This is a genomic window from Variovorax davisae, assembly GCF_030316845.1.
In the GTDB taxonomy this organism is placed as follows: Bacteria; Pseudomonadota; Gammaproteobacteria; order Burkholderiales; family Burkholderiaceae_C; genus Variovorax; species Variovorax davisae.
This window is the reverse complement of sequence record NZ_JASZYS010000003.1, coordinates 336,284-448,970: the sequence shown is the minus strand read 5'-3', so window position 1 is coordinate 448,970 and position 112,687 is coordinate 336,284. Positions and strand designations below refer to the sequence as shown.

Annotated in this window: 108 protein-coding genes, 4 pseudogenes and 1 riboswitch (2 of these 113 cut by a window edge); of the genes and pseudogenes, 55 read left to right on the top strand and 57 right to left on the bottom strand. The window is 63.6% G+C overall.

Translation table 11 applies throughout. The features are described from left to right. Window positions 1-784, bottom strand: partial view of a Fic family protein gene (locus tag QTI33_RS09605; RefSeq protein ID WP_286505564.1) — the 5' portion only. 305 nt of this gene lie to the left of the window's left edge; 784 of the gene's 1,089 nt are visible here — the first part of the coding sequence; the start codon lies at window positions 782-784; the stop codon falls past the left edge of the window. A 275-nt stretch (window positions 785-1,059) separates the two neighbouring features. Here QTI33_RS09605 and QTI33_RS09600 point away from each other — a divergent pair, with 275 nt between their 5' ends. From QTI33_RS09600 to QTI33_RS09585, 4 genes are all read left to right on the top strand, one after another. Further along, window positions 1,060-1,443 carry a helix-turn-helix domain-containing protein gene (locus QTI33_RS09600; RefSeq protein ID WP_286505563.1) on the top strand — a complete coding sequence of 128 codons (384 nt, stop codon included), beginning with the start codon at window positions 1,060-1,062 and terminating at the stop codon, window positions 1,441-1,443. Between the two features lie 8 nt (window positions 1,444-1,451). After that, window positions 1,452-2,786: a type II toxin-antitoxin system HipA family toxin gene (locus QTI33_RS09595; protein WP_286505562.1), complete on the top strand. Its 1,335-nt coding sequence runs from the start codon at window positions 1,452-1,454 to the stop codon at window positions 2,784-2,786. Further along, window positions 2,783-3,139, top strand: a complete 357-nt coding sequence (locus tag QTI33_RS09590; protein ID WP_286505561.1) for a hypothetical protein — start codon at window positions 2,783-2,785, stop codon at window positions 3,137-3,139. Before QTI33_RS09595 ends, QTI33_RS09590 begins: the two co-directional genes overlap by 4 nt. A 258-nt stretch (window positions 3,140-3,397) precedes the next feature. Further along, window positions 3,398-3,619 carry a helix-turn-helix domain-containing protein gene (locus QTI33_RS09585; protein WP_286505760.1) on the top strand — a complete coding sequence of 74 codons (222 nt, stop codon included), beginning with the start codon at window positions 3,398-3,400 and terminating at the stop codon, window positions 3,617-3,619. Window positions 3,620-4,354: 735 nt separating this feature from the next. Here the strand turns inward: QTI33_RS09585 and QTI33_RS09580 are convergent. Next, window positions 4,355-6,391 (bottom strand): hypothetical protein, encoded by a 2,037-nt coding sequence (locus QTI33_RS09580; protein ID WP_286505560.1) that lies wholly within the window; start codon window positions 6,389-6,391, stop codon window positions 4,355-4,357. A gap of 4,907 nt (window positions 6,392-11,298) precedes the next feature. On the opposite strand from QTI33_RS09580, the gene QTI33_RS09575 reads away from it, so the two are divergent. After that, the gene (locus tag QTI33_RS09575; protein ID WP_286505557.1) at window positions 11,299-11,919 is read left to right on the top strand and encodes a hypothetical protein; all 621 of its coding nucleotides are present in this window, start codon (window positions 11,299-11,301) and stop codon (window positions 11,917-11,919) included. Window positions 11,920-12,454: 535 nt separating this feature from the next. Here the strand turns inward: QTI33_RS09575 and QTI33_RS09570 are convergent. Both QTI33_RS09570 and QTI33_RS09565 read right to left on the bottom strand, forming a co-directional pair. Next, window positions 12,455-13,456 carry a ParB/RepB/Spo0J family partition protein gene (locus QTI33_RS09570; protein WP_286505556.1) on the bottom strand — a complete coding sequence of 334 codons (1,002 nt, stop codon included), beginning with the start codon at window positions 13,454-13,456 and terminating at the stop codon, window positions 12,455-12,457. 11 nt (window positions 13,457-13,467) lie between these two features. Continuing rightward, the gene (locus tag QTI33_RS09565; RefSeq protein WP_286505554.1) at window positions 13,468-14,790 is read right to left on the bottom strand and encodes an AAA family ATPase; all 1,323 of its coding nucleotides are present in this window, start codon (window positions 14,788-14,790) and stop codon (window positions 13,468-13,470) included. Between the two features lie 523 nt (window positions 14,791-15,313). On the opposite strand from QTI33_RS09565, the gene QTI33_RS09560 reads away from it, so the two are divergent. The 3 genes from QTI33_RS09560 to QTI33_RS35135 all read left to right on the top strand — a co-directional run bounded on the left by QTI33_RS09560 (window position 15,314) and on the right by QTI33_RS35135 (window position 18,104). After that, window positions 15,314-16,822 carry a replication initiation protein gene (locus QTI33_RS09560; RefSeq protein WP_286505553.1) on the top strand — a complete coding sequence of 503 codons (1,509 nt, stop codon included), beginning with the start codon at window positions 15,314-15,316 and terminating at the stop codon, window positions 16,820-16,822. A 179-nt stretch (window positions 16,823-17,001) separates the two neighbouring features. Beyond that, the gene (locus tag QTI33_RS09555; RefSeq protein ID WP_286505552.1) at window positions 17,002-17,385 is read left to right on the top strand and encodes a toll/interleukin-1 receptor domain-containing protein; all 384 of its coding nucleotides are present in this window, start codon (window positions 17,002-17,004) and stop codon (window positions 17,383-17,385) included. A gap of 557 nt (window positions 17,386-17,942) precedes the next feature. Then, window positions 17,943-18,104: a topoisomerase DNA-binding C4 zinc finger domain-containing protein gene (locus QTI33_RS35135; protein WP_353506321.1), complete on the top strand. Its 162-nt coding sequence runs from the start codon at window positions 17,943-17,945 to the stop codon at window positions 18,102-18,104. A 476-nt stretch (window positions 18,105-18,580) separates the two neighbouring features. Here the strand turns inward: QTI33_RS35135 and QTI33_RS09550 are convergent, their stop codons facing one another. Further along, window positions 18,581-19,969 carry a hypothetical protein gene (locus QTI33_RS09550; RefSeq protein ID WP_286505551.1) on the bottom strand — a complete coding sequence of 463 codons (1,389 nt, stop codon included), beginning with the start codon at window positions 19,967-19,969 and terminating at the stop codon, window positions 18,581-18,583. Between the two features lie 508 nt (window positions 19,970-20,477). Between QTI33_RS09550 and QTI33_RS09545 the strand changes: the two genes are divergently transcribed. Continuing rightward, window positions 20,478-20,822 carry a hypothetical protein gene (locus tag QTI33_RS09545; RefSeq protein ID WP_286505550.1) on the top strand — a complete coding sequence of 115 codons (345 nt, stop codon included), beginning with the start codon at window positions 20,478-20,480 and terminating at the stop codon, window positions 20,820-20,822. 5 nt (window positions 20,823-20,827) lie between these two features. Here the strand turns inward: QTI33_RS09545 and QTI33_RS09540 are convergent, their stop codons facing one another. Together QTI33_RS09540 and QTI33_RS09535 are read right to left on the bottom strand one after the other, a co-directional pair. Continuing rightward, window positions 20,828-21,205, bottom strand: a complete 378-nt coding sequence (locus tag QTI33_RS09540; RefSeq protein ID WP_286505548.1) for a hypothetical protein — start codon at window positions 21,203-21,205, stop codon at window positions 20,828-20,830. 16 nt (window positions 21,206-21,221) lie between these two features. Beyond that, window positions 21,222-22,037, bottom strand: coding sequence for a hypothetical protein (locus QTI33_RS09535; RefSeq protein ID WP_286505547.1), 816 nt, complete (start codon window positions 22,035-22,037; stop codon window positions 21,222-21,224). A gap of 1,069 nt (window positions 22,038-23,106) precedes the next feature. Here QTI33_RS09535 and QTI33_RS09530 point away from each other — a divergent pair. The 6 genes from QTI33_RS09530 (at window position 23,107) to QTI33_RS09500 (ending at window position 27,271) form a co-directional block, all read left to right on the top strand. Further along, window positions 23,107-23,709 (top strand): hypothetical protein, encoded by a 603-nt coding sequence (locus QTI33_RS09530; RefSeq protein ID WP_286505546.1) that lies wholly within the window; start codon window positions 23,107-23,109, stop codon window positions 23,707-23,709. Then, window positions 23,706-24,986: a metallophosphoesterase gene (locus QTI33_RS09525; RefSeq protein ID WP_353506320.1), complete on the top strand. Its 1,281-nt coding sequence runs from the start codon at window positions 23,706-23,708 to the stop codon at window positions 24,984-24,986. Before QTI33_RS09530 ends, QTI33_RS09525 begins: the two co-directional genes overlap by 4 nt. Before the next feature lies 1 nt (window position 24,987). Then, a complete protein-coding gene (locus QTI33_RS09515) occupies window positions 24,988-25,353 on the top strand; it encodes a metallophosphoesterase (protein ID WP_286505544.1) in 366 nt (121 codons plus the stop codon). Between the two features lie 143 nt (window positions 25,354-25,496). Beyond that, complete coding sequence (locus QTI33_RS09510; protein ID WP_286505543.1) at window positions 25,497-25,823, top strand: metallophosphoesterase family protein; 327 nt, start codon at window positions 25,497-25,499, stop codon at window positions 25,821-25,823. Then, window positions 25,820-26,230: a hypothetical protein gene (locus QTI33_RS09505; RefSeq protein WP_286505541.1), complete on the top strand. Its 411-nt coding sequence runs from the start codon at window positions 25,820-25,822 to the stop codon at window positions 26,228-26,230. Before QTI33_RS09510 ends, QTI33_RS09505 begins: the two co-directional genes overlap by 4 nt. Window positions 26,231-26,236: 6 nt before the next feature. Next, entirely contained in the window at window positions 26,237-27,271 is a 1,035-nt protein-coding gene (locus QTI33_RS09500; RefSeq protein WP_353506319.1) for a metallophosphoesterase, read from the top strand. 212 nt (window positions 27,272-27,483) lie between these two features. Here QTI33_RS09500 and QTI33_RS09490 read toward each other — a convergent pair whose 3' ends face one another. After that, window positions 27,484-27,924, bottom strand: a complete 441-nt coding sequence (locus QTI33_RS09490; protein WP_286505540.1) for a hypothetical protein — start codon at window positions 27,922-27,924, stop codon at window positions 27,484-27,486. Window positions 27,925-27,995: 71 nt separating this feature from the next. Here QTI33_RS09490 and QTI33_RS09485 point away from each other — a divergent pair, with 71 nt between their 5' ends. Beyond that, window positions 27,996-28,298 carry a helix-turn-helix domain-containing protein gene (locus QTI33_RS09485; protein WP_286505758.1) on the top strand — a complete coding sequence of 101 codons (303 nt, stop codon included), beginning with the start codon at window positions 27,996-27,998 and terminating at the stop codon, window positions 28,296-28,298. A gap of 152 nt (window positions 28,299-28,450) precedes the next feature. On the opposite strand, the pseudogene QTI33_RS09480 reads toward QTI33_RS09485, so the two are convergent. After that, window positions 28,451-28,921, bottom strand: a pseudogene (locus tag QTI33_RS09480) (MBL fold metallo-hydrolase); the annotation flags it as partial. Between the two features lie 373 nt (window positions 28,922-29,294). On the opposite strand from QTI33_RS09480, the gene QTI33_RS09475 reads away from it, so the two are divergent. Continuing rightward, window positions 29,295-29,564: a hypothetical protein gene (locus QTI33_RS09475; RefSeq protein ID WP_286505539.1), complete on the top strand. Its 270-nt coding sequence runs from the start codon at window positions 29,295-29,297 to the stop codon at window positions 29,562-29,564. A 155-nt stretch (window positions 29,565-29,719) separates the two neighbouring features. Here the strand turns inward: QTI33_RS09475 and QTI33_RS09470 are convergent, their stop codons facing one another. From QTI33_RS09470 to QTI33_RS09455, 4 genes are all read right to left on the bottom strand, one after another. Continuing rightward, window positions 29,720-30,292 carry an RES family NAD+ phosphorylase gene (locus QTI33_RS09470; RefSeq protein ID WP_286505538.1) on the bottom strand — a complete coding sequence of 191 codons (573 nt, stop codon included), beginning with the start codon at window positions 30,290-30,292 and terminating at the stop codon, window positions 29,720-29,722. Between the two features lie 76 nt (window positions 30,293-30,368). Further along, window positions 30,369-31,070, bottom strand: coding sequence for an antitoxin Xre/MbcA/ParS toxin-binding domain-containing protein (locus QTI33_RS09465; protein ID WP_286505537.1), 702 nt, complete (start codon window positions 31,068-31,070; stop codon window positions 30,369-30,371). Between the two features lie 139 nt (window positions 31,071-31,209). Continuing rightward, on the bottom strand, window positions 31,210-31,365 hold the full coding sequence (locus QTI33_RS09460; protein ID WP_286505536.1) for a hypothetical protein: 156 nt from the start codon (window positions 31,363-31,365) through the stop codon (window positions 31,210-31,212). 56 nt (window positions 31,366-31,421) lie between these two features. Continuing rightward, window positions 31,422-31,940: an H-NS family nucleoid-associated regulatory protein gene (locus QTI33_RS09455; RefSeq protein WP_286505534.1), complete on the bottom strand. Its 519-nt coding sequence runs from the start codon at window positions 31,938-31,940 to the stop codon at window positions 31,422-31,424. 479 nt (window positions 31,941-32,419) lie between these two features. Between QTI33_RS09455 and QTI33_RS09450 the strand changes: the two genes are divergently transcribed. Further along, window positions 32,420-32,614, top strand: coding sequence for a hypothetical protein (locus QTI33_RS09450; RefSeq protein ID WP_286505533.1), 195 nt, complete (start codon window positions 32,420-32,422; stop codon window positions 32,612-32,614). Window positions 32,615-32,659: 45 nt separating this feature from the next. On the opposite strand, the gene QTI33_RS09445 is transcribed toward QTI33_RS09450, so the two are convergent. After that, complete coding sequence (locus QTI33_RS09445) at window positions 32,660-33,832, bottom strand: tyrosine-type recombinase/integrase (RefSeq protein ID WP_286505532.1); 1,173 nt, start codon at window positions 33,830-33,832, stop codon at window positions 32,660-32,662. Between the two features lie 129 nt (window positions 33,833-33,961). On the opposite strand from QTI33_RS09445, the gene QTI33_RS09440 reads away from it, so the two are divergent. Together QTI33_RS09440 and QTI33_RS09435 are read left to right on the top strand one after the other, a co-directional pair. Next, window positions 33,962-34,657, top strand: coding sequence for a Solitary outer membrane autotransporter beta-barrel domain (locus QTI33_RS09440; RefSeq protein WP_286505531.1), 696 nt, complete (start codon window positions 33,962-33,964; stop codon window positions 34,655-34,657). Window positions 34,658-35,216: 559 nt separating this feature from the next. Next, window positions 35,217-36,377 (top strand): IS30 family transposase, encoded by a 1,161-nt coding sequence (locus tag QTI33_RS09435; RefSeq protein ID WP_286505530.1) that lies wholly within the window; start codon window positions 35,217-35,219, stop codon window positions 36,375-36,377. 76 nt (window positions 36,378-36,453) lie between these two features. Here the strand turns inward: QTI33_RS09435 and QTI33_RS09430 are convergent, their stop codons facing one another. After that, the gene (locus QTI33_RS09430) at window positions 36,454-37,641 is read right to left on the bottom strand and encodes a DUF1254 domain-containing protein (RefSeq protein WP_286505529.1); all 1,188 of its coding nucleotides are present in this window, start codon (window positions 37,639-37,641) and stop codon (window positions 36,454-36,456) included. An 8-nt stretch (window positions 37,642-37,649) separates the two neighbouring features. On the opposite strand from QTI33_RS09430, the gene QTI33_RS09425 reads away from it, so the two are divergent. The 5 genes from QTI33_RS09425 (at window position 37,650) to QTI33_RS09405 (ending at window position 43,469) form a co-directional block, all read left to right on the top strand. Beyond that, a complete protein-coding gene (locus tag QTI33_RS09425; protein WP_286505528.1) occupies window positions 37,650-39,041 on the top strand; it encodes a DUF1254 domain-containing protein in 1,392 nt (463 codons plus the stop codon). Window positions 39,042-39,361: 320 nt separating this feature from the next. Further along, the gene (locus QTI33_RS09420; RefSeq protein WP_286505527.1) at window positions 39,362-40,066 is read left to right on the top strand and encodes a YoaK family protein; all 705 of its coding nucleotides are present in this window, start codon (window positions 39,362-39,364) and stop codon (window positions 40,064-40,066) included. A 230-nt stretch (window positions 40,067-40,296) separates the two neighbouring features. Beyond that, window positions 40,297-41,550, top strand: coding sequence for a cupin domain-containing protein (locus QTI33_RS09415; RefSeq protein ID WP_286505526.1), 1,254 nt, complete (start codon window positions 40,297-40,299; stop codon window positions 41,548-41,550). 87 nt (window positions 41,551-41,637) lie between these two features. Beyond that, window positions 41,638-42,984, top strand: a complete 1,347-nt coding sequence (locus QTI33_RS09410; RefSeq protein WP_286505525.1) for an Nramp family divalent metal transporter — start codon at window positions 41,638-41,640, stop codon at window positions 42,982-42,984. A 149-nt stretch (window positions 42,985-43,133) separates the two neighbouring features. Continuing rightward, the gene (locus QTI33_RS09405) at window positions 43,134-43,469 is read left to right on the top strand and encodes a cell envelope biogenesis protein TolA (RefSeq protein WP_286505524.1); all 336 of its coding nucleotides are present in this window, start codon (window positions 43,134-43,136) and stop codon (window positions 43,467-43,469) included. A 94-nt stretch (window positions 43,470-43,563) separates the two neighbouring features. Here QTI33_RS09405 and QTI33_RS09400 read toward each other — a convergent pair whose 3' ends face one another. Continuing rightward, window positions 43,564-44,220 carry a GntR family transcriptional regulator gene (locus QTI33_RS09400; protein WP_286505522.1) on the bottom strand — a complete coding sequence of 219 codons (657 nt, stop codon included), beginning with the start codon at window positions 44,218-44,220 and terminating at the stop codon, window positions 43,564-43,566. A 182-nt stretch (window positions 44,221-44,402) separates the two neighbouring features. Between QTI33_RS09400 and QTI33_RS09395 the strand changes: the two genes are divergently transcribed. From QTI33_RS09395 to QTI33_RS09375, 5 genes are all read left to right on the top strand, one after another. Beyond that, window positions 44,403-44,594, top strand: a complete 192-nt coding sequence (locus tag QTI33_RS09395) for a rubredoxin (protein WP_286505757.1) — start codon at window positions 44,403-44,405, stop codon at window positions 44,592-44,594. A gap of 20 nt (window positions 44,595-44,614) precedes the next feature. Further along, on the top strand, window positions 44,615-45,364 hold the full coding sequence (locus QTI33_RS09390) for a pirin family protein (RefSeq protein ID WP_286505520.1): 750 nt from the start codon (window positions 44,615-44,617) through the stop codon (window positions 45,362-45,364). 23 nt (window positions 45,365-45,387) lie between these two features. Then, complete coding sequence (locus tag QTI33_RS09385; protein ID WP_286505519.1) at window positions 45,388-45,951, top strand: tautomerase family protein; 564 nt, start codon at window positions 45,388-45,390, stop codon at window positions 45,949-45,951. Between the two features lie 23 nt (window positions 45,952-45,974). Then, window positions 45,975-46,202, top strand: coding sequence for a hypothetical protein (locus tag QTI33_RS09380; protein ID WP_286505518.1), 228 nt, complete (start codon window positions 45,975-45,977; stop codon window positions 46,200-46,202). 61 nt (window positions 46,203-46,263) lie between these two features. Continuing rightward, the gene (locus tag QTI33_RS09375; protein WP_286505517.1) at window positions 46,264-47,058 is read left to right on the top strand and encodes a haloacid dehalogenase type II; all 795 of its coding nucleotides are present in this window, start codon (window positions 46,264-46,266) and stop codon (window positions 47,056-47,058) included. Window positions 47,059-47,177: 119 nt separating this feature from the next. On the opposite strand, the gene QTI33_RS09370 is transcribed toward QTI33_RS09375, so the two are convergent. Beyond that, a complete protein-coding gene (locus QTI33_RS09370) occupies window positions 47,178-51,821 on the bottom strand; it encodes a two-partner secretion domain-containing protein (protein ID WP_286505516.1) in 4,644 nt (1,547 codons plus the stop codon). A gap of 19 nt (window positions 51,822-51,840) precedes the next feature. Further along, entirely contained in the window at window positions 51,841-53,535 is a 1,695-nt protein-coding gene (locus QTI33_RS09365; protein WP_286505514.1) for a ShlB/FhaC/HecB family hemolysin secretion/activation protein, read from the bottom strand. Window positions 53,536-54,020: 485 nt separating this feature from the next. On the opposite strand from QTI33_RS09365, the gene QTI33_RS09360 reads away from it, so the two are divergent. Next, a complete protein-coding gene (locus QTI33_RS09360; RefSeq protein ID WP_286505512.1) occupies window positions 54,021-55,556 on the top strand; it encodes a hypothetical protein in 1,536 nt (511 codons plus the stop codon). Between the two features lie 61 nt (window positions 55,557-55,617). Here the strand turns inward: QTI33_RS09360 and paoC are convergent, their stop codons facing one another. The 3 genes from paoC to paoA are packed head-to-tail and all read right to left on the bottom strand — an operon-like array spanning window position 55,618 to window position 59,419. Beyond that, window positions 55,618-57,828: an aldehyde oxidoreductase molybdenum-binding subunit PaoC gene (gene paoC / locus QTI33_RS09355; protein ID WP_286505511.1), complete on the bottom strand. Its 2,211-nt coding sequence runs from the start codon at window positions 57,826-57,828 to the stop codon at window positions 55,618-55,620. 2 nt (window positions 57,829-57,830) lie between these two features. Further along, the gene (locus tag QTI33_RS09350; protein WP_286505510.1) at window positions 57,831-58,781 is read right to left on the bottom strand and encodes an FAD binding domain-containing protein; all 951 of its coding nucleotides are present in this window, start codon (window positions 58,779-58,781) and stop codon (window positions 57,831-57,833) included. Then, window positions 58,778-59,419, bottom strand: a complete 642-nt coding sequence (gene paoA, locus QTI33_RS09345; RefSeq protein WP_286505509.1) for an aldehyde dehydrogenase iron-sulfur subunit PaoA — start codon at window positions 59,417-59,419, stop codon at window positions 58,778-58,780. The genes QTI33_RS09350 and paoA overlap by 4 nt, the downstream gene beginning before the upstream one ends. A gap of 229 nt (window positions 59,420-59,648) precedes the next feature. On the opposite strand from paoA, the gene QTI33_RS09340 reads away from it, so the two are divergent. Continuing rightward, entirely contained in the window at window positions 59,649-60,452 is an 804-nt protein-coding gene (locus tag QTI33_RS09340; protein WP_444814822.1) for an alpha/beta hydrolase, read from the top strand. 265 nt (window positions 60,453-60,717) lie between these two features. Beyond that, window positions 60,718-61,218, top strand: a complete 501-nt coding sequence (locus QTI33_RS09335; protein WP_286505507.1) for a GNAT family N-acetyltransferase — start codon at window positions 60,718-60,720, stop codon at window positions 61,216-61,218. A 121-nt stretch (window positions 61,219-61,339) separates the two neighbouring features. Here QTI33_RS09335 and QTI33_RS09330 read toward each other — a convergent pair whose 3' ends face one another. After that, window positions 61,340-61,759: a hypothetical protein gene (locus QTI33_RS09330; protein ID WP_286505506.1), complete on the bottom strand. Its 420-nt coding sequence runs from the start codon at window positions 61,757-61,759 to the stop codon at window positions 61,340-61,342. Between the two features lie 27 nt (window positions 61,760-61,786). On the opposite strand from QTI33_RS09330, the gene QTI33_RS09325 reads away from it, so the two are divergent. Next, a complete protein-coding gene (locus tag QTI33_RS09325; RefSeq protein ID WP_286505505.1) occupies window positions 61,787-61,996 on the top strand; it encodes a DUF4287 domain-containing protein in 210 nt (69 codons plus the stop codon). Between the two features lie 63 nt (window positions 61,997-62,059). Here the strand turns inward: QTI33_RS09325 and QTI33_RS09320 are convergent, their stop codons facing one another. Then, a complete protein-coding gene (locus tag QTI33_RS09320) occupies window positions 62,060-62,923 on the bottom strand; it encodes a tetrahydrofolate dehydrogenase/cyclohydrolase catalytic domain-containing protein (RefSeq protein ID WP_286505504.1) in 864 nt (287 codons plus the stop codon). Between the two features lie 23 nt (window positions 62,924-62,946). Then, a riboswitch (ZMP/ZTP riboswitch) is annotated at window positions 62,947-63,026 on the bottom strand. 636 nt (window positions 63,027-63,662) lie between these two features. On the opposite strand from QTI33_RS09320, the gene QTI33_RS09315 reads away from it, so the two are divergent. Further along, complete coding sequence (locus QTI33_RS09315) at window positions 63,663-64,850, top strand: NHL repeat-containing protein (RefSeq protein ID WP_286505756.1); 1,188 nt, start codon at window positions 63,663-63,665, stop codon at window positions 64,848-64,850. Window positions 64,851-64,987: 137 nt separating this feature from the next. On the opposite strand, the gene QTI33_RS09310 is transcribed toward QTI33_RS09315, so the two are convergent. From QTI33_RS09310 to QTI33_RS09300, 3 genes and pseudogenes are all read right to left on the bottom strand, one after another. Beyond that, complete coding sequence (locus tag QTI33_RS09310) at window positions 64,988-65,437, bottom strand: hypothetical protein (protein ID WP_286505503.1); 450 nt, start codon at window positions 65,435-65,437, stop codon at window positions 64,988-64,990. Between the two features lie 118 nt (window positions 65,438-65,555). Next, window positions 65,556-66,863 (bottom strand): MFS transporter, encoded by a 1,308-nt coding sequence (locus QTI33_RS09305; protein WP_286505502.1) that lies wholly within the window; start codon window positions 66,861-66,863, stop codon window positions 65,556-65,558. Window positions 66,864-66,896: 33 nt separating this feature from the next. Beyond that, window positions 66,897-67,910: pseudogene (locus QTI33_RS09300) on the bottom strand (aldo/keto reductase). 96 nt (window positions 67,911-68,006) lie between these two features. Between QTI33_RS09300 and QTI33_RS09295 the strand changes: the two are divergent. From QTI33_RS09295 to QTI33_RS09285, 3 genes and pseudogenes are all read left to right on the top strand, one after another. Next, on the top strand, window positions 68,007-68,906 hold the full coding sequence (locus QTI33_RS09295) for a LysR family transcriptional regulator (protein WP_286505501.1): 900 nt from the start codon (window positions 68,007-68,009) through the stop codon (window positions 68,904-68,906). 489 nt (window positions 68,907-69,395) lie between these two features. Next, a pseudogene (locus QTI33_RS09290) lies at window positions 69,396-69,841 on the top strand (EAL domain-containing protein). Between the two features lie 374 nt (window positions 69,842-70,215). Next, a complete protein-coding gene (locus QTI33_RS09285; RefSeq protein WP_286505755.1) occupies window positions 70,216-71,043 on the top strand; it encodes an autotransporter family protein in 828 nt (275 codons plus the stop codon). 92 nt (window positions 71,044-71,135) lie between these two features. On the opposite strand, the gene QTI33_RS09280 is transcribed toward QTI33_RS09285, so the two are convergent. The 8 genes and pseudogenes from QTI33_RS09280 to QTI33_RS09245 form a co-directional block, all read right to left on the bottom strand. Next, on the bottom strand, window positions 71,136-71,549 hold the full coding sequence (locus QTI33_RS09280) for a type II toxin-antitoxin system VapC family toxin (protein ID WP_286505500.1): 414 nt from the start codon (window positions 71,547-71,549) through the stop codon (window positions 71,136-71,138). Beyond that, complete coding sequence (locus QTI33_RS09275) at window positions 71,546-71,812, bottom strand: antitoxin (RefSeq protein WP_286505499.1); 267 nt, start codon at window positions 71,810-71,812, stop codon at window positions 71,546-71,548. Before QTI33_RS09275 ends, QTI33_RS09280 begins: the two co-directional genes overlap by 4 nt. Window positions 71,813-71,999: 187 nt before the next feature. Next, window positions 72,000-72,260, bottom strand: a pseudogene (locus QTI33_RS09270) (electron transfer flavoprotein subunit alpha/FixB family protein); the annotation flags it as partial. Between the two features lie 75 nt (window positions 72,261-72,335). Next, entirely contained in the window at window positions 72,336-73,169 is an 834-nt protein-coding gene (locus QTI33_RS09265) for an ABC transporter permease (protein WP_286505498.1), read from the bottom strand. Beyond that, window positions 73,166-73,963 carry an ABC transporter ATP-binding protein gene (locus QTI33_RS09260; RefSeq protein WP_286373757.1) on the bottom strand — a complete coding sequence of 266 codons (798 nt, stop codon included), beginning with the start codon at window positions 73,961-73,963 and terminating at the stop codon, window positions 73,166-73,168. The genes QTI33_RS09265 and QTI33_RS09260 overlap by 4 nt, the downstream gene beginning before the upstream one ends. Continuing rightward, on the bottom strand, window positions 73,963-74,994 hold the full coding sequence (locus QTI33_RS09255; protein WP_286505497.1) for an ABC transporter substrate-binding protein: 1,032 nt from the start codon (window positions 74,992-74,994) through the stop codon (window positions 73,963-73,965). Before QTI33_RS09255 ends, QTI33_RS09260 begins: the two co-directional genes overlap by 1 nt. 51 nt (window positions 74,995-75,045) lie before the next feature. Then, entirely contained in the window at window positions 75,046-75,681 is a 636-nt protein-coding gene (locus tag QTI33_RS09250) for an RraA family protein (protein ID WP_286505496.1), read from the bottom strand. A 63-nt stretch (window positions 75,682-75,744) separates the two neighbouring features. Next, window positions 75,745-76,530 (bottom strand): SDR family oxidoreductase, encoded by a 786-nt coding sequence (locus QTI33_RS09245; protein WP_286505495.1) that lies wholly within the window; start codon window positions 76,528-76,530, stop codon window positions 75,745-75,747. Window positions 76,531-76,807: 277 nt separating this feature from the next. On the opposite strand from QTI33_RS09245, the gene QTI33_RS09240 reads away from it, so the two are divergent. After that, window positions 76,808-77,623 (top strand): aspartate dehydrogenase, encoded by an 816-nt coding sequence (locus tag QTI33_RS09240; RefSeq protein WP_286505494.1) that lies wholly within the window; start codon window positions 76,808-76,810, stop codon window positions 77,621-77,623. A gap of 27 nt (window positions 77,624-77,650) precedes the next feature. Here the strand turns inward: QTI33_RS09240 and QTI33_RS09235 are convergent, their stop codons facing one another. Further along, entirely contained in the window at window positions 77,651-78,616 is a 966-nt protein-coding gene (locus QTI33_RS09235) for a LysR substrate-binding domain-containing protein (RefSeq protein WP_286505493.1), read from the bottom strand. 108 nt (window positions 78,617-78,724) lie between these two features. On the opposite strand from QTI33_RS09235, the gene QTI33_RS09230 reads away from it, so the two are divergent. Beyond that, window positions 78,725-79,783, top strand: coding sequence for a DODA-type extradiol aromatic ring-opening family dioxygenase (locus QTI33_RS09230; RefSeq protein ID WP_286505492.1), 1,059 nt, complete (start codon window positions 78,725-78,727; stop codon window positions 79,781-79,783). Window positions 79,784-79,814: 31 nt separating this feature from the next. Next, complete coding sequence (locus QTI33_RS09225) at window positions 79,815-80,624, top strand: alpha/beta fold hydrolase (RefSeq protein WP_286505491.1); 810 nt, start codon at window positions 79,815-79,817, stop codon at window positions 80,622-80,624. A 220-nt stretch (window positions 80,625-80,844) separates the two neighbouring features. Here the strand turns inward: QTI33_RS09225 and QTI33_RS09220 are convergent, their stop codons facing one another. Next, window positions 80,845-81,351, bottom strand: a complete 507-nt coding sequence (locus QTI33_RS09220) for a DUF2867 domain-containing protein (RefSeq protein WP_286505489.1) — start codon at window positions 81,349-81,351, stop codon at window positions 80,845-80,847. Between the two features lie 622 nt (window positions 81,352-81,973). Between QTI33_RS09220 and QTI33_RS09215 the strand changes: the two genes are divergently transcribed. Next, window positions 81,974-82,498, top strand: coding sequence for a hypothetical protein (locus QTI33_RS09215; RefSeq protein ID WP_286505488.1), 525 nt, complete (start codon window positions 81,974-81,976; stop codon window positions 82,496-82,498). Between the two features lie 182 nt (window positions 82,499-82,680). Next, on the top strand, window positions 82,681-83,847 hold the full coding sequence (locus QTI33_RS09210) for a hypothetical protein (protein WP_286505487.1): 1,167 nt from the start codon (window positions 82,681-82,683) through the stop codon (window positions 83,845-83,847). A gap of 378 nt (window positions 83,848-84,225) precedes the next feature. On the opposite strand, the gene QTI33_RS09205 is transcribed toward QTI33_RS09210, so the two are convergent. Genes QTI33_RS09205 through hisD form a run of 7 tightly spaced genes read right to left on the bottom strand, consistent with a single transcriptional unit; the run spans window position 84,226 to window position 90,946 of the window. Beyond that, on the bottom strand, window positions 84,226-85,020 hold the full coding sequence (locus tag QTI33_RS09205; RefSeq protein ID WP_286505486.1) for an HpcH/HpaI aldolase family protein: 795 nt from the start codon (window positions 85,018-85,020) through the stop codon (window positions 84,226-84,228). A gap of 21 nt (window positions 85,021-85,041) precedes the next feature. Further along, a complete protein-coding gene (locus QTI33_RS09200; RefSeq protein ID WP_286505485.1) occupies window positions 85,042-85,740 on the bottom strand; it encodes an RraA family protein in 699 nt (232 codons plus the stop codon). 7 nt (window positions 85,741-85,747) lie between these two features. Further along, complete coding sequence (locus QTI33_RS09195; RefSeq protein ID WP_286505484.1) at window positions 85,748-86,782, bottom strand: Bug family tripartite tricarboxylate transporter substrate binding protein; 1,035 nt, start codon at window positions 86,780-86,782, stop codon at window positions 85,748-85,750. A gap of 25 nt (window positions 86,783-86,807) precedes the next feature. After that, window positions 86,808-87,800, bottom strand: coding sequence for a Bug family tripartite tricarboxylate transporter substrate binding protein (locus QTI33_RS09190; protein WP_286505483.1), 993 nt, complete (start codon window positions 87,798-87,800; stop codon window positions 86,808-86,810). Window positions 87,801-87,849: 49 nt separating this feature from the next. Further along, window positions 87,850-88,863: a LacI family DNA-binding transcriptional regulator gene (locus QTI33_RS09185; protein WP_286505482.1), complete on the bottom strand. Its 1,014-nt coding sequence runs from the start codon at window positions 88,861-88,863 to the stop codon at window positions 87,850-87,852. Continuing rightward, the gene (locus QTI33_RS09180) at window positions 88,860-89,621 is read right to left on the bottom strand and encodes an SDR family NAD(P)-dependent oxidoreductase (protein WP_286505481.1); all 762 of its coding nucleotides are present in this window, start codon (window positions 89,619-89,621) and stop codon (window positions 88,860-88,862) included. Before QTI33_RS09180 ends, QTI33_RS09185 begins: the two co-directional genes overlap by 4 nt. Before the next feature lie 2 nt (window positions 89,622-89,623). Further along, on the bottom strand, window positions 89,624-90,946 hold the full coding sequence (gene hisD / locus QTI33_RS09175) for a histidinol dehydrogenase (protein ID WP_286505480.1): 1,323 nt from the start codon (window positions 90,944-90,946) through the stop codon (window positions 89,624-89,626). 258 nt (window positions 90,947-91,204) lie between these two features. Here hisD and QTI33_RS09170 point away from each other — a divergent pair, with 258 nt between their 5' ends. The 3 genes from QTI33_RS09170 to QTI33_RS09160 are packed head-to-tail and all read left to right on the top strand — an operon-like array spanning window position 91,205 to window position 93,022. Further along, the gene (locus tag QTI33_RS09170) at window positions 91,205-91,507 is read left to right on the top strand and encodes a helix-turn-helix domain-containing protein (RefSeq protein WP_286505479.1); all 303 of its coding nucleotides are present in this window, start codon (window positions 91,205-91,207) and stop codon (window positions 91,505-91,507) included. Beyond that, on the top strand, window positions 91,507-92,838 hold the full coding sequence (locus QTI33_RS09165; protein ID WP_286505477.1) for a HipA domain-containing protein: 1,332 nt from the start codon (window positions 91,507-91,509) through the stop codon (window positions 92,836-92,838). Before QTI33_RS09170 ends, QTI33_RS09165 begins: the two co-directional genes overlap by 1 nt. Before the next feature lie 28 nt (window positions 92,839-92,866). After that, entirely contained in the window at window positions 92,867-93,022 is a 156-nt protein-coding gene (locus QTI33_RS09160) for a hypothetical protein (RefSeq protein WP_286505475.1), read from the top strand. A gap of 104 nt (window positions 93,023-93,126) precedes the next feature. On the opposite strand, the gene QTI33_RS09155 is transcribed toward QTI33_RS09160, so the two are convergent. Continuing rightward, complete coding sequence (locus QTI33_RS09155; protein ID WP_286505474.1) at window positions 93,127-93,477, bottom strand: hypothetical protein; 351 nt, start codon at window positions 93,475-93,477, stop codon at window positions 93,127-93,129. Between the two features lie 278 nt (window positions 93,478-93,755). Then, window positions 93,756-95,183, bottom strand: a complete 1,428-nt coding sequence (locus tag QTI33_RS09150; protein WP_286505473.1) for a hypothetical protein — start codon at window positions 95,181-95,183, stop codon at window positions 93,756-93,758. Window positions 95,184-95,436: 253 nt separating this feature from the next. Here QTI33_RS09150 and QTI33_RS09145 point away from each other — a divergent pair, with 253 nt between their 5' ends. After that, on the top strand, window positions 95,437-95,700 hold the full coding sequence (locus QTI33_RS09145) for a hypothetical protein (protein WP_286505471.1): 264 nt from the start codon (window positions 95,437-95,439) through the stop codon (window positions 95,698-95,700). 3 nt (window positions 95,701-95,703) lie between these two features. On the opposite strand, the gene QTI33_RS09140 is transcribed toward QTI33_RS09145, so the two are convergent. Together QTI33_RS09140 and QTI33_RS09135 are read right to left on the bottom strand one after the other, a co-directional pair. Next, window positions 95,704-97,053 carry a type II toxin-antitoxin system HipA family toxin gene (locus QTI33_RS09140; RefSeq protein WP_286505470.1) on the bottom strand — a complete coding sequence of 450 codons (1,350 nt, stop codon included), beginning with the start codon at window positions 97,051-97,053 and terminating at the stop codon, window positions 95,704-95,706. Window positions 97,054-97,057: 4 nt separating this feature from the next. Beyond that, window positions 97,058-97,330: a helix-turn-helix domain-containing protein gene (locus QTI33_RS09135; protein WP_286505469.1), complete on the bottom strand. Its 273-nt coding sequence runs from the start codon at window positions 97,328-97,330 to the stop codon at window positions 97,058-97,060. 639 nt (window positions 97,331-97,969) lie between these two features. On the opposite strand from QTI33_RS09135, the gene QTI33_RS09130 reads away from it, so the two are divergent. The 5 genes from QTI33_RS09130 (at window position 97,970) to QTI33_RS09110 (ending at window position 102,386) form a co-directional block, all read left to right on the top strand. After that, a complete protein-coding gene (locus QTI33_RS09130) occupies window positions 97,970-98,347 on the top strand; it encodes a hypothetical protein (RefSeq protein WP_286505468.1) in 378 nt (125 codons plus the stop codon). A gap of 97 nt (window positions 98,348-98,444) precedes the next feature. Continuing rightward, complete coding sequence (locus QTI33_RS09125; protein WP_286505467.1) at window positions 98,445-98,672, top strand: hypothetical protein; 228 nt, start codon at window positions 98,445-98,447, stop codon at window positions 98,670-98,672. 1,069 nt (window positions 98,673-99,741) lie between these two features. Beyond that, entirely contained in the window at window positions 99,742-100,908 is a 1,167-nt protein-coding gene (locus QTI33_RS09120; protein WP_286505466.1) for a zinc-dependent alcohol dehydrogenase, read from the top strand. 444 nt (window positions 100,909-101,352) lie between these two features. Next, window positions 101,353-101,592: a hypothetical protein gene (locus QTI33_RS09115; RefSeq protein ID WP_286505465.1), complete on the top strand. Its 240-nt coding sequence runs from the start codon at window positions 101,353-101,355 to the stop codon at window positions 101,590-101,592. Beyond that, entirely contained in the window at window positions 101,589-102,386 is a 798-nt protein-coding gene (locus tag QTI33_RS09110; protein WP_286505464.1) for an OBAP family protein, read from the top strand. Before QTI33_RS09115 ends, QTI33_RS09110 begins: the two co-directional genes overlap by 4 nt. Before the next feature lie 69 nt (window positions 102,387-102,455). Here the strand turns inward: QTI33_RS09110 and QTI33_RS09105 are convergent, their stop codons facing one another. After that, window positions 102,456-103,559, bottom strand: coding sequence for a YihY/virulence factor BrkB family protein (locus tag QTI33_RS09105; RefSeq protein ID WP_286505463.1), 1,104 nt, complete (start codon window positions 103,557-103,559; stop codon window positions 102,456-102,458). Between the two features lie 706 nt (window positions 103,560-104,265). Beyond that, window positions 104,266-104,769, bottom strand: a complete 504-nt coding sequence (locus tag QTI33_RS09100) for a DUF892 family protein (protein ID WP_286505462.1) — start codon at window positions 104,767-104,769, stop codon at window positions 104,266-104,268. Window positions 104,770-105,261: 492 nt separating this feature from the next. Here QTI33_RS09100 and QTI33_RS09095 point away from each other — a divergent pair, with 492 nt between their 5' ends. Both QTI33_RS09095 and QTI33_RS09090 read left to right on the top strand, forming a co-directional pair. Continuing rightward, window positions 105,262-105,474, top strand: a complete 213-nt coding sequence (locus tag QTI33_RS09095) for a hypothetical protein (RefSeq protein WP_286505461.1) — start codon at window positions 105,262-105,264, stop codon at window positions 105,472-105,474. A gap of 388 nt (window positions 105,475-105,862) precedes the next feature. After that, window positions 105,863-106,264: a hypothetical protein gene (locus QTI33_RS09090; RefSeq protein ID WP_286505460.1), complete on the top strand. Its 402-nt coding sequence runs from the start codon at window positions 105,863-105,865 to the stop codon at window positions 106,262-106,264. Between the two features lie 60 nt (window positions 106,265-106,324). Here QTI33_RS09090 and QTI33_RS09085 read toward each other — a convergent pair whose 3' ends face one another. The 3 genes from QTI33_RS09085 to QTI33_RS09075 form a co-directional block, all read right to left on the bottom strand. Next, complete coding sequence (locus QTI33_RS09085; RefSeq protein ID WP_286505459.1) at window positions 106,325-107,212, bottom strand: NAD(P)H-hydrate dehydratase; 888 nt, start codon at window positions 107,210-107,212, stop codon at window positions 106,325-106,327. Between the two features lie 17 nt (window positions 107,213-107,229). Beyond that, window positions 107,230-107,988: a histidine phosphatase family protein gene (locus QTI33_RS09080; RefSeq protein WP_286505458.1), complete on the bottom strand. Its 759-nt coding sequence runs from the start codon at window positions 107,986-107,988 to the stop codon at window positions 107,230-107,232. A gap of 447 nt (window positions 107,989-108,435) precedes the next feature. Then, window positions 108,436-108,927, bottom strand: a complete 492-nt coding sequence (locus tag QTI33_RS09075; RefSeq protein WP_286505457.1) for a DUF421 domain-containing protein — start codon at window positions 108,925-108,927, stop codon at window positions 108,436-108,438. Window positions 108,928-108,997: 70 nt separating this feature from the next. On the opposite strand from QTI33_RS09075, the gene QTI33_RS09070 reads away from it, so the two are divergent. After that, entirely contained in the window at window positions 108,998-109,609 is a 612-nt protein-coding gene (locus tag QTI33_RS09070) for a ParB-like protein (RefSeq protein WP_286505456.1), read from the top strand. 1,117 nt (window positions 109,610-110,726) lie between these two features. Here the strand turns inward: QTI33_RS09070 and QTI33_RS09065 are convergent. From QTI33_RS09065 to QTI33_RS09050, 5 genes are all read right to left on the bottom strand, one after another. Then, window positions 110,727-111,314, bottom strand: a complete 588-nt coding sequence (locus QTI33_RS09065; RefSeq protein ID WP_286505455.1) for a DUF1003 domain-containing protein — start codon at window positions 111,312-111,314, stop codon at window positions 110,727-110,729. 16 nt (window positions 111,315-111,330) lie between these two features. Next, entirely contained in the window at window positions 111,331-111,828 is a 498-nt protein-coding gene (locus QTI33_RS09060) for a hemerythrin domain-containing protein (protein ID WP_286505454.1), read from the bottom strand. A 246-nt stretch (window positions 111,829-112,074) separates the two neighbouring features. Further along, complete coding sequence (locus QTI33_RS09055; RefSeq protein WP_286505451.1) at window positions 112,075-112,299, bottom strand: phospholipase D-like domain-containing protein; 225 nt, start codon at window positions 112,297-112,299, stop codon at window positions 112,075-112,077. Beyond that, entirely contained in the window at window positions 112,235-112,402 is a 168-nt protein-coding gene (locus QTI33_RS35130; protein WP_353506318.1) for a phospholipase D-like domain-containing protein, read from the bottom strand. Before QTI33_RS35130 ends, QTI33_RS09055 begins: the two co-directional genes overlap by 65 nt. A 40-nt stretch (window positions 112,403-112,442) precedes the next feature. Further along, window positions 112,443-112,687: the 3' end of a cation:proton antiporter domain-containing protein gene (locus QTI33_RS09050; RefSeq protein ID WP_286505450.1), read on the bottom strand. Its footprint extends 1,069 nt past the window's final position; 245 of the gene's 1,314 nt are visible here — the last part of the coding sequence; its start codon lies off the right edge, out of view — the gene reads right to left on this strand; the stop codon is at window positions 112,443-112,445.

Sequence of the window (112,687 nt, the reverse complement as noted above, 5' to 3'; positions counted from 1 at the left end):
ACGAGACGCTTGCAGCCCCTCCCCTATTCCCGCCGCTGCGCAACCAGTTCTGCTCGTTGCGAAACTGGACAGCCTTCTCGAAGACGCCACTGACAGTGGAAGCCTGCAGCTCGACCAGGTATTCCTCGGAGAGCGGCCGCCCCTCATGGGCCTGCTTCAGCAGCGCGATGAACTTGCGGGCCTTGCCTTCTGACGGCGCCTCTCGCTCGATTGCATAGCTGTCCTCGGTCTCGTGCAGGTATGCCCACGACAGCGCTCGATCCATCATCTCCTTGCCCAGGCTGTCGATGAACGCTTTGGTGCGACCCAGGATGTCCGACCTGATTCCTGCTTCGACGGCTGGTGATCGCTCAACCGTGGCGCAGTACATCGGCGAACCGAGGCCATTGAAATTCAGGCGCCATCGGCTGTTGCGATTGTCGGGTCCGGTCACGTATCGCTCAGGATCGAAGAGGTCGACGTAGCCCCCGGCGATGTCAGGCTTGCCCTCGAGTACGGCCCCGGTGTGCAACTCCCAGAGGTAGCAGGCCGCCCGTATGTATTGGCCATTTGGAAAATCGTTGAGTTCCTTCAACATCCGTTCGGCCGAGATCTTCGGCAAGGCCTGCGCGAGGATCTGCATGTTGACGCCCTCATGCTTCAGCGCAAACAACAGGTGGTTGAGAGGATCCTCGGTTTGCGGCACCACGTGCGCTGGCACCGCCCAATGGCCTTCGATCGCCTGGATGCGAGTTACCGGCCGAACGATCGCAGGCCTCGCCGGAGGCACGGCAGCGAGATTCAAGGACGTTCGAACGAGTTCATATCCGGCATTTGCCATGTTTTCTTTCAGCGTTCTAAGATTTTTCTCATTCTCCAACTCAAAGGCTGGATTTCTTTCAGTCCTCCAGTTTTACCCGGATAAATTACCCTCAATCAACCGCGAACGGACGTACAGATTTTTCTCACTCCGGGCAATTTATCTTCATTTTCGCAACTGTAGGCCAATTTTCTTTCAGTCTCTCGCGGCGCCATCCCAGATCATGAGCTCTCTCAAGTTTGGCATCGGCCCATCACCCTATGAATATCACGCCATATTTGGCCTATTATTTCGGCATGCCCGCCCTTTCTATCAAGGCCGAAACCGCCGTCATCGCCCTGGCCGAGACGCTGCGCGCCCTGCGCCTGCAGCACGGTGAGTCTCAGGCCCTGGCTGCTCAGCGGATCGGAGTAGGCCTGCGGACCTACCAGCGCATGGAATCCTCCGCTCAAGCGGCCGGCCAGGTCGGCATTCCCGCCGGCGGCGTGGCCATCGGCGACTTTCTCATGGCCCTGGAGGTCTACGGAGTGGATGTGGTCGCAGCGCTTACCCAGCTTCACCAGTCCTCGCCAGCCCCAGTCGGAGCGCGCCGCGAGCGCGGCCGCACGCCGAGGCCCCGCGCCGACAGGACCGAGCCGTTCTGATCTAACCCATGCGCAACTCCACCCCATCCGCCGACGCGAAGTCCGTCCCCGCCCGCCTGTTCGTTCGCATCGACCGGCCGGACGGCGTGCACCCCGTGGGTGAGATGCGCTTCGACTCTTCCGTCGTGGGCGGCTTCTCGGCCAAGTTCCGCTACGTGGCCGAATGGCTGGCGGACGAAGCGCGCCGGTTCCCCCTGGACCCGATCAACCTGCCCTTGACTGCCGCGCCGCAGTGGATCGAGACCGACAACAAGTTCGTCAGCTTGGGCGTCCTGTTCGACGCTGGACCGGACATGTGGGGCCGCCAGGTCATGCGGCACAAGACCGGCATCGCCAGCCCCGCCGAATCGGCCCTCCTCCTCATGGGCCGCGGCAACGGCGTCGGCGCCCTCCTCTTCTCAACCAGGCCCGATTTGAAGCGCTCCGACCTTCCCGGCTTCGACACGCTGCCGCTGATCGAGGAGGACCTTTATCGCGTGCACCAGGCCGCGCACAACGTGTTCGCGACCACGCCCATGCCCGAAGAGCTTCAGGGCCTCCTGGCCGGTTCCTGGTCGATCGGCGGCGCCCGCGCCAAGGCCGTGATGCGAGACCGGGACAGCGGGATCTGGATCTGCAAGTTCAGCGAGCCCGGAAGCACCGTCGACCGGCAGCGCGTCGAGTACGCCAACCTGCGCATGGCGGCCGCCATCGGCCTCGAGGTGCCCGAGGTGCGCCTGGTCGAAACCGACCTGGGTTCGGTGCTCCAAGTCCGCCGATTCGACCGCAACAACGATCTGCAGCGCCTGCACTACGCCAGCGCCATCTCGCTGGTGAGTGCGGTCCCCGAGGACAAGCGACTCACGAGTGCTCGCGACCAGCGGGTCTTCTCCTATGCGAACCTGGCCCACATCGCCTCGACGGTCTCCTCCGACCCGATCCACGACCGCAGCAGCATCTACGCGCGCATGGCCCTCAACGTGGCCGTCAAGAACACCGACGATCACCTGAAGAACACAGGCTTCATCGAGACCGAGTCCGCGGGCCTCAAGCGGCTGCGCCTCTCTCCCGTGTTCGACGTGGTCACCCAGGCTTCCTCGCACCATTACCTGCGCATCGGCTCAAAGGGCCGCGTGGGCACCATGGAGAACGTCCTCTCGGAGTTCGGCTACTTCAAGCTCACCGAGCGTGGCGCGCGTTCGATCGTGGACAGGGTGGTCGACGTGGTGTCGCGCCGTCATCAGTTCTACGAGGAAGCCGGCCTGAGCGGTCGGGACATCGATGCCCTCAACGAGCTCATCGAGCCGATCGTGCCGGCGGCGACCGATGACGCCGAGGCCGAGCATCCGGAAGCCCCGAGATGACCCCCAGTGACGTGACACGAGGAAAGACACCCTTGCTTGCAAGAACTCGTTCTGAACCCCGCGCCGCTTCCGGCCGTAGCACCGACCGCGCGTTCCTCGCGATGCTTGCCCACAACGGATACAGCCACGTGCGCCAGCTCGGCGGCAAGTGGGTCGGCCTGCTGCGCTTCAATTTCACCGTCGGCCTGGTGGTGGGCTTGGACGGAGGCGGGTACGACCGGCGCTATTGCTTCGAGTTCGCCGAGGATGCGATCCAGTCTCTCGATGCTTGGGACGGCCACGACCATCCGGGTGGGCCGTGGATCAAGTGCAAGGGCGCCGGCATCGATCTGCTGAATCCGAGCCTCAGCTGAGCAAGGCGGGGTGGCCCCGCCACTGCTGCGGGCTGGGACAATGCTCGATCCATCCTATTGCCTGCGAGCGAACACGAAATCCTAGATGAAGCCCCATGAGCTTTGGCATCCGAATCCGCGTCTTGACGATGGCGCACCTCCACCGCAGGCGTGGGGGCGGCCGACCAGGCCGAGGCCCGAGAATCCGACCACCACCGACACCTTCTTGGAAAGCTTCAAGGCCGCTCTTCAGATCAAGACGACTACCGTTTGGCCAAGGTGCTGGGGATCAGCAAGACGTCGGTCACCCACTGGCGTAACGGCCGAACCCGGCCCGACGATCTCGCAGTCATCCGCATGGCTCGATTGATGCACACCGACCCGGCTCCAATTGTGGCCGAGCTCCACGCGGAGCGCGCCCAGGACCCAGAGAGCCGCGCATTGAGGTTGCGAATCGCCGGCCAGCTGCAGGCGACCGTCGCGCCTCGCTGCCACGAGTAGCGAGATCATGATCAGATGCGAGGGCGCGCGGCCTTTCGGCCCCTCGCGGTTTTCGTGAGCGCGTGCCTAGTCAGCATTGGCGCCTGACACCAAGTTCCCAAGAGGACGGCGACTCGACAGCGCGCCGTTGGGCGTCGCGCTGGACGCGTTCAGCACAGACCAAGGCGCGGTCATCTCAATTCACGACGAAACCGTCGCCTGCAACACTGATCAGATCTCCGCGATCATCACTTCGCCACTGGGCGATCGTCGACGTTTGCGTCTGCAGTACGACAAGCTCAGCGACCACCGCCATCCCCTCCCTCGCCGATTCAACGAGCGTTCTGACGGACCTTCTGAGCGTCGTCCTGTTGCTCGCGATGAAGCGCTCGAACAGCAACGTAGCTCTGTAGTCACGAGGAACTCAGGCGGGTAAATTCCTCCTTCCAACAAGTGTCGAGCCGACTAAACTCCGGCGGAGTTTTAATCCCTGCACCATGAATAGATCACGGCGGAGCAGCGGGCTGCCCGAGCGCATGCCGCAAAGAAAGCCATGAGGCAGCCGTTCCACCATCCCCCCAAGACGTCAGGCGGCGGGTCCTGCGTGACAGCGGCTTCACACCGCGGGGCCTCCTAGCGGCTCGCTCAATTGGGCTTGGCCGCACGTCGGAATCAGAAACGCTTGATATGCCGGGGGGCGCAGTCTACAAAGTTCGCCAGCCATTGCCACGTGGTGCTCTTGCGCAGACACCGCGCTCATCGGGAACATGCGATGGCCGGCGGAGGGAAACTTCCAGCGTGGAGCTTGGCCGGGCTCCGACTCATGTTCCTGCCTACACCAGAAGCCTCGTGTGAGAGTTGGTCCTGCAACCTGATTTCTCCGAGTTTCCCCCTCGCCTTGCGCATGATCCGCTCGAGTTTCACGTTCATCTCTCGCAGCTGATCGACCTTCGAATGCTGCGCCTGCTTGAGCGCCGTCGCAGCGACGCGCTCGCCCTCCTGTTTGAAATGCATCGCCTTCGCATCAAGCCAAGCCCGGACATCTGCTGCGGTGCCGTTTCCTGTGTAGCCACTCTTACGAAGATCTTGCAAGTAGCGGTCCTGCTTCGCCTTGGCCTTGAGCCGTTCGCGCGTCTCCAGTTCTGAGGGGCTGAGTCCATCAGGTCCTTTTCGATAGACCTTCGCCGGTGCCGCACCGCATGCGCGCGCTTCCGCGATCATGATTCCGTTGTCATGTCGTTTGAAGAACTTCCGGACTCGGTCGTTGGTGAGCGATAGCTCTTTGGCAATCTCGGCGACCACCTTCTTCTGCGGAATGGAGCTGTCGCCGCTTGCTATCGCAGCTTCATACTGTTGGCGCAGGCGCAACGCTTGTTGATTCCAAGACTGTCTCACACGACGACGCTCCGCGCGGCCCTCAACCTTGCGATCAGCGCGCGAACGCTTCTCGCCCTGGTCGATGATCGTCCGCATGCCAGGCATTTCGTCGCTGGTGATTCCGAAGACATTGATCAGATACTCGTTCGACGGCGTGTACCTCGGGTCCCATTCGCCGCCAGCAAACCGCACTCGGTGACCGGCTTCGCTAGCCTTGATGCGGTTGATCAGCGCGTTCAGCGACCCGGACTGCCGCGGGTGAAGAAATCCACGGGGCCCCTCCACTCCAACCCCGTCGAAGGCTCGAATCAGGTCGCTGACTTCCGTGTACACGTTTCCCGAGTTGATCACCCCGCCTTGCGCAAACAAGGTCACGAGCCAGAACAGGAAAAGATCGCGGCTGCCTTCTGGAATACCCCTTGAGCCACCAGTCCGGCACCGCCTGATCGCCAGGTCTCTCAGGTCAAGAGCTCTGGCCAGCGACAGTGGCAGATCGAAGCGTCCCTTGTTATCACCCTTGCCCCAACGCCTCATCCTGTCCTGACGTGCGTTCGTGAAGGCCGTTAGGCAGCCGACATCGCCGTAGGATCCGGGGGGGAGTGTGAAGTTCGGCACGAACGCGCCAGCGCCGACCCGATGTCCGACCTTCGCTCCGGCCTTCAGAATCGCGTTCGTCGTCTGCTCGTCGAACAAGCTGACGGTGTCGAACAGGGTGTCAAATGAGTGACGCCTATTGCCGACCCACACGACCCGGACCAGGCCATGGTCGTCTCCACCCTTAGTCCCGGACACCTTTCCGTTGACTGTGTTCACCACGCGCAGAACGCGCGCGGCATCGATCGCCTTGACGTCGGCGCCGAGGTCGACGAAGAGCTGGGTCAACATCTTCTGAACCAGCTTCCAGTCCTCCTTCCTAATATCGGGAACTGGCTTGTCGAGAAGCCATTTCAGGTAAAGACCGCGGCCCGAAGAGACGATGTGGCTTGGGTGAGGTATTCCTGCGAAATGAGCGCGGGCCAGAAGCGTCTCGACGAATTCATCCGTCGGAACGATTCCTTCGGCGTAGCAATCGAGGTCGACCCAGCACAGCTGCATGCTCTTGACGTTCCAGGAGCACCGAGATCTCTCGCTCGCAAACAAGGCATTGCTGACATAGAAGTCACGCAGACGCATGCGCTCGGCGGCGGAGATGACCTCTGGAAGTAAAGACACGTGGTACATGGACTGGCGAAGCTTGGAATCCGCCCCTAGGTTCAGCACCGCCATGTATCCGAATCGAGACTGCTCCTGCAGGGTCAGGCCGTGTACGCCAAAGGCGAGTGCCGTCTCATGCACCCCTCCCACTGGCACGGAGGTCAGGGGTGATCCGAACTCATCGTCCAGACCATCTTCAAATAGAACATCGCTCTCTTGCATTGCTCGCACGCAAATGAGCGAGCGCCGGTGGCCCTGAAGGCCATCCTCAAGAATGCTACGGCCCAAGGGCTGCTGTCACCGCCTATGCTGCTCTTCGAGAAGCGTCAGGGCGTGAGTGATCCCTCGGCTTGATCGCACATTCGAAACTATGCACAACCGGCCGAGAAGAAGACTAGGTGATCACTGCGAAGCGACGCTAGATACCCGCCGATTGGAGGCCCCAAGGATTGGAGAGCGATCCGCACATTGACCGATCGCAGACGCCTCGCCATAATCACGCCAACTGTTGCCCTTTTGGTGCTTTTGCACTCTGGGTGGCGTGAATGTTTGGTGGATGCATCTCGATGTTCTTCCTGCGTTCCCCGCTTAGTACTGCGAAAGCTACCTTGAAGGTGCTTTCATCGGTGCCGAGGCATTGAACGAGAAGTTGTGCAGACCATCCGGTCTCTCGAGTTTCAATCAGTGAGCTTGGTCATCCGCAGCGAGCATTCTGGATTGTTCCGGTGCTCGCTTTTTTTTGCCCTTTCGATAAGTATCTCGCCTGTTCGCAGGCGCACGTTCGAAGCGTCATCGCAGGTGGTAGGCGCCGAAGCATATCTATCACTCGCCAGTGAGATGATCCCTTTGAGGGTCACCTCGCGTTGACGCGTCTTCGGGCAGACATCTTTGACCACCCGTTAGAACTATTCTCATGCGACTCTTCGATTTCTTAGGATTTTTTGGAGTTTTCGCGTTTGTATTTCGCGACTAGTACCGTCGTACTAGTCAGTGTTGGTATCTTTAGAGTTGGATGGCGAAGTACTGGGTGGACTTCTGTCGATAAGTCCCCTCGTGTAACCGCCCAAGTTCACATTTAGTCGGCGGGTCAATGCGAGAAATCGTTCCAGCGGAGCAGGTACGCTTTCCCTCGCCAAACGCCGGGTATCGAATGAACGCCGCCTTGCCCTGCGCCAGTCGCATCGGTCCGCCTGGCTCTCTCCCGTCGCGGCGTTCATACTCTAGGACGTTGGTTCCCTGCAAGCGAGGCGCCACGCGAGTCGATTCGTTTATCTTCGGCCTGTCACCACCGGACTATCCAAGTCGGACGAATTTTCTTTGTCTTAAGGGGAGAGATCCCAAGAGAACAAAGTTCGTCAGGAATGCGTTGCTGACAGAAAGATCCGGTCGGGATCAAGCTCTCATGTGCGGGCGGCCCCGGCGGTTCGAAGTGAAACTGACGGTTCTGCCTCACGCTCACACATCGACTGCCCGCCAAGACCGCCTCGCAGAAACAGTCAGCGGTATCGGTGCCGCTTGACTTGGCGAGCGCGCTTCCTGAAACACACCGGATCCCTGATGTGCGACCTTCACCTCGAGACGGTGGAGTAAGCCGACGCGGCGCGGACCGGCATCGTCAGCGCAAGCCTTCGACATCACCTAGTCGGCTGGTTCGCGACAAAAAAAATTGCGCAATGCCGGGATGATCAAGTTCAGGGATGAGACCGCCGCCGGACTTCCTGGCGAGCGGTGGCCGCTGCTGCACCTGCTCGCTGGCGTTCGCATGGGTGCGAGGTCGCGGTGCAGACCGGGCACGGGGGCGCACGCATCACGATAACCTGCGTTCGCGGAGTTGAGCTCGGCGCGCAAGGGTCGCAACCCCATCGAGGCACGCTGCTTCTTTGTCTTGGGGGGGCGATCCCAAAGAAACGCCTTTCGAAGCGGCGGTGCAGATCCGGACCAGCGATGCGAGTTCCTTGCATCGTGCGAGGAAGTTCTTGCGAGCCAAGCGGTGCGCGACCAAGAACATCAGTTTGGGAACGCCGGGCGGTCGCGGGTCGCAGCCCGGCGCAATTCCACCAAAACACGCCCTCCAATCCATGGCCGAAGGATTCGCGCGTGCCACCTGGTCGAACCCTAGCCTAGCGCTGGTTGAACATTAGCCTAGCGCTCTACCAACTTAGAGTCCTGTTCCTTGGCTGAAGGATCCGCGCGCCGCCTGGTCGAACCCTAGCCTAGCGCTGGTTGAACATTAGCCTAGCGCTCTACCAACTTAGAGTCCTGTTCCTTGGCTGAAGGATCCGCGCGCCGCCTGGTCGAACCCTAGCCTAGCGTTCTCCGCGGCGCCCTTTCCCTATGGCAAGGGGTACGGGCCACTCAACTGCTAGTAAAGGCTTTGTTAGCAGTTAGGCGCAAGTTGATTTTTTGGGTAGCTGCTCTGCGGGCAACTGCTAGTAAAGGCTTAACTAACAGTTGCCCGCCCAATTTGCGAACAGAAGTTCTCCCAGTAATCAACCTTTTTTGGGGAATACCGGGGGAACGACCCTTTGGGACCTCAAAGCAGCCCCGAGAACCTAGCCATAGAGAGCCTTACGCCTCAGCAGGTCAAGAACCACCCCAGATCCGGACCCCACCGAGGACCCCAGACCCACCAAGCCAAGTTCCTCCCGCCTGGCGCCGGGACCGAGACCAAGGCGAGCACCGAGACATGGACTCAGACTACAAACCGGACAGTGATCGCGGCGAGTCTGTGTCCCTCCCGAACACAAGATTCATCCAGAATCGGCGCCCCAGTGAAATGGCTGAGCGAGTAGTACGAGTCGGCCAGTCGACCGGGTCGGCAGGAAGCCCACCGCGATCGTGTGGGCACTGAAGCAGGCAGACATCGAGTTCACGCCAGGGGACCGCCAAGCTTGAGCTTCGAATTCAACCCGCGCGAAAGCGTGGATCGGCAGGTCACACGCAATGCGCGGGCCTCTGCCCGCGCGATCCCCGAGGAGGACCTCGGTCCGCACTCGAACGGGCTCCTTGCCGTTCGCTCATCTGCTCGAGCGTGGCCTACCACGGCCATCGCGTGGTTGAGCGCAGGCATCGTCGCTGGTGCGCGCCCAGGCAAATGGGAAACCGTGTACTAGCTCGATCGCCTTCGCGGGATCCTTCGACTGCCGGCTCAAAACTGAGACGGGAACCAATCACCTGGCAGCACATCCCCGAGGGCCTTCCGAGCCGCGCGGACGCCAACCTCGCGCTGATGGTTGAGGCCGACCTGGAAAACGTTTCTCGTAGTTGCCGCGTCCAAGCGCCACTCGGAAGTGCTCCCCCGACACCGGCGTTCTTCGATCAAGCCGAGGCCGGACTGAAGCGGGCAATGCCGCAGCGAATTGAAGCGCTTCGCTCTGCGCATGGGAACTCCACAGCGCCGGGCTGGCCTGGTGGGCCATCCAGGTCCGGTTCCGGTTGACCGGCTCGTGAACGCTCACCTGACCCACTTGCAGCAGGACCTGGCGACGAGGGCGAAGGCGCTTTCGAGCGTAGTTCAACGGATGCCGAGGCACCCAGCCAGCACTCGCTCCACGAAACCAACCCGCTCCACCGCCGCCGCCAACATGTAGGCGACCATCGGGCGCCGAAGCTGGGACATTGGTCATGGGCCGGAGAACGACGGCGGCGCAGGTCGCGAGTTTCGTCGTGCCGGTCGCGATTCGCGCCCAGCCTGGCCGATAACCACCCAACGCGACCAGGCGGCTGACCGATCCGCAGATCACTCCAACTGACCTGACGCTGTGGACGCATCCGTCGAAGCCCTCCGCTCCGACTGGTGAGGCGCCGACCGTCGAATGCCTTGTGGGCACGAGTCCGCTCGCCGGGGCGCCGGCCGCAGGGAACCAGGGCGCCTTGGACCGACCCTAACCCACTTCTCCAAGGTCGACCACCGACCTTCTTTCGCCCTTGCCTCTACGGCAGGGGCGTTTTTTTGGCCCGCCTACGTGCATCGAGCCCGCAGCGCCTCCGTGAGGAGCGTGGGGGATACCGGACGGCTCTGTCCCCGTCCACTAGGCCTGAACTCACCTCCGCGGGGCTCCGAAATTCACTTCGTTCAGCAACCCACTCGCGCGCAGCGCCTCTCGCTGCGACACCTGCGCATTCACCGCCCGAGCCCGCTCCTCGAGCTGGAGGCCATGTAACGGCCCCCGCTCGATTTTAAGTGTGTCCTCACCGACCGTCTCGAGCACAGTGGTGCCCGCACTATCGGTGCAACCGATTCTCTGCTCCAACAGCGGGCAGCACCTGGATACAGTGTTTAGCGTTCGAAGCCACCGCGATGCAGGAATTCGCGCCCAGTCGCCAGTTCGCTGGAATCGCGGATGGCGCGCCCAGTTCAGAGCTGCGGCGTCATCTTTGGCCAAGGGTCTCTCGAACCTGGTTGACGGCGGTCCTGGTCTTGACCTCCCACCTCCCAACCCATCGAGGCGCGTTATGCGCAAGCAAGGAATTCGCCCTCCTTTTGGGCGCCGCGCTGCTCGGGGGCGCTGAAACCAATCATGAGGGTTCCAGCGATGCCCACCGCGCAAGCGGCGATCAGCAGGTTCTACCGGTCCTGCATGTGTCCAAGGTGTGAACGCACCCACGCCCCGAGGACACGCTGGTGTCGAATAAGAAGAGTGTGTCGACGGCAATACGCCCATCACTCACCAGCCGATAGTCCCGCAGATTCGTCTTCTAGGTCGCCCGGCGAACGCCAAGGCAGAGGACGCGCGAACCTCATCACACAGGCTGCCCGGCGCGGGCGACGCAAAGCCGATGTTTCACGGATTTTGGATGCCTCGCATTTTTTTCTTATACGACAATGAGTTACGCGATTTTTCTTCCGCTTAGAGCGGAATGTTTCACGGAATCACACAGTTTGAAGGTGGATTCGAGGAGAATCCGCCAAGTTAAGGTCATAATTTGGTTATTAGTAACCAAATGGCAGGCAGCCCATGGTCACACCCCGTCCTTTAGAACCTTTCCTGGTCGGGAGCGCAGACCACCCTTCCCCTCCCCTGCCTGCTCTGGACGGCGGCCGCAGGTGGCCGCCCTTCTGCTCACTAGCCGAACTTGCCCGCATCTTGACCATGGTGCATGGGCACCAGGCACCGACCGAATCGTCCTTGAAGAAGTGGAGCGCGGGCGGCGAATTCAGTTCCTGCATGTTCCACGACTCAACCGACCTGAATCCCGCGTTGAACCCAGCGTCGACCAGCGAGGCCTTGATGCGCGGTCGCGCTCGCGGCGGCCGGCCAGGACTGCGCCTCGACACCAGAAAGGCGATCGCCCGGGTCTACGAGCTCTGGCCACACTTGGCGGAGACCGGTTCACAAGTGGTGCTCGACTTGGCCGTCGTGCGGGTAATCCAAAATCTCGAGTCACGACTCACCCGTCTAGTCCCCGACGCGTCGGCACCCTCCCCTGCGTCCCCAGCCACCACCCTCCAGTCGACGACGCCCGGCCCGGCCTCGGACGGGCTCCTACAGGAGTTACTGCGGCAGATAGCGGCGATGCGCCACGAGCTAGCCGAGGTGAAGCGTGAGGTCGCCCAGTTCTCGGCCATGCGCAACAACCTAATCACGAAGTTGGACGATGCCGTCGCTCGGGCCCAAGAAGCAATCGCGGCGGGCGGGACCCGGGCCGGCGGAGGAACCGATCCGCTTGTTGAGGCAAGACGGGATCGCGATATGGGGGTGGTGAAGTCGATGCTGGGGGAGATTCTGGATTCTCTGGGCAAGAAGTAGCGTAGCGAGCCCGGCAGTTGCGGCTGCTGCAATGAGTGCCAGTTTCAGCCGATCGCAAGTGTCCTCAAGGGGGTAGTGCGCGAGGCCATGGACCCGACCGTTTGCCCCTAAAAGTTCAGGTTGCAACCAGGTCGCCACCCACCGCGGGAACCGCTTTCGACCGCCTACTGCGATGCACGAAGCGAGAAGGAAGCGACCTCTCCCAGGTGTTACTCTCGATATGGGAAATGCGCGAGGCCATGGACCTGACCTATGGGAAGTCGTCTGCCCCTGGACGTTTCAGGTGGCCTCGCGGAAGCCGCTCTCGACCGCCCACTGCGGTGCACGAAGCGCAAGGAAAGTGACCTCACCAGTTGTCATTCTCGAAGTGGCTAGTGCGTGAGGCGATGGACCTAACCTATGGGATGGCCCCTGGACGTTTCAGGTGGCGACCTGGTCGCCACCCATCGCGGAAGCCGCTCTGGACCACCCGCTGCGGTGCCCGAAGCGAAAAAAAAGGTGGCCTCAGCCACCTGTTCATTGTGCCCTTTTCGCTCTAGCTGCTAAACACCTTAGAGATGGCAGCGGCGATCGCTTCAGCCTTGGCGTCGTCTACCAGTCCGGGATCCACGGTGAAAATGGTGCGCCCAGCAGAGTCGCGCCGCCAGTTGCCGAATGATCCGGCCGCGGAGATCATCTTTCGCGGGCCGCTGGCCTCTAGTTCTGCGCCCAGCAGCCCAGCGACGACCGCACTCACACGAAGCTTGCCCTGCCGCTGCCGCAACTTCTCCGCCCTCTTGAGCACGGCCTTGGAGTTTTCATCCAGAGCCGCCTGAATCACTTCGGCGTGAGCTGGTTTGATCTCCAACGGGGAATCAAAGGCCTCCACGATCGCCGGCGGTAGGCGCGCAACCTTCAGACATTTCCCAACCCACCGACGGTGCACTCCGATGGCTTCGGCCAGTTGTCGCTCGGATCGATAGAAGCCTTCGTTCAACGCAGCTTGGTACGAGGTACCTGCCTCGAAGGCAGAAAGGTCCGTGCGCTCTCTGTTCTCGCGCTCCATTGCCAGAAAGTGCCCCTCAGCGGTCAGAGGCTTATCCCAAACCAGCGAAAGGACCGGAAGCCCCAGCTCCATGCAGGCTTGGTGCCGGCGGTGCCCGAACACGAGTTCGGGTCCTTCACCTTCAGCTTTCTGCACCACCAAGATTGGCTGAACGTTTCCCCCAGCCAGCGCGATACTGTCCTTCAGCCGGGTGAAGTCGGCAGTCTGGAAGGACTTCAAATGGCGATTCGCGAAACGAGATCGCGTGATCGTCTTGGGGTCGAGGAGGGTGGTCGGCATCGATCCGTCCCACTTACCCAGCTTTGCGCGCAAGACAGCAAGTTCCTCTTGCAAATCGACGATCTGTCCGTTGGTTTGCAACATACGGCCCGGCGCGGTGCGAGCAGGTCCGGGCAGGGCCGGTCCATCCGAGTCGGATTGCAGTGCCTTTTCGGCCATCCTTTCTTCGATCACCTGTGTCGTATCGAAGATGCGTTTGTTAAAAGTCGCCATCCATCACTCCTTCAAACCGTTGGGGTGGCGACCTGGTCGCCACCCCCCACGAGGTGGGCAGAGACTTCCTGACGCCCAATGCGGTTGCGCCAGGTTTCGACAATCGACGCCTCGATCAATTCAACAAATCGATCGTACGCATCTAAGGCCCGCTTATAAGTCCGCGCATTCAGCTCGTTTCGACCGACGTCGTAGATGGTCCCAAAATCCGCAGCCTTGCTCTTGGTGGCCGACGTCTTCGGGATTTCGATTGGCATGAGGTATTCACCATAGACCGACTGGACCCATCGGCGGACAGCCCCTGTCACGGCATCCACGTTGTCCGGCTCGACCTGGGTCAGCAGGACGTGGATGAAGTCGAAAAACTTTGGCACCGGAGCGCGTTTCTCAAGATCCAGGCCGAGGTCTGAGAACAGGGCCCAAAATTGAGAAAGGCTGGCATAGTCCAGCGCCGACGGCGGAATTGGAACGATCAAGCCGTCGGCAGCGAAAAGGGCGTTCAGCGTGACGTAACTCAGGCTCGGCGGCGTGTCGATCACGATTACGTCGTACACATCGCGCAAGGGTGCCAACCCATCGTTCAGGACATTCCAGAACAGCGCCGAACGATCACTGCTGGCCAAGCTGGGGAGCATGAACTCGGCATCAAACAGCAGAGGGGCCGCAGCGATCAAATCAAGGCCGTCCCAATAGGTGTCGCGAACCGCATAGCGCAGATCCTCGTACTGCGGTTTCCTATTTGACGGCTGCTCGCTTCGGTTGCTGATCAGCTCGAGGATCGTCATGTCGGAGTCGATGTCCGAGCCGGGGAGCAATCCGAAGAGGGTGCTCATCGATCCTTGTGGATCGCAGTCCACGGCAAGGACCTTGTGCCCCCGCAGCGCAAGCCCCTGAGCGAGCACTGTCGCGGTGGTCGTCTTGTTCGATCCGCCCTTGAAGTTGCTACTGGCCAAGGTAATCGCCTTTTGGCCCTTCGGTCGCATCCGATCAGTCCTAAACGTCCGTGTCCAAATTCGCGCCTCAGCGAGCGTGAACTCGCGCAGGCCCCCAGTGGCGGTCACGCGGCCCACAGGAAGATCAGCGCGCGTCACTCTATATGCCAGCTTGGCCTTATCGACGCCACACAAGGTTGCAAGTCGAGTCGAGGAAAGGGGGGGAGCGCTCTTTTCATTACCGGGCGCCAAGAGCGTTCCACGCAAAACTTCCATCATGTCGCTGGCCTTCTTTGATAGCCGTGCGATCTGTGCCATGCTGATGCGCTCGAGCGCCGGGGCGCCGGGGAGGGGGGGGGCGACCTGGTCGCCACCCCCCGAGGTTTTCGCTGCAGTTGCCATGCGTTCGCTCCTTAGATTCCTGTGATTTTACGGAATGTTCGGAGTCTAAGCTTTTCGGCGTCACATTCAAAAATCGTCAAATCTGAAGTGGTTTTAACGTGAGATCAGACGGAGAATGAGGCAGCGACAACGTGAGATCTGGCGGAGTATTGCCGTGCGGTTGAGGCCTGAGACCCCAGGTTTCAGGCAAAAGGGCTAGGTTTTTGCACCATTTCAGTGCAAAAGCCCCTCGAGTCTCACTTCATTCTCCGTCTGGACTCACGTCACGGCCATTCATTCTCCGTCTGACCTCACGTTACCCTCCGTGGGACCTCACGTCATACTCCCTGTGATCTCCGGAAATTCTCGTAAGCCGTTGATTCATAAGTGATTTCCCAGCCATCAAGGTATTCAATGCCTTAAAGTGTCTTCTCCAAATGGATCAAGGCGGGGCCCGCTGACGTGAAAACGGAAGAATCACGAAATCCCTGAAAGCGGAGACAGAATCAAGTGTGGCCGGCACATTTGCTGACACAATCCGCCAATGACCAGTTCAACGCCGACCAAAGGATCCGACGTGGAGCCACGCTCTCCGGAGTCGGAGGGCGCTTGGGAACTTGTTGAACCGGAGAGCGCCAACACCCATCCGCCACCCGCGGAGCGCCGTCCTTTCCGTAAAGCCAACGAGATGGTAGGGATGCGCGCAAAGAAGGGTCGCATCACACTGGTGACGTGGAAGATCCACCAGGCTCTCGTGTACCACGCGCAGCGTCAACACCAACAGCGGCTTTGGGAGGCCAGCAAAGGCCGTCGTCTTGTCTCAGGATCGTTCTCAATGCCACTGCACGAGCTCGTCGCCTCTGCGCACTACGGCAGCAACGGCCTGGCGTTGTTCAAGGACTACATCCGCGAGATGCAAACGACCTTGATCGAGTGGAATTCCGATCAGCACAGCAAGAGCTATTGGTCGTCATCTCAGATCCTGGGAACGGTCGAGATCAAGGAAGCGGGGCCGCCTCACCCCACGATGCTGTATTGGAATTTTCCTGACGTCGTTCGCGACCACGTGTTGGATCCGAAGCAGTACACCAAGATGATGGTCAATCTCAACGAGAACGTGAGGTCGTTGGCCGGCGCTGTTCTCGCAGAGATCGGTCTGCGGTATCTCACGTCACCTGGCGGTCTGACGCACCGTGAAGAAGTTGCCTGGTGGGTAGCCGCGCTCACAGGACGCGGGGATCGGGAGTTGGAGTATCGATACTTCAAACGCGACGTCTTGACACCCGCGCTGAAGGAAGTTGACGACATCCAAGAGGAGTTCAGTCTCGAGCTAATTGAGCACCGGCATGGGCGCCGTGTCGAGGAGTTGCAACTCAGGGTCCACCGCAAGTCCCAAGGCAGCCTGGGTGTGAACGTCCCAACCAACATCTTTGACCTCGAACTGCTGGCCCGCATTCGCGCCTTCGGCTTCAAAGAGCAAGAGGCCGGCCAGATCTATGTGCAGAACGACGAGGGCCTCCTGCGCCGCACGACCGAATTGGTCGAGGAGCGAATGCGGAACACAGCACTGCCTAACATCGAATCTCCCGCAGCGTTCTTTCGTGATGCTCTCAAGAAGGGCTATGCGACCTCGTTTGTCGCTATCGGGAAAGTGAACGCCGATTCGAACACCGCGCAGAAGACCAGTCCCGATCTCCATCTCGTCGCGCCGCCCGAAAGGAAAGAGCCGCCCTCTATCAAGAAGTCTCGCGACGATCTCGCAGCTGACTGGACCCGAGCGCTCGCAAAGGAGGCCGAAGTTGCTTTTCGGGATCGGTTCACCCTCGGTCGGCAGAACGCGCTACGCAAGCAGTTCGATGAAGAGGTGGTTCCGAAGATGTTGCCGTCAATCGCTCGAGCTTGGGCTGAGCAAGGCATCGACTCCAAGTCGGCCAAGCACACCTTCTTCAAGTGGCTGGCCACACGCCCACCATATTCCCAGCCGACCGCGGATCAGCTGCTGGACTTCAGCCTTTCGGGAAGGCTCCCACCAGGGAGCTTGCAGCTCGCGTAGAAGCGGATCGCGGGGTACGGAAGATCCCCTCGGAGCCAGTTCGCGAAGATTCATGTTGATTTGTTCGTTCGGAAGGGATAATGCCTGTCTGAATCAGGCTCCCGTCTGAGAGCGGCCCGAGGGAATGGGTCGAAAGAAAATGACGATTCAGCCTCACGCTCACACATCGACCGCCCGCCATGACCACCTCGCAGAAGCAGCCAGCGATACGGGCGTCACCTGACCTGGTGAGTGCGCGCCCTGGCCCAAGCTTCCTGAAGCACACCAACTCTCTGATGTTCGACCTGCACCTCGAAGCGGTGGAATACGACGACGCGGCTCGGACGGTCACCATCAGCGCAAACGCATTCGACAGCTACTTGGTCGGCTGGTTCGCCACCAGCGATCTGCGCGAGGCCGGCATTCTCGTTTTCAGGGACGAAACCAACGGGCCGCCGACGACGGGCGCACGGTGGCAGCTGTTCTTCTCGCTCGCCGGCGTTCTCTATGAATGCGACATCGCGCTGCAGACCGTCCGGGGTGGCGGCACGCGAACAACGACAAGCCTGCGCCCGCGAGGCTGAGCCTGGCGCAACCGGGCCGCGGGTAGATCGAGGTACGCATTTTCTTTGTCTTGGAGAGAGATCCCAAAGGAACCTCGTTCGTAAGGAATTTCGTTCGCCGAAGGGAAGACTCCGGTCTGGAGATCCGTTCCACGTGCGGGCGGCCTTCACGAGCAAATGTGTCAGCGTCAACGAGTACGAGTTCCTGTCGGCCCAATCAGACGTCGAGCTTGGCGGCAAGTCCCTCGCAAGCCGATTAAATGCTAGACAGTTGGCGCTGTCGCAACCAAGCGCCTGAAGCTCCATCGTCCTTGCCTGAGCGTGCCGTGGCGTGTTCGTGCCCGACAGGCGGTACTGGTCGACCACAGGAAGCAGGCAGGGCGACCCTGCACGGGAGCAGCCCGAAGTCGTTGGAGCGTAAGCGAGTTGACCGCGGAGATCACGGTCGAGATCGCAATGGTCAACGCGAACTGTTTGTTGGCGACGATCATCCAGCCCGAGGCGAACAATCGCTCCTGCTTCGTGCTCGAGCTGATTAAAGAGCATGGGCTGGAAATCCAGACACTGGACGGAAGGAAGTGGACGCGAAGATCTGTCCTAAGTGCTCTCAGGGGAATATGGTGCCGCGGTCAGGACCTTACGGTCCGTTCAGCGCGTGTAGTCGATTCCCAGCGTGTGACTACAAGGAGAAATCGCCCAACAAGTCTCAGTTGCGAGGGCGAGCGCAAGGGCTTCGCTGATCGGGCTTCGGCACTTGAGGCAAGGAAGGGGAGGGGGATCGCGTGGCAACCCGGCTTACCATTGAGCCAGTTGGACGACAGCGCTCACCGCGCCGGTCCCTCTGCGGCCGTAACCAGGTGAGACAACTTGGAGAAACTCATTCGGAAGGTGCCTGATTCCCATCGAAATCACGCCTTGACTTTGACGACTGCGGGGCGAGTCGTAGATACCATGAGGAAACTGACCTACTCGCGTCCCCCGAATGATTGAGAAGCCGGGTCGGGGCAGGACGGTAGTGCGCATGGCATTTCCGCGCGTGCGCACTGACCATGCAGCATTCAACAATGGCCGGCCGACTATCACCAGGAGCTTCGTTGACCAGTTCCCGCTTTCGGGGGCTCACGAAGACTGGACGCTCTTCCCCCAGCCGCCACCCCTACTAGGTCAGATTTGAACGCTTCGGTAGCGGGCCAGGCGGACATCACGGGCGTAACGCTCAGAACCGGGGTGTAGCGGCAATTTGACCAAAGTCATACGATTCGCTCGGCGACAAACTGCCTTCGCCAGCGCGCGCGAACTGCTCAGCTGCCCGATCGGCCGCTTGATCTCGTTGATTCTGAGTATCAGCAACGTTCGGGGCGAAACGCCCAGACCTTCGAAACGCTCGATCGGCGCCAGCGTAGTTGTTCCGGACGGTCCGCTTGCGGGCCATGTAGTGGCCCAAGATCTCCGCCGCTCGTTCAGGCCCGAAGGACGCTTGCGCATTTGCAGATGCCGTCGAACGGGCGTCGTAAAGAGAGTAGATGCGCCCGTCATCAAAAGCGTCCTCGCACGCGCTCCGAAGTGCAGCTCGGCAACCGTCGTAGTACTTATCGAACGTTCTTTCCTCTCCGCCCGCTAGGTACTCCCTCAAAAGCGTCAAATGTGTTTCGACTGCGCTGACCGTTGTGGGCACGAGCTCGATATCGCGCCAAGCGAGGCCGGCATTCCGCAACTCCCATGCACGTTGTCGACGCAGGCTCTCGAACGTAGCTGCATCGGCGATCTGCCGCGCCTCGTCGTTGTCAAAATGAACCGTCGTCGCCGCAATTGGGTCGGCTTGCCTCCTGGCAGCGTCAAGAACATCGGAGAAGTCCTCGGTATCAACCGCGGCCATCGCTCTTAGGTCTGCATCTGCACGAGACAATAGTTCCTTCGGAATGTAGTGCCAGTCGAAGGCAGGTTGCTTTTTGAGCTTGATGTTTGGCAGCCGGAGAATTCGTCTATCGCGGTCGAACCAAAAAGCGGTTGCCCATTCGCTTGGGCGCGCGCCGGTAGCGATCCCGGCCATGAGCCAGTATGCGGTCTTCTTGGGCCAAGCCGGCGCCGAAGGGTGCGCCGAAATCAGAGCGTCCAAGATTGGGCGAAGATCCTGCTCAGGAATCGCGCGAGCCGAGGCTCGTGCGTTTCGGACGATCTCGCGGACCGCACCATGCTTGCGCGGATTGAATGCGCAAGCGGCTTCAAGTCCCGCCCTCCGTTCCCCGTCGAGGAATCCGAAGTTGGGTTGCTTACACGCCCAGATGATGGCAGCGCGGTAGGTATTCTTGGTCGTGTTTGCGAGGGTCGTGTCGGCGGCGAGTTGCTCGACAAGTTGCACGGGAGTCACCCAGTCGGGATCGATGTCCAGCTCTTCTGCAAGGCGCTTCACGAGCATAAAGAAGATTCGCCCGTACTGACCCGCGGTGTTGCGATTGACCGGTTGGTTAGCGCGCTCAACCCAATCTCCAAGACGTTCCAGTGGAGGAATTGGGTTCGACCCCGGTTGACCACCCAGTGGTGGCAGGACGGGGCGGGATTGTGTAGCGAGCTCGATGCTCAGAGATCTATTGGGTGCTGGGCTCATTGCGGGTACAGGCTCAAGACCTGTTCAATATCCTTGCGGGGCCTATTTTGCTGACGAGAGAGTGGTGGCGTGATTCGGCTTCGGACACGCGAAGCGTGAGTGGAGTTCGAACCACTCAAGCAAAACGGAGCGGCCTTAGGCGACTCCACTTCGACTGCGGTTTGATCTCAGAGAGACTCGCATCCGGGAGCAATCTTACAAAGCACTCATAAAAGGATGAGCTTTTTTTAGCAAATCCGGCGAACATCTGCGATCAAGCGCGTTTACTCACAGTTGCCTGTCAAACCAGACCTGATGGAGAAAGCGTCAATCCCCGAAAGAGGGAGTGAGTGGAAGTTCGGAACCGCTGCCGAAGCGGAGCTCGATCGTTTTTTCAGTTCCGTCTAGAACTAACCTTGAAGATCGCCGATCAGTGCACGTGCCAAAGCGGCTAGGCTTCGGTGCGGGATGCGCTGGAGCTAAAAGATAGCCGCGATGCCGCCGGCCAGGCGCGCTGTTCGCGCGCTTCGTGACCACCGAAGGCGTCTTGGTCCAGATCCTGAAGACCACTGCGAGCCCGCTCGACAAATGGGCCTTCACGACGAATGCCGCCGACGCGCCGGTGCGCGCCGCACTCAAGCTGGGCCGTACCGACGACAGCTACTGGCAGGCGCTGCGGTTGTCGGTCAAGATGCTGCCAGCCGGCACCGCCAAGCCAATGATCGCCGCGATCATGGCCGAGAAGGGCGAGTTCGACGTAAGCGAGGAGTCGGTGTCGATGGACGTCGCTGGGCGGCTCATCATCTGGGCGCAGGCCGAGGGGCTACTTTCGAGCGATGGAGTTGCGGTTGAGTCGGAGACCGCCTTGGTATAGCGCTACTACCGTGTCGAGTCGCTGTCCGCACAGCGTTTGGAACCGCTCTTGCGTGCAATTGCCCTGTCCAGCGCGGTGCACTCCGCTGTGAGACCGGCGGCATCGCGAACGGCACCTTCCGAAATGCGTGTTGTCGGTTTTGTTGGTGTTGTCGGTGGCGTGGGTCCGTCCGGATAGCCCTTCACTTCTTTGTCGGTGCTCTTCCCCTTCTTGGAGGAAGTCTCGACCTTGGGGAACTGCTGCATCGCAGATTCGCCGGTCTGTAGACTGCCGAGATCGCGCCGTGCGGGCGAAGATCCCTGTGCAAACCCTGTTGCTTGCGCACCGGCGGGCGGAGCTGTCAGTGCGATCGATGTGAGAAGCGCGAAGCGAAGATTTGACATTTGAACCGCCCTTCGACTACTTGTTGCAAACCCTATGCACGGGACTCGGCGCCGCCTGCCGTTCACTCCACGCCTTGAAGTTTGCGACCATGAACGCGCTGTTCCCCTCCCTCTGCAGATGCGTCCCTGTCCAAGCCACTGGCTTGAATGATCTTCCTCGGGGGGCCATGACAGCCGCACCCCCTCCTGGGATCACTTGCTCGCGGGTTTCGTCGGTCACGTACTGGGAAACTTGGTCGATGAACTCACGCATATCGCAACTCTCGAAGCATGCTTGCGCAAGGGTACCGCGAAAGATGCTGATTGCTCTCTCTGCCTCGACCTTGTAGTCCTCTTTCAAGAAAAGGGAGTTGGAATTGAGAGTGTTGGTAAGCGCTCCGAGGCCGCTGCGCGTCGATTCGACAAGCTCTGTGCTTTCGATGGCACCAGTGCACCTGCTGAGTGTGATCTCCAGTAGGGGGTCAACCACGCCTGTGAGCCTCTTTCGGATCTCAATCGCCGCAGCAAGGCGCTTGTCCAGGAAGTAATGGCTCTGCGCCGCGGTGGCTTTGTAGGATTCGATGAGCGAGTTCACGCCGTATCCCGCGACGATCAAGAGAAGTCCAATCAGGAGCTTGTCGAGTATCAGGCGCTCGACCTGGAGGTGATGCTCGAGACGCAGCTTCATCTCCTCGGGCATCTTGGCGTCCGGGACGGCAGGAGCCGCCCCCCGCTCGGGCGACGGTGAGATGGGCAGGGGGGCGTCGCGAGCAGGGGTGATAAGGGCGAGGCCCGTCGCGAACATCCCGGCCAGCGCTGCTAGCAGAATTCGCGATCTCGGGATTCCCTCCATCGGTCTTCGGGCCACTCGGGTGCTCCTCGCCGCAAGGTTCGCGGCACTCAGTCGGTCGCCATTCGCATTGAACTATGCGAATCGTGTTGTGTCCATCAGCCGTTCGTCACATGCCCATCAATGGAGGGGAGGGAACTGGCCTCGCCTCATGTGACGAGCACTCATCACTCACAGGTCTCTCCAGGGATTCCCGTGAAGCCAGTTGAGGGTGACCGGTAACCGGATGCTTCGGCGGGCTCAGGCCAGGTGATCACGTCCGAGCCGCTATTCCGGAGCAAGTCCGGCACCTCACGGTGCTGTGCGCTCTGACGGCTGAGCATCTTGCCCAAGCCGAAGGTGCACCGGTCGAGCACCCCTGGCGCTCATCATCGTGAATTCCCAGTCGAAGAACTGCTTCGACGCGCACCGCATCGATCGTCCCGTTGAGGTGCATGATGGCCAGCGCGCGCACCAGCACAGTAGGCGTCAGTTCCTCCTGGCCGCCAATTCGCAACAGTGCCTGGAGCTCAGCCCCGATGCTCGTGTGGAACTCATCGCTAAGGCAATGCTCGATGGTTCCGGGATCGCCGTAGCCTTCCATCGAGCGCTCTGGCACGAGCGTGGGGTCGTCTTGGTTATTTGTCGATCCATGCCAGGGGCGCTCCGTGGACGGCCAGGACCGAGGATATCCAGTCCACTTGGATCAGCGACTCCAATCGGCGGGTTGAAGCCGCTCGGTTAGGAAGGCGGGCGCGACATGGTTACCAGCGCGAGCTTGCAAGAAGCCAAAAGGCCTTCCCCCGTCCGCTCCGTTGGAATTTCGTGACGTGGGTGTTGCGCACCTGTCGAGGCCACGGCTAAGATGGGAGGCAATTTCCTGCTCAAGATCATCGAATTCGTCATGTTGACCTGCTCAACCGTCACCAGCAATCGCGCCGCTATCGACGCGCGCCTGGTAGCGCGCACGAATAGTCGCAGCGGCTCGTCGTGCCGTGCCTCGATGCGAAACGTGGCGTCGGCATCGCCCCTTTTCCCTTTCGTTTCCCCGTCTTAAGGAGTTGATCGATTCGGCTCCGTTCAGGAGCCCAGAATGGTCAACAGCAGTCGCCAAAGCAGCACTTCCCCGGATAGGCCGGTTGAGCCTGCATTTGGCGAGCTTGCTACGCCGTTCAGTCTTCGCGCTCACACGCCAGCTGCTCTGCAACCGCGTTTCCCTTATATGTTCCCGCTCGAAGGGGAAGAGCGGCGCCGCGCGTACATATTCTTCCGAGGCTGGCTCGCGCCCCTTGCAAGGACTTGCGAGGACATCGACCAATTCCTCCGCACGGACAAACGCGGCTTCCACTGGGTGAGGTTGCGCGAGAAGTTCGGCTCGCCGAGCTTTGCCTTTCAGATGGAAGGCAGGGCCCTCGTCGCTATCAACATCCATCGGCCGACCGAGGTGCATCGCTATGAATGCGAGCCTGTCGAGGGTTTCGATCCGGTGGCGTTGGCGGTTGACGAGCGCGTGTTGCAGATCGAGGTGGAACTGAGATCTCTGTGCATCGTTTGTGGCAGTCCTTCGGAGATCAACAACGATCGGGGGCCCTGGGCGTCGCTCTGCCCTGTGCACCGCGCCGAAGACGATGGGCCCCAAGGCGATATGGGTTCAGTTTGGGCAGCTGCTCAACTGAAGGAAGGATCGGTCCCATGAGGCTGTTGATCCTTTCCGATCTGCACCTCGAGTTCGGGTACCCCTTCGTTCCGCCGACCGACGGCTACGAGGTCGCGATGATCGCCGGCGACATCGCGGTGCCGGCTGCGAGCGCCATTCACTGGGCGAAGAGGGCATCAACGTTTCCCTGCGCCAAAGGAGTGATCTATGTGCCTGGCAATCATGAGTTCTACGGAGGTGTTGTTCAGCCCGTCGCTCAGGAGATGAAGCGGGCTGCCGAGAACTCGAAGGTCCATGCTCTGGACTGCGGCGAGGTCGTGATCGATGGCGTGCGCTTCCTTGGGTGCACGCTGTGGACCGACTTCGCGCTGCGCATCGACTCGCACATCGGACCCTATTCGCATGTGCCTCGGTCGCTTGGGACATCCCGACGCAGGCTGTCGGACTACCGCGTCATCCGTACCGAGATGTCCGCGCAGGATCTTGTCGGTGCGACTGGCCGCTACCTCCTCGACCCAGGCGGCGAGCGCGACCATCGACTCCTTACACCCGAGGACACGCTCGCGTTCCATCGAGTTCAAAGGCGGTGGCTGGTCACGAAACTGGCGGAGCCGTTCGCTGGCCCCACCGTCGTGGTGACGCACCACGCGCCGCACAGGCAACCATTGGCTGCGCGCTATGCGGACGACTGGTGTTCTGGGGCGTTTGTCAGTGAGTTGCCTGAAGAGTTCTTTAAGGTCCCGGTGCTTTGGGTCCACGGGCATACCCATACCAGTTTTCGACTATCGCGTCGGCAACTGCCGGGTGCTGTCGAATCCAAGAGGCTACCTGTCTGCGAGCCGGCCACCGGAGAACGAGCAGTTCGACCCAGCGCTCGTGGTCGACGTGTGATGTCCGCAACGAACATGCAAGAAGGATCTGAGATGAACAAAACCCCGACAGACCCGCTGAGCCCTCATTTCACCGATGACGATCGCGAGAACATCCGCCTATGCGAGCGCTACTACCCTCGGTCTGTGACGCCCGAGGACCGCTACCGTTCCTTGATCGAAGCTGGCAAGTTGCTCAGTGCGATTGGTTTCCGGCCCTATGACCACTACGAACTCTTTGGAGGGCGTCTATCGGACCATGTTCAGCAGCTTGCACGTGCGGCGTTGACTCATTACCCGACGTTTACGGAGCTGTTGGCGTTGTTCGAGCGGGGAACTCCCATCGAGGAATGGCTGGGTCTGCCACCCGAAGTGCTTGAACAATTTCGTACGACTTTCCGCTTGGCGACGCCATCCGAACGCACCGATCTCGACGACGAGTTCTAGCATGAAGCTTCTGATCCTGTCCGATCTCCATCTCGAGTTTGAGCCCTTCGAGCCTCCGCCGGTACGCGAATGTGACGTCGTGATTCTTGCAGGAGACATCCATTCGCCCGGTCGGCGTGCCGTCGAGTGGGCTGAGGCTCGCTTCGCCGGCACGCCGGTGATCTACGTTCCGGGGAACCACGAGTACTACGACAGCCGCATGGATCTGGCCCAGTCGGAGGCCCGAACTGCGGCGACTGGCGGCCAGGTGCACCTGCTCGATGGCGGCGAGATCGCGATCAAAGGTGTTCGCTTCCTCGGTTGCACGCTCTGGACGGACTTCGAGTTGGCGGTCGAAACACCCGTCGAGACGCGGCGCTGGCGATGAGGAGGGCGACCAATCTTCTAAACGACTACAGCCTGATCCGGACGGCCGATGAACTCGCGGAGCCGGACACATGGCGCAGCCGTCAAGGTCGGAAGCTGAGGGCTGAGGACACGCTCAGGATCCATCAAAGCCAGCGAGGCTGGTTGAGCGAGAAACTCGCGGAACCGTTCGGTGGGCCTACCGTGGTCGTCACGCACCATCCACCGCATCGTGGCTCCCTCGCGAAGCGCTACGCCGAGGACTGGGTCTCAGGCGCTTTCGTCAACGAACTGCCCGAGACGTTCTTTGACGTGCCGGTGCTTTGGGTGCACGGGCACACACACGAGAGCTTCGACTACCGCGTCCGCTCATGCCGCATCGTTTGCAACCCCCGCGGCTATGTTAGCTGGAGCGGCAGAACGGAGAACCAGACCTTTGATCCCGGTCTGGTGCTCCAGTTGCCAGATTGCAAGGATGGACCTTTAAAATGACCAAAGATCTTTACGCCACAGTCGCAGAGACAGAAGCCTTGCTTCGCGAGGGGCAGAAGTACCGTCGCGAACGCTTGCAAGCGGCCGACATGATCCCCGTCTCTGAGGCTGCCTCGCTTCTGGACGTGGATGGTTCGACGATCGCCACGTGGATCAGCGGCGGCCGGTGCATTGGGCTTGCCGGCTCCTACGGAGCGCTGAGGATTCCCCGCTGGCAGTTCGAGCCGTCGGTCTGGTCCGCAATTCAACTCATCGGCGGAGCTCTGGGCACGCAGGAGCCGTGGTTGATCCTCGTCTTCCTTGAGACGCCGACGCCTGCGCTGGAAGGCTTGACACCGCGAGTGGCCCTCGAACGAGGTACCGCGATCGAGCGTGTCCTCGCCGCGGCTATCGACGACGCGCACTGATCAAAGATGAAGCTTCTGATCCTTTCTGATCTTCATGCTGAGTTCGAGACCTTCGAGGTACCGAAAGGTCTGGACTACGACGTGGCCATCCTGGCGGGCGATATCGTCGCGCCCGGTCGCGTGGTCGCGCGCTGGCTGCGGGACCCGGCACGCATTGCGGACAAGCCCGTCGTCCAGATCGCAGGCAATCATGAGTACTACGAGTCCGTGCTCGATGATGAAAAGTCGGAGATGCGCCGCCAAGCGAAAGAGCAGGGCGTTCACTTCCTCGACTGTGACGAGGTGGTGATCGCCGGCGTCCGCTTTCTGGGCTGCACATTGTGGACAGACTTTGCGTTGCGTATCGACAACCCGGGCTTCCCGGGGCAACCGGTGCGGCTTCTGTCCGATCGGTACCGCTCGATGGCGGAGAGCTCGCGCTACCTTTCCGACTACTCAGCCATCCGAGTGGATGACCCGCAGACATCGAACTCGCGTGGTTTCCGGCGTCTGGTCCCGATGGATACCTTGTTGAATCACCGGCGGCAACGCTCATGGCTTCGCAGGAAGCTCGCTCAACCGTTCAACGGGTCGACGGTGGTGGTGACTCACCATGCACCTCATCGAAAGTCGCTGGCGCCGCGGTACGCCGAGGATTGGTCCTCTGGCGGCTTCGTCAACGAGATGCGTCCCGAGTTTTTCGAGGTCCCTGTGCTCTGGGTGCATGGGCACACGCACGACAGCTTCGACTACGAAGTGGGGAACTGCCGGGTGATCTCAAATCCGCGTGGCTACTTGAACTGGCATGGAGAGTTCGAGAACAAGGCCTTCAACCCAGGACTTGTGGTCGAGGTCGACTCCTCACCGGGTTTAGATCAAGTCGATGACGAGAAGGAACTGCTTGATCTCGCCAGAGAGGTCTTCGGGACGGAAGTCCGCACTTGGCTACGCAAGCCGCATGTCCTCTTGTGTGGCAAAACGCCGGCAGAGATCGCTGCTGCCGGCGGTCGGGAACGAGTGCAGGCCATTCTTCGAACGATTCAGCTCGGGGGTGTTGTGTGACGCATGTTGGCGCTGAACTGTTCGTACGATTTCGCGACAAGTTCCTCATCGACGATCTGGCGCCGATGCAGCTTCGGTTGAGAAGACCGTGACGCCGTCTCTTCGGAAGTAAAAGCCGCCGGAAGAGCCCGAACGGTTGCAGCACCAGTGAAGATGGAGAAGCGCGCGAGGTCGCCACCGTCCCTGTCGTAGCTCCTGATGCCGGCGTTGTGTTAGTCGACTATCTGCTCCCAGACGAGCCGGTACTCACGGAGCCCGTCTGTTGACTGCCGCTCTCGCGTGTCGCAAAAGAGTTCGCCCTCGCCTGTTTCGAAAACAGTGACTGGCTCGCCCTCGTTGGCTGGATCTGTGGCAACCCATACCTTCACGACATCGGTGAGCAGCCAGGGCGCTCCGCTCCCTTTGATTGGCCGCATCGCTTGTACAAACGAAACGACGGTCCGCTCACTCGGCCGGAGAAACTCCAAGAGATCTATTGTCCACGAAACGAAGTAGTCTCGCTGGTACCAGTCCTTCTTGCTCTGGTACAGGCGCTTCATCACCACATAGCACGGCTCCGATGCGGTGAGCGCAATCGCGCGCCAGTAAGAGTTGGTCGGTGGACCAAGTCCGGCCGGGATGTCGCAGGCAAAGCTCTTCGAAGCGCAGAACATAAAGTGAATCCTATAGGGTGTAGCCCTTTAGGATTCTAGATGAGGAAATTGCAGGAACTCAAACCTCTGCAATGACCCGTACCGTTCAATCTGATTTTCCGCGCGCGCTGCGCTTCGTCCGTCAAACACGCGGAAGATCGCAGGAGGCACTTGATGTCGTGTCTGGTCGCACATACGTCAGCGCATTGGAACGTGGCGTGAAGCAGCCTACGATCGGAAAGCTCGCAGATCTTGCTGGCTCCTTGGACATACATCCGCTGACCTTGATGGCCCTTTCGTTCATGAATCGAGCCTCCCCGCTGGAGGTGGAGAAGCTGCTTCTTCGCGTGCGTGAGGAGGTCTCTGAGTTGGTGGCGATCAAGCGCTTCGAGTAGCGCCGAAGCGCTGGTGCGGTCAGCCAGTCACCGGAGTTGTTGTCCGGCTCGAGATCAGCGGCGCCATTTCCGAATTCATCGCGAACCGTTCGATCGCAGCCGTGGTGCGCGACAACCAGACAATTGGGGAACGCCCAGATGCCGAAATCGCCGCTGACGAGTACCCGGCTTCGTGGCATCCACACGAAGGTCGCGTCGTCAGTCTCCCCTTGTCCATGGATCAGCTCGAAACGCACGCCGCCCACATCTAGGCTGAGCACGTCGTCATAGATCTGGTCCGGGCGTCGATGCTGGTCGGGGCATGCATAGCCAGGCGTGTTGAACTGCCGCCCCATGACATTGCTGTTCGGCCCCTGCGTCGTGTCGTAGCGCGCGAAGCGTTTCAAGACGCTGCGGTGCGCGATGATGTGCGGCCGTGGCACGCCACGCCGGTCCGCTTCGGCGTCGTACAGGTGGGCACCCACGGTGTGGTCGATGTGGCCGTGGGTGTAGATCACGGTGTGTACGGGGCGGTCGTCCCACCTGCGGATGGCGCGGAAGACCTGCTCTCCGGTCTCGCGGCTGCCGGTGTCGACCAGGACCAGGCCTTCGGCGGTGCGGATGGCGGTGACATTGCCGAACATGTAGCCGGTGTGGACGGCGACGATGTCCTCGTTGACCGGGGTGATCGAACCGCCGGCGACCGCAGCGGTCCATTCTTCCATCGGAACGTCCCCGTTCCAGAGTTGCTCGGCGATGGTGATTGCACTTTTCATGGTTTGCTCTTGTCGTCCACGCCTCGAGATTCCTGCGTGGATGGATCATCTCGCCCGCGCTCCCAGGCTGGGCTACACGGCCTCGCAGCCGCTCGGGTGACATGGCGGGTTCACGGGAGCCGTCGCGTGAAGCGAGATGCTCCAACGGCGCGCCGTCCTTCAAGCAACGCCCGTGCGCGCCTGCACGACGGTATCGCCACCTCCGCGCATCATCTCAGCAAGTTTCCAAGAGGCCAGAACCATGTCAACAGATCCAAGCGCTCCGATTTTCGACGGCCACTCGCTGGAGTATCGCGGCTTCCGCTTTGAGCTGCGCGCAGAGCCCGCCCGCGGCGGCTATCAGCCCATCGTCTTTCTTGTTCGAACCCCCGCGGATGAGGAAGAGACGCAGCTATCGAACGACACCGAGGAAATCGTGTACGGGACCGAGGCGGAAGCAACCCGTCACGCCGAGCAGCAGGCCATGCGCTGGGTGCACGATCGGACCGGCACTGGGCAGGGGCAATTCTGAGCAGCGCTCGCCGTTGAGCGCGGAGGCTGCCAGCGGCAACCTGGGTCGATGCGTAGCGGCCGGCGGACCTCCGCGTGCTGGATGAGGTTGCATCTGTGGGCCCGGCATTCTGGGCCGCGCAGGCCTTCCCTGCTTCGCCACCCGCTCGCGCGGTGCTACCTTGGCGCCACCCCCGCACCCATCTCGTCCAACAGGTCGACGATGATCTGCTCATAGGCCCGCAGCGGACGCGAATCGCCGTCATTCATGATGCCCGCAGCGATCCGGTCGCCAAAGAGCACGACCACTTCCGCGCGGTTGTCGCGCTTCGACATCCAGTGCAGTCCCTGCGCCGCCGGCATCGACTCCCAGACCCATTGGGCCCAGGCCTGCGTTCGCGCATAGTCGTCCTCGTCGCCGTCGAAGAGATCCGAGGCGGCGAGGCCGGCTGCCTTGAGCCCCGTGGCTGTCAGGTTGACCAAGCTGAGCGCAGGACTGCGAATGCGGCTCAGCGACAGCAAGGCTTGGTAGTCGGCCTCGAGGTCGTGGAGATAGCCGGTGGATGGCGTGGGCACGTTGTGCAGCACGACCTCCGCAATGGCCGCCTTTTCGTTGCTTGCCGCGTAGATCGTCGGAATCGGCTTTCCGGTCGTCGGGTTCACCAACGGGCTGAAGCGTGCCCAGCCGCGGCCCGAGTCGTTGAAGGCAGCCGGCGCGAAGTCGCCGGTGGCACGATCGAACTTGTGCACCCGGAACCAGACGCGCTCGGGATGTGGCAGGAGCCGAAAGGGATGCGGAGGAGGGGGCAGGCGGCGTGCGGCCGGACTAGCCATGCACCGGACCCGTCACGTGCCGTTCCGCCGCGATGATCACGGCTTTCGGATCGCGCTTCAGCACTTCGCGCGGCCGCTTGCCTCCCAGCGCGCTGTTGGGCGACTCGAACCAGGAGGCCAGTCGGAAGGGGGAGTAGTCGGCAAGGATGCCCAGCACCTTTTTGAGCTCGGGGATGGGCCGCCACGATTCTCCGAACACGTAGTCCGGATACATCTTCCTGCCTCGATGGTCGATCGCGAAGACCTGCTTGTTCTGCAGCCACCGACTCACCGCCGCGTGAGGATTGGCCGCTTCCGGATCGAGTTTTCGTCCGATTTCCGCCGCCGAGAACCATTCCGCACCGTTCATGATCGCATCGAAGGCCCGGGTCTCCAGCACGGCTCGACTGGCCGCCGGGCGGCGAAGCTCGAACGTGTCGGCGAGGTCCTGCAGGGACTGCTGCTCCACCTTGGCGATCGCCAGGCGAACCCGGCCCAGGAGCGCCGATTCGTCCTGGGCGTTGTTGCCGGTCTGCACCACGTGGGACGCCTCCTCCAGAATGAGGCTGGTCGCCGCACGCACGCTGTCCACCATCGCGACGATCGCCGCAGCGTCGAGTGCAGGCGACGCTGCCCCCCCGCCCCGTCCCGAACCGCCGGACAGGCTCCCGTGCAGCGGATGCTGCTTGAAGAAGCTGCGATGAGTGAGGTTCATGAGTGCATTTTACATCTCAGGAATCTCATGCGCAAGCCACGCGGCGCCGGGCGCTTGACCGGAGGCGCTGGGCCGAGCCTCGCGGTGAGCGCGGACAGCCAGGCGAGCAACACCGCGGCTGTCGCATGGCCCCTTGGGCCTACATCAATGACGAGGAGTTGGCCGGTGTGGTCGAGATGATTCGGGAAAAGCTGAGCGACGCGGCGTCGCCCTGCTGGCGGATGTCGGAATAGCGGTTGGCACGCAAGAACTCGTGTGGCTTCTTCACGCCGCGTTCGGAAAGAGCGGAAGTCACAGCCTGTGGTTCCATGGATTGACGAGTTTGATCCCCGTGCCGTATTCAGCGAATGGCTATTTCGCGAAATCCTGAAGCGTCTTTCCGCTGTCCAGTTGAGCCTTCAGCCAGCGGGGCTTCGGACCGCGGCCGGTCCACGAATTGCCGGCGTCATCACGGTAGCTGACCTTCGAAGGTGCGCGCTTGGCCGTCTTTGCAGTCGCTTTGGCCACCGCCGACGCAGCGTCCAGCTTGCCAATGGCGGTAGCGAGCGTCGACCTGGGGGACGAACCTGCACGGAATTCGTCGATCGATCTGCCCGAAGCCAGCGCGTCACGAAGCCAACGCGGACGCGGACCACGGCCCGACCAGACATTGCCCGTGCCGTCGCTGAACTGAGCGGAGGACTTCGAAGACTTCTTGGTCGCTTTGCTCGACGCGGAGTCAAGGCCCAGATGAGCGGCGGTCAGGCCGTAGTGAGCAATGGCGACCTTGATGCGGTCAACCACGCCCTTGATCTCGCTGCCGCGTAGCGCTTCTGCCTGACGCTGGAGTTGTTCGATCTGCTTCTGAATCTGCTGGTAGGTTTTTGCCATTGCTTGCTTTCGTAGTTCAGGTGCGGAGTATCTCGCTTCTCTCTGAGCGATTCTGCCACTCCAAGTTCGAAGCGAAGTAGGTCGCCTGGCTTCGGCATCGTTGACGTCTTCGATGGGATTTTCTGCGGTTGCGATCTTTCACAGGAATCATCGACTCGCACCGGTGCAACGAGGTCAAAGGACATACATTCATCTCGCGATCAGTGCTTCTACCTGCCCCTTGTCTCTGGCTCGCCGGCCGAATCTCCGGCCACAGGGTGAAGGTGCGAGCAATGGAAAGCCTCTGGCGCCCGGTCGCACGATGAAGATTGCGGCATCTCCGCGCCTGCTATTCGGAATTCCCTGCCAAGTGGCTGGACGAGATCCGGCGAGCAGAAGGCCCGTCAGCAGCGAAATCGTGTGCGTAAACGCACATCACAGCCGACAGTCGCTTGGCAAAGTCTGTTTGGGTTCCAGGCCGCCGCAGGAGGGACGCAACGATGACGAAGATTCGGCTCAACGACGAGCAGTGGCAGACACTCCAGGTGCTTCTCGAGGCCAACACCCGGCGAGCGGCCACCGACCAGATCAAAGTTCCCGACCGTCTGAAGTCGAACGGATTGGTCTCGGCCGATCCGCAAGGCGGCAAGTTCCTGACCCTGCAAGGGCGCGAGAGGCTGAACCAGGGCCGCTGAAGCGCGGCCATGGTGGGCCAGGCGCCGTCGTGCTGCCGCTCCAGTTCAGACCACGTCGATCGGCGTTGCCACTACGCGCCGGTATCGACCCATGACCTCGGGTTCGACGCCGAGCCAGGCGGCCACCGTGTCAGCCTCGAAGCCCCGGCGCAACTGCCGCAGGGCGAAGGTGTGGCGCAGCCGGAACGAGCCGCCCTCGCGGCTGTCGATGCCTGCATCTTCCAGCACCTTCTTGGCGCACTTGTAGTGCGACTCCTTGTGCCACTGCTTCCCCGTGCGCGTGGACGGAAAGAGAAAGTCGCCCTCGATGCGGGCTTCCGCGCGAACCTGAAGCCAGTGCTGCAGCAGTTCGCCGGCCCAGGGCGCAATGGGCGTTTCGCGCGCGGCGGAATTCCCATCGCCCGGCACGAAGACCTTCCAGGGCCGATCGCGCACGCGGCCGCCGCGCGAGATCGGCGACGCGAGGGTGAGGGCGCGGACGTCGCCTGGCGTCAAGCCACCGCCCAACTGCAATGCGACCGCGCACCGGTTGCGAAGCTCCTGCCATGTGAAGGCGGCATGGCTGTCGCGCCGTGCGCCGGTGAGCCCAGGCCGCGGCCGTGCGTCCGACAGAAACGTGATCAGGTGTTTCGCCTCGGCCACCGACAGGAACTCGGGCAGGGGATCTGCATTGGCGGCTTCCGCGTACCGAACCTCGGGATGTGCGGCCAGCCAGTCGGAAGCGGCCGTGTTCGGCGGCTCGCCAGTCTGGGCCGCATGGTGGCGCAGCACCCGGTCGACGAGCCGCACCAGCCGCAGCGCGTGGCGGGGGGAGATCGACATGTCGGAACTCTTGCGCCCGAAGCGCGCCGCCTGGAAGGCCTGCAGATCGCGCAAGTCGAGCGACTCCAGGCTGACAGCCGGTGACTGGCCCAGGCACCAGGCGGTGAAGGCGCCCCACATGTCGCGGTAGACCTGGACCGCGGCGGGCTGCCGCAGGGAACCGGAGGCCCGCTGGCCATCCAGCCAGCGCTCGAATGCGAGGCGATGGCCCTCGGAGGGTGTTTCGTCGAAGAGGGAATATGAAGCCATGAATACGCTAACGGCAAGCGAGCATTTTGCCTGCGTATGCTGACAAGCTTGTTGAGATGCGGTCTCCGACTTGGGATATTCAATTGGGTTTGCCGTTAGCGTAAATAGCACGAGCAAGGAGCGGTTCTCGAAGAAGAACGGATTCATTGACGCGCGAGTGCGCCAACTCGCGCGAGCAAGACGGGCGGGTGACCGGATCGGGCTGCTCTCCCACATGGCACGGACGTTGTGGCGGGTCAGAATCGACCGTTCTCCTGTCCATCCGCTGATCACGCTGTGTTCGAAACCTATCGTTGGTCCTGCGCCGGGCCGCGCCGGCTCGCTGTCCGGCGCGTGGCCTCGGCCCTGACTGCGGCATGGGCCGCCGTCGCGGCCGACGCTTCTGCCCAGCCCTTGAGCGACCCGATTCGCAGTCGCATCGAAGGCGCTCGCCTGGGCATGGGTTACGCTCAGATCATCAATCTGTCGGCCTCCCCGGACCTCAGCGCCGCGAACTACACGGTGCGCGGTGCCGAGTCCGATCTGTCGCTCGACGTTTTCAGGATCCCGTACCAGGCACATTGGTTTTCCCTTTCACCGGGCTCGGACGTCTACTGGCGGCTTTCGGCTGGCTACCTGCGAATGAAGCAGTACCTGCCGACTTCGGACGCAGGCGTGGATTCGAGATGGAGCGCGGCCAGCGCGACCGCGGGGATGCTCGCGACTTTCTCGCTGGGGCGAGGTTTCACGCTCGAGCCGGCGCTGGACCTCGGCATCGCCCGCCTCGAAAACAAGGCCGACTACCTGGGCGCCGCGGCCGCCTTGCGCCCGGCACTGGACAGGCTGCTTTTCAACTGGCAGACCGATGCATGGATCGCGACGCCCAGCCTCGGGCTCGGATGGCGCCAGTCGGAAGAGGGCCGAACCTTGACTCTGCGAGCGCATGTCGCGCGTTCATGGATCAAGAGCTTCGATGCAACCGATCGGGTCTAGGAGTTCTCGGAAGCCGCCAACATCTACTCGGCACGAGCGGAATACGCGCGGCCGAGCAGCCTGCGCGTCTTCGATCGGCCCCTGGACTGGGTCGTCTATTCCAGCTATGCCGGATTCTTTGGCGCCAACAAGGATGCGCTTGGATTCGATTCGGTCGGCGAGGTCGGCGTCGGGGTGGAATCGACCTTGGCGCTGGGCCGATTGTCGGCCAGGCAGTTGCGCCTCACTGCAGGCTACTTTGGAGGTCCGCGCGTGAGGGGGTGGAGCATCGGAATGACCTTTGGATACTGACCCAGAAGGCACCGTGGACGTGGCATTGCCTCGCTGCGGCGGTTGCACAGGAAGACCCAATTTCAGCTTCAGACTGGTTGCAGCATTCTCGTTTGAGGCCTGATGGCAGGGGAGGGCCCATCTGCGACATCCAAGGTTCGCAAGCGAACGGCTCTGACCAGTCTGAAGCACGCTTTCGAGTTTGGCCGTCGAACTGGGCCTGACGGCTGCGGATTCAACCGGTCGATGCAACACACTGAAGCTGCCGTAGGCAGAAGGAGTGTTGCAGATGGCGTACAGGACAAGAACCTACTACACAGGCAGCCAGAAGGCATTGATGTGGGAGCGATGGAGGCAGGGATGGACCCTCCATCAGATCGCTCAGCTGTTCAATCGGCCTCACACGTCGGTACAGGGAATCCTGTCGCGTACCGGCGGCATTCGGCCGCCGGAGCGAAGCCGTTCATCGATGGCACTGACGCTGGCCGAGCGCGAGGAGATCTCGCGTGCCATGGTGGCTGGCTTCTCGATTCGCGCGATCGCCGTGATCCTTGGTCGAGCCGCGTCCACCATCAGCCGCGAGATCAAGCGCAATGGTGGTCCGGGATGCTATCGGGCGACCCAGGCCGACCAGGCAGCCTGGGATCGGGCTCATCGGCCCAAGCGCTGCAAGCTGGCCGAGAACCGGATCTTGGCGCGCATCGTCACGGACAAACTTGGCCTGCAATGGTCTCCGGAGCAGATTGCGGGGTGGCTCAAACACACTTACCCTTGCGACGAGACCTGCCACGTGTCACACGAGACCATCTACCGCAGCCTGTTCATTCAAGCCCGCGGGGCCTTGAAGAAGGAGTTGCTGCAGCACCTGAGACGAACGCGAGGCATGCGCCGCTCGCGCCATCACACACAGAAGACCGACGCCCACGGGAGAATCGTCGACGCCGTCTCGATCAGCGAGCGACCGGCCACGGTTGAGGACCGAGCAGTCCCTGGTCACTGGGAAGGCGACTTGCTGTTCGGAAGCTCCAACAGCCAGATCGCCACGCTGGTTGAGCGTCAGACGCGCTACGTGATGCTCGTGAAGGTCACCGGCAAGGACACGGAGACCGTCGTCAACGCGCTGATCAAGAATGCTCGCAAGCTACCGCAGGAGCTCTACAAGTCGCTCACCTGGGATCGAGGCAAAGAGATGGCGGGCCACAAGCAGTTCACCTTGGCGACCGACATCCAGGTCTTCTTCTGCGATCCTCAGAATCCTTGGCAGCGCGGAACCAACGAGAATACGAACGGGCTGCTGAGGCAGTACCTTCCCAAGGGCATCGATGTCTCGGCATTCTCACAGGCCAAACTCAATGCATTGGCGCGGAGGTTGAACGAGCGTCCCAGGAAGACTCTCGACTTCCAAACACCGGCTGAGATGTTCAGTCAGATCGTTGCATCGACCGGTTGAATCCGCAGCCGTGAGCGGACCTTGGCCAAGTCGATCTCAACGGCTGCTCACTGCTGCGAAGCCGATATTCGGCGGATCAGCTGGCAGGCGTTGCCTGGGGGAATTTCCAGTTCCCGTTGAGGATCTCGGCTCGCGGCCTGTAGAGGCGAACCATGTAGTTCCAGCCCTTCATGGTTGGCAGGCAGTTCGGAATCTTCCCGTCGCAGCCTCCAAACTGGACCTGCACAGATCCGTCCGCCGCCTTTTGCGCCGTGATGCTGTTGAGCGAGTAGGCGTTGAGCGGGTTGGCCTCGTAGTAGCCCTTTGCGTTGTACATGCTGACAGACCAGAAGCCATCCACCGGAACATTCTTCACGTCGAGCTTGTACACGGTGGCGCCATCGTTCTTGGGTGGGGTGACGTTCAGATAGAGCGCCTCCTTGGGAGGATTCGCGCCCCAGCCCAATGCGGCGCCGATGACGTATCGCACAGGGTCGACTTCGCTCTTCTTGCCGTACATCCGGTTGGTATCCGGATACGTCGAGCCCAGCACGAGGAGTGCCTCCCGCACCTTCTTCTGGCTGGCTTGATCCCAGTTCGGGACCTCGAACTTTCCGGGATTGCGCTGCACAGCCTTGATCTTGTCTTGCAGGGCGTGGACCTGTTCCATGTCCTTGGGACTGGCCGGATCGACCAAGGTGCGAACGGCGACCACGACATAACGCGTCCCGATGTCTTTCCTGGTGAGGGTGACGCTGCCCGGCTTGTAGTAGACGCCGTGCGTGTACTGGTCCTCATCGATCACCTGGAGCGACATGAATCGCTTGCCGGCCTCCGGAAGCGTGATGGTCACCGGGCCGGCGTCAAGATCGAAGACTGCAGAGGAGTAGAGCGTGTCGCGATTGAGGCGGATGACGGTCTGCTTGGCGATCGGCGCCGGATCGCGTGTGTGGTCGAATTTCCCGAAGCCGCCGTTCTTCACCACGCCGCCGAAGTAGAGGTCCGACTCGGCACGCGCAAAATTGTCCGGCGTCACGGCAACAGGTGCGCCCGCCGTCGATGCCGGCGCGATTTGAGCGTTCGCGAGCGGCCAGCATGGCGCGACAAGCGCGAGAACGGCGAGGTAGCGAGAATCGGGACGGATCATCCTGTCGAGGCCTTTCCAGCGGTTGGTTGAGACGCTCATGACGAGCGCACGGCAAGCGTACCAGCCGACCAGGTCGCCGGCTATAGTATTTGCGAACGTCGGCGTGTCCCGCCGCGCCTCCACTGAAGCATCGAACAAGGAAGCCAATGTTCAAGCACCGATTGCTCACCGCGCTCGCCTGTCTGCTGTTGCCATTTGCCGCGAGCCATGCCGCCGTCACAGTCAACGCCGAGCAAGCCCGCGCCATCGCCAAGGAAGCCTACATCTACGGCTATCCAATGGTCGACAGCTATCGTGTCGAATACGGCTACTTCGTTGATCAGGCCAACCCGGAGTTCAAGGGGCCATGGAACCAGATCACGAACGTGCCGCGTGTCTACACGCCCAAGGACATCGCGATCCAGACCCCAAATTCCGACACGCCCTATTCCTTCGTCGGTCTGGACCTGCGTGCGGAGCCGATGGTCTTGACCTTGCCGCCGATCGACAAGGGGCGCTACTTCAGCGTGCAACTCATCGACGCGTACACCTTCAACTTTGGCTACCTGGGCAGTCGTGCGACCGGCAACGCCGGAGGCAGCTACCTCATCGCGGGTCCGCACTGGCATGGTGCGACACCGAAGGGAATCAAGAAGGTGCTGAGGTCGGAGTCCGACCTGGTCATGGCGATCTATCGCACGCAGCTCTTGAGCCCTGACGACCTCGACAAGGTCAAGGAAATTCAGGCCGGCTACAAGGTCGCACCGCTGTCCGCATTCATTGGAGGGCCTGCGCCCAAGGCGCCACCAGCCATCGAATACATCAAGCCACTGTCGCAGGCCGACCAGAAAGGCTCGCTCGCGTTCTTCGACGTGCTGAACTTCGTGCTCCAGTTCGCACCGACTCACCCGTCGGAGAAGGCGCTCATGGCGCACTTTTCGAAGATCGGAGTCGGGCCCGGGCAGCACTTCGACGCCGACAAGTCGTCTCCTGAGATCAAGATGGCGATCCAGCAGGGAATGAATGACGCCTGGCAGTCGATGGGCGCCTTGTCAAAGCAATTCGACCAAGGAAAGCTGAGCGCCGGCGACCTGTTCGGCACACGCGAGTCGATGAAGAACAACTACCTGAACCGGATGCTCGCGACGATCGGCATCTACGGCAACTCGAAGGAAGAGGCCCTCTATCCCGTCTACGGGGTGGATGCCAATGGTCAGCCGCTCGACGGTTCGAATCGCTACACGCTGCACTTTGCCGCCGGCCAATTGCCGCCCGTGAATGCGTTCTGGTCACTGACGATGTACGAGCTCCCGGCAAGTTTGCTGGTCGAGAACCCGCTCAGTCGCTACCTTATCAATTCGCCGATGTTGCCGAAGCTGAAGCGCGATCCTGATGGCGGGCTCACTCTCTACATCCAGCAGGAGTCACCAGGCAAAGACAAAGAGGCCAACTGGTTGCCGGCGCCGAAGGGGCCGTTCAATCTGTATATGCGGCTCTACTGGCCGAAAGAGGCAGCCTTGAAGGGATCGTGGAAGGCGCCCAAACTCAACAAGGTCTGACGCAGAGGTCGGCACGCAGCCGTCGGCTGTCGGGTTGGGACCGGACGTTGCGCGCGCACGGTTGAACGGCTGGCTGGGTTGGGCCCTGATCAGCGTTCCGACGACGAGCAGATCGGCCGCTCGATCTGGCTTCGAAACCGGGTGGGGGCAGCCGGCGAGGGGACGCATATCGGGCGATGTCCGCAGAGGGCAGCGGGACCACCATACGAGTGAGCACCGCCGTGCAGCATGCCGCCAGGACATGGCCTGATCTTGCATCTGAAACAGACCGCCGTGGGTTCGAAACACGTCTGGCACCCAACTCGGAGACGATCGCCCCCATGATCGCCAACGCCGAACGCCTCGACCCCACGCGCGGTTTGCAGATCGCAGTGGCCATGTCGTTCCTGGGTGGCTTTCTCGACGCCTATTCCTATGTGGGTTGGGGTGGTGTTTTCGCGGGCGCACAAAGTGGGAACGTCATCCTGATGACGATTTCGATAGCTCAAGGTCATTGGCTCGCGGCGACGCGTCATCTCCCGTCCATCCTGGCCTTTGGGCTCGGCGTTGTCGCATCGCAGTTGCTCAAGATGCAACGTCCCGCATCCTTTCTCAGGCGGCCGGACATTGCGGTCCTCGCCCTGGAAGCAACAGCCCTGCTCGTGATCGCGCTCCTTTCGCCACCGACGCCAGCGTCGCTGGTCACTGCGGTCCTGGCCTTTGCCGCCGGCTTGCAGTTGAGCTATTTCGGACGCGTGCACGCCTGGACCTACAACTCCACCATGACGACCGGCAACTTGCGCAATCTGATCGAGGCCATCACGAGCATGGTCTTCCATCGAGACGGGGCCGCGCAGAAGCAGGCCATTGCCCTGAGCATGACGATTGCAGCATTTGCGGCTGGTGCAGGGATCGGCGGACTGACCACCTATCGATTTCAATCTCACGCGATCTGGATGGCGGTACTGGTTCCGGCCCTCGGCATTTGCATGCTCTCGACGTCGAAAGGCAGCGCGAGATCGAAGCGCGATAGCTCCCCTGAATGAAACGGGCGTCGGGGAAGGCCTGCATGAGAGGCGATGTGGTTGCGTCAGCCCTCCCGCAGCGTGCCAACGATCCCTGAGGTTTCAACTGAAATTCGGTCCGGAAAGCCGAAATGGCTCTGCAATCCTCAGGCGCGAGCATGGACGCGTGCCGTCATCGCGGCAAAGCGATACACCTTCAACCCAGCCTGCGCACAACGCTTTTCGCGCGGCATGCACTTCGGAGAACTTCGATGACCACCAGAACGCACCAAAACACGACCGATGCCGCCCCGCAGCAAGTCCCGCATCACGAGGCGCCGACCTTCGGCAATCCGGATCAGCCAGCGGAAGGCACGATCAATCTAGTGGGCGACACCGGCAGTGCGCGCATGGAAGGCCCCCGCAACCCAGTGCTCGAGGGCCAATTTCCTTCCGCCACCAATGCGCCCGCGACCGACATCAGCACCCAGCCCTTCTTCTGGTCCTCGTTCAACATTTCGCCGCGCCGCCAGCAGGCCGGCGGCTGGGCACGTGAATTGACCCAGGCCGACTTCGCGATTTCCGACGAGATCTCGGGGGTGAACATGTTTCTGGCAGCCGGCGGAATTCGGGAACTGCACTGGCACCAGACCGCGGAATGGGCGGTGATGACGCGAGGCCGGTGCCGCGTGACGATGCTCGATCAGCGCGGTCGGCCGAGTGTCGAGGACGTCGAGGCGGGCGACATCTGGTACTTCCCGGCGGGTTTGCCGCACTCGCTGCAGGGGCTGGGCCCGGAGGGCGCGGAATTCGTCATCGCGTTCGACGACGGGTCGCAATCGGAAAGCAACACCTTGCTCATCACGGACTGGATCGCCCACACGCCGCCCGATGTGCTGGCGAAGAACTTCGGCGTACCGGTCGAGACCTTCAAGGACATCCCGCTCCACAACCTCTGGATCTTCCAAGGTGCCGAGCCCGGGAGCCTAGAGGCCGACCGCAAGGCGGCCCAGGTGGTCGAAGGCACCGAGGCGGTCATCTTTCGCCTCTCGCGGTCACCGGCCATCAAACAGAACGATGGTGGGCGCATCCAGTTCGCCGACAGTTCGAACTTTCCGATTGCGAAGACGATCGCGACGGCACTGGTCACCATCGAGCCGGGTGGCATGCGCGAGATGCATTGGCATCCCAACGCGGACGAGTGGCAGTACTACCTTCGCGGCACCGGTCGGATGACCGTCTTCAATACCGGACCGAAGGCGACGACCAACGACTTTCGTGCGGGCGACGTCGGCGTGGTGCGTCGCAATCTCGGCCACTATGTCGAGAACACCGGCGATGACGTGCTGCAGTTCGTCGAGGTATTTCGTGCGGACCGCTATGAAGAAGTGTCGTTGGCGAACTGGCTGGGCCACTTGCCGCCGGAGCTGGTCATGCAGCATCTGAACATCTCTCCCGAAGCGCTCGCCAGCTTTCCGCGCGTCACGCAGGGCATCGTCCCCATTGCCAAGGCCATCGGGGCTTGAGCCGAGCGGCGCAAACCGCGGGCCTTGCCAGGCCCGGCATGCGTCGATCTTCCCCGTTGAAATGTGAACATCAGCCCGAGAACCGCCATGCCGTCGTCGCAAGTCGTACAGATTGCCGCCCCTATTCCTGTCAACGCGATCGCGCCGAGCTTGCCGGAAGCGTACCGCTCCGTGCGCGTGCCCGGCGGTGTGGGCAACTTCTGGCGCAAGCTGGCCGCCTTTGCCGGCCCGGGTTACCTCGTCGCAGTCGGCTACATGGACCCCGGCAACTGGGCGACAGGCATCGCGGGCGGGTCGGCCTTCGGCTACACCCTGCTTTCGGTGGTGCTGCTCTCCAGCCTGATGGCGATGCTGCTGCAATCGTTGTCGGCGAAGTTGGGCATCGTCGCCGGGCTGGACCTGGCACAGGCGTGCCGCGTCCACTACAGCGCACCGACGCGCGTCGCCCTGTGGATACTCTGCGAGATCGCCATTGCCGCATGCGATCTCGCCGAAGTCATCGGAACGGCCATCGCGCTCCAGCTGCTTTTCGGCATTCCCCTCGTGACGGGTGTCTGCCTCACGGCCTTCGATGTGCTGTTGATCCTGATGCTGCATCAGCGAGGCTTCCGGCAACTCGAGGCTTTCGTGGTGGCGCTGATGGTGATCATCACCGGCTGCTTCGCGGTGGAGCTGTTTCTGTCGCGGCCCGACCTGGCGGCCGTCGCGAAAGGCTTCGTGCCGACGGCAGAGATCGCGTCGAACCCGGCGATGCTCTATCTGGCGATAGGCATCCTGGGCGCCACCGTGATGCCGCACAACCTGTATCTGCATTCGGCGCTGGTGCAGACGAGGCGCTTCGAGCGGACCCCCGGCGGGATGCGCGAGGCATTGCGTTTCGCCACGTTCGACAGCACCATCGCGCTCGTCTTCGCCCTGTTCATCAATGCGGCGATCCTCATCCTTGCGGCGTCGGCCTTCCATGTCAACGGCCGCGTCGACGTGGCCGACATCCACCAGGCCTACGACCTCCTGACCCCCATGCTCGGAGGAGCCATCGCCAGCGTGCTCTTCGCCGCGGCATTGCTCGCCTCGGGCCAGAACTCGACGGTGACCGCGACGCTGGCCGGCCAGATCGTCATGGAGGGCTTCATCGACGTGAAGATCGCGCCGTGGGCGCGGCGGCTGGTGACCCGGCTGCTCGCGATCGTTCCGGCCGTGGTTGTCGCGTGGCTGTATGGAGAAAGCGGAACCACCAAGCTGCTCATCTTCAGCCAGGTCATCCTGAGCCTGCAGCTTCCGTTCGCAGTCGTTCCGCTGGTGAAGTTCACCAACGATGCGAGACTCATGGGAGAGTTCGCCAACCGGGGGTGGGTGAAGTTCGCCGCTTGGAGCGTGTCGGCCCTCATCATCGGCCTCAACCTGAAGCTGGTGTTCGGGTTGGTCACGGGCTGATGGAGCACGCGTCGCAATCGCTGGGTTACATGCGTAACACGCACCCGGCTGAATGCAATCAGTTCGAAAGACCTCGGCGGAATGATCGACCCGTGACTCGCAGAAGCCGTCACTTCCGTCAATCAACATCATTGAGAAGAGGTCTCCAAATGAAGAATATCCATGCACTCGCCGTCCTCGCACTCGCAGCTGCGGCTGCAATGGGCACGGCACAGGCTCAGCCCAGCGGCGATGCCTCGTCCACCCGCTCGCCGATCCTGAACAGCAAGCCCCAACTCCGCGCTGAAGCGAAGAAGGATGCGCGAGCACCGGGCCAGGTCAAGGCCATTGGCGGCGATGAGATCAAGACGGCCGAGAACGACAGCATCGGCAATGACAAGGCCGGACTCACCGCGCAGAAGCATGTCGCTTCGCGCGAAGCCCGTCACCCCAACCGGCAAGTCACGCCGCAAGGCGGTACGCCGGATTTGCCGGGCGCGAAGTAGGAATGGCCCGCGGAGTCGGTGAGCGGCTCGCGCCGGCTCTGGCTCTGCGGAATGGCGTGGCGCGCGCATTGAGGTCGGAGCGCGCGCAAATCCATCAGGCCAGCTTCTGCAGCGCCGCGGTGAACAACGGCTTCCACTCCTGGATATGCCGGGTGATGAGGGCCGCGATCGCATCGCTCTCGCCCGCGACCGCCAGCTCGATCATCTGATAGTGCTCGCCGACCGAGGCCTGCTGTCTTTTCTTGCCCTCGTCCGAGTCGATGCCGTAGAGGCGCATGTCGTCACGCAGGCTCAGGACCAGCTTGGTCAACAGCGGGTTGTTCGCACGCGCCACCAGCGCCGCATGGAAACGCCGGTCGGAATCGATGTAGCCGCGCACGTCGTCGCGGCCCACTGCATCGCGGACCTCGTCGGCGAGCGCGATCAGCGGCGCGGTGTCGGTGAGACCGCGCCTGGCCACGGCGACCAGTGCGCTGCTCTCGAGAAGCACGCGCAGATCGAAGAGGTTCTCCAGGTCACTCAATGAGGTGGCCTCGACCTTGAAGCCGCGGTTCCGCATCGGTGACACGAGGCCGTTGCGGCTCAGTTCCAGCAAGGCTTCACGCACCGGCGTGGTCGAGACCCCCAATTCCGTCGACAGCGTCGGCACCGTGTAGACGGTGCCGGGGGCGGCGCGCCCCGAGACGATTTCCGAGCGGAGTTGGGCGAGTACCTGCTCGCGCAGGTTCAAGGAAGGGTCCAGGGCGGGCATCGGGGCTTTCATCCATTGGTGGCGCATCAGGCCGATGGCTGAAATTCTAGCAAAACCCTTGCATTGATGCGTGACGCGCTACTAAAATGCGTCACGCGCTACTCAAGGCGCAGACCAGGCCGAGTCGGTTCGGCCGTTTTCCATGGAGAACCCCGATGACTGACGAAGCGCTGACGCGCCACTTGTGCCTGGGCTGCGGCTTCCTGTACGACGAGGCGCTGGGCCTGCCCGAGCACGGGCTCGCCCCGGGCACCCGTTGGGCCGACATCCCCGACGACTGGGTCTGCCCCGATTGCGGCACCCCCAAGCACCGCTTCGAGATGGTCGAGCTGCCCTATGCCGCCGGGCAGCCTGTCTCGCACGCCACGCTCTGAACGCACGAGGAAGAACGACCATGAACGACACTTTCGTCCTGCGCGACAGCGAGCGCGGCTACGACCACTTCCTGTCGACCGGGGAGGCCTCGTCCTATATCGGTGGCCACCCCGAAGCGACCCTGTCGCGCCACTCGAGCTTCAATTTCGGACCGTATCAATCGGGCCGTGCAGGCTTCGGCCGCGTGCGCGTCTTCGGCGACGAAGTCTTCCGCGGCGCCGGCTGTGGCTACAACATCCATCCGCACCACAACTTCATCATTTGCGCGTTCGTGCTGCAGGGCACGCTGACCCACATCAACACCGTCGGCAAGATCGACCAGCTGAAGCAGGGCGACTACTACGCTTTCTCGGCCGGCGCAGGCGGCAAGCATTGCGAGCGCAACCTCGAGAACGAGGACGTCAACGTGATCTACCTCTGGATCCTGCCGGACCAGTTGTTGCTGCCGCCGTCCTATGCGCGCCACCATTTCGATGCGGCCTCTCAGCGCAACCAGATCGTTCCGCTGGTGGGCAGGGCCGACGGTGCACTCCGGATCTCGCAGGACCTCAGGGTGTCGCGGCTGGCGAGCGACCAGGTGCAAACCATCGATTACCTGCCCGCATCGCCCGAGCACGGCGTCTATGTCTTCGTGCTGGAAGGCGAGGCCTCATGCAATGGCACCCGTCTGGGTCGGCGCGACAGCACCGGCATCTGGGGAGAAGCCCGAATCACGATCGAGACCGGCGCGCAAGACGCTGATCTGTTGATCGTCGAGTCCGTCCGTTGAACCCGATCCCTGGAGACATTCGCATGCCGATCATTCATCTGCAACATCCCGCGGGGGCGCTCGATGCCACACGCAAGGCCGCGCTGGCCCAGCGCCTCACCGACGTCCTGCTCACCATGGAGGGCGGCGCCAAGACTCACGGGGGACTGGCGTTCGCCTCCGTCATCTTCACCGAGGTGCCCGCCGGCGACTGGTGGGTCGGCGGCAAGTCCGACGCCACCTTCGTCACCGCACCCGGCCAGTTCCTTGCCCGCGTCAGCATCCCGGAGGGCTACATGAACCAGGCGCACAAGAGCGAAGTGCATCAGGGAGTCAACGATGCGATCGTCAAGACGATGGACGGTCCTCCGTCGGCGCACCAGGGGGCCAGCATCCTCGTGATCCTCGACGAGGTGCCCGAAGGCAACTGGGGCGCCCGCGGCCAGACCATCAGCCTCGCCGGCATCGCCGAGACCGTCGGGCTGCCCAAAGACGGCGAACGCTTCGGTTGGGTGCGCGACTACTTCGACGCCAAGGCGCGGCAGTACGCTGCGGCCGGCTACCCCGCGGATGCCGGCGGTCTGCTGCCGGATGCCCGCAAACCCTGAACCCGTCCGCCTGGAGGATCCACATGAGTCTCAAGTTCGTGTGTTCCACGCGCGCCGAGTCCTCGATCGACATTCCTGCCATCGGGTTGCAGTTCGCGGCGGCCTTCTTCACCGGGCTGGGCGAGGTGATGCGCGACGGCATCCCGCAGCCAGCCGTGCTCGACGCATTCGGCCAACGATGGGGGGTGGAGTTTCTGGGGCCGCCGCTTGGCAAAGCAAGCGAATCCATCGAAGGCACACTCGACCACTGATCGTTTGCCGAACGAGGCGCGCACTGCGCCGGAGCGCCCTCACCGCAAACCGAGAAAATCGATGATTCGATCGCAGGAAACTCTCGTTGCTCGTTCGCCCGAAACGGCTTTTTGCCGAATCGATCCCTTGTCGATCAAGGCATTGACGTTCGACATGCAAGGCAGCTTGCTCGACTTCTACACCACGATCGTCGATGCAGGAACGAAGCTCACCGGGAGCCGGAGTATCCAGGTGGATTGGACCGACGTTCTGAATCGGTGGCGCAAGTCCTACCGCGATGAACTGGACCGCATGCTGGCGGGTGAGCTGCCATGGAAGTCCACAGATTGCATCTATCGGAGCACGCTGGATGACCTCCTGGGCCAGGTCGACTGGGGGAGCGTGCTGTCGCCAGAGGACCGCGACGGATTGAGCGCCACATGGTCGACCCTGAAACCGTGGCCGGATACACGACCGGGACTCATGCAGCTTCACCATCGATTCAAGTTGTCGACGCTGTCGAACGGTTCGATGGCCTCCATCATCAACATCGTCAAGACGCACGGCCTCCCGTTCGATTGTGTTCTGACTTCGGAACTGGTGGATTCAGCGAAGCCGGATCCTCGGGTCTATGCATTGGCGCAGAAGTCACTCGGTATGCGCGCCGACGAGATCCTCATGGTCGCGTGCCACAAATACGATCTGGCGGCTGCGAAGAAGTTCGGATTCAAGGTGGCTTTCATTCCGCGACCCCTGGAGTTCGGCCCCCTGGCTCGAGCGGATGTCGGGACGGAGGCATATTTCGACGCGATGGCTCCGAGCTTGATCGAGTTGGCAAACTTGCTCGTGGTGAATTCTTCGGACGGCCTCGCATAAGGTGAGACCGTCCGCGCTTCTCAGCGGGGACGGCGGTGACGATCGCCGGCATGGAGTTGCTACGCATTCACAAAAGCCAGTTCGAAGCCTGCTGCCGCGACGGCTTCGAAGATGGCTTCCTACTTGCCGCCATGGCCCTGGTTGATGACCACCCCGCCCGCGCCGCCGTCGAGCTTGGTGGCCTGCGAACCGCTGCTCTTCTGATTGTCGACGTAGACATCGAGCGAACCGCTGCCCTTTTGCTGGGCATTGGGATTCACTGGCGCCTTCGCAGGGGTGGCCGGCGTGGCGGCACCAGCGCTGGGCTTCGGAGCGGGTGCTGGTGCTGGTGCTGGTGCGGGTGCGGGTGCGGGCGCTGCCGGTGTCTTCGCCGCGGCCTTCTTGGTGGGCGTCAGGCTCGACCCCGACCCCGATGCCGCGAAGCCCACGGTCTGCGAACTCGACGAACTCTTGGCGTCCTTCTGCGAGAAACTGCCGCCGGCGTCGGCCGCGATGCCGTTGGCGGCCTTCACCTGGGTGCCTTCGAGCGTGGTGTTCATGCCGGACGAAAGTCGGATCGCGCCCGCGCCGCTGCCGATGCTGCCGCCGGTCGCCGTGTCGCTGTTCGACTTGGACGAGCCCACGGCCAGGCCGGCTGCGCCGCTGCGCGAGTCCATGGTCTCGCCGCCGGTCTTCTTGCCGTCGGTGCCCCGGGTTCCGCCGACGTTGTCCTTCTTCTCGCCCGACGCGGAGGCAGAGACGTCGACCGAGAGCGCGCTGCTGCTCTCGACCTTGCGCGCCGCGTTGAAGTTCAGGTTGCCGCCAGCCGACACGGACACGTCGCCCTGGTCACTCCCGATCTTCGTCCCGGTGAAGCTCGCATCGCCGCCGCTCTTGATGCTGAGGGGACCGCTGCCGCTCTGGATGCTGCCGGCCACGTCCTCGTCCAGGCTGCTCCTGGACTGCGCATAGCCGACCGCGGCGCTGCCGCTGGCACCCGATTTTCCGGCCGTGATGCCCACGTCGACGCCCACGTCCTGGCTGCTCGACGAGGCCGTATTCTTGGCTGCCGCGAAGTCGACCTTGCCCCCGGCGTCGACGCTGGCGGCGCCGCCGGCGCTCAGGTTCGTGCCTTCGAAGCGCGTGGCGAAGCTGCTGGTCGTGTCCTTCTTCTCGATCGTGTCGAAGCTGACGTTGCCCGCATAGAGCAGGCCGGCGTTGTTCAGGTTGCCAGCGGAGGCGGCCGGTGTGGCGGCACTCAGGTCCAGTGCGCCGCCGTTGGCTTCCACGCGCAGGTCGTGCAGCGCCGACAAGGCGCCGGTGGCCCCCACGGTGATCGACGGCGCCTTCACCTCGAGGTCGTTGGCGGAGAAGATCAGCCCGTTGTTGGTGAGAGCCTGGGAGATTTCGACCGTGCCTGTCCCGCTGCCGCCCAGCGCGGCGAGGACGCGCCCGGTCTTGGCGGCCGACCCCGATCCCTGCACCGCGAGCGACAGCGTCTTGGCCTGGAGGTGCAGGTCGCCCTGCGACACCAGCGCGGAACGCGCGCCGATCGCGACGTTGCCGGTGTTCACGCTGACGCTGTCGCCGAGCGCATTGCCGTTGAGGGCCAGCGTCGACTGCGGGTCGCCGGTCACGGTCAACGCGCCGCCGCTTTGCAGCGTGCCGTCGATGGTGGCCGTGTAGCTGTTGGCGCCGAGGGCTTGCAGCGTCAGGGCCCGGTTGGCCAGGATGTCGCCGTTGCCCGCCGTGCCGTCGACCCGGCTCTGCAGGCCGTCGCTGCCGATGCCGACCGTGAGCGCGCCGAGCGATTGCAGTGTGCCCCGATTGACGATGCCCTTGCCCGACAACGTGCCGCCGCCGGCCGTGGTCGACGCCATCGTGACCACGCCGCCAGCCTGGTTCGTGAGGGTGCCGCTGGCGGCGATGCGCGAATCGGCGCCGGCGCCGCCCTGGATGTTGCCCGCGTTCGTGAGGTCGCCCACGTCGATCGCCAGCTCGTCGCCGAGCATGACGGCGCCGACGGTGTTGTCGACCTGGCTGCCGGTGCCCGAAATGCCGAGGACTGCGCCATTGCCCGCCTGGCCGTTGCCGGCCTGCAGGGTGCCGGCGTTGCGCAGGCTGCCGCTGGCGTTGACCTGCAGGTTGCCGCCGGTGCGCAGCAGGGCCAGCGCCTGGTTGTCGACGCGGCTGGCCGTGAGCACGGCGTCCTGCTGCGCCTGCATCGTGCCGCTGTTGGTCAGCGTGCCTGCGACGCGCACCTGGCTGGCGGGACCGCCCGACTGCGTGGAGAGCAGCCAGACGCCCTGGTTGTCGAGGCTCGCCGCGTCGATGGTGCTGCCACTCGCGGCCTGTACCCAGCCGTTCGACTGGTTGCTGACCGCAGCGGCCTTCAGCGCCAGCGCGCCGTCGGCCAGCAGTTGCCCGCTGTTGTCCAGCGATTGCGTGGCGCCGCCGTTCAGGTCGGCGATATCGAGGGCGCCCGCTGCGTGGACCTTGCCACTGTTGTCGATCGCGCCATCGACGCGCACGACGGTGTCGCCGGCGGATGCCGCGACCACACCGGCGTTGTCCAGCCCTTGGGCACCGCTCAGCGCGACGCTCGCGCCCGCGAGCGTGCCGCCGGTTGCGTTGGCGATGGCGCCGCCGCTGCCGAGCGCCAGCGCCTGGCCGGCCTGCAGCACCGCGCCGGACGCATTCTTCAGCGTGCCGGTCGTCGTGATGCCCAGCTTGCCGCCAGCGGCCATCACCTGGCGATTGTCGAGATCGCCGGCGCTCACCGACGCGTCGCCGGCCGACTGCATCACGCCCGCGTTGAGCAGGCTGCCGCCGACCTCGACCTGGTCGGCCGAGCCGGCCTGCTGCGAAAGCAGCCAGGTGCCGCTGTTGGCAAGCGAATCCGCCGCGACCGTGCTGTGGGATGCGGCCTGGATCCAGCCATCGGCACTGTTGGTGACCTCGCCGGCCTGCAAGCTCATCGCGCGCGCGGCGAGCAGGTCGCCGCTGTTGTTCAACTGCCCGGCCTTGGCCACGATGTCCTGCGCCGCGCGCACACTGCCGCCGTTGTCCAGCGTGCCCGCCACGTTCAGCGTCGCGCTGCCAGTGACGGCCAGCACGCGGCCCGTGTTGCGCAGGCTCGCGGCGTCGATGGTGTTGGTGCTGCCGGCCTGCATCCAGCCGCTGTTGTCGATCGCCGCGGCGCGTGTGCGCATCGACCCGCCGGCGAGCAGGTTGCCGCTGTTGCCGAGGGCTTGGCTCGCCCCGCCGGCCGCGTCGGCGATGTCCAGGGCCTGGCCGGCGTTGAGGGTGCCGCGGTTCACGATCTGCGTGCCCGCGCGCACGGTGACCGAACCCTGGTCGGCAGTGATGACGCCCGTGTTCGAGAGGCCGCCCGTGGCGTCGATCGCCAGTTGGCCCGCGACGCTCTGCACGCCCTGGCCGTCGCCGGTCGCGGTCGACAGCTTGCCGCTGCTTGCCAGTCGCAGATCGCCCTGGGCTCGAACGGCGGCGGCGCCGAGCGCCATGTCGCCCGCCGTCGCTTCGGCGTCGAGTGCGCCGCCGGCCTGCAGGCGAGCGCCTTGGCCGGCGTCGAGACGCGCGCCGCTGGCCTTCAGGTCATTGCCCGCGATGACGGCGCTGCGCACCAGCGCCAGCCCGCCCAGGCGCGCGGTCGCGGCAACGTCGCGGGCCGCGGTCAGGCTGGCGTCGGTCAGTGCGATCGCGGCGGCATCGTTGCTGGTGCTCGCCAGCAGCACGTCGCGCCGCGCCGAGATGCGGTTCTGAAGTTCGACCCGTCCGGCGGCCGAGAGCACGAAGTCTTCCGCGCTGGCGGCCGCGTCGCCGAGCATGCGCACGCCCACGCCGGCCTCGGTCGCGCTGAGCTTGATCCGGTTGGCGTACATGCCGCCGAGCGCGGCGCTGTCGATGGCGTAGACCGGCGCGCTGCCCTGCGCGGCGACGCCGCCCGTGACCGCGCGCGTGCCGTAGTCCCATTGGTTGGTGCCGGTCGTGATGCCGAGGTCCTGCGCATTGATGTTGCCTTCGATGCGCACGGAACGCGTCACCAGGTCGAGCACCTGCTGCGCGGTCGCGTTGAGTCCGTTGCCCGTGACCAGGATGTCGCCGCCGCTGACGTTGAAGCCGCCGAGGCTGCCGTCGGCCCGCATGAAGGGCAGGCCGGTGGTCAGCGTCACGCGGTCGGTGTTGATGAAGCCGCAGCTCGAGCAGGTGATGCCGTAGGGATTGGCCAGCACGACGTCGGCCCTGCCGCCGAGCACTTCGGTAAAGCCGGCGAGGGTGCTGCGGTTGTTCGCGACCACCTCGTTGAGGATCACGTTGGCCGACTTCGCCGCGTTGTAGTTGGCCATGATCTGCCCGGCCAGCTGCGAGCTGTAGGTGATCTGCTGGGTGGTCGTGTTGTTGAGGATCAGGCCGGCGGCGTTGACGTTGAACTGCTGGTAGCGGTTGTGCGACAGGCCCGCCGCATTCGGGTTGGCGATGTTGACCACGGTCACGCCGTTCGGGGCCAGGTACACGTTGGTCTGCCCGCCGGGGGCGGCCACGGCGGTCTGCGCCGAGGCCGTCGAGGCGCCGAACGCGCCCGCCAGCGCGGCGGCGACCAGCAGCGGCGCGGCTGGACGGCTGGCCTTGCTGCTCTTGCTGCTCTTGCTGCTCTTGCTGCTCTTGCTGCTCTTGCTGCTCTTGCTGCGCCCGCGCGCGGTTTCGGCGACGGCGACCCAGGCGTGGACGGTGGTGTTCCAGACGATGCGATAGATGTGGTTCATGGCGGTTCCTTCGTCTGGTTCACAGGGAATAGGAGAGGCGGATGCTGTAGAGGGTCCCTTCGCTAGGCATCCCGCCCGGAAGGTGCGCGGCGCGCGATGCGAACAGGTCGGCGCTGAGTCCGCGCCACTGCAGGGCGACGCCGAGGGTCACGCCGGACATCGATCCCGAAGGCACCCCGGGGGGCCGGTTGCTGACCGAGCCGAAGTCGTAGCCCGCGTAGACCCGGCCCGTGATCGGCTGGCCGCCGAGCGTGGTTTGCCATGGCAGCGAGACGTCGTTGTGCAGGTAGTAGCCACTGTCGCCGCTCAGGGTGTTGAGCATCGAGCCCCGCACGGAGCCGGGGCCACCGATCAGGATCTGCTGCGAGCCGTACAGCGTGTCATTGCTGTGCTGGCCGCTGAACTGGCTCGACAGCAGCAGCGGCCGGTCGGCGATGTCGAAGCGGCGGTTGAAGCCGAGGTCGAGCGTGAACTTGTTGAACTGCGCGTGCGGCAGATCGCCGGGCAGACGGTCCGGGTCTTCCAGCGCACCCAGGATGCTGAGGCCGCGCACGTAGGCCACCCGGCCGTTGAAGACGCCGCCCGCGGCCTGCGTGAAGCCGGCGAGGCCGACGTCGAACGGGCTCAGCTTGCGGCTGCTGACCGCGAGGTATTCGCCGCCGAGGAAGTTGCGGCTGTCCTGCGTGGTGAGCCGGCCCGACAGCGACAGCCGGGTCGCCTGGTCGCGATAGACCACGCGGTCGGCCAGCAGGCTCTGGGTCGACGTGGTGCCTTCGGAGGCCAGCTTCTGGCCGCTCGGCAGTTGCAGCGTGTTGACGTAGTTGCTCTCGCTGGCGTCGAAGCTGAAGGTGTTGTAGCCAAAGGGCACAGCGGCATGCAAGGCGGTGCTGTTGGAGTTGTGCTCGCTGTCGTTGGGGACCGACTGGCGGCGCGTGATCGCGATCACCTCGTTCAGGCCCAGCAGGCTGTCGAAGCTCACCGTCGCCGATGCCGCGTCGCGGCCGGTCGATGGCGTGCCGAGGTTGTCGTAGGTGGCGAACAGGTTCACCGGGAAGCTCGTCTGGTTGCGCACCACGACCACGCTGTCGCCCGGCCGAGTGCCGGGCTGGAGGTCGAGCGTCGCCGAGTTCGAGGCCAGGCTGTTGAGCTGGTCGATGCCTTGCTCGAGATCGCGCAGATTCAGCAGGTCGCCGGGCCGGGCCGGGAAGGCGCCGCGGATCGAGGTCGAACTGTCGTTGCGGCCCGACTGCTGCAGCTCGAAGCGCTCGATCGAGCCCTCGATCACCGTGATCTCCAGCACGCCGGTGCGCAGGTCCTGTGCCGGCAGGTAGGCCCGGGTCGTGATGAAGCCGCGATCGATATAGCTCTTGGTGAGCGTGGCGAGGATGGCCTCGAGCTCGCTCACGCCGAGGCAGCGGTTCGAAAAATCGCGCACCAGCGCCTGGCGGACGGCGTCAGGAAGCAGGGCGGCGCCGGTGATCCGGATCTCGCGGATGTCGCGGCATTTGACGCCGAGGTCGGGGACCGTGATCTGCGGCTCGGTCGGGCGCAGATCGGTGCCTTGGCGCGGCGGCTGCTGGAGGGCGCGCTCCTGCTGCTGGCGCAGGAGCTCTTGCTGCTGGCGTTCGAAGACCTGGTTCTGGCGGTCGATCTCGCGCAGGTCGACCTGGGAATGGGCCGTGGCCGCCACCCATAGCAAAGGGAGGGTCAGCAACGAGGAAATTTGTATCCGGAAACCGGGCAGCCGGCGGCCGCGCGGGAACGTGTTTGAAAGGGCAGTGGGCATGGACGCTGCTCGGAAGCAAGGCCCCGGACGAATGCGAAATGCAGCCCGGATGGGGTGTCAGGGGGTTTTTGAGAGCGTGCGAACTTTTACATAAAGTTTCACTTTTGCGAATCACGGAAATCCGTGACATCCCGCCGGCAGCGCCAAAAACTGCTCAGCCAGGCCGGTTCCTGCCATTGACAGCGCGGCCTTCTACGGTGCCGCCAACCACCGCTTGAATGCGCAGCTACCCTATTGTTACCTATCGTACTATTAGTTACATTCATCGAAGACTGTCCGTCCGCGGGATGGACAACCTCAATAACAAGACGAGGAGATCCCCGATGAGGATTAGGTGTTTGGCAGCCGCGCTCCCAGCGGCGCCAGGAGACGTCACGTCTTCCACGATCAGACGGCTGGCCTCGCTGGCCGCGATGACGGTACTGACCGGGGCGCTAGCTGCCTGCGGCGGTGGTGGAGGTGGGGGTGGAGGTGGAATCCTCCCCACTGGCGGCGCCGGGACTGCGCCGCCTGCGGCGACGACCGTCACGCCGCCTGGTTCGACGACGACCACACCAACGGCGCAGACCGGCCATGTGAAAGTCAGCGTTGACACTGCGACGCTGACGATGGGCTACCAGATGGGTGACCCAGCCCCTGACGCCGGCGTCGTGAACGTCGTCGCCACGGGTGATGGACCCAAAACGCTGTTCGTGAACGCAACAGGGGCCAACGGAAAAACCGACCCCCACATCGAGAGCGCGCAGGCCACCGTGAGCGGGATGTCGGCACGCGTCGTCGTGAAGCCCAAGGCCGGCCTTCCGCTCGGCGTCTACAAGGGCAGCCTGACGATCCAGTCCTGCCCGGACGCCGCTTGCAGCGCAAACTACGAGGGATCCCCTTCGACAGTCAGCTACACCTTGAGCGTGACCTCTGCCTATACGGCCCTGGACACCAGTGCCTACGGCATGCCGAGGACGATGGTCTACGACGCGGTGCGCGGGGACATCTACGCTTCGTATCCGGCCACCTACGGCCTCATCAACATCAGCGCCATCGCGAAGTTCCATCGGAGCGGCGCCGGATGGAGCAGTTCGACCCTGTCTGTTCCGGGCTTGCAGGACATCGCGCTGACAACCGATGGCAGCGTCCTGGCGGCCACGGACATGTCCAACAAGGTCCACCTGATCGATCCTGCGACCTTCACCATCAAGAACAGCTATGTGTCCGCAGCCGGCATTGGCGATTCGGGAAGCAGCAACGAAGTCAGCATCGCCTTCACGAATGATGACAAGCTGTGGATGCTGACGGGCACGACCAGTTGGCACGAGTTGGGCTACTTCGATCTCCGGACGCGGACGTTCGGAGCCTCGAACCCGAGATGCACCAACTGCTACGGCGGATCGTATTTCGCGGTGTCCGGCGACGGCTCCCGGTTGATGTTCACGCAATCGGCGTCGATCTCGCCCAGGCCGCCGATGCTCTACATGGACGCGGCCGACAACATTTTTCGCGTCAATCCGATCGGCCTGGATTTCTTCTACTGGCTGAGCAGCCTGAGCCATAGCGGAGATCGATTCCTGATGTCAGGCCAGGTGGTCTATGACCGCGCCTTCGGTACAGTGGGCCGCCTGCCTCAACCCTACACAGGTGTCAGGGCGGCGCAGATGGCGCCCGATGGCCGCCGCGCCTACATGCTGAACTATGCGGTCGAGCCGGGCGATTCGGTGCCGCCGCGCGTGGATGTCTACGACACAAGCGCCCCGGCAGGCACCCGGGTGAACGCGCCTTCGGTCGGCAGCTTCACGCTTCCTGACATGCCTGGCTGCCAGGCGAGCTACTACCCGTACTACGAGTGCTATCGCCCGCGGATGCGGGTGACGCCGGACGGCAACAGCCTGATCATCCTGGGCAGCCAGAGGCTGATCGTCACGCCCATTCCCAAGGCGCTGAGCAGCGTGATGCCGTGAGAGGGCTTCGCTGGGGCATGGAGCGCATTCGTGGGCATGCAGCCCTGGTGTCGGGTCGCCTTCAGGCGACCGGCGGCAGGCGGTCGATCAGCTTGTCCAGCGTGAGCGGATAGTCGCGGATGCGCACGCCGGTGGCGTTGTAGACGGCGTTCGCGATCGCCGCGCCCACGCCGCACAAGCCCAGCTCGCCGACGCCCTTGGCTTTCATCGGCGATGAAATGGGATCGACCTCGTCGAGGAACACCACCTCCTGGTGCGGAATGTCGGCGTGCACCGGAACCTCATAGCCCGCCAGGTCGTGGTTGACGAAGAAGCCGCGGCGCCTGTCGACCGCCAGTTCCTCCATCAGGGCGGCACCCACGCCCATCGTCATCGCGCCGATGACCTGGCTGCGCGCGGAGAGCGGATTGATGATCCGGCCGGCGGCACAGACGGCGAGCATGCGTCGCACGCGGGTCTCGCCGGTATGGGCATCAACCGCCACTTCCACGAAGTGCCCCGCGAAGGTCGACTGCTGGTACTTCTTGTCGAGGTCTCCATATTCGATCGAATCCTCGCCGGCCAGCCCCTGGGGGCCCGCCAGTTCCGCCAGCGGCACGACGTGCTCGCCGGCGCGCACGTTACCGTCGGCGAATACCGCCTCGCCAGCCGGCACGCCGGCCGCGGCGACCACCGCTTCGCGCAGCTTCATGCAGGCCGCGAAGACGCCGGAGGTCGAGTTGTTGCCGCCCCATTGGCCGCCGGAGCCCGAAGACACGGGGAAGGCCGAATCGCCGAGCCGCACGACGACCTGAGACAGGGGCACGCCCATCATCTCGGCCGTCGTCTGCGCAATGATGGTGTAGGAGCCGGTGCCGATGTCGGTCATGTCGGTCTCCACGGTCACGATGCCGCGGTTGTCCAGGCGCACGCGGGCGCCCGACTTGGTCAGCAGGTTGTTGCGAAAGCCCGCGGCGACGCCCATGCCGATCAGCCAGCTTCCCTCGCGCACCTGCGCCGGGCGGGCATTGCGCCGCTGCCATCCGAATCGCTCGGCACCCATGCGCAGGCACTTCACGAGCTGGCGCTGCGAGAAGGGGCGCTCGGGCTTTTCCGGGTCGACCTGCGTGTCGTTCAGCACGCGGAACTCCACCGGGTCCATGCCGAGCTTCTCCGCCATTTCATCCATCGCGATCTCGAGGGCCATCATGCCGGGCGCCTCGCCCGGCGCGCGCAGGGCATTGCCTTCGGGCAGGTCCAGCACGGCGAGACGGGTCGCGGTCAGCCGGTTCGCACCCGCGTACAACAGTCGCGTCTGGTTGACCGCGGTTTCCGGCTGCCCACCGGGCAGGTCGCCCGACCAGCCCTCGTGGGCAATGCTCGTGATCCGGCCGTCCTGACCGGCGCCGATGCGGATGCGCTGGATGGTCGCCGGTCGGTGCGTGGTGTTGTTGATCATCAACGGCCGCTGCAGCGCCACCTTCACCGGGCGGCCGATCGCGCGGGCGCCCAGCGCCGCGAAGATCGCGTCCGCGCGCACGAACAGCTTGCCGCCAAAGCCGCCACCGACGAATGACGACACCAGCCGCACGTTCTCCTTGGGAACTCCCAAGGTCTTGGCCACGTCGCCGACGCCCCAGCCGATCATCTGGTTCGACGTCCAGACCGTGAGCTTGTCGCCGTCCCAGGCGGCGATGGAGGCATGCGGCTCCATCATGGCGTGGGTCTGGTCGGGCGTCGTGTAGATGGCGTCCAGCTGCACCGGCGCCGTGGCGAACGCGCCAGCGAAGTCGCCGACGCGGGTGTCCGGGGGCCCGGAAAACTCGGTGGCCTTGGGTGCCTTGGCGCCCGCCTTCTCGGCCGCCAGGTCGAACTTGCCCGGCGCGGCCTCGTAGCTGATGCGCACCAGCTGCGCAGCCGCGCGGGCCTGCTCGAACGTGCTGGCCACCACCACGGCGACCGCTTGATGGTAGTGGTCGATGGCGGGGCCGCCGAGGAGCTTGGCGGTGTTGAAATCGCCCTTGCCGAGCTTGCCCGCGTTGCGCGAGGTGACGATCGCGAGCACGCCCGGCGCGGCGCGCGCGGCGCGCAGGTCCATCGAGGCGATGCGCCCCTTGGCGATGCCGGCGCCGATGACACAGCCGTACGCGGCAGCGGGCGCCACGTCGTGGCGTTCGTAGGCATAGGGCGCCGTGCCGGTGGTCTTGAGCGGACCGTCGACCCGCGGCGTGGGCTTGCCGACGACCCTGAGCTGGTCGATCGGGTTGGTGGTGGCGGGGGTGTCGAATTTCATGCTCAGCTCCTCGCCTGCAGCAGCACCGCGGCGATGGTGCGTTCCGCCAGCGCCACCTTGAAGGCATTGTCATGTGCGGGCCTCGCCTGCGCCATCAGGCGGGTGGTGGCAGCCTTGGCGCCCTCCCGCAGCGCTGCGTCGGCGGCCGGATCCCGCCAGGGCTTGGGCGCGACGCCACCGAGCGCCACGCGCCCCGTGCCGTCGCGCTGCACGATCGCTGCGACCGAGACCAGCGCGAACGCATAGGACGAGCGATCGCGCACCTTGCGGTAGATCTGCGCGCCGCCGGGCGGGCGCGGCAGCGTCACACCGGTGATCAGCTCGTCGCGCCCCAGCGCGGTGTCGATGTGCGGCGTGTCGCCGGGCAGGCGATGGAAGTCCGCGATCGGGATCACCCGGGTGCGACCGTCGGAGCGCACCGTCTCGACGTTGGCATCCAGCACCCGCATGGCCACCGCCATGTCGCTCGGATGGGTGGCGATGCAGGCCTCGCTGCCGCCGACCACGGCCAACTGGCGGCTGAAGCCGCCGATGGCGCTGCAGCCGCTGCCGGGCTTGCGCTTGTTGCAGGGCTGGTCGGTGTCGTAGAAATAGGGGCAGCGCGTGCGCTGCAGCAGGTTGCCGGCGGTGGTGGCCCTGTTGCGCAGCTGGCCCGAGGCGCCCGCCATCAATGCGCGCGACAGCACCGCGTAGTCGCGCCGCACGCGTTCGTCCGACGCCAGCGCGGTGTTGCGCACCAGCGCGCCGATCCTCAGCCCGCCGTCGGATGTGGCCTCGATCCTGTCCAGTGCCAGGCCGTTGACGTCGACCAGGTGGGCCGGCGCCTCGATCTGCAGCTTCATCAGGTCCAGCAGGTTGGTGCCGCCGGCGATGAACTTCGCGGCCGGATCGCGCGCCACCGCAGCGGCCGCCTCGGCGGGGGAACGGGCGCGTTCGTAGGTGAAGGGCTTCATGTTCGCACCCCCTCGGTCTCGGAGATCGCATCGACGATGTTCGAGTACGCGCCGCACCGGCAGAGATTGCCGCTCATGCGCTCGCGCAGCTCTTCGGCCGACAGCATCGGCTTGGCGTTCAGATCCGCTGTGACGTGGCTCGGGACGCCGCGGCGGATCTCGTCCAGCGCACCGACCGCCGAGCAGATCTGGCCCGGTGTGCAATAGCCGCACTGGTAGCCGTCGTGCTTGACGAATGCAGCCTGGAGCGGATGCATGCGCGCGGGTGTTCCCAAGCCTTCGATGGTCGTGACCTTCGCGCCTTCGTTCATGACGGCCAGCGTCAGGCAGGCGTTGATCCGCTCACCGTTGACGAGCACCGTGCAGGCGCCGCATTGGCCGTGGTCGCAGCCTTTTTTCGTCCCCGTGAGGTGCAGGTGTTCACGCAGGGCATCGAGAAGGGTGGTGCGGTTGTCGAGTTCGAGGGCATGGGCCGTGCCGTTCACTTCGAGCGAGATGCGCGAAGCGGGCACCGTGCCGAGCGGCGGCCCCGACGCAGGCGGAGTGGCGGCGTCGGTGGGGGCGGAGGCCCACGCCGCCGAAGCCGCGCCGGCGATCAGGAGGTCGCGGCGGGAAAGCGACAGTTCGGACTTGTCCATGGAAAATCCTTGCGAAGGTAAGGCGCGAACGTTCAACTATGCGGGCAGTCACGCGGCGCCTTGTAGGTGGCAGTCGCATGCCTCCGCCAGCGGCGTCCCGCCTGGCTCGTACGGCGTCGCGCGGCGCTGTTGCTGTATGGCGTGGCGGCCGTGGCGCTTGCTGGGGGCTTGACAGCGCATCGGCTTCGCCGAAGGATGATCGATCGTCGGAGCGCCTTGACCAAAGCGAATGAAACCTGCCGCGATCATGCTGTGGCTCGTCACTGCCTGCGCGATGGCGCTGGCAGCCCCCGCCATGTTCCAGGACCACCTGCTCTACCACCCCGCCCGCGCGCCGGCCGCCGAGATGGCGTCCGCCGGCCTCGTCGCCTGGCCGGCGGAGGGCGAATTCCGTGGCCTGGTGGCGCAGCCGCCGGGCCCTGGGCGCGCGACGGCGATCGTCTTCCACGGCAATGCCGGGCACGCCGGGCATCGCAGCTACTACGCCGCGATGCTCACCCGCCTGGGCCTGCGCGTCATCCTGGCCGAATACCCGGCCTACGGTCCGCGCGACGGCGCGCTGGGCGAGCGCAGCCTGATCGATGACGCTGCGCAGACCATCGCGCTGGCGCATCGCCTGCACGGCCCGCCCCTGCTGCTGATCGGCGAATCCCTGGGTGCCGGCGTGGCCGCCGCGGCGGCCGTGCGTCAACCCGAGCAGGTCGCGGCCCTGATGCTCATCACGCCCTGGGACAGGCTCGAACAGGTCGCGGCTCACCACTATCCGTGGCTGCCGGTCGGCTGGCTGCTGCGCGACCGCTACGACAGCGTCGCCCACCTCGCGCAGATCGGCCGCCCGGTGCTGGTGGCCGTCGCGGAGCGTGACCGCATCGTTCCGGCCCGTTTCGGCACGGCGTTGTACGAGACGCTGCCCGGACCCAAGCGGCTCGAGGTGGTCCGCGCCGCCGACCACAACGACTGGATCCGCTACGTCGACGAGGCCTGGTGGCGCAGCGCAATGGGCTTCCTGCTCGGCGAGCCTGCTTCGCGCTGAGGGACCGGGGTCAGGCCGCAGTCGTTGGCCGCGACCTGCTGCTCGAGGCACGGACGTCCGCCAGCCGTCGGATGCGGTTGCCGTGAATCCGCAGCAGTGCGGGCTTGGGCCGGGCCATCTACTCTTTCTGCCAGAAGGGTGCCCCATCCGAGCAGCACCATCAGAGAGTGATCGTATGTCGGCAGCACGGCGAGCAGATCGCGCGGTCAGGGACCTTTCTTGGCGTGTGCAGATCCGGAGTCGGCCGTTGAGGTATCGTTGCGCGGTGACCTCACTCAATGTTCGCCACTTGCGGGCTGACGAAGCCGATCTGCACCGGCAGCTTCGGCTCGAAGCGTTGAGGGAATCGCCACGCGCCTTCGGCGACACACTGGAGTCGCTCGAGCGCAAGGACGCTGACTATTGGAATGCGCTGACCCAGCGTGTGTGCTCGGTGGACGCGATGGTTGTCGCGCTCGACGACGAACGTCCGATCGGAATGATTTACGGCCTGCAGGATCGTCAGGTTCGCCAGGGGGCAAGGCTTGGCGGTGTCTGGGTCGATGCGCCATACCGGCGGCGCGGCGCAGGAAGCTTGTTGGTGCACGAGGTCATCGGCTGGGCGCAATCACAAGGTTTTGTCATGGCCCGCCTTTGGGTTGGACACGACGAGGAGGCTGCGATCGCCTTGTACGAGCGCTGCGGCTTTGTCTTCACCGGGTGGACGCGGGCGCTGGAAGAGCGTCCCTCGATAGTGATCCGCGAGATGCGACGCGCCTTGGCATGACAGCCGACGTTGATCCGGACAACGGCCCCAAGTCGCCATGACCGGCATGTTGCGAAGGGCCCTCCGTACGATTCGCGAGTTGCCGGCCTAGTGAACGACGCTCCCGCGATCGCCGAGTCGTTCACGACCAAGGAAGGGCGACCTCACAACCGTCGATGAGACGCCGCCCATCCTCAGGTGCCGGGCATTGCTTGGGCAGCTTTCCCCCGATGATTTCCTTCACCGCTGCACGGGCCTGGCCAAGGCTCGGGCAGAAGGAGGCCTGTGCATGCATCTCTTGCTGAATGGTTCGTGCGAGAAGCACGGCTGTGTATTCGACGTGGCCGGTCAGGTCGAGAAATCGCCAGGCCATCCGTGCATCGGCGTAGCGCGGCGAAATGGAAATTCGACATGACACCGTCGGGTTGCTGTTGCGAACAATGGCGTTGTGGTAGGGGCGGTGTGACAGGCTACAGTCGGCCAATCGCGGACGTTCTGTCTTGTTCGAGGATTCGGGCGCCGCGACCGAACCAAGGCCACGCCCCACGCTCGTGGTACACAAGCTCACTCTCACCCTTCAAAGGAAGCCATGGCCGAGACCACCAAGGTAAAAGGACCCGCCTCATACTTTCCGTCCATCGAGAAAACCTACGGCAGGCCAATAGCGCATTGGATGGATGTTCTGGAGAAGCTAGGTCCGTTGAAGCACATGGAGCTGGTCAACTGTCTGAAGACCCAGCACCAGGTCGGACACGGGCACGCGAACGCCTTGGTTGCGGCGTTCCTCGCGACCAGGTAGCGCGCCCGAGACGATCGACAAAGCGTTTTCACACAACCTCGGCCGGCGGCGGTCAAATTAGCTCTATGAGCAAATCGACTCGGCTGCTTGCAGAGTTTGCTCCAGAAGCACAGATATTGTCATCGGCCCGACACCGCCAGGTACCGGCGTGAGGGCTGAACACCGGTCCATGAGGTTGCGAGGGTCGATGTCACCTATGCCGCCCGGGTGATAGCCCGCATCGAGAACGACCGCGCCTTCGGCAATCCAATCGGCGGAAATAAAGTGCGGTTTGCCCAATGCACCAACAACAATGTGTGCACGCCGCACCTCTTGCTCCAGGTTCTGCGTTCGGGAATGGCATAGCGTGACCGTTGCGTCAGCATTGGACAGCATCAACGCCATTGGCTTGCCAAGGATGGCACTCCGGCCGACCACGACAGCTCTGCGCCCCGCGACTTCGATGCCGTAGTCAGAAAGCAGCCTCATGATGCCAGAGGGGGTCGCTGCCCCGAACGCTTCTTGTCCCAGCGCCATGCGCCCGAATCCATGAGAAGTGACACCATCTACGTCCTTGTCGATGCGGATAGAATCGAAGCAGGCGCGTTCGTCTATGTGCGCAGGCACTGGGTGCTGCAACAGAATGCCATGGACGTCCGGGTCCTGGTTGAGGGCATCGATGACGCCACGCAACTCGTTCGTGCTGGTTGATGCAGGCAACACAATCGCCCTTGAAACCATTCCGACGCGTCGGCATGCGTCGCCCTTCATGCGGACATAGATTGCCGACGATGGGTCGTCGCCGACCAAGATGGTGGCGAGCGTGGGCACCCGCCCCGGATGCCGAGCCGCAAATTTGCGACTCGCCTGCGTGAGTTGAGCTTCTCGCCGCGCTGCGAGCGTCTTGCCGTCGAGCACGACACATTCGGACCTGGTAGCACCGTTCATTTCCGTCTCCATGCAGAAAAACATTCGGGTGCCCAGGCGAGCGGCGGTGATTCACCTGCGCTCCACGGTGGAACTCACCTTTTCGCCAGTTGCGCAGGAAGTGCGAATGATAGATGAAGCAACGACGCAGAGGTGCCGCTGAACGTCCGCTATCAGGCAATCTATGCGGCGCCGCGGTCTGTCTAGTTCTGCCCGGCACCGTGAGTACGCGCTGATCCTAGAAGCTGTCCCTCGACTGAAGCCTCTGCCGATCATGGCTGCGCGTGATCGTGATGGGAGTCCATCATGGCATCCAATCTCATGCCTCTCATCGCGAGCCGTGGAACGAGGGCAAGATCGTCGCTGCTTAGGTCTTCATTGGTCTTCACGGTTTTCCGTGATCGACAGGGGCGTGATGTAGCGGGTACGCTTACACAATTGACATTTCGTTGCGCCTCTAGGTGCCGAAGCCATGCACGAGCCTTTCATGCACCGCGCCTGCGCTGCCGTCGCGCCACTCTCGACTTTGCACTCACACCGTCTCGCTTGCGCACTTGTGCTGGGCGTGTCGCTCACGCTCGCAGCCTGCGGCGGTGGAGGCAGTGGGGGCTCCTTGACAGCTCTCCCGTCACCGGCAGCGGCCACATCAGGAAACTCCACAACGGGAGACCAGGCGTCGCCCGCACCTCCTCCATCAGTGCAGCAACCAGCCGCTTCCCACGCAGTCGGTGGTTCAGTCAGTGGTCTCACGGGCACCTTGGTGCTCCAGAACAATGCAGGCGACGACCTGAAGCTATCGGCCAACGGCAAGTTCACCTTTGCCGCTGCGCTCACTGAGGGCTTGGCCTACGAGGTCAGCGTGCGCACCCAGCCCCTGTGGCAGTTCTGCACCGTGACCCAGGGCAGCGGCAAGGCCTCGGCCGCCGTCAGCGACGTGGCGGTCGCCTGCTCGGCGGCGGCGGCACAGGTGTCCACGTTTGCCGGGTCCGGCACCATCGGCTCGGTCAACGGCAATGGGACGGCCGCATCGTTCTACCTGCCATACAGCGTGGTCGTAGACAAGAACGGCAGCCTGCTCGTGTCGGATACGGCAACGAACCTCGTGCGCAAGATCTCGCCCGCTGGCGATGTCACGACATTTGCGGGTGGCAGCAGCGGTACTTCGCAGGATGGCAACGGCACGGCAGCCTCGTTCTCGGGCCTGTCCGGTCTTGCATTGGACCCCACGGGCAATGCCTATGCTGCGGAATTCGGCGGCAACCGCATCCGCAAGATCACATCCGCGGCCGACGTGACCACGCTCGCGGGCAATGGCTCTATCGGCTCGCTCGATGGCCACGGCAGTTCTGCCACGTTCAACACCCCTTCGTCGGTGGCCACGGACGCCGACGGCAACATCTACGTGCTCGAATTCATCGGCGCTGTTGTCCGCAAGGTCACGCCTGCCGGGGACGTCATCACGCTGGCCGGCTCGGGTATCGCAGGCTTCGCCGACGGCACGGGGGCTACGGCATCTTTCGGGCAGGCCTATGGCATAGCGACCGACGCTGTCGGCAACGTCTACGTTGCCGACAGCGGCAACAACCGGATCCGCAAGATCACGCCCGGTGGCGTGGTCACGACGCTGGCCGGTTCAGGCCAGATCGGCGCGACCGACGGGGCCGGCAGCGCGGCATCTTTCAATGGGCCAGGCGGCCTGACGGTTGACCGCGACGGCAATGTCTACGTCGCCGACACGGGCAACAGCCTGCTGCGCAAGATCACGCCGGCAGGCGTGGTCTCCACGCTCGCCGGCCAGACCGGTGTGCCGGGCGCGCAGAACGGCATCGGTGCGGCCGCCACATTCAAGCAGCCTTATGGGGTGACGGTGGATGTCGTCGGCAATCTGTATGTGGCCGATACCTTTGGCAACCTGATTCGCAAGATAACGCCAATCCCTGCTCCCTGAGTTGCACTCGACGGCCGCAGCGCTGGAACAATTGCTCGTCGTCCGGCTCACAAATGCCAGCTTCGGAGAAATGGGAACAGCCGAAGGCGGACTGCCACCGCGAGGTCCCTCAATCCCCGCGCACTGAAGACCCGAACTCAGGTACTTGGTAAGGACAGGCCGGGCCTCTCGTCGTCCCAGGCCATCGCGCTTATCTTCCACCCGGTGGGCGTCAGGATGAACTGGGTAGAAATCATCCCGCGCGCTTCGAAGGCGCTTCCATTCATGATTCCAGATTTCGAATACGCGCTGAAGCGTTGGGCAACATTACCGAAGCTTTGCGTAACCTCGGAAAGCTCTTCTTCCAGGAATCGCGTCAAGTCGCCCCTGCGGACCATGGCCTCCCTGGGCTCGATGAATTCCTGGACAGTCGAAATTTCAGGCGTGGCGCCGACGTTCTTGATGAGTAAACCGGAGTCGATGAAGAGCGACCGGATGCGTTCATAGGCTGGAACCTTGCCAACCTCAAACGACACGGCGCCGAAGAACTCGGCAGTCAAACGGTCAAGCTCAGTCTTCACAGACACGGCGGTTTGCTGATTGCCCATGACACCCTCCTGGCGAGACTGAATTCTGCTCTGCTCGTCGAGAACAGGCCAGCGGGAACATCCGCTTCTGGCCGAACTGAGACTTAGGCCGTCGCCGCGCAAAACACGGCAGCCGATGCTAATCGGCCGCCGGCCGCAATGCATCTCCGAGCTTGATCGGCAGGCGCTCCTCGGCTGGAAGCAACGCGTCAGAAGCGCCAGTCCGATGGCCTCCAGTGTGTTGACGTGACACGAAGAAGAACAACGCGAGCCCCGCAAGGGTCAGCCCGAACCCCGCCCACACTGCCGACAGCAGGCCGTGCCCATGCGCGATCGTCTGACCGCCAGCCCAGGCGCCGATGGCGTTCGCCACGTTGAGGGCAGCCAGGTTCATTGCGCCCATCAGGGTCGGTGCGTCCGGCGCCGCCCGGGTGAGGCGCACCTGGATCGTCGGGATCGCAACCATCATGGTGCCGCCCACCAGGACCAGGCTCGTCATCAGGATCCAGGCGTTGCCGCCGCCGACCGCCAACAGCGCCAACGCGATCAGGGCGCTGCCGAACCCGGCGACCAGGCCCCGTGACGGATAGCGGTCCGCCATCCATCCTCCAACGACATTGCCGGCGGTCATGCCGACACCGAAAAGGCCCAGCGCGATCGGTGTCCATGCTTGCGGCAGCGATGCCTCGCCGGTGACGAAGTGCCCGATGAATGTGTAGACGGCGAAGATGCTGGACACGCCCAGCGCCGCCACAGCCACCATCGCCCAGACGGCCGGCCGGTTCAATGACCGGAGTTCCTGCAGAACGGGTCCACCGTTCAGGGCGCTGGATCGCGGCACCCACATCCAGAGCGCCAGGAACGCCACCACGCCAAGAGCCGAGACGGCCAAGTAGGCGTTTCGCCAGCCGAGGTTCTGGCCGAGGAGGGTGGCGAGCGGCGAGCCGACGATGGTGGCCACCGTCAAGCCCGTCATCACCAGCGCGAAGGCGCGCCCGCCCTGGTCCGGCCCGACGATGTAGGAAGCGACCACGGCGCCCGCGCCGAAATAGGCGCCTTGCGGAATGCCGCTCACAAAGCGCGCCAGCGTGAACATGCCCAACCCCGTGGCGATGGCCGACATGACATTGCCGAGAACGAAGATCGCCATCAGAACCAGCAGCAGGTGCTTGCGATTCAGTTTCGCGGCCAGGATGGTCACGGCAGGACCTCCCAGCACGACGCCGAAGGCATATGCCTCGATGGCATGCGTGGCGGTGGCAATGTCCAGCTCCAGGCTGGCGGCAAACAGCTGAAGAATGCCCATGCTCGCAAACTCGGATGTCCCGATGCAGAAGGTGCCGAGTGCAAGTGCCAGCAAGGTCAGCGTGCGGCGATTCGGTTGCCGCGTGTCGGCGCACTGCGCCTCCACCGAGGCGCACTGCGGTTCATCGGCTTCGTTCAGCATTTTTTTCGTCCTGAAGGGTGGCGCGCGCCGGTGTCAGAGGCCGTGGGGCAGCGGCGCTTCCGCTTGCACGAGGCCTGCCTGCCGCAGCTCGCGCCAGAAGTCCTTCGGCACCACCGCTTCCAGCGCGGCGCGGTCTTCTGCGATGCGACCCGGCCGGCTGGCCCCGGGGATGACTGCGGCCACCGCGGGGTGGGCCAGGGCGAACTGCAGGCCTGCCGCCTTCATCGTCACGCCGTGGCGATCCGCGATGGCCTTGATGGCCTGGACCTTGGCCAGGATCTCCGGCGTGGCGGGCGCATATTCGAAGTTCGGTCCGCCCACCAGCGCGCCTGAGCTGTAGGGCCCGCCGACGATGATGCCGAGGCCGCGAGCCGCCACCTGCGGCATCACGCGCTGCAGCGCCCGCGCGTGGTCCAGCAGCGTGTAGCGGCCGGCCAGCAGGAAGCCGTCCGGACGCGGCCCTTCGAGACCCAGCAGCAGCTAGATCGGCTCCACCCGGTTCACGCCGAGGCCCCAGGCACGGATCACGCCTTCGTCGCGCAACCGGTCCAGCGCCTTGAAGGCGCCCTTGCGCGCCGTCTCGAACACGCCGAGCCACTCATCGCCGTAGAAATCCTGCGCGACATCGTGCACCCAGGCAATGTCGATGCGGTCCGTCTTCAGTCGTTTCAGGCTGTCCTCGATCGAGCGCAGGGTTGCGTCCTCCGAGTAGTCGTTCACGATCCGGTTGGCGCGGCCATGCCTGAACACATCGCCCTTCTCGCCGAGGTCGCGGGCGTTGACGTCTTCCACTTCGTCGAGGATCAGGCGACCGACCTTGGTGCTGATGACGAACTCGTCGCGATCGCGGGCCGCCAGCGCCTCGCCGAGGCGGGCTTCCGCCAGGCCCGCGCCATAGAACGGCGCGGTGTCGAAGAAGCGGATGCCGTCGTTCCACGCGGCGTCGACGGTGGCTCGCGCTTCCTCCTCGGGAATCGCGCGGAACATGTTGCCCAGAGGGGCCGTGCCGAATCCCAGCTGGCCGGGAAGAAGGGTCTTCAATTGCATGGTCATCTCCTGTGAATGGCTGAATGATGGGCATCCACAAGAAATTGATCCAATGTATTTCCTCGATTTCAGATTTATCCTTGGCGATAATTCTGCATGCGATACGACCTCAACCTCTTGCCCATCTTCGTGGCCCTGCTGGAAGAGCGCAGCGTGACCCGCGCGGCGGATCGCCTGGGCATGACCCAATCGGCGCTGTCCAACGCACTGACGCGCCTGCGCACCATGCTGCAGGACCCTCTGTTCATCCGGGAGCGCTACGGCATGCGGGCCACGCCGAAGGCCGAGGCGCTGGCACCGGCGCTGACATCGGCACTGGCTGCGCTGGACACCGTGGTGCTCGGCCAGCAGGCCTTCGACCCGTCCCGCGCCGATCACCTGGTCACGATCGCGCCGAACAGCTACGTGGAATTCGTATTCGTGCCCGCCCTGGTGGCGCGGCTGCGCGAGCTCGCTCCGGGCATTCGCCTGCGCACCTTGCCCTTCGGCGCCGATGTCGCCGCCACGGGGGTCACCTCCGGAACCACGGCGATCGTGCTCGGCCGCATCACCGATGCGCCCGACAACCTGGTGGTGCAGCACATTGCGGATGACGGCTTGGCCTGCGTGGTGCGCGCCGAGCATCCGTTGGTCGGCTCGAAGATCACCAAGGCGCAATACGAGCGGATGAAGCACGTGAACCTGCTGCCGGCGGGAGGGCGCCTGCGCGCAGGGCTCTTCCAGGCATTGGAGCGGGGAGGGCTCAAGAGGGACGTCGCGGTGACGGTCACCCACTTCATGTCAATCCCCGAAATCGTGGCCGCCACCGACTATTGTGCGACGCTGCCGAAGCTGATTTGCCGGCGCCTGGCCGGCGATCCGAGGTTGAAGGTGCTGCCGGCGCCGGTCGATCTGGGCACCTTTCCGATGCAAATGGCGTGGCACGTGCGCTACCGTCAGGATCCTGCACATGTGTGGTTGCGCAACCTGGTCGCGGACGTGGCTGCGTCCCTGTGAGCGACATCCCCTACGCTGATCCGAACCGCGTCCGGGGGCGACGCCTTTCCTTCAAGGCATGTGTATCCGGCGTGCCCGTGTCGCAAGTTGCCTGAGGTGCTGCTCGGTTTGTCGCGGGCAATGGAAATTATGTTGATTGGAGCGCAGCAGGCCCAAAGCACGCGCGTACGAGCGAGGAGGGCATGAGAGGTGAGCTTCGCCAGACCACAAACAGGAATGCCAGCGGCAGAAGGACCGTCTGCAGCAGGAAGCTCGCAATCAGGTGCACGATGCTTCCGGTCCAGCTCGACGCGGCATTTCGAATCGCGTCCTTGGCGCCAGCTATGCTCGCAAGCGCCCCCTTCTTTGCTGGAAGCAGGTTCGCCGGATGCCTCCGAGGCTGAATCTCAGTCAGCTCAGTGAAGTCGCCGCGCGCCATGAACGTCAGAAGGCCTCCCCCTCGCTTCCTGGCGACCTGTCTGCGACGAACGCTTCCTTGAGTTCGTCAAGATGGAGCAACAGCGCTGCGGGATTGCACCGACCACGATCTGCTTCGAGATCACCGAGACGGCCGCGATCTCCAACCTGGCCAAGGCCTCCAGATTCATCGACGAACTGCGCAGCGTGGGCTTCAGGTTCGCGCTCGATGATTTCGGCTCCGGCATGGCCTCCTTCGGCTATCTGAAGCAGCTTCCCATCGACTACCTGAAGATCGACGGCTCTTTCGTGAAGGGCATGCTCGAAGACCCCATCGACTGCGGGATGGTCGAGCCATCCACAAGATCGGTCATGTCATGGGGATCAAAACGGTCGCCGAATTTGTCGAAAGCGACGCCATCCTCGAGCGTCTGCGCGACATCGGCGTTGACTTCGTGCAGGGCTATGGCGTCGGCATGCCCGCGCCTCTCGAGACTGTCCTCGGGGCCTCGCGAAGCCACGCCGAACTGGCCTACTGAGACCCAGCAACAGTCTGGGAGTCGACGGACCGAACGCAGAGGGCTCTATCGCGAGGGTCGGCTTGTGCTTCACCAGCGCCTTGCCAACCGCGAGAGATCCAAATTGGGCAGAACTTCTGCGACGGTGGACCTGATCAACGCGCCGGGGCAGGAGAAGGTCCGAGCGAGGTCGAGAGCGAGTGGCGGCAAAGGTGCGGGCATGGATCGCCGAGTTCCTGAAACGACCGGGCAACGGAGGCGAGCAGGCCCTCCCACTTCCGCCGGCCCTCGACCACCTTCCCGGCTCGAAGGAGCGGCCGTCGACGGTCTCAGGCAGTTCTTGGAGGTGAGTAGCGCGTACTCGACACCACGGTGGCGCGTGTCGCTTAGGATGGCTGCGTGTCGTCGGCAAGGACGTCGACTCCACTTCGCGAGACGGCAACTTCGATGTCGGCTCGCGCGATTGGCTGATCCACGGGGGCGGCGACATCGCCAGTTGGACGGTGTTCAAGGACGAAGACAAGAGTCCGCCTGATCGCCTGCATGTGGGCGGGATGCTGGGCTACGGTTGGTCCAACAGCGACGCGACGGCTGCTGGGAACCCGGCGACCGCACGAGGCAAGACCGAAGGCTGGAACCTGGGTGCCTATGGCACCTGGTATCAGAACGACGAGAAAAAGCTCGATTGGTATGCCGACCTGTGGGCAACCTATGGCTGGTTCAAGAACAGCGTCCAGGGAAGCCTGCTGCCGGAGGTCAAGTACGACTCGAGGGTGCTGACCCTGTCAGGCGAGACCAGCCATGCCACGAGAGTGCGCGAAGACAGCGACTGGATCGTGGAGCCCCAGGCCCAACTGATCTATCTCAAGTATCGCGACGACGACATCGTCGAACCCAATGGCACGCGCATCGACGGCGGCAACGGCAGCGGCTGGATCTCCCGACTGGGCCTGCGCACGCATCGCACCTGGGTGAGCGACGACGGCAAGCGCACGCAGCCCTATCTCACGGTGAACTGGTGGCACGACAACGTTGACAACTCCCTCGCATTCAACCAGGTCGCACTGAGGAACCTCTATCCGGACAATCGCTACGAAGTGAAGGTTGGCGTCAATGCCGAGCGGGGCAAGGGATGGACTTACTGGGGGAACCTGGGCTACCGATGGGGAAGCCAGGGCTACAGCGCCGTCACGTTCAGGCTCGGGGGCAAGCGGACTTGGTAGCTGCTGTGTCGAGGCTCATCCTGTCGAAGCAGCTCCTCATCACCCGCGGCCAGCATAGACCGATCATGATTGTTCGATCTACCGATTTCGTCTCAGTGGCCGGACGGCCTTAGCCAATTCTCGATCACCAGACCCGGCACACGCGCAAAGTGTCGGGTGTTGTCCGTGACGACCACGGCGCCAAGGGCGAGCGCGTGCGCCGCGATCATCTCGTCGAAGTCGCCGATGGGTGTGCCGCGCGCCTTCAGGTCGGCACGCAAGGCGCCATGGCGGGTCGCCGCCTGGGCGTCCCAGGGCAAGATGGGCACGATGCGCAAGAATTCGTCCACGAGTCGATGCAGCCGCACGGCCTCGGGACGCTTGGCCACCCCGTAACGGATCTCCGAGCAGGTCACGGCCGAGATGCACCACTGACCGGGCGGCAGCGACTGCAGTTTGGCATCGAACGTCGGGTGGCCACGCATCGCCTCGCTCGCCGCGTTGGTGTCCAACATGTAGAGGGTCATTCCTTCCAGCCCTCGAACGGATCGCGATGCTGCTCGGCCTGCTCGCGCTCGGCCAGGAAGTCTTCAGGCACTGGGCCCAGTTGTTCGCGCAGGTGAATGAAGGCTCGCCAATCGACGGGTGACCGCGCCGAAAGAATGATGTCGCCAGTGACCTCGTCTCTGCGAATGTAGACCTCGGCTGCGCCCTCGAAGCGGAATTCCGCGGGCAGCCGTACAGCCTGGCTGCCGCCGGTGGCGAAAAGTTTGGCGGTGGATTGCGGCATGGTTGGCTCCACGGGCTATCAGTGTAGATACTAGTGTATCTACACTGACCCGCGCCGTCAATCCGCTGTGAGCCAGGCCCCTCAGCGTTTGAAGAAGTCGCGCGTCTTGGGCTGCTGGCGCTGCTTCGCATGAGCTTGAATCATGAGCCTCAGCCGGGTGCTGAACTCCTCCACATGTCTCGAAGTGTCAGAGGGCCTTGACCAGTACCGGCACGGCCGTGAACAGGTCGGCGACCAGGCCGTAGTCGGCCACCGAGAAGATCGGCGCCTCCTCGTCCTTGTTGATCGCCACGATCACCTTGGAGTCCTTCATGCCCGCCAGATGCTGGATCGCGCCGGAGATGTCGGCGGCGATGTACAGCTGCGGGGCGACGATCTTGCCGGTCTGGCCGACCTGCCAGTCGTTCGGGGCGTAGCCCGCGTCCACCGCCGCGCGGCGGGCGCCCAGTCAATGCCCGCACCCTTGCACTTGATCCGCGGCCCGTGCGGGTGATCTTCCTGCCGCTGGAGAAGGATTCGGACGCTAGGCCACCGCGGCCGAAGCTCCTTGCCGAGGCAGCTTGAGCGGCTTGGCTGCGCTGCGCTTGCCGCGGTGGGACACATGCCACGGGATCACCAGCGTTTCGATCCAGTCCACCATCTTGAAGAGGAGAGTGCCCAGCACGCCGAGCAGCACAAGGGCGGCGAAGAGCCGAGGCGTATCGAAGGAAGACTGCGCGACCAGGATTACGTGGCCCAATCCGCTGTCGCCCGCGACGAACTCGCCGACGATGGCGCCGACCAGCGCCAGCGAGATGCCGACCTTCATTCCAGCGAACATGCTTGGCAGCGCATTCGGAAACCTGACTTTCCAGAGCGTTTTGGCGGCGCTCGCATGGCCGGCTTTGGCCATGTTGATCATCTCGGGATCGATGGCGCGCAAGCCGTGCACCGTATCGACCAGGATCGGAAAGATGGCGATCAGCGTGGCGATCGCGATCTTCGGCTTCGATTCCGTGCCGAGCCAGATGACGAACAGCGGAGCCAAGGCGACCTTCGGGACTGCGTTCAGTGCTACCAGCAGCGTGTAGAGGGTACGGTCGAGGATCGGCGAATAGACGATCAATACCGCGAACACCACGCCGAGCACCAGGGCGAGCGCAAAGCCCGAAAGCGTGACCACCATTGTGAACAGCGACTCCCTGAGAAAGTAGATCGGCGCCGACGCCATGTCGGCGAAAATCATGCTGGGCGGAGGAAAGACGAACTCACGTACGCCCAGCATGCGCACGGCGGCTTCCCACACGATCAGCAAACCCGCCATGAGCAGCAGCGATTCGCGCGATCGTGCGCTGCGGCGCCAGTAGTCCTGAATCATTTGTCGCCCTTGTGAAATGTGCCGAGCTTGCTGAAGATGTCGCGGATGTGTGCCGCGTACGCCCCAAACGCGGGTGTCTCCCGGATCGATAGTTCGCGCGGCCGATCGAGATCGATCACGATCTCCTCGGCGATACAGCCCGGGTTGCGCGCCATCACGATGACTCGGTCGGCCAGGTAGATCGCCTCGGTGATCGAATGGGTGATGAAGACCACTGTCTTGCGCGTGCTGAGCCAAGTCCGCTGCAACTCGTAGTTGAGCTCGTCGCGAGTCATCGCATCGAGCGCGCCGAAGGGCTCGTCCATAAGCAGCAGTTGCGGATCGGTCAGCAGCGCCCTGCAGATCGAGGCACGCTGCCGCATGCCGCCGGACAGCTCCCACGGATAGCGGTGCATGAAACCCTTCAGGCCGAACAGGTCGAGCACCGCGATCGCACGCTCTTCATAGTCAGCACGCGCGAGCCGGAGGAACTCGGCGGAGATCAGCACGTTGTCGAGCACCGTGCGCCAGTCCAACAACAAGTCGCGCTGGAACACGACGCCCATGCCGGTTGGCGGCGCCTTGATGGCCTGGCCATTCATCGTCAAGCTGCCGCTGGAGATTGACTCCAGCCCAGCAATGCACTTCAGCAGCGTGCTCTTGCCGCAGCCGCTCGGGCCGAGAACGCTGATGAACTCGCCTTCGCGAACGCGCAGGTTCACGTCCTTCAGTGCATAGACCGGTTCACCGCCCGGCGAGTAGACCTTGTTCAACCGGTCGGCGTGGACGAAGGAGGGCGTTTCGGTAATGTCCATCACTTGATCAGGTCGTTGGTGTAGTAGTCGGACGGCTGCCGGTCGGCCTTGACCAGCCCGATCTTCTGCAGCGAGCGGATCGCGTTGCTCCAGTCCACATCGGTTTGCAGGCCAAACTCGAGCTTTGGCTGGGTCGGGCTCTCGAAGAAGGGCCGATAGATGTCGATCTGGTTCTTCAGCACCTCGGCGTCTAGCTTGGCGTTCGGACGCTGGGCGATGATCGCCTGCACGGCTTCGTCGGCGTGGCCTGCATAGATGTAGGTCCAGGCCCGCTTCTGGATCTGCGCTAGCGCGCGAAGTTCCTCGCGGCGCTTAGCCAGTGTTTCCTTGGTGGCCACCAGCCCGTAGCTCGGGAAAGCGATGCCGGCGTCCTGGAGCAGGAGAGAGTTGACGGGTCTGGTCTTGCGCACGCGCGGCTCGCTATCCGGCATGACCGAAAGAAAGCCGTCGCCTTCGCCGGCCGAGAAAGTCGCGACCACGGCCGCGGGGGCCACCATCACGATGTTGACCTGCTCTGGCGAGATGCCGTTGGCGGCGAAGTATGGCTTGATGAACGGCGCCCACGGGCTGGTCGTGAAGCAGATCAGCTTCTTGCCGATCAGCTCGGAAGGCTTCGTGATATTTAGCTTCTTGTCGGTCATCACGGCGAGGTCGCCGGTCCGCACGAAACCCGAGAACGACATCAGGTTGTCGAGCGTCTCTTTCGCCACCATCATCGGCCCGAGCTGCACTTGGCCCACGTCCACCTGGCCGCTGCCGAGCAGCTGCAGGGTGGAGATGGTGCCGGTGCCATCCTGGATCTCGACGTCGAGACCGGCCTCGTTGAACCAACCTTTTTGCTTGGCCAGTTGCATCGCGGCCTGCACGCCCCAGGGCGAAAGATCCATGCGGGCCACCAGCCTTTCGGCACCCCTGGCAATGAAGGGCGCGCCGGTCGCGGCCACCGAAATCCCGGCGGCCAGAACCGTGCGACGCGAGATGCGATGGCGCGACGTGGAAGAACCTGCGCGCAAGGGTAGCGTGTTGACCATGGGTGTTCTTTCTCTTTGGGGGTAGCGTTGGGTACGTGGGATCGGGTGCGCTCAGACGTGGCCGAACTTTTCGAGGGCTCGGGCCAGGCTGAGCCCGGACTTGAGCTCGACACGGATCAACCTTTCCTTCTCGGTCAGGCCCTCCGCCGCCAACAGCACGGGCTCCACGTGGGCGGCAGGAATCACGATGGCGCCGTCTTCGTCGGCCAAGATGAAGTCTCCCGGATTCACGGTCACGAACTTGCTCGTCGCGCCGCGCAGCGAGACCGCCACTTGGCAGCCATTGACCTTCCATCGGCCGATCGACTGCACCGGCGTGCGGTAGCGCGCATAGACCGGGTAATCCTGCTCGGCGATCCAGCGGACGTCGCGCACGCCGCCATCGACCAGCGCACCGACGCAGCCGCGTTCCTTCATGCCAATCGCGATCAGCTCGCCGAAGTAGCAGATGCCCTCGCCGTCGCCGCTCCAGACGCTGACTTCGCCTGGCGAGAGGCCCTGGCACGCCGCCATCTTGTCGGCGTCTCCGCCCAGCGGATACTGCGTCATCTGACCGCGAATGGTGTAGGCCCAGCCGGCGAGTCGGCCGGCCAATGCCGGATACGGCGCGAACTCCGGCGCCAAGCCCTGGTCGAGCAATCCACGCTCATCGAGCACGTCTGCCACGTTGGAGGTGTCGACGCGCAAGTAGCGTTGACGGATGTCTTCTTTCTGTTGCGGATTCATGCGTTCTCTTTCTCAAAGTGAATGTCAGATGCTGGGGATCAGTCCGCCGTCGACGCGAATGACCGAACCATTGATGTAAGAGGCCTGTTGGCTCGCCAGGAAGGCAACCACCTGCCCGTATTCCTCGGGCGTGCCGTAGCGCCCGGCGGGAATCGAGGCCGTGCTCTCGCACACGACGTCCTCGACCGGACGGCCCTCGCGTTGCGCCTTGGCGCGGTCGAGCTGGTCGATGCGCGAAGTAGCGATCCGCCCGGGCAGGACCACATTCGCAGTGATGCCTGATGGCCCCAGTTCTCGGGCTATGGTCTTGGACCATCCGACCAGTGCGAGTCGCAGCGCATTCGACAACCCGAGATTCGGGATCGGCGCCACGACGCCCGACGACGTGCTCGTGATGATGCGACCCCAGTGACGCGCCTTCATCGCGGGAACGACGAGGTCGGTCAGCGATATCAGAGAAAGCACCATGCTATCGAAGTGGTCTCGCCAGACCGAAGCAGCGACGCCATTGGCAAGGCTCGGCGGCGGTCCCCCGGAGTTGTTGACCAGCACGTCGACGGCACCCAGTTCTTTTTCGATACGAGCCGCGTGGGCGGGCAACTGGTTGGTGTCGCGCAGGTCCATGCGGACCGTGATGAAGCGCGCTCGTTGTGCGGCGAGTCGCTCGCCGAGCGCGGCAAGAGAGACTTCGTCGACATCGCATGCCGCGATCGCAGCGCCTTCGTTGGCAAGCGTCAATGCAATGGCCGAACCGAGGCCACCGCCAGCGCCAACGACGAGCGCCACTTTGCCTGTCAAACCCAATTCCATTCCGGATCTCCTTCTTCACACGGGGGCTGCGGTACTTGCAGCGGGGCCAATGTAGGTCTGGGGTCTGGATGCGAACAGACTATTTATGTGGCCGCGATGGATTACCTGACGTCATGCACCACCTCGGTCATTCATTCGAATAGGAAACCCGATCTCATTTGGTGCTGCAATGCACGAATGTCATGCATGAAGGGATCAAAGATCGTTTGTCTTCGCCGCATCGCCTCCCTACGATCGCAGCCGTCTTATTCAATTACTGCTGAACGCATTCATGGTCATGACGTCTGACAAACAACGAAGAATTGGCATCGCCGGCCTCGGAACCATCGGCAAGTCGCTCGCTTGCGCGCTGCATCGAGGCATTCCGCACAGCGTGCTCGCGGCGGTGTCGACACGCAGCGTCGAGTCCGCGCGGGATTGGCTGGCAACTCAGGGCATCAAGGTGCCCGTGGTGGCGCTCGATGAACTCGAGAAGCATTGCGACGTGGTCATCGAGTGCGCGCCCGCCGCGATCTTCGAAGACATCGCGCGGCCCGTGCTCGGGGCCGGCAAGCAATTGATCGTGCTGAGCTCGGGCGCGCTGCTCGACCATCCCGAGCTCGTCGACCTTGCTGCGCACACGGGCGGGCGCATCCTTGTGCCCACCGGCGCGCTGCTGGGTCTCGATGCGCTCATTGCGGCTTCCGAAGGGGATGTGCACTCCGTGACGATGGTGACGCGCAAGCCAGTCAAGGGACTGCTGGGCGCACCCTACCTGGCCGAGCACGGCATCGAACTCGAGGGCATCACACAGCCGGTGCGGATCTTTGCCGGTTCAGCACGCGAAGCGATCGCGGGCTTTCCGGCCAACGTCAACGTGGCGGTGGGGCTGTCGCTCGCGGGCATCGGTCCCGATCGAACGACGATGGAGATCTGGGCCGACCCAGGCGTCACTCGGAACACCCACACCATCACGGTCGATTCGGACAGCGCGTCGCTGTCGATGACGATCGCGAACATTCCGAGCGAGAACCCCAAGACGGGTCGGATCACGGCGCGCAGCGCCATTGCATTGCTGCGCAAGATGTCCGCCCCACTTGCCGTCGGCACCTGATCCACGCGGCGGGTCGCGGGTCAAGACTCAGGCGAGCGACGGCAGTTCGTCATCGGCCTGCACGTAGCCCTCAGCGTCTCGGGCCTCATGCATGAGCCAGTCGCGGAAGCGGGCCAGCGGTGAAGTCGGCGCCATGGCTTTGCGCGTCAGCAGGTAGTAGTTGCCAGCGCTGCGGACGTCGGCGGGCAGGGGGCAGACCAGGTCGCCCTGCGCCAGTACGCTCTCTTGCACCACCACAGAGGGCGCGATCGCGATCCCCTTGCTGTCCGCGGCGGCCTTGAGTCCCATAAAGAAATGGCCGAAGTCGAGCTGTCGTCCGCCTTCTCGCAGGGTCACGCCGTGCGCAGCCAACCAGTCGCCCCAGGCGTACTTGCGGCTCGCTGTATGGATCAACGGGTAGTGAAGCAGGTCGGCGGCCGTGGTGATCGGTGCACCCTGCATGAGCAGCTTGCGGGACATCACGGGCACCAGGATGTCTGGCAGCAAGTATTCCGCGTGGACGCCCTTCCAGCTGGTCACCATCTCGAGTTCGATGCGCGGGCGCCTCTGCCCGTAGTCGGCGCCCGGCAGGCAGCCGACGCGCACCGCGGCGTCGAGATCGCCGGCCTGGAAGTTGACTGGCTCGATCGAAGTGAGGAAGCGGATGTCGATATCGGGGTACTGCTCCACGAAACGCGCAAGCTTGGGCATCAGCCACGACGCGCCCAGCGTCGGCATCACGCTGACCGTGAGGATCGCGCGACTGGTGCTGCCCATGGCCTTGGCCGTGGCGCGCTCGATGTCGAGCAGCGCGCGCTGGATGTCGAGGTAGTACTCCTTGCCAACCGCCGTGAGTTCGACGCGGCGCGTGAGGCGCTCGAACAGTTTCTTTCCGATGAACTCCTCGAGGATCCGGATCTGTCGGCTGATCGCGCCCTGGGTCAGGAAAAGTTCGGTCGCTGCGATGGTGAAGGAGCCGTTGCGGGCCGCGGCCTCAAAGGCCCGCAGTGCCACTGCCGGTGGACTTGATCGAGAGGCCACTACATCTCCATGAGTGAGTTTTTGGAATGCATCGTTCTTATCGTTTGTCGGCGAGCTGCGCCGGGCCGTACGATTCTTCTCATGCTCGACGATTCGAGCCTGCGTGCGGCATCGATTTTTCGGCGCCGAATGGATCATTTTGAAAGGTGCAGGATGGCAAGGATAGTGATTGGAATCGGTTCGTCGCACAGCCCGACGTTGCTCATGGAGCCCGACGCCTGGCTCGCGCGCGCTGGTTGGGACGATGTCAAGGTTCACGCCTTGCACGATCTCGATGGCAGCAGGATCAGCTACGAGGAACTGCTCGCCAAGACACCGGCGAGCATGCAGGCCCAGATCGCCTCCGACGTGCTGGCAGCACGGCATCGGCAAAACCAGGCCTCCGTGGTCGAAGTGCGGGAGCGGCTGCGCGCGGCCGAGCCCGACGTCGTGCTGGTGATCGGCGACGACCACAAGGAGGTGTTCCAGGAAGACAACATGCCCGCGCTGTCGGTGTATTGGGGCGAGACCATTCCCTACAAGCCTCAAGGCATGATGAAGTGGAAGTACGACCCCAACCTCAAGGCAGACTCCTGGTATCCGCAGGAAGAGAAAGAGTTTCCGGTCGACGCCACTAACGCGCGCCGGCTCATCGAGGACCTTATGCAGCGCGACTTCGATGTCGCGCATTCGAAGTTCTACAAGCCAGGGCAGGGCATGAGCCATTCGTTCGGCTATGTCTACTACAAGTTGATGGGCGACAAGGTGTTTCCGATCATTCCGGTAAGCATCAACACCTACTACCCGCCGAACCAGATCACGCCGCTGCGCGCCTATCGACTGGGTCAGGCGATTCGCGAGGCGATCCAGGAATGGCCCGACGACCTTCGCGTGGCCGTGGTGGCGACCGGCGGCCTGAGTCACTTCGTGGTGGACGAGAAGTTCGACCGAGAATTCCTCGAACTCATGGGGCGCTCAGACCCGCAGGGCCACGCCGACCTGCCGCTCGAAAAGCTGCAGTCCGGCAACTCGGAGTTCCGCTGCTGGTCGGCGCTGGCCGGCGCGGTCGAGGGCTTGAAGATGGACCTCATCGACTACGTCCCGTGCTATCGCAGTCCGGCCGGCACAGGATGTGCCATGGCCTTCGCAAGCTGGGAATAGAGCGCACGACCAAGAACTTCAAGGACCATTCATGCCAGTCATCCAACGCGGCGAAAGCCGTCTGTACTACGAAGTCCATGGCCCCGAGTCGGCCGCATGCACCCTGGTGTTGCTGCACGGCGTGGGCGGCAATCACGCCAACTGGTTCAACCAGATCTCGGCCTGGCGCGACCGGTTCCGCGTGATCGTTCCCGATGCCCGCGGTTTCGGCAATTCGCTCGATGCCGAAGGCTCGGGGCGCGATGCCTTCCTGACCGACCTAGAGCAGGTATTGGCCGCCGAGGGCGTCGAGCGTTGCGTGCTGATCGGCCAGTCGATGGGCGGAGGGACGGCCATCGACTACGCATGCGCGCATCCGGGCAAAGTCGACGCCCTGGTGCTGGCCGACACGCTTTTCGGGATCCGCTTGACCGACGCATTGCGCGAGGACATGGCCGACGTGACTCGGCGCACCGTTGACCTTTCCCAGCAGGAGCGCGTGCTGGGCGGTACGTTCAGGGCCCGCAACCCGGGGCAGGCGATGCTCTATACAGCGCTGGCCAGCTTCAATCGGGTCAACGTTCGAACGCTCGCCGGCACGCAGCAGGAGCATGCGCTGTCGGAGCTGGCGGCAATTCCGGCACCGATTCTTTTCTTGGTCGGCCAAGAAGATGCACTCTTTCCGCCGGCGATCGTGCGCAAGGTGCACGAACAGGTGGCGGGGTCGCGCTTCATGGAACTGCCCAAGGTCGGCCACTCGGCCTACTTCGAAGCGGCGGACACATTCAACAGCGTGGTGGCGTATTGGCTCGAGGGCGTGACCGGCATTAAGGACCGCGCTACGGAGGCGCCAAGCCCTTGACCACCGAGGCCATCGCCGCATGTGGGCACGAACCACTGGCATCGCCAGCAAGGGAGGCCCTCTCACCCCACGCGCACGTGCCAGAACTCGCGCCGAATGCAGCTTCAAGGGGCAGAGGACCGGAGATCAACGAGATTCAGCTCGAGTTCGAGCCCAAGACGCGCAGAGCAGCCCGGCTTGGCCCTCCTGATTCCCCGTCCAACACGAAGCCGGAAGCCAGCTAGACGGGCCAACCCACCTGCGCAGCGCGATCAAGCGCCGACCTCACCACCAAGCGATGGAACGGCGCGATCATGCGTATGTAGCTGCGACCAAGGCGGTTGTGGCAGTGCACGACCGTCACCGCCCGGAGTTGGCCCGCGGATCTTTGAATCGACAAGCGGAAGTCCAGATGCTTGTCGTCTTCGCCGAGGACGATTTCATCCGGAAGGGTCTCGTAGATTCGAAAAATGCCGACCCGCGGCGTGCTTCCCGCCCCCGCATCGGCTCGCAGAGCGCTCGCGGTCTTGAGTCCGAACATGGAGACGATCGCATCGCGAAGCTTCATCAAGCGCTCGACCCAGGGCGCCTGTCGCTCAAGCGCAAACCGTGCGAGCTTCAGCATGCCCGAGCTCGCGCCCGACGGCAGGTCGATGGCATAGGCATCGGCGAGGAATGCGCCTGGGTAGAGCGCCGCGACAAGAACCTCGGACGGCAAGGCGATAGGGTAAGCGCGCAAAGGAGCCATGGATGTCGACCTTTGGTGGCATTGTGCGCCACGGCGTCTCTGCAGTTGCGCGATGCCACCTTCGAGCAACTCCGAAGCGGCCATTCGGGTGTTCAGACGTGGGCTGCGAAGTGGCTGCATTCCGAATTCCACCAGTTCCGTCCATGGAGATGCAAAAGCTCGTCGTGCTCGCGCAGGGCTGAAAACTTCGATTTCCGCACGGCAGGACCCGCACCGGGGCCGCCCGCTGGCCACGCTGGCTCAGCATGTTGAGGACCACCGGCAAGGCGATCAGGACCGGGCTGAATGCTGCCGCCGCGCGATCCGTCGCTGCGGCGTCCGCCGAGTGCACTGCCGGCGAGAGGCCCATGATGATCTGCTTGGTTGATCGCGCGCCGACGGCGCGCAGGAGTGGCGCTTCGGACGAGGCCAATATCAGGCCATGGGCGGGCCGCCCGCGGAGGACGAAGCCTCCTGCGCGCGCCAGCGACCGACTGCGCGCAGCCACCCCTGTCTGGAGCCTTGGCCTACAACGCTTGGGCTCAAACGCTGATCCGGGCGGCTGCCGCGCGGGAGGATACCTCCGTGAGCCAGTCAGTCGCTCTGCCACTGAGGCTTGTTTCATCTCTTCACCGGAGGCTCTATGGCCAACCCTTCAACAGGCTCGCGCCCGAACAGCGACCCGAGCCGCTCCACTTCGTCACTCGGCACGGGGCCCGAGGCCATCTGGACCACAGGCGCGTCCGCCGCGTTTGAACAAGACCGGCAGGCCGGGCAAGAATCCGAACAGTCTCAGCAGGTTACCGCACAGGGCACCACGTCGCCGCACGGCGGCTCTTCGGACACCCAGCCCGATACCGATGAGGGTTCGTCGATGCGCCGCAGCATGGCCGATGCCGATGCCATCGGGCGCGAGACGTCGAATGCCGCTCAAGACCACCTCCAGGATGCCAAGCGCAAGGCCGGCCGCGTCGCAGACTCCGCCAGGACCTACGCCCGCAATGCGGCCGGCGAGAAGATTCGGGGCCTGAAGGAGCAGGCGGGCGACCTGCGCGTGAAAGGACAGCAACACGTGATGGACGAGCCGATCAAGGCAGTCCTCTGCGCCGCTGCGGGCGGCGCGCTCATCACGGCGTTGCTGCTCGCCCTGTCCGCGCCGCGCCGCTGATCCGCCCGTGCCGGTGAGCCGCACGGTCCAGATCGACTTTCCCGCGCCGGGCAGGGTTCGCGGCGGCGGCTGCTGCGGCCCGCGCAGGCTCTCCGGCGCGCCGACAGCACCGGGCGGAGCTTGGGCGAACGCCCGGCCGCCCAGGCGACGGTTGTCCCCTCGACGTGCACAATCTTCCCGCTATGACTACGCCATCCGCCATTTCGATCGTGGACATGCTTCTCGGCTTGCAGTTCGGCGCTTCTGACGGCCTTGAACGGGACCGCCTCACGCTCGAAGGAGTCAGCTGGGCTGCCGGGGTCGGCGGCGTGCCCGAAATCAGCATCGCCCGGATCGAAGCGACATCGGTGATGCTGCGCAGCGGTCCACACGAGATCCGCGTCGGCCGGGTGGCCGTGCAGGGCCTGCGATGCACACTGGAATCAGCGGAGGGCCGGCTGCGGCTCGGCGTGCTGACGGCGGAACGGGTCGACACCACTGGCCTGAAGCTCTCCGGTCCCCTGGAGATACCGTCGCAGCTCGAGCCGATCGCCGACAGCCTGCGCGAGGCGGGTGCCGCCACGCCGGCCTCGGACCCCTCGGCCGGGGCCACGTTGCCGGACTGGTTCCTCGGCCCGCTGGCCACCGTGGAGGGTAGCATTCGCGGCCACATCGAGGACGCACAGCTTCTTTTCGACGCTGAGGTCACGATTCCCATCCGAGCGGGTCGCATAGATTTCAGGGATGCGACGGTCGAGCACGTCGGTCCGGATTCGCGCATGGGCGTGAGCCGCATGGGCATCTATGTCGATGCACCCAACGGCCGCAGCTACGTCTACCAGTTCGCTGCGGCGCCGGTCAGCGGGGTCGAGTTCGAGCGGCGGGGGATCCCGCTCGGCCCCTTCGTGTCCGACCGCGGCAGAATCGACCTGCAGCCGTTTGCCGAGACGATTCTGAGCGCCGCGGCCCCCCGCGCGGGCCAGGGGCTGACGGGGCAGGCGCTGACCCTGCTGGGGCGCACGTCGCTGGAAGGCGAGATCCGGCTGGGCGACGGCGCGGTGGCGATGCCGGGCACCCGCGCGCAGCTTCAAAGGCGTAGTGCGGGCGACAACACCCTCCGGCTGCGCTCGCCGAAGATGGCCGCGAGCCTGGACGTGGAGATGGCCTCGCTGGCGCTGCGCGAGGCGTACGCGAACTTCGCCGGACTACAGGGCCAATGCGGAACGATCGCCGGCCGGCTGCATGCGAGCCTGCAGGCTTCAGGCGCCGAGAGCCGCTTCGAACTGGAGATCGCGTCGCTTGAGCTGCTCGGACTGCACATCGAGGCGGCACCCTCGGCGCGCGGCGCAAGCCCGGCTTCGATCGCATGAAGGCGGCATGCAGCGCCACCCCCCGGTGTGAGAGAAGAATCGGCGGACCGAACAGGGGCCGAGCCTGCATGGTCAAAGCGCCAATGACTTCCGGTTGCGGGCCCAACGCGCTACGAGCCCACCCGCAAACCAACCGACTGCTGCTGCGAGCGCTGCCAGGAGGGCCGCTTCAATGACTCCGGCAAGGACTCCCCCCACCCCTTGACCGGCGAGGGTGCCATGGGCGGCTTGGCCAAGCCGGCGCTAGATGAGGCGCGGCGAAGAGACGTATCTCCTCATGTTTCTTGGACCAAGCCAAGCGGCCAGAGGAGCGCGAGTTCTACCTCAAGATTGTGGCCCGCGATCGCCGCAACACGGCTCGCCGTGCTCCATCGTCGATCAATAGGCAATGCCTTCGATCGGCTTGGCGCGTCCGCCCGCGGTCGAAGCCTGTCGCAGCGCGTGCGTGATCACGCTCGAGGCGACCGTCGCGAAATAGCGTGCGCCCCATTGTCCGTACCTTGCTTCGTCCTCGGGCGTCAGGGCGATGATGCCGGCGCAGTTGCCGGCACTCGAGACCGCGCGCAGCGCTCGCTCGATCGCTGCTTCGACTGCGGGCGACTTCCAGTCGTTGCCGAAGCCCATCGAATGCGCGAGGTCGTTGGGGCCGACGAAGACCGCATCGACGCCGGGGACCACCGCGATCTCGGCCGCCTGATCCACGGCCTCGGGTGTCTCGATCATCACGATCAGCGCGATCCCCTCGTTGCTTCGCTGCGTGTGGGCGGCGCCGGCGAACGCGCCGTAGCCCGCGGCGCGCGAGCTGAACGCGCTGCCGCGGCGCCCGACGCCCGGGTAACGCACCTGTTGCACCAGGTCGCGCGCCTCGTCGGCGCTTTCGACCATCGGGATCTGCACTGCGCTCGCCCCCATGTCGAGCACGCGCGCGATGTCCTGGCGCAGGCAGCGCACCACGGGCACGATGCCGCTCGCGCGCGCGGCGCGCAGCATGTGTTCGGTGGTCTCGTGGCCTGCGCTGCCGTGCTCGTTGTCGATCACGACGAAGTCGAAGCCGGCATAGCCGCACATCTCGACGATGGCAGCGCTGGGCAGTGAATTGAAGATCGCACGCAAGGGTCGGCCGCTGCGCAGCATGGCCGGCAGGCGCGTGTCGAGAGGATGACGGATGTCCATGGTGTGTGCTTGTCGGGTGGGTCAGTGGATGTCGTCGGCCGCGTGCAGCGCCCGCTCGAGCGCAGCGAGGTCGAAGGAGCCGCTGCGCGCGGCCTTCAGCAACGGCGCCTCCTTGCGCTGGACGAGGTCGATGCAGCCCGGCAGCGCGTGCAGGTGTTCGGGCGCGATCCGGACCGCGCCGTGGCGGTCGGCGTGGACCAGGTCGCCGTTCGCGATGCACAAGCCGAACACTTCGACGGGCTCGCCGATGTCCACCACGTGCACGAAAGCATGCGAAGGGCCGACGCTGCCCGCCAGGATCGGAAAGTCTGGCGCGAGATCGCCGAGGTCGCGCACCGAGCCGTCGGTCAGGACGCCCGCGACGCCCAGCGCCTGATGCACCGCCGAGTTGACCTCGCCCCAGAACGATCCGGTGCCACGGCGCTCGTCGAGGTCCTGCATCACGACGAGGGTCGGCAGGCCCGGCGCCGGCGCGACATGGCGGTAGTAGTCGAGCCGCAGCCGGCGCAGTTCCGCGGCTGGAAGCGGGGAGGGCGCTGCGGCGCGGATGCGCGCGGTGCGCGCGAAGCCGACCATGGGCGCCAGGGGTTGTGGCGCTGCGACCAGCGTGCCGTAGGTAAAGCCCTGCGCGCTGCGGCCGCCCATGGCGAGTTCGAGCGCATTGCAGATCGTCGGCGTGTCGACCGAGCGCAGCTTGCGGATCAGTTCGCTGGTAAGCATCATCAAACTAGTCGACCGTGATGTTGTTGGCCTTGATCAGCTCGGAAAACTTGACGGTCTCCGCCTGGATGAACTTGCGGAATGCCTCCGGCGTCATCGGCTTGGGCGTGAAGCCCTGGCCCGCCAGGCGGCTCGTGACCGCCGGCGATTCGAGCACCGAGACCACTTCCTTGTTGAGCCAGTTCACCACTGCGGGCGGCGTGTTGGCGGGTGCCAGCAGGCCGAGCCAGGTCACGGCCTCGAAGCCGGGCACGCCCGATTCCGCGAGCGTCGGCAGCTCTGGCTGCAGCGGCGAGCGGGCGAGGCTGGTCACGGCGAGCGCCTTGGCCTGGCCGTTCTTCGCGAAGGCGAGCGCCGTCGTCATGTTGTCGAACTGCATGTCGATCTGGTTGCCGGCAAGGTCGACCAGCGACTGGCTGCTGCCCTTGTACGGCACATGCACGGCCTTGGCGCCGATGCGGTTGAGCATCATGAGGGTGGTCAGGTGCTGCGAGGTCCCGTTGCCGCTGGTGCCGTAGGACAGCGCATCCGGCTTGGCCTTGAGCAGCGCGATCAGCTCCTTCACGTTGTGCGCGCCCGACTTGTTGCTGGCGAGCAGCACCAGCGGCGTGCTCGCAAGCTGGGTGACCGGCGCGAAGTCCCTGTCCACGTCGTAGCTGATCTTCTTGAGCAGCGTCGGGTTGACGGACAGCGCGGTCTGGGTGCCGAGCAGCAGCGTGTACCCGTCGGGCTTCGCGCGCGCGACGAATTCGGTGCCGATGCCACCGCCCGCGCCGGCCTTGTTGTCCACCACGACCGCCGTGCCCCAGCGCTTGCCAAGCTCGTCGGCGACCAGACGCGCCACGATGTCGGTGGCGCCGCCGGCCGCGAAGGGCACGACGATCACCACGCGGCCGGTCGCCGGGTAACCACCCGGGCCAGCGGCCGCGGGCGCAGCCTGTGCGATGGCGGCGCCGCCGAACGCCAGCGCCGAAAGTGCCGCGGCCGCACGCCGCAGCAGGGCGCCGCGGGTGAGCGGCGGGAAAGGAGTTCTGTTCTTCATGTCGATGGGTCCGGGTGGGATGGTTTCATTCGGCCTGGATGCCGGCCTCCTGGATCACCTTGCCCCATTTCGCGATTTCGGCGCGCTGGAACGCAGTGAAGGCCTCGGAGGCGCGCCCGTCGGGCTCCACGCCGAGCTTGCGCAGCTTCTCCTGCACATCGGGCAGCGCGACGATCGCAGCGATCTCGCGGCTCAGGCGGTCGACGATCGGCTTCGGCGTTCCTGCCGGCGCGAACACGCCTTGCCACGATTGCATCTCGAAATCGGACACGCCGGCTTCGGCCAGCGTGGGCACGCCCGGCAAGCTGGCCAGGCGCCGGCTCGAGGTCACACCGAGCACCTTCACGCGCTGGCCGTCGATCATCGGCCGCGCCGCCGCGACGGTCTCGAACACCATGTCGATCTGGCCGCCGATCAGGTCCACCATCGCCTGCGAGCCGCCCTTGTAGATGATCTGGCGCATGCGGGTGTGGGTGATGCTCTGGAACAGCTGGCCCGACAGGTGCTGCGAGGTGCCGGCGCCCGCGGTGCCGTAGGTCAGGCTGTCGGGCCTGGCCTTGAGTTCGGCCACGATCTGCGCCACCGAATTGAAGCGGCTGCCCGCCGGTACCACCAGCACATTGCTGACCATGCCGACCAGGTTCACCGGCACGAAGTCGTTGACAGGCTCGTAGCCCAGGTTCTTGCTGAAGAAGGGGTTGACCGCGTGGGTGGTGATGGTGCCGCCCATCAGCGTGTAGCCATCGGGCGCCGAGCGAGCAACCGACTGCGTGCCGACGATGCCCGAGACGCCCGGCTTGTTCTCGATCACCACGGGCTGGCCGATTCGCTCGCCCAGATGCTGCGCCACCAGCCGCGCCACGCCGTCGGAGACGCCGCCGGCCGAGAAGGGCACCACGTACTTGATCGGCTTGGTCGGCCAGGCCGGGGCCTGCTGCGCATGGGCCGAGGCCGGGACGGCGGCCAGCGCCACCAAGGCCAGGCCGGCCACGGCGAATGCGCGGATGCGTGGGATCATCAAAAGTCTCCTGTTCGAATGGATGAAAGATGAAAGAGCGCGGACCGGCTCAACCGGCCGCGCGCACCGAGTCGCGCTCGACGACGCGGCATGGAATCACGACGTTCCGAGGGTGCGTACCCTCGCGCATCTGCTCGTGCAACAGCTCGACGGTGGCCTCGACCATGTCCTCGACGCTCTGCACCACGGTCGTGAGGCGATAGGCGCCCCAGGACGCCTGCGGCACGTCGTCGAAGCCGACCACGCTGACGTCCTCGGGCACGCGCAGGCCGATTTCCTGGCGCAGCACGTCCATCGCGGCGATGGCCATGTGGTCGTTGGCGACGAACACCGCGTCGGGCAGATCGGCGCCGGCGAACAACTCGCGCGTGGCCACTTTCGCGAGCTCGAAGCTGTAGTGGCCAACAGCGCGGCGGAACACCGCGACGCCCGCCGCTTCCAGCACCTCGTTGAAGCCGCGCTCACGCTCCAGGTTGGTCGACGATTTTTCGAGGCCGGCCAGGAAAGCGATGCGGCGATGGCCGCGCGCCAGCAGCAGTTCGGCCACCATCCGGCCGCCGCGATGGTTGTCGGAGGTCACCGAGCTGGTGCTGTGGCGTGCGAATGCGCTGATGTCGGGCACCCGGTTGAACAGCACCACCGGCACGCCCGACTCGGCGCATTGCCGCGCCAGGTCGGGCGACAGCATCGCCGAGGCCATCACGATGCCGTCGACCTGGTACTGCAGGATCTCCGCCAGCACGCCGTCGGTCTCCTCCAGGTCGCTGATGAACATCAGGACGTGGTAGCCCTGCTTCTGCAGGCTTTGAGAGAGTTTTTCGATCACCAGCGGGTAGAACTGGTTCTGCAGGTAGCTCATCACCAGCGCGATGATCCGGCTGCGTCGCGTGATCAGGCTGCGCGCCAGCGCATTGGGCCGATAGCCCAGCGTCTTGGCGGCGGCGAGCACGCGGTTGCGCGTGTCCTCCGACACGCTGGCACCCGGCGTGAAGGTCCGGCTGACGGCCGACTGCGACACCTGCGCGAGCCGTGCCACTTCCTGGGCCGTGGCGCTGGACTTCATGCGGCGCTCCAGCCGCCATCGAGCATCAGCGCGCTGCCGGTCATGAGGCTCGCGGCGTCGCTCGCCAGGAACACGATGGCGCCCGTGATCTCTTCGACCTGGCCCAGCCGGCCCAGTGCGATCCTCGAGGTGACCCAGTCGCGGAAGCTCGCATCCGCGAACATGCCGGCCGTCATCGCGGTCTCGATGAAGGTCGGGCAGACTGTGTTGACGCGGATGCCCGCCGGCCCCAGTTCCCACGCCAAGGCCTTGGTCATGCCTTCCATCGCGTGCTTGCTGGCGCAGTAGAGCGTGCGGCGCGGACTGCCCACCACGCCCATCTGGGACGAGATGTTGATGATCGAGCCCGGCAGGCCGGCCGCCAGCAGCCCGCGCGTCACCGTGCGGGTCACGTAGAAGGCGGCCTTCACGTTGAGGTCGAAGACGGCGTCGATGTCGCTGTCTTCCACCTCCACCAACGGCTTCGGCCGGTTCAGGCCGGCGTTGTTGACGAGGATCTGGAACGGCCCGGCCGCGGTGAGCTTTTCGTTCACCGCCTGTGAATCGGTCACGTCCAGCACCAGGTGGTCGCAGCAACCGCCCTCGGCGCGGATCTGCCGGCAGGCCTCGCGCAGCTCGCTTTCGGAACGCGCGGCAAGGGTCACGGCGGCACCGGCCTGCGCCAGCGCCGCGGCGGCAGCCAGGCCGATGCCGCGCCCGGCGCCGGTCACCAGCGCGCGGCGCCCGTCGATGCGGAAGTTCGGCGCACGCGGCAGCATGCTCAGGCCTCCAGGGCCGGAACCGGCTGATACCACGGCACATCGGCCCGGGTGCCGTAGCGACGCACCCGCAGGTTGGCCTGCTCGCCGTGGCCGGCGAAGTTCTCCATGTGGCACAGGCGCGAGCAGTACTCGCCCATCAGCGCGCTGGCCTCGTCGGTCAGCACTTTCTGATAGGTACATGTCTTGAGGAACTTCCCGACCCAGAGTCCGCCGGTGTAGCGCGCGTTGCGGTTGGTCGGCAGCGTGTGGTTGGTGCCGATCACCTTGTCGCCGAAGCTCACGTTGGTGCGCGCGCCCAGGAACAGGCCGCCGTAGTTCGTCATGTGCTGCAGGAAGTAGTCGGGGTCGCGCGTGATCACCTGCACGTGCTCGAAGGCGAGCTCGTCGGCCTTCTGCAGCATCTCTTCCTGCGTGTCGCAGACGATCACTTCGCCGTATTCGGCCCAGCTCACCGAGGCGATCGCGGCGGTCGGCAGGATGGCGAGTTGACGCGCGATCTCGGCCATCGTGTCGCGTGCGAGCTGTTCGCTCGTGGTCAGCAGGATGGCGGGCGAGGTCGGTCCGTGCTCGGCCTGGCCCAGAAGGTCGACCGCGCACATCTCGCCGTCGGCGGTCTCGTCGGCGATCACCAGCGTCTCGGTCGGCCCCGCGAACAGGTCGATGCCGACGCGGCCATACAGCTGGCGCTTGGCTTCGGCCACATACATGTTGCCGGGGCCGACCAGCATGTCCACGGGCGCGATGCTTTGCGTGCCGACGGCCATGGCCACCACGGCCTGGACCCCGCCGAGCACCAGGATTTCGTCGGCGCCGGCCATCGACATGGCGGTGACGATCGCCGGATGCGGCGCGCCCTGGTAGGGCGGCGCGGTCGCGACCACGCGCTTCACGCCCGCCACCTTGGCGGTCAGCACGCTCATGTGGGCGGAGGCCAGCAGCGGGTACTTGCCGCCGGGGATGTAGCAGCCGACCGCGTTCACGGGGATGTTCCTGTGGCCGAGCACGACGCCGGGAAAGGTCTCGACCTCCACGTCTTTCATGGAGTCGCGCTGGATCTGCGCGAAATTGCGCACCTGCTTCTGGGCGAAGCTGATGTCCTCGATCTCTCGGGCCGAGAGGCTCTTGCGCGCCTTCTCGATCGCGTCGGCCGAGAGCCGGAAATCGGCCGGGTCCCAGTTGTCGAACTGGCGGCTGAAGTCGCGCACGGCCGCATCGCCCCGCGCTTCGACGGCCTTGATGATGCCTTCGACCGTGGCACGCACCTTGGCGTCATCCTCGGCGCGGACCTGGACGTCCTTGCCGCGCTTGAGATATCTGATCATGTGTTTTCCCGGATGTTCAAGATTTGCATACGTATGCAATGTGGGTTGCTTGCATACGTATGCAAACAGGGAAAACCCTATGTTCTCGTTTGGCCGATGGGAGAACGCCACGATGATCCAGGCCCACCGCTCGCGCAGTTTTGTTTCGCTAAGTCGAAACAAAAGCCTTCTCGACACGCTTGAGCGGTTGTTCCGTAATACCGAAACTAATGAAAGGCTTTTAGTTTTCAGCGTATAGTTTCGTATCGTCGGAACAATATGGCCCGCACACTTCCTGCATTCGAGAAGAATCTGAGTCCAGCAGCCTCGACGCTCGAGCAGCTCGGACGACTGGTGCGAAATCGACGCGCCGAGTCTCGCCTGCGCATCGACGACGCAGCGTCCCTCAGCGGCGTCTCCAGCGATGTGCTTTCGCGTTTGGAGAACGGCAAGCCGGTGACCGCGGACAAGCTCATCAAGGTGCTGGAGAGCCTGGGCCTGAGCATCCTCGTTGTGCCCAAGGCGGACATTCCTGCCATCGAAGCGGCGCTTGCTCAGAGATCTCCGAGCGAGGGTCGGTGATGGCAGGGTACATCCTGGACGTGTATGCGGGAGGCGTGCGCGTCGGCACGCTGGGCTATGACCAAGCTCAGGATGCCTTCCAGTTCGACTACGACACGGCATGGCTCGCGTTGCCAGTCCGGTACCCGCTCTCGCCACATCTTCCGTTGGAGGGCGGCGCGGCGCCGCACGCCATTCGTCGTTTCCTGGAAAACCTGCTCCCTGAAGGCGAGGCGCTGGTCGTGGCGGCCAATGATGCTCGCGTGGCGCGCAACAACGTCTTCGGGCTTCTTCGCCACCTCGGGCATGAGACCGCCGGGGCGCTGAGCTTTGTGACCGCCGACCAGGTGCCGGCTGAGCAGGAGTCGCTGAGCCGGCACCTGCCGTTCGAAGAGCTGCAGGCACGAATCGACAACCGCGCGAACGAACCCTTCAACCGGTGGGACGGCAAGGTGCGCATGTCCATCGCGGGGCACCAGGACAAGCTTCTGGTGGCCATCGAAGAAGGAGAGCTGTTCCTGGTCGACGGGGCCCTGTCGTCCACACACATCCTCAAGCCAGAGCCGGCGCGCGAGGCGGCGCCTTTCATGGTGGCCAACGAGCACTTCTGCATGCAGCTGGCCAATCGCATCAGCATGCGGCGCTGGAAAGCGCCTTGCGCCGCGCATGTGAGCATCCTGCGGGTGCCGTCGCCCGTGTTGAGCATCGAGCGATTCGACCGGCGCAGGACGTCGGGCGGAGTCGAGCGGCTGCACATCGTTGATGGGTGCCAGGCGCTGGACTTGTCGGTGAGTGCGAAGTACGAGCGCAATGTGGGGGATCAGCCGGACGTGCGGCACATTCGCGATGGGGCCAGTTTCGAAAAGCTCGGCTCGCTCAGACCCGGGTTCGTCCAGCCGGCGCTCGCGATGCAGCGCCTTGTGCTTTGGGCCGTCACGACCCTGCTTTTCGGCAACAGCGATTCGCACGGCAAGAACATATCGTTCTTTGTCGACCGAACAGGGCTCACCCCGGCACCGCTGTATGACCTGGTGAGCGTCGTTCAGTACACGACGTTCCATCACGACCTGGCGATGGCATTTGGCGACGAGTTCGAGCTGGAGGCCGTGCGCTCGTTCGCACTCGCCGACTTCTGCGTGCGCATGGGCGTTGAACGCAGGTACTTTGCGCGCGAGCTGACGCGGCTGTGCGAGCTCGCGCTTCAAGAGGCACCGGCGCAGGCGGCAAACCCCGCATATACGGGTGAGGAAGTCGCCTTCGTTCAGAACCTTGCCCAGTTCGTGGCCGCCCGAGCCCAGGCTTTGTTGGGCATGGCGCGCGACATCCCCAAATTCCCTGCGGACAACTTCTAGTCCTATCGGCAGATACCTTCGGTTGACCGTGGAGGAATTCGTCAAAGTGAGCGCCCTGCACAAAGACCGCGAAGAGCGCAGCGTGGTCCGCGAGGCGAGAGACCGAGAGAAGAACTCCGGCAAACCTCAAATGCGCGAGATTCTTGAACGGCATATCCCTGGCACCGATTTCGAGTTCGCCTAGCGCGTCTGTACCGTCGAATGCGCGCTTTTTTGGCAAGTCCAATTTTGGCTTTGGGCCTCAAAGCGGAAGTTGCCGCCTTCAAGCGTCTCCCACTCATCGCGTTTTCACGACACTCCGCCAAATCTGAACAACTGATACTCGGCAACGACCTTCCATGCGCCGTCCCGCTTGTAGAGCGCATAGACGTATGAGACCTTCGAGTCGTTCGTTATGTTGGAGCCCGGGGGATAGCCAGATCTGACGTCGAATGTCACGATGGCGTTAGAAGCGTTGATGAGTCCAACGTCCTCGATCTCGGCGCTTATTACCGGGGGACGGTATGCCTTGCGCTTGACAAGGATCGGCTGATGCACCTTTCCGGCGGCTTCGACGAGTTCTTCTCTTAGCTTTCCAGCAGCGGGCTGCTTTCGAGCAGCGACGATCTGTTGGTCAACAAAAGAGCGCGCCGTTTCCATCTCCTGTGCGTTGCTCCCTTGCGGTGGCCACGGCTGCGGTCGAACAGCGACACAGGCCGCCGTAAACGCGGCACCAAGCGCTACGGACACTATCCGCAAAGGCCCAGACGAAACGAAAGATCTTTTCATCCTGCGCATCAAGATTTTCTTGCGATTGAATGACTGCAGTTGGCCGACTGGAGCCTGCTGCATCGAACAACACATCACAGCTTGTCCGAGCGATTTGCATGGCTGTGGCCGCGGCTGCCCTACCTGCTAGCGAGTTCGCCAAGTGGGTTCTAGTCGGAGTACGGAATCCGCACGACGTTGGTGTCCTGCAGCCCCAGTGCATGGAGCTCCAGTTCGAATTGCCAGGCCAAGGCTCCGCGCTGACCTGGCGTGAAGTTGGGAATCTGGTCGATCGCAGCATGCATGACCTGGCGCATCTCGGCCACCGTGCACGTTCTACGACTTCGAGGCTGACCTCGCGCCCAGGCCTTCCAGAAATTGTCGAACGCGCGATGTGTGGTGGGGGACATCAGATTCGTCGGAGCGCTGTTGCGGTTGTAGCCAGACGCATCACGCAAGACGGACGTCGCATTGACGTGCGCCGACTGCTGCTGGGTGCCAGTTACCCAGTACTCCGCTCTTACATCACTTGCGTTACGGTGCGGCTGGAATGCCATGTCGACTGTGCCGGGTTCACCCTGCGCACCGATCAGTCCGGCTGCCCGAGCGTCGGCCACGGCGCCGCGGATTCCAGGCTGAGTGCTCCGCGCTGCGCTGCTGCCTCCGAGCTCGCTGGAAATCTCGGCCCAGATCTCTTCCCCGGCTATGCGTCCATGGACTTGCGTCCGTCGGGGCGCAGACGGTTCAACGTCAGGCGTTGGCTCGGGTGAAATGGCTGACTTGGACGGACCGGCTGCCACCGACAGACCGAGAGTGGGACGGCCCCACGTGCCGGGGTTGGGCGCGCCTGATATGTCGGGCACCGCGCCCGACAGCTTGACCCCGAGCATGGCGGCTTTGAGTGTATTCCCGGCGGATCGGGTAGCGGAATTGACGCTACTGCGCAACTGTTGACCGCTCCGGTACGCGGAATCCAGTGTCTGACGGTTCGGCTCGAGTTTGCCAAGACTCAATGACGAGGCTGCGCCCAAGCCGGCCGACTGCCAAGCTTGGTCGGCGCTGCCGGTTTCGAGGTAGGTGAGGCCGCCGCTGGTGACGCCACCCCAGCCCATGTGGACCCCGCCGCGCAGTACCGGATCGGCCAGCTTGTTCGTGAGGGGGCTGCCGGCACCACCTAGGACGCCACCGCCGAACGCGATCCCGGCCTCACCGGGGCTCAGTAATTGCTGGTGGAAGATGGCGCGACTACCGGCTTCGACGCCGAGGTTGGTCGTGCCTGCGGCCGCACCGGTTCGCAACATCTGACTTGCCACACCGATGCCTTCCTTCGAGGCACCGAAACGCGCCGCGGCAGCCGGCGCCAGCACGGCCGAGGCGCCGATCTTCACACCGGTCTCACCCCACTTCTTGCCTTCATCCCAGCCGAGTGACAACGAACCGGACAGCGAATCTCCGCGCGCAAGGCCACCCAGAGGAGCGGTGCTTGCGAAGGGTAACCGTTGACGGCCTTGGTCGTGCTCGGGCCCGAAAGCGTTCTGCGCGACGAAGGCGAGACTGCAGACTTGCTGATCTACCCTGACGGCGGAAGAGGTGCGCACTTGCAACCCTTGCAAGGACGGGACGTTTTCCTGCGGTAAGACGGGCTGGAAGGGCAAAGCCCCCCAGCGGGTCAGTCTGGAGGCACTCGTGGTCGCTACGCCTGCGGCGGCAGAGCCACCGCCAGAGCAGCGTTGAGACGCCCGCCAGGATGCACGCCCCAACGGCCCAGTTCGGCACCGCAGCGTCGGCAATCGCCTTGCCAAGTGAGCGCCGATCGGCGCACCCCCTGGCGACTGGACGGTACGATTGCGCATGAGCGCCACCGAAACCATCCCGTTCGTCTACGGGCCGGAAGACTTCGAGGTCAACGACGCTCGGATCCTGCGCGCCGTGCGCACGCCGGGCGTCGAAGGGACGGCGGTTTTCGCAACCACGAACGGCGGCTTGACCCGGGTGGTAGTCACGATCACGGGCGAGCCAGAGCCATTGCGCATCGCCCGCGCCAGCCTGCCGTTGGAAGCCCAAGCACTTGGCGGCGATCAACCGAAAGCGATCGGGCCCCGACCGAAGAGGTGACCGTCAGTTCGAGATCTTGCTGGCGGCTTCGTGAAGCCCGCTGAGGATGGGCTGGGCCAAGGACTTCGGAAAATCCTTCGGCAACTGCGCTCGCACCTGCTGAATCACCTGCGGCGTGCGGTTCACCAAGTCGTCGATCACCAAACCCGAGCCGCGTCCGTCTGGGGTCGTCACCCCGTGCCGCTCACCGACAGCCAGCCAGTGTCGGCGCAGGATTTCGCGCATCTTCCAGTGCACATTCTTGGAGCGGATCGCCATAGCCATCTTGGCCTTGAAAGGGGACAACTTCCCCGGTCCATCGCCGACGATGGGGTAGGCCGACAGCACGTCGTACAGCGGCGTGAGCTGGTATCGGCCCCCGGACCGCAGAAACAGGCTGAAGTTCTTCGCGTGCCCATCGGTCGCGCAGAGCATCCAGAAGAGCACTTGCGCCTGGAAAAAGGTCCGCTTGTCATCTTCGCGGGACATCGACCCATCCAGCACCTCCATGATGCTGTCAATCCCGGGGCCGCCGTCCTCTTCGTACTTTGCGTACGGCGACACGCCCTTGGCCTGGCACATATCCTCCTGAGGAAGTCGGATGAGCCGCATGTCGCCTGCGGGGCTTTTCCACCAGCTGCGGTCGAAGCGCTCCACCGACAGGACATTTACGTCCTCGAACTGTAGAGGCTCGCAGGCGGCCACCGGCAGGCCGTAGGCCTTCAGGATCAAGGAACAGAGCCACTCGTTCTCGACTGAGCCGCTCATGTCGTACTTCATCCCGCCAACCAGGCCCAGTGGGAGCTTGAAGATGTGCGTTGTGGGCGTGTCCCCGTGGGGCATGCACCATCTGCCATCGAAACGCAGGAGTGCAGTTTTCTCCTGGGCGCCCGCGATCGAAATCCGGAACGTGTCGTCATCGTCGCCAAGACTTTGGAGAGCAGGCGACACGGTGTTGCGCAACACCTGCGCGACCATGCTCTCATCCAAAGGGGAGGCTTGCACTGGCCCCGCGCCCGCCGGGACTTCGCCGTCCGGGAGAATCTGCAATGCGCCTACACAGTCGCGTCCAATCTCGGCGAGCAGCGGGAAGGCCTCGGTGGACTTGGTCTGATACCGCCGCGCGATCCTGGCTCGAATGTCGTCGCTGTCGGGCAGCAGATTTTCGAAGTAGGTTCGAACTCGTTCGCCGCGATGCGGTGCACCACCCGGCATGAAGGGAAGGGACAGGGACAGAGGGCGGCCCTGCTCTGCAAGGGCCCACTCCGCGTCGTACTCCAGGACGTCGCCTGTCTGAGGGTGGATGCGCCAAGTGCCTACGCGGGCCCCATTCATCCAGAGGCCGAGCGCTTGGGTATGAGGACGGCGACCCATGGGCTTACCAGATCGGAGTGGAGTCGCCGGCGCTGGCCGACTGGGGAGCTGCGGGTGCCTCGTCCTTGCGCAGCACCAGCTCAACACCCAAGATGCTCAGCAGTTTCATCAGGCGGGCAGCGCTGATCTTCTCCGCGTTCCGCTCCAGTGCGGACATCGTCTGCTGGGTCACCCCCAGTCGAACGGCGGCCTCGGCCTGAGTCATGCCGCTCTGCTTGCGAAACGCCTGGAGGAGGCCGGGCAACTGCTCGGGCGTGCGAACGACGAAGTCAGGCATACAAGGTTTGAGCTGTTTTTTGAGATTACAAACTATATGCTGTTTCCCCGAAATACGCAACACAGTTTGTTTTTCATGTTTACAGCTTCCAGTTTGTACCGATCGAAAGTGCGGAGCGGCCCAAAGTGGGATAGCCGCGATCCAACGTGCCTTCCGCGAATGCATTCGACCTTGCTAATTTGCTTTGCATGTATCTCGCATTCGACGCCACCGACGTTCCAGCCGACAAACGCATCAACCAAGCAATAGTCAAATATCCAGTCATAAGCAACAAGCTTCGCTGCATCAAGGTCTCAGGCCAGATCATCGCTCGCAAAGAGGGCCACACTGCGGACGGTACGGTCGCTCGAACGCGCGTAACGCTTCGAGACGACGAAGGCCACGAGCTGCACTTCACCGTTCTGGCGACTCCGCATCGGCGAGCCCCGGGGTCTTCTACATCGCGGCCATCCGGCAAAAGAGCGGTGAATACCATGGGGCTTTATATGCCGTGGAGAACGCGGCCGGGACGCACTTCTATAGCGAACCGGCTGCCAGCGCCATCACGTCGATGAAGACGTTTGTCAGCCGCAGGGCAAAGATCATGTCGATTCCCATGGTCAACGGCCTTATCGTCGTGGCTTGCGTCTGTGCCGTTTCATGGGCCTCCTGGCCAGTGTTGCAACCGTGCTGCAGCCCATGGTCGGACGGGGAAGCAGCGAGATCTATGGCGCGCTGGTCGGTCTCGCGGGTGCGATCGCGATCTTCTGCTGGCTGGTCAAACCGTTGGTCCGACCTGGCTCGCATATGCGCACCAAGGAAGCTTTTTCCACGGTGAAGCGGCGGGCTTCGGGCGGATTGTGGCAACAAAGTACTAGGTCGCTGCAAAAGACCTCCGCCTCAAGCGAAGGCATCTTCCTCGCGCAGGTGGACACGCGGGCTAGGTCGTTGGCAGCCTTACCGAGATGCCGGGCCGCCCGGTCCACGTTCAAGGCCGGTCAATCTGACCGCTGCCGCTCGACGGCACCGCGACGATGACCGCGCGGTACGATTGCAAGATGACTTGGCACGAGACAGAGCAACTGGTGGCGTTCGCAGCGCAATCTTCTCGCTCCCTGTCTGCGTCGATACGAGGATGGTGAACATCACGGCTGAAGACGTCGTCACGTTCCTGGCGGGGTGCGCCGTGATCGCGGTGCTGATCGTCATCCTGATAAGCCGTCTGTCAGGCACAGCGCCTGTAAAGCAAGTGGCGCCGGTCGTCTACGCCACCCCTGAACCTGAGGCTACTGAACCGCCCCAGACCCACATTGATCTGACGTCGCTCGCTCGGTCGAATGCCGCGATACAGCGCTCGGCCTAGCCTCCTGTTCCAACTCCAGTGCCAAGGGTGGTCGTGACGACGGACGCCCCGCGGGCGTTCAGCGATGGCCCTGGAAAAAGGCGGACCGCATCATCGCAATCGCCACACTCGCATAAGAGCGCACCGAGGTTCAAGTAGGCACTGGTGAATCTTGGCGCCGCTGCAATCGCTTTGGCATAAACGCGCTTGGGCGTGGGGCGAGGCGGAGCATTCAGCCACTCCTTGCATGTGCGGAACGCCTGGATCGCGGCGCCGGCGTCGCGCGGCGTTAGCACAACGGCGTCGGCAGCCTTCCGCAGTACCAATGCATCGGCAAAGAAGTACTCGCGGCCCTCTGCGATAAGTCGCTCCTGGAGGGGCATGGAAAAGTTGCTGCTCCTGTCCATAGGCGTCGCGAAGAGCTGACGCGTGCACGAGGTGGAACTCGCCAAGATCACCGGCTTCGGCAAGCTGCCGGTTCAGGGCGTCAATGCGCTCCTGTGGATTCAGGGTGGTCTGGCCGAGCTTGTATACCCCCGCACGATGGGAGTTGTTCCGCGCCACATAGAGAAAGCCAGCGCGGCCGGTGTTGCGCTCGTAGTTTGGCTCTGGTTCGAAGAACGGCCGGTGCCGCGCCGCTGCAGATGCAGGCGCCCGATCCACCGCTGGTTTGGGCGAATCGTACTCTGCGGGGTTAGTGGAGGCGCCTTCGGGGCGACTGCGGGTGGCCGCGGCTGGGACGTCGGCCCATTGAACGGGCGCGGTCCGCTCATGGGGGCGGCCGCCATTGGCTGCGGTCGCGAAGTCGGGTCGAGCAGCAGCCTCTCGAGGCGTTGCTGTACTTCAATCGCGCTGTCGCACCAGGAATTCGTTGACCGTTTATGTAGGTGAGAGAGCGCGACACCCTCTCTAAACGTTGTTTGGTCGCGTCAGGCCGCCCTCCGTTGCCCGAATACGGGGGCGCATCACCTACAAGGAGAGGGCCGACCCGCTGATCTTCGCGCGAGATCCGTCGCGCGATATGTGTGAGGCTGGGCTGTGCATTTGAGGTCGTCGCCCCCAGCGGCGCCGGCTGAATAGGACTGCGTTCATGAAAGCTCTCGTCTATCACGGCAGCAAGGATGTCCGAGTCGATACGGTGAAGGATCCCGTCCTGCAGGAGCCTGACGACATCATTCTTCGCGTGACCGCCACTGCGATCTGCGGGTCGGATCTTCACCTGTACCGAGGGAAGGTGCCCACGCTCCTTTCAGGCGATATCCTCGGTCACGAGTTCATGGGCGAAGTGGTTGATGCAGGTACAGGAGTGACGGAACTCAAGGTCGGGGACCGCGTGGTGGTCCCCTTCGTCATCGCCTGCGGAACGTGCTACTTCTGCAGCACGCGTTTGTTCGCGGCGTGCGAGTCCACCAATCCGGACCAAGGCACCATCCTCAATTCGAAGGGCATCCGCCCCGGTGCGGCGCTCTTCGGCTTTTCCCATTCCTATGGGGGAATCCCCGGGGGGCAGGCCGAACTGGTTCGTGTGCCCAAAGCGAACGTGGGCCCTATCAAGATCCCAGATGGGTTGAGCGACGAAAAGGTGCTGTTTCTGAGCGACATCCTTCCGACTGGCTACCAGGCGGTTCTCAACGCAGAGGTGAAGGAAGGATCCACGCTGGCAATTTTCGGTGCCGGTCCGGTGGGTTTGATGGCTGCCGCGTGCGCCCGGATGCTGGGTGCAAGCGAGATCATCATGGTCGATCACCATCCATACCGGCTGGAATTTGCCCGGCGAACGTTTGGTGTGATTCCGATCAACTTCGACGACGTAGATGCAGCCGAGATCATCATTGAGGCGACCCATCGGCGAGGGGTCGATGCGGTGATTGATGCGGTTGGCTTCGAAGCCAAGGGTAGCGCGATTGAAACGGCACTCACGAAACTCAAACTTGAGACGAGCAGCGGAAAGGCGCTTCGGCAATGCATCGCTGCCGTGCGGCGCGGCGGCATCGTCAGTGTGCCGGGCGTGTACACCGGATTCCTTCACGGCTTCCTGTTCGGCGATATTTTCGAGAAGGGCATCACCATCAAGACGGGTCAGACCCATGTCCAGCGTTTCCTGCCGGAGCTGTTGAACCATATCGGGGAAGGTCGCCTTTCCCCCGAGGTGATTGTGAGCCATCGACTGCCGCTGTCTGAAGCAGCACAGGGGTACAAGCTGTTCGACCAGAAGCTGGAGGATTGCCGCAAGGTGGTTCTAACCCCTGCTATGTAAATGGCTAGGTCAGCGACTAAGACATGAATTGACTCGTCGCGCTGCTGACAGGGAGGTATACCGATGTGTTCGACTCGTGGTGCACTCGTACCCTGTCCGGAAGCGTGAATGTCCTACGTTGCGCCACATGGGCACGGCGGAGTGTGGGTCCATTGATCGAAAGGAACTTCGATGAACAACTCACCCGTGACAGGGACCGGAGACGGAACGCGGCCGACGACAAGCGGCGGCGCGGACAAACATCGGCGCAGGAGAAAAATTCTCAACGGCAAAGACTGCGGCCGGCGAATCGCAATCCGGACCGGCGCCCACGGATCACATGCCCGCCAAGAGGACGGTCGAGACCACCCGGCAAGACGACTCAGCCTCGTTCGGGCTCACAGCAGACCTCACGCCTTCTCGCAATCCCGAACCCGCGGCGGACGACGAACGCAAGGAAGAAACATGAAAGCCCTTGACCACGCCACACCCGAGCGTCAGCCCACACCGGCGGAAAACGCCATGAAGCAGTTCGCCAAGACGGATGCCGAAAGGGGCGATGTCGCTGACGTAGAGCCCAACACCATCACTCCCCACAAGCGGCCCGTCCGCCCCGGCGATGCGGGCGTAGGCGAGTCGAGCAACCAGGGCAGCTCCCCCTATCAAGACCGCGCCCGGCCCGAGGAAGCGGAGCGAGAAAAGTGACCCGCGACGCATGGGCTGCCGCCGTCATTGCGGCGGTTTGCGCGGGGGGCTGCGGAGGCGGCAACACGCCCTCCAATGTCGAGTCTCCGGGGGCGAAGGAGAAGGCGGCCACACGAGCCCTAGAGAGCGGTGCCGCGCTCATGCAAAACAAGCCCCCCATCGAGGCGCTGAATGCCTACCTCGACGGCTTCCACTTCTACAGCGGGCAGCCGCAGGCCCAGATGGAGGCGCACCACTACTGCGCGATCCTCAACGAGGAGTTGATCCAGTGCGTGATCTACGATGGCAACATGAAAGACGCGAAGCTCATGGGCGTCGAGTACATCGTCAGTGAGCGGATGTTCCGGGAACTGCCGACCGCCGAGAAAAGTCTGTGGCACAGCCATGTGCACGAAGTTAAGTCGGGCCAACTCATTGCGCCCGGCATTCCCCAGGCGGCCGAGCATGCGTTGATGCAGAAGCTGGTCGGCACCTACGGTAAGACCTGGCATACCTGGCACACCGACCGGCAGAAAGAATTGCCGATCGGCGTGCCGCAACTGATGATGGGCTTTACCGCCGACGGACAGGCGAGCACCGACTTGGTCGCCGCGCGAGACAAACGCTTTGACATTCGAAGCGAGGACAAACGAAAGAGCAGAGACGCGATCGCCGCGCTCCCAGTCGCCGAAGGCGCGGACGCCTGGCAGGCCGGCAAAGCCGTCCAACTCGCGGATCCGACGGGCATAGAGCACCACGAGCTCCAACGTCCAGCGGTGGGCGCGGCGCCGCCGCCGGCCGGCTCCGGCAAGTGACTCGCGCAGGAAGACCCACGCACGGGTCCGAGGTCCTTCAATCACCTCTCGAATGCTTTCGAACTGCTCTCAGGCCTTCGCTCGCTTGCGCATCTGTTTCACTTTCCGGCGAACGAGTCCCTCTGTCAGCGAGAGTGCAGCCAGTAGCATCACTTGGCGCACCACTCGCTTGCTGGCCATTTCCACGCGCCGGTCAACCTCATGCTGTGCCTGCGCGGTTCGGGCGAGCCCCGCGTAGTCGGGCACGTCCGCCGCGACAACGCTTGGCGAAGGATCGCTCTGACCGGGCGTCGGGTCTGCTGAGAGGGGGAGGTCGGTCCTCTGACCGGCCAGCGATCCATGCTCGTCGGCGTAGACCTTGGTGAACTCGGCACCGAGCAGAAAAATCTGAGCGGCGTAATACACCCACGCCACCAACACAACCAGGGAGCCTGCCGCGGCGAAGGCTTCGGTCACGCCGCTTTTGCCTAGGTAAAGGCCGATCAGCAACTTCCCCAACTCGAAAAGCAGCGCCGTCACCGCGGCGCCGATCCAGACATCCCGCCAGGCGATTGCCGCCGTAGGCATGAGTTTGAAGATCATGGCAAAGAGGAGCGTCATGATGGCGAACGAGATCAACAGGGTGACCCCCTGCAGCAAGACTTCCCAGCCCGGCAGGAGGCCACCAAACCAGCCGTCGAATGCGGCAAGGCCCGTGCTGACCAGCAGGGACACCATCAACAGGAAGGCAAGGCCAAGGATCAGACCGAAAGAAAGCACTCGCGATTTCAGCAACGCCCAGACGCCGGATGGCTTCTCTTTTTCGGGTACGTGCCAGATGCGGTCAAGAGCGCTCTGCAATTCGCCGAAGACGGAGGTCGCTCCCACCAGCAGCACGACCGCGCTGATGATGCCTGCCACCAATCCCTTGTCTGTGTCACTCGCGGCCTCCAGCATGGCCTGGACGGCAGAGGCGCCGTCCTGGCCGACGAGTCCTCCGATTTGGCTCAGGAGCTGGTCTTGAACAACCTCGCGTCCGAAGACTGCCCCCGCGATGGCGATCACGATAATGAGCAGAGGGGCGAGGGAAAAGATTGTGTAGTACGAGATCGCGGCCCCCATGCTCGGCGCGTAGTCGTCGACCCAAGCCATCACTGCCTTTCGGCCCACGTGGTAAAGGTGCGTCAGCTTCATGATGGTTCCTAACTAGTCGTGGGCCAGCGGTCAACGATCAAAACAAGCCGGCGGCCTGCAACCCCTCACCTAACGCGCGGGTCAAGTCGCGCACCTGTGACGCAAGGTCTGAAGAAGGCGAGGCGACGAATGTGGAGCTCCACATCACGCGAGCGTTGCTAACGGACACGATGCGCCCCTGTGCTGCAAATCCGGTGCTCCCCCAACCCGTCCCCCCGATGGGCGCGCTGAGGCCGATTCCGGCGCCTCCACTTCGCCCCCAACTGAAGCCTCCTATTCCGATGGAGGCGCCCGAGAAGCCACCGCCACCCATGACGGCCGGCGCAAGTTCAACTAGTAAAACCGTCGCCGCGCCTGCGCTCGTGGCGTCCGCGATCAATTGCCCCTCAAGTTCGTTGCCTCTTGCCGGCAAGCCGTTGAAACGGGCAGCGATGGGAGTCGCGCCTCTCGATTGCAGCTGGCGGGAAAGAGCATCCACGCAGTCTTGCCGCATGAAGACATCCCATGTCTCACATGCCACGAGGACCTTGGCCCCGTGAAGGAGTCCAGAGTTTGGGCCGAGCGTTGGGTCGATCCAGCTTCCGGATTGCTGCGGCGCTGGGGCCATACAGGCTGCAAGCGCGATGGATGCCATCGCCAGCGAGCGGCGTAGGAGGGACCGACAAGAGACGGGTGGCACAGCGCCTCCTTAAAAGCTGCAATTTAGCTACTCGTCTCCAGCTTTGATATTCACGGTCGTTTCCGCTAGTTTGGACATGTATTCGTCGCCGCCGTACATATCCTCCACAGCGCCTTTTAGCGTTTGATAGTCATCGTCTTGACCCAGCGCCTGTGCATATGCCGCTGCCGTGCCGAAGCCGGCAATGCCGTAATGCGTCATTCTCTGAAATTGAGAAATGATCACCGCGTCGAGTACAGCCCCTTCTTCCGGTGCTTCCTCCATCGTATGTTTGATCGCTTCAGCGGTCAGCCCTGCCATCCCTTTGCAATGCTCTTTGGCAACTTCCTCACCATTTGAGGTAAGGAGTTCCTTTAGAAGCTCAGTGTGCTCTGCAATTCCCTCTTGGGAGTTGGACAGCATTTCCTTTAGGCTTTCGTCGGTGGCCTTACCCTCGACTTTCTTAAGAAAGCGCAACATCTGGTCATTCGCTGACCATAGATCTTTCAATTCGTCTGTGTAAAGATCTTTAAGACTCGAAGGAGTGGACATTTTATTTCCCTTTTGCAATGGTGATTTGATCTCGCGTGAGACGCGAGGCTTAAGGGTAGGTGTGCTCTTTTTGCGACTCAAAGATGTCGGACGAAGCGCTGACCAGCTGTCGAAGATCCAAGGCGGACGCAGTGACTAGATGTCAAAAGACACATTCATAGTTTTTTACCTCACCTCGGGCAGCTGTCTGACATCTAAATTTTAAGAAGAGAGCACATGTGACTGTGGCCGGTAGCGCCGAGATAACGCGATTCGGTCTCTATCTAAAAAGGAGTTTCTATGAAACGTCACATCTTTCCAGCGCTCGCTTGCGCCGTCTTGCTTACGTCAACTGGAGCATCATTTGGGCAGACCACCTCCGTGCCTGCTGCGCCTGACCCCGCCGTCGGGGGGCAGGCCAGTACAAAGACTCCAGCGGGCGTTCCCAATCCCACACAAAAGCCCGATGGCGTGAGTCCTGCCTCGCGCGAAACCGTGCGATCCGAGGCCCGCATGGAGCACAAGAACAGCGCCAACACAAACTTGCCCAAGGGCGAGTCGTCTACCACGATCAACAACCAACCGAATCCTGCTCAGCCGACTGGCGCGATGTCTCGTTCCGAAGTCAAGCCGACCCGAAACGAACTGAAACCCCAGATGGGCAAGGCGGGCGAGCGGCCCGATGTGCCGACAAATCCAAAGGACAAGACTGGCACTCCGCAATAGAGTCATACGTCGCCGGGAGAGAAGGCATCACGCAGCGCAACGTAGAGCCCTTCCGATGGGAAATTGAACGGAAAGCTTCCTTTTCCGCTCATCAGCACACCAAGGCCGCACCGTTCAGGAGGCGGACAAGTCACGCCAGCGCCGGCGAGCGTGGCTCCAAGGACATCGTGCGCGACGTGCGCTACGGATCAGCGACATCCTCGACGCGCCCAGGGCCCACGCCTCCGGCGACACCAAGGAGAAGGGTTCCTTATGGCGCGCGGGGGCGCCGTCCTACGGGTCATGGACCGCTGAGCCTTTATCGTAAATCTTCAGTCAGCAGCGCTCCAGCGGCGCGAAAGTGCGGGGCGTGCGGACTGCGAAGCAATCAACTTACAGAGGGACTCCCATGAAAAAGCATCTTCTCGTACTCGCCTTCGCCTCCTGCGGTCTGGTCTTGACGAGCGCCCACGCAATGACCAAGGACGAGTACAGCGTGGCCAAGCAAAAGATCTCCGCCGACTACGACGTCGCCAAGGCCAAATGCGACACGTTGAAGGACAACGCGAAGGATGTCTGCATGAAGGAGGCCAAGGGCGCTGAGAACGTCGCCAAGGCCGAACTCGAACAGCAATATAAGCCTTCCCCCCGTCATTCGAAGAAGGTGGCGGAGGAGAAAGCAACGAGGACCTATGACGTCGCCAAGGAAAAGTGCGACGACTTGGCTGGCGATGCCAAATCGGCCTGCGTCAATCAGGCCAAGGCCGACCATAGCGCTGCGAAGGCCTCTATCAAGCGCATGAAGAGCTGACTTGGCTTCGCCAGCGACCGCAAAGTAGTGTGTGGGCACCCATCGCAAGCGAGAGTCGCCCTAAGGCCGCGTCTGTCGATCGAGCCGATGGACCAGCGCCGGCACCTCGCCTGCGAGCTCCCGAGCAAGGTAGCCGACCGCGCCGTGTCGCCGTGCCAACGCCGCACCCGCGCGGGCGTGAACGAGCACGCCCCAGGCACAGGCCTGCATGGCAGGCAGTCCGCGTGCCGCGAAGCCACCGATGAGGCCGGCCAGCGTGTCGCCTGAACCCGAGGTACCGAGCCCCGGCCCGCCCCCGGAGAAGCGCCAGGCGCGGCCGTCGGGCTGCGCAATGTGCGTGTGCGCGCCCTTCAGCGCCACCAGCGCGTTCCAATGCATGGCGGCTTCCCGCGCGGCGGCCAGCGGCTGCTCGCAAACCACCTCCTTGGGCAGTCCGCTCAGGTAGGCCATCTCGCCCGCACGAGGCGTCAGCACCACGCTGTTTGAACAGAACGGTCCCTCGCGCACGACCGACATTGCCAGCGCATCCAGAATCACTGTGCTGCCGGAGAACATCAACAGCATCGCGCGTACGAACATCACGCTACGCGATTCGTCCTGCATGCCCGGCCCCATGACCAGTGCTTTCAAGCCCTCGGCGATTGGTGCCAGAGCCTCGCAGCCGCTGACATCGAAGCCGCCGTCCGGCGTCTCCTCGAGCGCGATCACCCGGGCTTCGGGAATTGCGAGCGCCAGGCCCGATGCCACGCGCTCGGGCGCCGCGATCGTGAGTTCGCCCACGCGAAGTGCTGCCGTGGCAGCAAGCAGGGCGGCTCCGGGGATTTCGACGCTGCCCGCGACCACCAGCACGTGGCCGCGGCCCTCCTTGTCGGCATCCGGGCCCAGTTCGGGCAGCGGCCATTGCTTGAGCGTGGCTTCAGTCAGCGGCGCGTCGCGGGTCTCTGCCATGGGTTCGGGCTCGGCGCTCAGGGCTTGGGCGCCACAGGCTGGTCGGGGGCGGTGGTGACCGGAGTGGCCGCCTCACGCAAAGGCGCAACGAAATTGGCCAATTCCAATTGCAGCGTCTCGTCCTCGTCCTTGCGGCGCTGGGCGCGGTACGAAGTGATGCCGCAGTTGGGCACGTCGCCCTGACGGTCGATGTCGAGAATCTGCTTTTCGTCCATGTGCTCGAGCAGGTAGCGCATGCAATTGACGATCACCTGATGCGCGACCACGAGCACGCGGCAGCCTGCGTACTCGCGCGTCACCATCTCCAGTATGCTACGCAGGCGCAGGATCACGTCGCACCAGCTCTCGCCACCGGGCGGCCGGAAGTAAAACTTGCCCACGTGCACGCGCTGCTCGTTGAGTTCGGGATGCTTCTGCTGGATACCCAGCTTGGTCAAGCGGTCGAGGATGCCGAATTCTTTCTCGCGCAGGCGCTCGTCAAGCCGCAGCTTCGGTGCCACCCCCGAGGCCTCGGCCAACAGGCGTGCCGTCTCCTGCGCACGCAAATAGGGCGAGCAAAGGATGACCTCCGGCTGCTCGTCCTTCGGCAAGCTCGCGAACCAGTCACCCAGCGCCGACGACTGGGCCCGCCCGAGTGCCGCGAGCGGCACGTCGATGTCGCGCCAGTCGAGCTCGATCAAGGCCAGGCCACCCGACTCTGCGGCGTCGCGCGCCACATTGCCCGCGCTCTGTCCATGACGCACGAGCCAGAGGCTTTGAGGCCAGTTGGAATGCATGAAAGAAGTTGGCATGTCGGACGGCGGACGATCCGAAGCGCGCGACGCGAAATCACGCAGGCCGAATCCGACAGCGATGTCGGTAGGACCCGTCCGTCTTCCTTTTGAGGGAGCGGCTGAACCCGCAAGCGAAAGAGAGCAGCAGAGTCTTTCCACGGTCTCGGCAAAGCCTTCACTAGGTACTCCGAGACCGCGAGAGCCTTCTGGAATGACGAAAGTCGCCAGAAGGCTCTTCGTTATCCAGGTCGAGCTTAGGCTGCTTCGCATCTAGAGTTTGTGAAATGTGGTGATTCATGAATGGCTGAACTTTTCCAGTCGCCCTGCTCGGGCCGAACACCGTTTCGGGTTCGACGGCTATTCGGACGTCGTATCCGGTTGAGCGGCGGAGCAACACCATCAGCGCCTCAGCGTCGTCGCTCGAATCTTCGGCACCAGAATGCGAAGCGGTCAGTCCTTGGCGAGGACGGTGACCTTCCCGTCCCTCTCGAGAGTCGCACGGGCCACATCTGAGACCTTCTTGTCGCCGATGGATTGCCGAATGGCCTCCTCAAGGTTGCTCTGCGAGAGCAGGGCCCTACGCATGGCGGCCGGGTCGACCTGCCCGTCGCGCACCACTTCGATTTCCCTGCCGTTCACCAAATCGTCGAAGCGTGCCCATCGGGTGCTCGCCAGGGCGACCGCGCGATGTACGAACACGAGTACTGTTGACGCTGCCATCGTAGCCAAGAAGGGCGAGGCGCCGACCACGGCTCGACTCAAGACGGCCCCGAGCAGCACTGTGATGCAGGCGTCGAAAGGGGTGTGCTGACCAAACGAACGCCGCCCCGACGCACGAATGAGCGCGAGCGCGAGGGCAAAGACCACGGCCGCGCGTGCTGACATCTGCCAGACCGCGAGATCTGAACCTTCGCCGAACACCAACTGGATGATTTCAAACACGGTCATCTCCTACTTTGTCGGACCCGCGGAAGGCGCGATCATTTCGAGCTCTTCTCAAGCGGGGTGCGTCATGTACAGCATCGATTCCAAGCTCAAGGAAGTGGAACTCAGGCTTCTTCGACCGACACAGATCAGCGTCGGATTCAGGGAGGTCGAGCAGAAGCGCGAGTCATGGAACAAGCTCGGTGCCAAGGAGAGGCGGGTGGCCATGAGCCACGAACTCTTCCCCGTCATCAAGGGTCCGAAGAAGTATTTCTACATCATTGATCATCATCACACTGCGGGTGCTTTGATCAAGGAAAAATCCGAGAACGTGCTGGTTGGCGTGGTGAAGGATTTGTCGCGCCTCCATCTCGACGACTTCTGGATCTTCATGGACCACTACAGCTGGGTGCATCCGTATGACGAGACCGGAAAGCGGTGCGGCTTCGATAAGATTCCGACCAACTTCGAGGATCTCAAGAACGACCCATACCGCAGCTTGGCGGGTGAAGTGCGGGACGCCGGCGGTATCGCAAAGTCCGACGCGCCCTTCCTGGAGTTCCTGTGGGCTAACCATTTTCGAAGTGCCGTGCCGAGAAAGCTGATGGATGAAGAGCCTAAGAAGGCGCTGCGCTTCGCCCTCGTCCTGGCCCGCTCGAAGAAGAGCTCGTATCTGCCGGGCTGGCCAGGCCACGTTTGACGGCAAGGGGAGCTCGCGACGCAATGGTGCGTCGCATTTAAGGGATCGGAACGGACTGAGCGTCAGCGGTTGCAGACTGATACTGGTCGACTTTGGCCGCTATGGCCCGGAGAGTCTGCGCTCGCCGGCGGGAGTGCTGGCGAGCCAGTCGTCGACGATGAAGTCTGGGGCCTTCTTGCACATCGCGAGTCGCGCGCTGACCGGGTCAAGGCGCGAGGTGGACAGTGCTACCCGGCATTTCTGTTAACGCTTCGCCTGGTGGCTTAATCTCGACGAGCACGGTCCATGCTCAGTACTCAAACTCCGAGGCGTCGTCGTTCAAGATATCGCCGATGGTGACCCTCTCGTAAGCCTGCGCAGTCAAGAAAGGCCCGCCGAAGGGGGGCAAGACCAATGTGGTCGGAGGTGAATTCATGATGGAGCGCGCTCCTGAACTGAAGCTAAACCTCTGAGGGTCAAAGCGCAGGCTGCGGGCGCGCGCCGGTGCGTGCGCGCGAATTGCATGGACTCCGGCAGGCGAGGCACCAGCGTCGGCGCTACCAAAGCCTCCACCAGGGCCGACGCGTACACATGTGTAACGGTCGCAGGTCGAGGCGGTCGACGATACTGGCCGCCGCGCCGAAACGGCTAGCCGGTTCGGCGTGCTCATCCGATGAGGCGCGACCGGCTCGGCGCGCGTCATGTATCGAACGCGGGGCTTCCGGATTCAGCGAAGCGGAAACAGTGTCTTGAGTGGGCATGACAGCAAAGTTGGCAGGAGCTTCGTGGGCCTAGCACGCATTCCATCTTTCGAATGGCCCGTGGTTTGCATGGGGACGAGCGAACCATAACCGAGTCTTGCGCAACGCCTGCGTGCATTTTTTGCTGGCTTTAGACGTCAGGGCCCGCCATCACATGGCGCCTTGACAGACCGGAATGGCGCAGATCGCAGACTCAGGGACCGATGATGCCATCGTCGGGACCTTCATCCTGCGCCGGTCGCGGCGCGTTCGGCGTCATCAGGCCCCCTTAGCGAAGGATTTCCTAGCCGTGCCCGCACCGCCAACACGGGAGATCTAGCGCCGGCAGGCGACGGCCTCGCAAACGCACGTCTTTCGGTAGTTGAGGCTAGTTGCGCTCAGCGATTGTGCGCCGACTCCGCCCGCACGATCTGATGCAACACCTCGCTCGGATTCGTGTCCTCCGTCAAGGTACGGACCTCGCGCTGGTCCTCGCCCTCGACACCCAGCTTGGTGGCCATGCGGGTGACGAGCCGCAGCAGGGCCGTCATCTCGCGCTCGTTCAGAAGGTTGATCTGCAGGTCTAGGTGATGCCGTCGCTCGTTCTCCTCCGCCGCCATGTTCTGGCTGATGAGGATGAGGACGGAAAGAAAGATCGCCTCCAGCGAGACGATGAACAGGAGGAATGTGAACGGGTACGGATCGAATTTCACGATCGATTCGTTCAGCGCGATCCAGATCGCGAACACGGCGAGGTTGGCCCAGAGGAAGGCGACCGTACCGCAAAAAGCCGCTACGGCCGACACCATCTTGTACAGCCTCGGCTTGGCGGCACGCTCCTTGTCTTCGAGGCACAAAATCGACTCGATGTTGCGCTCGGTCAGGGTCTCGAGCGAAGGAGCGGGACGTGAGGCACCGCTCGTCGGCTGGCTTGGCCCCTCCGCGCCGGCCCTCACGTCTGCATCCGTGGCCTTCGGGACATGCATGCTGCCTTCGAGCGGTTCAGGCCGTCGCGCCCGTGAGCTCGTCCATAAGCTCTTCCTTCCGGGCTGCGAGTTGTTCGCGCATGCTGACCAAGTCGAGGCTGCGCGCGGCCCGCGCCTTGACGAAGATTTCGTTGCGCTCCTCCTTCACATGGTGATCGATGTACTCGCCGAGCACCTTTACCTTGGCATCGAACATGTCGTCGACGTTGGCTGCCGACTCCAACTGCGCGATCAGATCCTTGACGGTGGCGTGCTCGACCTCGGCCTCATCCAGCAGGTCGGTGGCCTTGATTGCGTTGCGCAGCGCGGGATAGAAGATTTCTTCCTCGATCTGGGCATGGACCGTGAGTTCCATGCAAATCTCGGTAGCGAGGTCCCGCTTCTTCTGTCCGGCACTGGCGGCCTTCGACTTCGTGAGCGTCTCATAGTCGCCGAACAGCTTCTTGACCTTGCGGTGATCGGCATCGAGAAGGCTGCACGCGTCGGGCGCGGCGCGCTTGGTGGTGGTCATCATTTATCCTTCGTTGTGAGGTGTGGGGCAACGCATGATGAAGACGGCGATGATTGGAGTTCGTAGGCGCCGCTCCCATTCGCACGCGCAAGAACACCGACGCGGTGCGAGCGCAGAAGTCGCGACAGCCTGCGCCTGACGGACAGCGGCAGAGCGGTGGTGGTTCCAGGCTCCTAGGGCGATTGACCGCCGGCGAGCAGGCCTTACGCACGCAAGGTGCCCTGCGATGAACGTGCGCCGTGCGGCGGTCTAGAGTTGGTTCGAGATCAGCGCCGCAGCGTGCTCGAGCAGCTTCTCATGGAAGGGGCGATCATGCCTCGAAGTCATCCGACGGAACTGCGCAAGATCTTTCTTGAACTGCACCGTCTGCGCCGTGGCAAAGGCCTCGTCGTAGATGTTGAGGTCGGCCTTATCGTTTAAGGCGAAACGACCGGTTGTCGAAGTTGGTCGAGCCCACCGAAACAAGAAGGCCATCCACCGTGAAGACCTTGCAATGGAAACATCGTGGGCTGGTATTCGCTGATCTGACGCCCGCCTCGAGCCAAGGCCTCCAGGATGCGCGCGAGGCGCCGCGCACGGTCTGCGAATGGTAAAGGTCTCCTTGTTCGGCGAGGCCCCTAGGGCTCCGCACGACGCTTGCGGGTCGAACGATACAGACGCATCAGCGGCGCTGCGGAAGCCCCGTGCAGCAGCACCGACACTGCGATGGTGACGAGCACCACGCCGGCCGTCTCCTCGAGTTCAGGGCCCGCCGCGCCATGGGCCGAGGCGTAGGCCAAGTAGTAGACGGAGCCCACGCCCCGGATGCCGAACCAGGCGCCCAGGCGGCGCTGGCCGGCGGTCCACTGGCGGCCTCGTGTCG

Coding starts and splice junctions, on each gene's coding strand:
- QTI33_RS09070 (WP_286505456.1), top strand. CDS start 108,998: ATGTACAGCATCGATTCCAAGCTCAAGGAAGTGGAACTCAGGCTTCTT.
- QTI33_RS09530 (WP_286505546.1), top strand. CDS start 23,107: ATGGTCAACAGCAGTCGCCAAAGCAGCACTTCCCCGGATAGGCCGGTT.
- QTI33_RS09415 (WP_286505526.1), top strand. CDS start 40,297: ATGACCACCAGAACGCACCAAAACACGACCGATGCCGCCCCGCAGCAA.
- QTI33_RS09130 (WP_286505468.1), top strand. CDS start 97,970: ATGGGCCTCCTGGCCAGTGTTGCAACCGTGCTGCAGCCCATGGTCGGA.
- QTI33_RS09595 (WP_286505562.1), top strand. CDS start 1,452: ATGCGCAACTCCACCCCATCCGCCGACGCGAAGTCCGTCCCCGCCCGC.
- QTI33_RS09090 (WP_286505460.1), top strand. CDS start 105,863: ATGAAAAAGCATCTTCTCGTACTCGCCTTCGCCTCCTGCGGTCTGGTC.
- QTI33_RS09325 (WP_286505505.1), top strand. CDS start 61,787: ATGGCCGAGACCACCAAGGTAAAAGGACCCGCCTCATACTTTCCGTCC.
- QTI33_RS09205 (WP_286505486.1), bottom strand. CDS start 85,020: ATGGACATCCGTCATCCTCTCGACACGCGCCTGCCGGCCATGCTGCGC.
- paoA (WP_286505509.1), bottom strand. CDS start 59,419: ATGGACAAGTCCGAACTGTCGCTTTCCCGCCGCGACCTCCTGATCGCC.
- QTI33_RS09515 (WP_286505544.1), top strand. CDS start 24,988: ATGAAGCTTCTGATCCTGTCCGATCTCCATCTCGAGTTTGAGCCCTTC.
- QTI33_RS09425 (WP_286505528.1), top strand. CDS start 37,650: ATGTTCAAGCACCGATTGCTCACCGCGCTCGCCTGTCTGCTGTTGCCA.
- QTI33_RS09275 (WP_286505499.1), bottom strand. CDS start 71,812: ATGCCGCAATCCACCGCCAAACTTTTCGCCACCGGCGGCAGCCAGGCT.
- QTI33_RS09375 (WP_286505517.1), top strand. CDS start 46,264: ATGATTCGATCGCAGGAAACTCTCGTTGCTCGTTCGCCCGAAACGGCT.
- QTI33_RS09265 (WP_286505498.1), bottom strand. CDS start 73,169: ATGATTCAGGACTACTGGCGCCGCAGCGCACGATCGCGCGAATCGCTG.
- QTI33_RS09490 (WP_286505540.1), bottom strand. CDS start 27,924: ATGTTCTGCGCTTCGAAGAGCTTTGCCTGCGACATCCCGGCCGGACTT.
- hisD (WP_286505480.1), bottom strand. CDS start 90,946: ATGATCAGATATCTCAAGCGCGGCAAGGACGTCCAGGTCCGCGCCGAG.
- QTI33_RS09590 (WP_286505561.1), top strand. CDS start 2,783: ATGACCCCCAGTGACGTGACACGAGGAAAGACACCCTTGCTTGCAAGA.
- QTI33_RS09115 (WP_286505465.1), top strand. CDS start 101,353: ATGAAAGCCCTTGACCACGCCACACCCGAGCGTCAGCCCACACCGGCG.
- QTI33_RS09435 (WP_286505530.1), top strand. CDS start 35,217: ATGGCGTACAGGACAAGAACCTACTACACAGGCAGCCAGAAGGCATTG.
- QTI33_RS09080 (WP_286505458.1), bottom strand. CDS start 107,988: ATGCATTCCAACTGGCCTCAAAGCCTCTGGCTCGTGCGTCATGGACAG.
- QTI33_RS09295 (WP_286505501.1), top strand. CDS start 68,007: ATGCGATACGACCTCAACCTCTTGCCCATCTTCGTGGCCCTGCTGGAA.
- QTI33_RS09570 (WP_286505556.1), bottom strand. CDS start 13,456: ATGGCGACTTTTAACAAACGCATCTTCGATACGACACAGGTGATCGAA.
- QTI33_RS09185 (WP_286505482.1), bottom strand. CDS start 88,863: ATGAAGTCCAGCGCCACGGCCCAGGAAGTGGCACGGCTCGCGCAGGTG.
- QTI33_RS09455 (WP_286505534.1), bottom strand. CDS start 31,940: ATGGCAAAAACCTACCAGCAGATTCAGAAGCAGATCGAACAACTCCAG.
- QTI33_RS09550 (WP_286505551.1), bottom strand. CDS start 19,969: ATGAGCCCAGCACCCAATAGATCTCTGAGCATCGAGCTCGCTACACAA.
- QTI33_RS09065 (WP_286505455.1), bottom strand. CDS start 111,314: ATGCATGTCCCGAAGGCCACGGATGCAGACGTGAGGGCCGGCGCGGAG.
- QTI33_RS09580 (WP_286505560.1), bottom strand. CDS start 6,391: ATGCAAGAGAGCGATGTTCTATTTGAAGATGGTCTGGACGATGAGTTC.
- QTI33_RS09100 (WP_286505462.1), bottom strand. CDS start 104,769: ATGTCCACTCCTTCGAGTCTTAAAGATCTTTACACAGACGAATTGAAA.
- QTI33_RS09535 (WP_286505547.1), bottom strand. CDS start 22,037: ATGGAGGGAATCCCGAGATCGCGAATTCTGCTAGCAGCGCTGGCCGGG.
- QTI33_RS09135 (WP_286505469.1), bottom strand. CDS start 97,330: ATGCCTGACTTCGTCGTTCGCACGCCCGAGCAGTTGCCCGGCCTCCTC.
- QTI33_RS09055 (WP_286505451.1), bottom strand. CDS start 112,299: ATGGCCTTCTTGTTTCGGTGGGCTCGACCAACTTCGACAACCGGTCGT.
- QTI33_RS09255 (WP_286505497.1), bottom strand. CDS start 74,994: ATGGTCAACACGCTACCCTTGCGCGCAGGTTCTTCCACGTCGCGCCAT.
- QTI33_RS09525 (WP_353506320.1), top strand. CDS start 23,706: ATGAGGCTGTTGATCCTTTCCGATCTGCACCTCGAGTTCGGGTACCCC.
- QTI33_RS09555 (WP_286505552.1), top strand. CDS start 17,002: ATGACCACCTCGCAGAAGCAGCCAGCGATACGGGCGTCACCTGACCTG.
- QTI33_RS09405 (WP_286505524.1), top strand. CDS start 43,134: ATGAAGAATATCCATGCACTCGCCGTCCTCGCACTCGCAGCTGCGGCT.
- QTI33_RS09450 (WP_286505533.1), top strand. CDS start 32,420: ATGACGAAGATTCGGCTCAACGACGAGCAGTGGCAGACACTCCAGGTG.
- QTI33_RS09060 (WP_286505454.1), bottom strand. CDS start 111,828: ATGATGACCACCACCAAGCGCGCCGCGCCCGACGCGTGCAGCCTTCTC.
- QTI33_RS09240 (WP_286505494.1), top strand. CDS start 76,808: ATGACGTCTGACAAACAACGAAGAATTGGCATCGCCGGCCTCGGAACC.
- QTI33_RS09125 (WP_286505467.1), top strand. CDS start 98,445: ATGGTGAACATCACGGCTGAAGACGTCGTCACGTTCCTGGCGGGGTGC.
- QTI33_RS09380 (WP_286505518.1), top strand. CDS start 45,975: ATGAGTCTCAAGTTCGTGTGTTCCACGCGCGCCGAGTCCTCGATCGAC.
- QTI33_RS09145 (WP_286505471.1), top strand. CDS start 95,437: ATGAGCGCCACCGAAACCATCCCGTTCGTCTACGGGCCGGAAGACTTC.
- QTI33_RS09170 (WP_286505479.1), top strand. CDS start 91,205: ATGGCCCGCACACTTCCTGCATTCGAGAAGAATCTGAGTCCAGCAGCC.
- QTI33_RS09400 (WP_286505522.1), bottom strand. CDS start 44,220: ATGCCCGCCCTGGACCCTTCCTTGAACCTGCGCGAGCAGGTACTCGCC.
- QTI33_RS09180 (WP_286505481.1), bottom strand. CDS start 89,621: ATGCTGCCGCGTGCGCCGAACTTCCGCATCGACGGGCGCCGCGCGCTG.
- QTI33_RS09155 (WP_286505474.1), bottom strand. CDS start 93,477: ATGGAAACGGCGCGCTCTTTTGTTGACCAACAGATCGTCGCTGCTCGA.
- QTI33_RS09225 (WP_286505491.1), top strand. CDS start 79,815: ATGCCAGTCATCCAACGCGGCGAAAGCCGTCTGTACTACGAAGTCCAT.
- QTI33_RS09600 (WP_286505563.1), top strand. CDS start 1,060: ATGAATATCACGCCATATTTGGCCTATTATTTCGGCATGCCCGCCCTT.
- QTI33_RS09200 (WP_286505485.1), bottom strand. CDS start 85,740: ATGCTTACCAGCGAACTGATCCGCAAGCTGCGCTCGGTCGACACGCCG.
- QTI33_RS09105 (WP_286505463.1), bottom strand. CDS start 103,559: ATGAAGCTGACGCACCTTTACCACGTGGGCCGAAAGGCAGTGATGGCT.
- QTI33_RS09485 (WP_286505758.1), top strand. CDS start 27,996: ATGACCCGTACCGTTCAATCTGATTTTCCGCGCGCGCTGCGCTTCGTC.
- QTI33_RS09305 (WP_286505502.1), bottom strand. CDS start 66,863: ATGCTGAACGAAGCCGATGAACCGCAGTGCGCCTCGGTGGAGGCGCAG.
- QTI33_RS09210 (WP_286505487.1), top strand. CDS start 82,681: ATGACTACGCCATCCGCCATTTCGATCGTGGACATGCTTCTCGGCTTG.
- QTI33_RS09280 (WP_286505500.1), bottom strand. CDS start 71,549: ATGACCCTCTACATGTTGGACACCAACGCGGCGAGCGAGGCGATGCGT.
- QTI33_RS09360 (WP_286505512.1), top strand. CDS start 54,021: ATGACGGTACTGACCGGGGCGCTAGCTGCCTGCGGCGGTGGTGGAGGT.
- QTI33_RS09445 (WP_286505532.1), bottom strand. CDS start 33,832: ATGAATCCGTTCTTCTTCGAGAACCGCTCCTTGCTCGTGCTATTTACG.
- QTI33_RS09245 (WP_286505495.1), bottom strand. CDS start 76,530: ATGGAATTGGGTTTGACAGGCAAAGTGGCGCTCGTCGTTGGCGCTGGC.
- QTI33_RS09540 (WP_286505548.1), bottom strand. CDS start 21,205: ATGTCAAATCTTCGCTTCGCGCTTCTCACATCGATCGCACTGACAGCT.
- QTI33_RS09350 (WP_286505510.1), bottom strand. CDS start 58,781: ATGAAGCCCTTCACCTACGAACGCGCCCGTTCCCCCGCCGAGGCGGCC.
- QTI33_RS09505 (WP_286505541.1), top strand. CDS start 25,820: ATGACCAAAGATCTTTACGCCACAGTCGCAGAGACAGAAGCCTTGCTT.
- QTI33_RS09340 (WP_444814822.1), top strand. CDS start 59,649: ATGAAACCTGCCGCGATCATGCTGTGGCTCGTCACTGCCTGCGCGATG.
- QTI33_RS09095 (WP_286505461.1), top strand. CDS start 105,262: ATGGAGCACAAGAACAGCGCCAACACAAACTTGCCCAAGGGCGAGTCG.
- QTI33_RS09195 (WP_286505484.1), bottom strand. CDS start 86,782: ATGAAGAACAGAACTCCTTTCCCGCCGCTCACCCGCGGCGCCCTGCTG.
- QTI33_RS09120 (WP_286505466.1), top strand. CDS start 99,742: ATGAAAGCTCTCGTCTATCACGGCAGCAAGGATGTCCGAGTCGATACG.
- QTI33_RS09390 (WP_286505520.1), top strand. CDS start 44,615: ATGAACGACACTTTCGTCCTGCGCGACAGCGAGCGCGGCTACGACCAC.
- QTI33_RS09385 (WP_286505519.1), top strand. CDS start 45,388: ATGCCGATCATTCATCTGCAACATCCCGCGGGGGCGCTCGATGCCACA.
- QTI33_RS09215 (WP_286505488.1), top strand. CDS start 81,974: ATGGCCAACCCTTCAACAGGCTCGCGCCCGAACAGCGACCCGAGCCGC.
- QTI33_RS09140 (WP_286505470.1), bottom strand. CDS start 97,053: ATGGGTCGCCGTCCTCATACCCAAGCGCTCGGCCTCTGGATGAATGGG.
- paoC (WP_286505511.1), bottom strand. CDS start 57,828: ATGAAATTCGACACCCCCGCCACCACCAACCCGATCGACCAGCTCAGG.
- QTI33_RS09230 (WP_286505492.1), top strand. CDS start 78,725: ATGCTCGACGATTCGAGCCTGCGTGCGGCATCGATTTTTCGGCGCCGA.
- QTI33_RS09190 (WP_286505483.1), bottom strand. CDS start 87,800: ATGATCCCACGCATCCGCGCATTCGCCGTGGCCGGCCTGGCCTTGGTG.
- QTI33_RS09420 (WP_286505527.1), top strand. CDS start 39,362: ATGATCGCCAACGCCGAACGCCTCGACCCCACGCGCGGTTTGCAGATC.
- QTI33_RS09500 (WP_353506319.1), top strand. CDS start 26,237: ATGAAGCTTCTGATCCTTTCTGATCTTCATGCTGAGTTCGAGACCTTC.
- QTI33_RS09370 (WP_286505516.1), bottom strand. CDS start 51,821: ATGAACCACATCTATCGCATCGTCTGGAACACCACCGTCCACGCCTGG.
- QTI33_RS09165 (WP_286505477.1), top strand. CDS start 91,507: ATGGCAGGGTACATCCTGGACGTGTATGCGGGAGGCGTGCGCGTCGGC.
- QTI33_RS09560 (WP_286505553.1), top strand. CDS start 15,314: ATGACCAGTTCAACGCCGACCAAAGGATCCGACGTGGAGCCACGCTCT.
- QTI33_RS09310 (WP_286505503.1), bottom strand. CDS start 65,437: ATGGGCAATCAGCAAACCGCCGTGTCTGTGAAGACTGAGCTTGACCGT.
- QTI33_RS09260 (WP_286373757.1), bottom strand. CDS start 73,963: ATGGACATTACCGAAACGCCCTCCTTCGTCCACGCCGACCGGTTGAAC.
- QTI33_RS09085 (WP_286505459.1), bottom strand. CDS start 107,212: ATGGCAGAGACCCGCGACGCGCCGCTGACTGAAGCCACGCTCAAGCAA.
- QTI33_RS09465 (WP_286505537.1), bottom strand. CDS start 31,070: ATGAACCTCACTCATCGCAGCTTCTTCAAGCAGCATCCGCTGCACGGG.
- QTI33_RS09565 (WP_286505554.1), bottom strand. CDS start 14,790: ATGGCAACTGCAGCGAAAACCTCGGGGGGTGGCGACCAGGTCGCCCCC.
- QTI33_RS09410 (WP_286505525.1), top strand. CDS start 41,638: ATGCCGTCGTCGCAAGTCGTACAGATTGCCGCCCCTATTCCTGTCAAC.
- QTI33_RS09320 (WP_286505504.1), bottom strand. CDS start 62,923: ATGAACGGTGCTACCAGGTCCGAATGTGTCGTGCTCGACGGCAAGACG.
- QTI33_RS09475 (WP_286505539.1), top strand. CDS start 29,295: ATGTCAACAGATCCAAGCGCTCCGATTTTCGACGGCCACTCGCTGGAG.
- QTI33_RS09220 (WP_286505489.1), bottom strand. CDS start 81,351: ATGGCTCCTTTGCGCGCTTACCCTATCGCCTTGCCGTCCGAGGTTCTT.